The organism is Bifidobacterium choerinum (assembly GCF_002761235.1).
Lineage (GTDB): Bacteria > Actinomycetota > Actinomycetes > Actinomycetales > Bifidobacteriaceae > Bifidobacterium > Bifidobacterium choerinum.
The window spans coordinates 1,381,469-1,496,811 of the sequence record NZ_CP018044.1 but is presented as its reverse complement, the minus strand read 5'-3'; the positions used below and the strand labels follow the sequence as shown (position 1 = coordinate 1,496,811).

At 67.5% G+C, this 115,343-nt stretch carries 88 protein-coding genes, 1 tRNA gene, 2 pseudogenes and 1 riboswitch (2 of these 92 running past the window's edge); of the genes and pseudogenes, 35 read left to right on the top strand and 56 right to left on the bottom strand.

From position 1 onward, the window contains the following. Positions 1-467, top strand: a pseudogene (locus BcFMB_RS05975) (Mrp/NBP35 family ATP-binding protein) (its annotated part extends 559 nt beyond the left edge of the window); the annotation flags it as partial. Positions 468-661: 194 nt separating this feature from the next. Here the strand turns inward: BcFMB_RS05975 and ligA are convergent. After that, positions 662-3,259 (bottom strand): NAD-dependent DNA ligase LigA, encoded by a 2,598-nt coding sequence (gene ligA, locus BcFMB_RS05970; protein WP_099721280.1) that lies wholly within the window; start codon positions 3,257-3,259, stop codon positions 662-664. Between the two features lie 132 nt (positions 3,260-3,391). Further along, the gene (locus tag BcFMB_RS05965; RefSeq protein ID WP_157775141.1) at positions 3,392-6,865 is read right to left on the bottom strand and encodes a tetratricopeptide repeat protein; all 3,474 of its coding nucleotides are present in this window, start codon (positions 6,863-6,865) and stop codon (positions 3,392-3,394) included. A gap of 55 nt (positions 6,866-6,920) precedes the next feature. On the opposite strand from BcFMB_RS05965, the gene BcFMB_RS05960 reads away from it, so the two are divergent. Together BcFMB_RS05960 and BcFMB_RS05955 are read left to right on the top strand one after the other, a co-directional pair. Then, positions 6,921-9,068, top strand: coding sequence for a hypothetical protein (locus BcFMB_RS05960; protein WP_232513763.1), 2,148 nt, complete (start codon positions 6,921-6,923; stop codon positions 9,066-9,068). A gap of 156 nt (positions 9,069-9,224) precedes the next feature. Then, positions 9,225-10,031 carry an ATP-binding cassette domain-containing protein gene (locus BcFMB_RS05955; RefSeq protein WP_024540834.1) on the top strand — a complete coding sequence of 269 codons (807 nt, stop codon included), beginning with the start codon at positions 9,225-9,227 and terminating at the stop codon, positions 10,029-10,031. Here BcFMB_RS05955 and BcFMB_RS05950 read toward each other — a convergent pair. After that, entirely contained in the window at positions 10,010-11,476 is a 1,467-nt protein-coding gene (locus tag BcFMB_RS05950) for a pyridoxal phosphate-dependent aminotransferase (protein WP_024540833.1), read from the bottom strand. The two genes, BcFMB_RS05955 and BcFMB_RS05950, sit on opposite strands and share 22 nt — an antisense overlap. Before the next feature lie 528 nt (positions 11,477-12,004). Continuing rightward, positions 12,005-12,784 carry a polyphosphate--glucose phosphotransferase gene (gene ppgK / locus BcFMB_RS05940; RefSeq protein ID WP_099721277.1) on the bottom strand — a complete coding sequence of 260 codons (780 nt, stop codon included), beginning with the start codon at positions 12,782-12,784 and terminating at the stop codon, positions 12,005-12,007. A 333-nt stretch (positions 12,785-13,117) separates the two neighbouring features. Then, positions 13,118-13,263: riboswitch (FMN riboswitch) on the top strand. A 282-nt stretch (positions 13,264-13,545) separates the two neighbouring features. Here ppgK and BcFMB_RS05935 point away from each other — a divergent pair. The 4 genes from BcFMB_RS05935 (at position 13,546) to BcFMB_RS05920 (ending at position 18,732) form a co-directional block, all read left to right on the top strand. Further along, complete coding sequence (locus tag BcFMB_RS05935; RefSeq protein ID WP_232513913.1) at positions 13,546-14,124, top strand: ECF transporter S component; 579 nt, start codon at positions 13,546-13,548, stop codon at positions 14,122-14,124. Positions 14,125-14,150: 26 nt separating this feature from the next. Continuing rightward, the gene (locus BcFMB_RS05930; RefSeq protein WP_099721740.1) at positions 14,151-16,589 is read left to right on the top strand and encodes an energy-coupling factor transporter ATPase; all 2,439 of its coding nucleotides are present in this window, start codon (positions 14,151-14,153) and stop codon (positions 16,587-16,589) included. Between the two features lie 872 nt (positions 16,590-17,461). Further along, positions 17,462-18,292 (top strand): aldo/keto reductase, encoded by an 831-nt coding sequence (locus BcFMB_RS05925; RefSeq protein WP_232513762.1) that lies wholly within the window; start codon positions 17,462-17,464, stop codon positions 18,290-18,292. A 134-nt stretch (positions 18,293-18,426) separates the two neighbouring features. Further along, on the top strand, positions 18,427-18,732 hold the full coding sequence (locus tag BcFMB_RS05920) for a YhbY family RNA-binding protein (protein WP_024540828.1): 306 nt from the start codon (positions 18,427-18,429) through the stop codon (positions 18,730-18,732). A 196-nt stretch (positions 18,733-18,928) separates the two neighbouring features. Here the strand turns inward: BcFMB_RS05920 and tenA are convergent, their stop codons facing one another. Next, positions 18,929-19,678 carry a thiaminase II gene (gene tenA / locus BcFMB_RS05915; protein WP_099721275.1) on the bottom strand — a complete coding sequence of 250 codons (750 nt, stop codon included), beginning with the start codon at positions 19,676-19,678 and terminating at the stop codon, positions 18,929-18,931. A 202-nt stretch (positions 19,679-19,880) separates the two neighbouring features. Between tenA and BcFMB_RS05910 the strand changes: the two genes are divergently transcribed. After that, entirely contained in the window at positions 19,881-20,240 is a 360-nt protein-coding gene (locus tag BcFMB_RS05910; protein WP_024540826.1) for a YccF domain-containing protein, read from the top strand. Between the two features lie 191 nt (positions 20,241-20,431). Here BcFMB_RS05910 and BcFMB_RS05905 read toward each other — a convergent pair whose 3' ends face one another. The 4 genes from BcFMB_RS05905 to BcFMB_RS05890 all read right to left on the bottom strand — a co-directional run bounded on the left by BcFMB_RS05905 (position 20,432) and on the right by BcFMB_RS05890 (position 24,001). Beyond that, entirely contained in the window at positions 20,432-20,800 is a 369-nt protein-coding gene (locus tag BcFMB_RS05905) for a metallopeptidase family protein (RefSeq protein ID WP_099721274.1), read from the bottom strand. Further along, positions 20,787-21,587 carry a MazG nucleotide pyrophosphohydrolase domain-containing protein gene (locus BcFMB_RS05900; RefSeq protein ID WP_099721273.1) on the bottom strand — a complete coding sequence of 267 codons (801 nt, stop codon included), beginning with the start codon at positions 21,585-21,587 and terminating at the stop codon, positions 20,787-20,789. Before BcFMB_RS05900 ends, BcFMB_RS05905 begins: the two co-directional genes overlap by 14 nt. A 2-nt stretch (positions 21,588-21,589) precedes the next feature. Beyond that, entirely contained in the window at positions 21,590-22,312 is a 723-nt protein-coding gene (locus BcFMB_RS05895) for a GNAT family N-acetyltransferase (protein WP_051354865.1), read from the bottom strand. A 129-nt stretch (positions 22,313-22,441) separates the two neighbouring features. After that, complete coding sequence (locus BcFMB_RS05890; RefSeq protein WP_099721272.1) at positions 22,442-24,001, bottom strand: DUF6508 domain-containing protein; 1,560 nt, start codon at positions 23,999-24,001, stop codon at positions 22,442-22,444. A 285-nt stretch (positions 24,002-24,286) separates the two neighbouring features. Here BcFMB_RS05890 and BcFMB_RS05885 point away from each other — a divergent pair, with 285 nt between their 5' ends. Further along, positions 24,287-26,164 carry an AMP-dependent synthetase/ligase gene (locus BcFMB_RS05885; RefSeq protein WP_099721271.1) on the top strand — a complete coding sequence of 626 codons (1,878 nt, stop codon included), beginning with the start codon at positions 24,287-24,289 and terminating at the stop codon, positions 26,162-26,164. A gap of 156 nt (positions 26,165-26,320) precedes the next feature. Here BcFMB_RS05885 and BcFMB_RS05880 read toward each other — a convergent pair whose 3' ends face one another. Together BcFMB_RS05880 and BcFMB_RS05875 are read right to left on the bottom strand one after the other, a co-directional pair. Beyond that, complete coding sequence (locus BcFMB_RS05880) at positions 26,321-27,796, bottom strand: MFS transporter (RefSeq protein ID WP_099721739.1); 1,476 nt, start codon at positions 27,794-27,796, stop codon at positions 26,321-26,323. Between the two features lie 104 nt (positions 27,797-27,900). Then, positions 27,901-29,340, bottom strand: coding sequence for a replication-associated recombination protein A (locus BcFMB_RS05875; RefSeq protein WP_024540820.1), 1,440 nt, complete (start codon positions 29,338-29,340; stop codon positions 27,901-27,903). Between the two features lie 88 nt (positions 29,341-29,428). On the opposite strand from BcFMB_RS05875, the gene BcFMB_RS05870 reads away from it, so the two are divergent. Continuing rightward, positions 29,429-31,996 (top strand): DEAD/DEAH box helicase, encoded by a 2,568-nt coding sequence (locus BcFMB_RS05870; protein ID WP_099721270.1) that lies wholly within the window; start codon positions 29,429-29,431, stop codon positions 31,994-31,996. A 51-nt stretch (positions 31,997-32,047) separates the two neighbouring features. Here BcFMB_RS05870 and BcFMB_RS05865 read toward each other — a convergent pair whose 3' ends face one another. The 8 genes from BcFMB_RS05865 to hisS all read right to left on the bottom strand — a co-directional run bounded on the left by BcFMB_RS05865 (position 32,048) and on the right by hisS (position 41,260). After that, positions 32,048-33,028 (bottom strand): PPK2 family polyphosphate kinase, encoded by a 981-nt coding sequence (locus BcFMB_RS05865; RefSeq protein WP_024540818.1) that lies wholly within the window; start codon positions 33,026-33,028, stop codon positions 32,048-32,050. 174 nt (positions 33,029-33,202) lie between these two features. Further along, positions 33,203-34,318, bottom strand: coding sequence for an amino acid ABC transporter permease (locus tag BcFMB_RS05860; protein WP_024540817.1), 1,116 nt, complete (start codon positions 34,316-34,318; stop codon positions 33,203-33,205). Positions 34,319-34,321: 3 nt separating this feature from the next. Further along, on the bottom strand, positions 34,322-34,999 hold the full coding sequence (locus BcFMB_RS05855) for an amino acid ABC transporter permease (protein WP_024540816.1): 678 nt from the start codon (positions 34,997-34,999) through the stop codon (positions 34,322-34,324). Between the two features lies 1 nt (position 35,000). Further along, complete coding sequence (locus BcFMB_RS05850) at positions 35,001-35,849, bottom strand: glutamate ABC transporter substrate-binding protein (protein ID WP_024540815.1); 849 nt, start codon at positions 35,847-35,849, stop codon at positions 35,001-35,003. Between the two features lie 93 nt (positions 35,850-35,942). Further along, on the bottom strand, positions 35,943-36,722 hold the full coding sequence (locus BcFMB_RS05845; protein ID WP_024540814.1) for an amino acid ABC transporter ATP-binding protein: 780 nt from the start codon (positions 36,720-36,722) through the stop codon (positions 35,943-35,945). A gap of 229 nt (positions 36,723-36,951) precedes the next feature. Further along, positions 36,952-37,734, bottom strand: coding sequence for an alpha/beta hydrolase family protein (locus BcFMB_RS05840; RefSeq protein WP_024540813.1), 783 nt, complete (start codon positions 37,732-37,734; stop codon positions 36,952-36,954). A gap of 223 nt (positions 37,735-37,957) precedes the next feature. Beyond that, positions 37,958-39,754, bottom strand: a complete 1,797-nt coding sequence (gene aspS / locus BcFMB_RS05835) for an aspartate--tRNA ligase (protein WP_024540812.1) — start codon at positions 39,752-39,754, stop codon at positions 37,958-37,960. A gap of 114 nt (positions 39,755-39,868) precedes the next feature. Then, the gene (gene hisS / locus BcFMB_RS05830) at positions 39,869-41,260 is read right to left on the bottom strand and encodes a histidine--tRNA ligase (protein WP_024540811.1); all 1,392 of its coding nucleotides are present in this window, start codon (positions 41,258-41,260) and stop codon (positions 39,869-39,871) included. 118 nt (positions 41,261-41,378) lie between these two features. Here hisS and BcFMB_RS05825 point away from each other — a divergent pair, with 118 nt between their 5' ends. Then, positions 41,379-42,806 (top strand): DUF349 domain-containing protein, encoded by a 1,428-nt coding sequence (locus BcFMB_RS05825; protein WP_099721269.1) that lies wholly within the window; start codon positions 41,379-41,381, stop codon positions 42,804-42,806. A 413-nt stretch (positions 42,807-43,219) separates the two neighbouring features. Here BcFMB_RS05825 and BcFMB_RS05820 read toward each other — a convergent pair whose 3' ends face one another. Together BcFMB_RS05820 and BcFMB_RS05815 are read right to left on the bottom strand one after the other, a co-directional pair. Then, a complete protein-coding gene (locus BcFMB_RS05820; protein ID WP_099721268.1) occupies positions 43,220-43,819 on the bottom strand; it encodes a hypothetical protein in 600 nt (199 codons plus the stop codon). 263 nt (positions 43,820-44,082) lie between these two features. Continuing rightward, positions 44,083-46,632 carry an ATP-dependent Clp protease ATP-binding subunit gene (locus BcFMB_RS05815; RefSeq protein ID WP_024540808.1) on the bottom strand — a complete coding sequence of 850 codons (2,550 nt, stop codon included), beginning with the start codon at positions 46,630-46,632 and terminating at the stop codon, positions 44,083-44,085. Between the two features lie 177 nt (positions 46,633-46,809). Between BcFMB_RS05815 and BcFMB_RS05810 the strand changes: the two genes are divergently transcribed. Further along, entirely contained in the window at positions 46,810-47,787 is a 978-nt protein-coding gene (locus tag BcFMB_RS05810; protein ID WP_232513761.1) for a universal stress protein, read from the top strand. A gap of 100 nt (positions 47,788-47,887) precedes the next feature. Then, entirely contained in the window at positions 47,888-48,922 is a 1,035-nt protein-coding gene (locus BcFMB_RS05805; RefSeq protein WP_099721266.1) for a hypothetical protein, read from the top strand. Between the two features lie 867 nt (positions 48,923-49,789). On the opposite strand, the pseudogene BcFMB_RS10070 reads toward BcFMB_RS05805, so the two are convergent. From BcFMB_RS10070 to BcFMB_RS05780, 5 genes and pseudogenes are all read right to left on the bottom strand, one after another. After that, positions 49,790-50,800 (bottom strand): annotated as a pseudogene (locus tag BcFMB_RS10070) (DUF3027 domain-containing protein); the annotation flags it as partial. Between the two features lie 3 nt (positions 50,801-50,803). Beyond that, positions 50,804-51,193, bottom strand: coding sequence for a cold-shock protein (locus BcFMB_RS05795; protein ID WP_024540804.1), 390 nt, complete (start codon positions 51,191-51,193; stop codon positions 50,804-50,806). Between the two features lie 103 nt (positions 51,194-51,296). Continuing rightward, positions 51,297-53,102, bottom strand: a complete 1,806-nt coding sequence (locus BcFMB_RS05790) for a sensor histidine kinase (protein WP_099721264.1) — start codon at positions 53,100-53,102, stop codon at positions 51,297-51,299. A gap of 45 nt (positions 53,103-53,147) precedes the next feature. Beyond that, positions 53,148-53,885, bottom strand: coding sequence for a response regulator transcription factor (locus BcFMB_RS05785; protein WP_099721263.1), 738 nt, complete (start codon positions 53,883-53,885; stop codon positions 53,148-53,150). Between the two features lie 89 nt (positions 53,886-53,974). Continuing rightward, positions 53,975-54,835, bottom strand: a complete 861-nt coding sequence (locus BcFMB_RS05780) for a TPM domain-containing protein (RefSeq protein ID WP_157775138.1) — start codon at positions 54,833-54,835, stop codon at positions 53,975-53,977. Between the two features lie 172 nt (positions 54,836-55,007). Here BcFMB_RS05780 and BcFMB_RS05775 point away from each other — a divergent pair, with 172 nt between their 5' ends. Then, complete coding sequence (locus BcFMB_RS05775) at positions 55,008-55,301, top strand: WXG100 family type VII secretion target (RefSeq protein ID WP_024540800.1); 294 nt, start codon at positions 55,008-55,010, stop codon at positions 55,299-55,301. A 121-nt stretch (positions 55,302-55,422) separates the two neighbouring features. On the opposite strand, the gene groL is transcribed toward BcFMB_RS05775, so the two are convergent. The 3 genes from groL to BcFMB_RS05760 all read right to left on the bottom strand — a co-directional run bounded on the left by groL (position 55,423) and on the right by BcFMB_RS05760 (position 58,489). Continuing rightward, positions 55,423-57,036 (bottom strand): chaperonin GroEL, encoded by a 1,614-nt coding sequence (groL, locus tag BcFMB_RS05770; RefSeq protein ID WP_099721261.1) that lies wholly within the window; start codon positions 57,034-57,036, stop codon positions 55,423-55,425. Positions 57,037-57,337: 301 nt separating this feature from the next. Next, positions 57,338-57,547 (bottom strand): cold-shock protein, encoded by a 210-nt coding sequence (locus BcFMB_RS05765; RefSeq protein WP_024540798.1) that lies wholly within the window; start codon positions 57,545-57,547, stop codon positions 57,338-57,340. Positions 57,548-57,808: 261 nt separating this feature from the next. Then, positions 57,809-58,489 carry a LytR C-terminal domain-containing protein gene (locus BcFMB_RS05760; RefSeq protein WP_099721260.1) on the bottom strand — a complete coding sequence of 227 codons (681 nt, stop codon included), beginning with the start codon at positions 58,487-58,489 and terminating at the stop codon, positions 57,809-57,811. A 135-nt stretch (positions 58,490-58,624) separates the two neighbouring features. Between BcFMB_RS05760 and BcFMB_RS05755 the strand changes: the two genes are divergently transcribed. From BcFMB_RS05755 to BcFMB_RS05700, 12 genes are all read left to right on the top strand, one after another. Beyond that, complete coding sequence (locus BcFMB_RS05755) at positions 58,625-59,326, top strand: uracil-DNA glycosylase (protein ID WP_029675414.1); 702 nt, start codon at positions 58,625-58,627, stop codon at positions 59,324-59,326. A 103-nt stretch (positions 59,327-59,429) separates the two neighbouring features. Next, positions 59,430-60,488, top strand: a complete 1,059-nt coding sequence (locus tag BcFMB_RS05750) for an AAA family ATPase (RefSeq protein ID WP_024540796.1) — start codon at positions 59,430-59,432, stop codon at positions 60,486-60,488. Then, the gene (locus BcFMB_RS05745) at positions 60,485-61,462 is read left to right on the top strand and encodes a DUF58 domain-containing protein (protein WP_099721259.1); all 978 of its coding nucleotides are present in this window, start codon (positions 60,485-60,487) and stop codon (positions 61,460-61,462) included. Before BcFMB_RS05750 ends, BcFMB_RS05745 begins: the two co-directional genes overlap by 4 nt. Next, on the top strand, positions 61,459-61,992 hold the full coding sequence (locus BcFMB_RS05740) for a hypothetical protein (RefSeq protein ID WP_099721258.1): 534 nt from the start codon (positions 61,459-61,461) through the stop codon (positions 61,990-61,992). Before BcFMB_RS05745 ends, BcFMB_RS05740 begins: the two co-directional genes overlap by 4 nt. 2 nt (positions 61,993-61,994) lie before the next feature. Then, the gene (locus BcFMB_RS05735; protein ID WP_099721738.1) at positions 61,995-63,047 is read left to right on the top strand and encodes a vWA domain-containing protein; all 1,053 of its coding nucleotides are present in this window, start codon (positions 61,995-61,997) and stop codon (positions 63,045-63,047) included. Continuing rightward, positions 63,044-64,054 (top strand): vWA domain-containing protein, encoded by a 1,011-nt coding sequence (locus BcFMB_RS05730; protein WP_024540792.1) that lies wholly within the window; start codon positions 63,044-63,046, stop codon positions 64,052-64,054. Before BcFMB_RS05735 ends, BcFMB_RS05730 begins: the two co-directional genes overlap by 4 nt. Next, complete coding sequence (locus tag BcFMB_RS05725; protein ID WP_024540791.1) at positions 64,051-64,653, top strand: DUF6466 family protein; 603 nt, start codon at positions 64,051-64,053, stop codon at positions 64,651-64,653. The genes BcFMB_RS05730 and BcFMB_RS05725 overlap by 4 nt, the downstream gene beginning before the upstream one ends. A gap of 231 nt (positions 64,654-64,884) precedes the next feature. Then, positions 64,885-65,262 carry a hypothetical protein gene (locus tag BcFMB_RS05720; protein WP_152595921.1) on the top strand — a complete coding sequence of 126 codons (378 nt, stop codon included), beginning with the start codon at positions 64,885-64,887 and terminating at the stop codon, positions 65,260-65,262. Beyond that, the gene (locus BcFMB_RS05715) at positions 65,259-66,830 is read left to right on the top strand and encodes a PGAP1-like alpha/beta domain-containing protein (RefSeq protein WP_024540789.1); all 1,572 of its coding nucleotides are present in this window, start codon (positions 65,259-65,261) and stop codon (positions 66,828-66,830) included. Before BcFMB_RS05720 ends, BcFMB_RS05715 begins: the two co-directional genes overlap by 4 nt. Before the next feature lie 81 nt (positions 66,831-66,911). After that, positions 66,912-68,354, top strand: coding sequence for an adenylosuccinate lyase (purB, locus tag BcFMB_RS05710; protein WP_024540788.1), 1,443 nt, complete (start codon positions 66,912-66,914; stop codon positions 68,352-68,354). A gap of 279 nt (positions 68,355-68,633) precedes the next feature. Then, positions 68,634-71,105 (top strand): lysylphosphatidylglycerol synthase transmembrane domain-containing protein, encoded by a 2,472-nt coding sequence (locus BcFMB_RS05705; RefSeq protein ID WP_099721257.1) that lies wholly within the window; start codon positions 68,634-68,636, stop codon positions 71,103-71,105. Positions 71,106-71,266: 161 nt separating this feature from the next. Beyond that, on the top strand, positions 71,267-71,548 hold the full coding sequence (locus tag BcFMB_RS05700) for an HU family DNA-binding protein (RefSeq protein WP_022857750.1): 282 nt from the start codon (positions 71,267-71,269) through the stop codon (positions 71,546-71,548). Positions 71,549-71,639: 91 nt separating this feature from the next. Here the strand turns inward: BcFMB_RS05700 and BcFMB_RS05695 are convergent, their stop codons facing one another. The 6 genes from BcFMB_RS05695 to BcFMB_RS05670 all read right to left on the bottom strand — a co-directional run bounded on the left by BcFMB_RS05695 (position 71,640) and on the right by BcFMB_RS05670 (position 78,671). After that, the gene (locus BcFMB_RS05695; protein WP_099721737.1) at positions 71,640-73,130 is read right to left on the bottom strand and encodes a proteasome accessory factor PafA2 family protein; all 1,491 of its coding nucleotides are present in this window, start codon (positions 73,128-73,130) and stop codon (positions 71,640-71,642) included. Beyond that, complete coding sequence (locus BcFMB_RS05690) at positions 73,130-73,333, bottom strand: ubiquitin-like protein Pup (RefSeq protein WP_024540785.1); 204 nt, start codon at positions 73,331-73,333, stop codon at positions 73,130-73,132. Before BcFMB_RS05690 ends, BcFMB_RS05695 begins: the two co-directional genes overlap by 1 nt. A gap of 110 nt (positions 73,334-73,443) precedes the next feature. Then, positions 73,444-74,367, bottom strand: a complete 924-nt coding sequence (locus tag BcFMB_RS05685; RefSeq protein ID WP_418214991.1) for an inositol monophosphatase family protein — start codon at positions 74,365-74,367, stop codon at positions 73,444-73,446. Between the two features lie 185 nt (positions 74,368-74,552). Next, a complete protein-coding gene (dop, locus tag BcFMB_RS05680; protein ID WP_099721256.1) occupies positions 74,553-76,184 on the bottom strand; it encodes a depupylase/deamidase Dop in 1,632 nt (543 codons plus the stop codon). Beyond that, on the bottom strand, positions 76,181-77,821 hold the full coding sequence (arc, locus tag BcFMB_RS05675; protein ID WP_099721255.1) for a proteasome ATPase: 1,641 nt from the start codon (positions 77,819-77,821) through the stop codon (positions 76,181-76,183). The genes dop and arc overlap by 4 nt, the downstream gene beginning before the upstream one ends. A 226-nt stretch (positions 77,822-78,047) precedes the next feature. Then, the gene (locus BcFMB_RS05670) at positions 78,048-78,671 is read right to left on the bottom strand and encodes a DedA family protein (protein WP_081707945.1); all 624 of its coding nucleotides are present in this window, start codon (positions 78,669-78,671) and stop codon (positions 78,048-78,050) included. Positions 78,672-78,792: 121 nt separating this feature from the next. On the opposite strand from BcFMB_RS05670, the gene serB reads away from it, so the two are divergent. Further along, positions 78,793-79,506, top strand: a complete 714-nt coding sequence (gene serB, locus BcFMB_RS05665; protein ID WP_099721254.1) for a phosphoserine phosphatase SerB — start codon at positions 78,793-78,795, stop codon at positions 79,504-79,506. 152 nt (positions 79,507-79,658) lie between these two features. Here the strand turns inward: serB and fmt are convergent, their stop codons facing one another. The 5 genes from fmt to rpoZ form a co-directional block, all read right to left on the bottom strand. After that, on the bottom strand, positions 79,659-80,636 hold the full coding sequence (gene fmt / locus BcFMB_RS05660) for a methionyl-tRNA formyltransferase (RefSeq protein WP_099721736.1): 978 nt from the start codon (positions 80,634-80,636) through the stop codon (positions 79,659-79,661). A 147-nt stretch (positions 80,637-80,783) separates the two neighbouring features. Then, positions 80,784-82,997, bottom strand: coding sequence for a primosomal protein N' (locus BcFMB_RS05655; protein WP_099721253.1), 2,214 nt, complete (start codon positions 82,995-82,997; stop codon positions 80,784-80,786). 49 nt (positions 82,998-83,046) lie between these two features. Beyond that, positions 83,047-84,330 (bottom strand): class I SAM-dependent methyltransferase, encoded by a 1,284-nt coding sequence (locus tag BcFMB_RS05650; protein ID WP_099721252.1) that lies wholly within the window; start codon positions 84,328-84,330, stop codon positions 83,047-83,049. Between the two features lie 155 nt (positions 84,331-84,485). After that, entirely contained in the window at positions 84,486-85,715 is a 1,230-nt protein-coding gene (gene metK / locus BcFMB_RS05645) for a methionine adenosyltransferase (RefSeq protein ID WP_099721251.1), read from the bottom strand. A gap of 171 nt (positions 85,716-85,886) precedes the next feature. Further along, positions 85,887-86,171 carry a DNA-directed RNA polymerase subunit omega gene (gene rpoZ, locus BcFMB_RS05640; protein WP_024540775.1) on the bottom strand — a complete coding sequence of 95 codons (285 nt, stop codon included), beginning with the start codon at positions 86,169-86,171 and terminating at the stop codon, positions 85,887-85,889. Positions 86,172-86,376: 205 nt separating this feature from the next. On the opposite strand from rpoZ, the gene ilvD reads away from it, so the two are divergent. Continuing rightward, on the top strand, positions 86,377-88,236 hold the full coding sequence (gene ilvD, locus BcFMB_RS05635; RefSeq protein WP_099721250.1) for a dihydroxy-acid dehydratase: 1,860 nt from the start codon (positions 86,377-86,379) through the stop codon (positions 88,234-88,236). A gap of 151 nt (positions 88,237-88,387) precedes the next feature. Here the strand turns inward: ilvD and gmk are convergent, their stop codons facing one another. The 7 genes from gmk to BcFMB_RS09840 form a co-directional block, all read right to left on the bottom strand. Continuing rightward, entirely contained in the window at positions 88,388-88,996 is a 609-nt protein-coding gene (gene gmk / locus BcFMB_RS05630) for a guanylate kinase (RefSeq protein WP_029675408.1), read from the bottom strand. A 119-nt stretch (positions 88,997-89,115) separates the two neighbouring features. Further along, the gene (gene pyrF / locus BcFMB_RS05625; RefSeq protein WP_099721249.1) at positions 89,116-90,021 is read right to left on the bottom strand and encodes an orotidine-5'-phosphate decarboxylase; all 906 of its coding nucleotides are present in this window, start codon (positions 90,019-90,021) and stop codon (positions 89,116-89,118) included. A 32-nt stretch (positions 90,022-90,053) separates the two neighbouring features. After that, positions 90,054-93,446 carry a carbamoyl-phosphate synthase large subunit gene (gene carB, locus BcFMB_RS05620; RefSeq protein WP_099721248.1) on the bottom strand — a complete coding sequence of 1,131 codons (3,393 nt, stop codon included), beginning with the start codon at positions 93,444-93,446 and terminating at the stop codon, positions 90,054-90,056. Continuing rightward, on the bottom strand, positions 93,433-94,668 hold the full coding sequence (gene carA / locus BcFMB_RS05615) for a glutamine-hydrolyzing carbamoyl-phosphate synthase small subunit (RefSeq protein ID WP_024540770.1): 1,236 nt from the start codon (positions 94,666-94,668) through the stop codon (positions 93,433-93,435). Before carA ends, carB begins: the two co-directional genes overlap by 14 nt. A gap of 80 nt (positions 94,669-94,748) precedes the next feature. Beyond that, complete coding sequence (nusB, locus tag BcFMB_RS05610; RefSeq protein WP_024540769.1) at positions 94,749-95,186, bottom strand: transcription antitermination factor NusB; 438 nt, start codon at positions 95,184-95,186, stop codon at positions 94,749-94,751. Between the two features lie 30 nt (positions 95,187-95,216). Continuing rightward, positions 95,217-95,780 carry an elongation factor P gene (gene efp, locus BcFMB_RS05605; protein WP_024540768.1) on the bottom strand — a complete coding sequence of 188 codons (564 nt, stop codon included), beginning with the start codon at positions 95,778-95,780 and terminating at the stop codon, positions 95,217-95,219. A 244-nt stretch (positions 95,781-96,024) separates the two neighbouring features. Further along, on the bottom strand, positions 96,025-96,168 hold the full coding sequence (locus tag BcFMB_RS09840; RefSeq protein ID WP_232513758.1) for a hypothetical protein: 144 nt from the start codon (positions 96,166-96,168) through the stop codon (positions 96,025-96,027). 12 nt (positions 96,169-96,180) lie between these two features. Between BcFMB_RS09840 and BcFMB_RS05600 the strand changes: the two genes are divergently transcribed. Both BcFMB_RS05600 and BcFMB_RS05595 read left to right on the top strand, forming a co-directional pair. Then, positions 96,181-96,567, top strand: a complete 387-nt coding sequence (locus BcFMB_RS05600) for a hypothetical protein (protein ID WP_232513757.1) — start codon at positions 96,181-96,183, stop codon at positions 96,565-96,567. Positions 96,568-96,792: 225 nt separating this feature from the next. Continuing rightward, positions 96,793-97,482 carry a Pr6Pr family membrane protein gene (locus tag BcFMB_RS05595; protein WP_099721246.1) on the top strand — a complete coding sequence of 230 codons (690 nt, stop codon included), beginning with the start codon at positions 96,793-96,795 and terminating at the stop codon, positions 97,480-97,482. Between the two features lie 287 nt (positions 97,483-97,769). On the opposite strand, the gene tuf is transcribed toward BcFMB_RS05595, so the two are convergent. From tuf to BcFMB_RS05570, 5 genes are all read right to left on the bottom strand, one after another. Further along, positions 97,770-98,969 (bottom strand): elongation factor Tu, encoded by a 1,200-nt coding sequence (tuf, locus tag BcFMB_RS05590; RefSeq protein ID WP_024540765.1) that lies wholly within the window; start codon positions 98,967-98,969, stop codon positions 97,770-97,772. Positions 98,970-99,135: 166 nt separating this feature from the next. Next, complete coding sequence (gene fusA, locus BcFMB_RS05585) at positions 99,136-101,265, bottom strand: elongation factor G (protein ID WP_024540764.1); 2,130 nt, start codon at positions 101,263-101,265, stop codon at positions 99,136-99,138. Between the two features lie 33 nt (positions 101,266-101,298). Further along, a complete protein-coding gene (gene rpsG / locus BcFMB_RS05580; protein WP_003813834.1) occupies positions 101,299-101,769 on the bottom strand; it encodes a 30S ribosomal protein S7 in 471 nt (156 codons plus the stop codon). A gap of 5 nt (positions 101,770-101,774) precedes the next feature. Then, entirely contained in the window at positions 101,775-102,146 is a 372-nt protein-coding gene (gene rpsL / locus BcFMB_RS05575; RefSeq protein WP_006294990.1) for a 30S ribosomal protein S12, read from the bottom strand. A gap of 525 nt (positions 102,147-102,671) precedes the next feature. Further along, positions 102,672-102,747 (bottom strand) — tRNA-His (locus BcFMB_RS05570). A gap of 425 nt (positions 102,748-103,172) precedes the next feature. Between BcFMB_RS05570 and BcFMB_RS05565 the strand changes: the two genes are divergently transcribed. Together BcFMB_RS05565 and BcFMB_RS05560 are read left to right on the top strand one after the other, a co-directional pair. Further along, positions 103,173-104,090: a hypothetical protein gene (locus tag BcFMB_RS05565; RefSeq protein WP_157775135.1), complete on the top strand. Its 918-nt coding sequence runs from the start codon at positions 103,173-103,175 to the stop codon at positions 104,088-104,090. A gap of 48 nt (positions 104,091-104,138) precedes the next feature. After that, positions 104,139-105,164 (top strand): threonine aldolase family protein, encoded by a 1,026-nt coding sequence (locus BcFMB_RS05560; protein ID WP_099721244.1) that lies wholly within the window; start codon positions 104,139-104,141, stop codon positions 105,162-105,164. 97 nt (positions 105,165-105,261) lie between these two features. Here the strand turns inward: BcFMB_RS05560 and BcFMB_RS05555 are convergent, their stop codons facing one another. After that, complete coding sequence (locus tag BcFMB_RS05555; protein ID WP_099721243.1) at positions 105,262-106,485, bottom strand: glycosyltransferase; 1,224 nt, start codon at positions 106,483-106,485, stop codon at positions 105,262-105,264. A gap of 116 nt (positions 106,486-106,601) precedes the next feature. On the opposite strand from BcFMB_RS05555, the gene purT reads away from it, so the two are divergent. From purT to BcFMB_RS05540, 3 genes are all read left to right on the top strand, one after another. Next, positions 106,602-107,849 (top strand): formate-dependent phosphoribosylglycinamide formyltransferase, encoded by a 1,248-nt coding sequence (gene purT, locus BcFMB_RS05550; protein ID WP_099721735.1) that lies wholly within the window; start codon positions 106,602-106,604, stop codon positions 107,847-107,849. Between the two features lie 136 nt (positions 107,850-107,985). Further along, entirely contained in the window at positions 107,986-108,738 is a 753-nt protein-coding gene (gene purC / locus BcFMB_RS05545; RefSeq protein ID WP_099721242.1) for a phosphoribosylaminoimidazolesuccinocarboxamide synthase, read from the top strand. Positions 108,739-108,893: 155 nt separating this feature from the next. Further along, positions 108,894-112,625 (top strand): phosphoribosylformylglycinamidine synthase, encoded by a 3,732-nt coding sequence (locus tag BcFMB_RS05540; protein WP_099721241.1) that lies wholly within the window; start codon positions 108,894-108,896, stop codon positions 112,623-112,625. A gap of 667 nt (positions 112,626-113,292) precedes the next feature. Here the strand turns inward: BcFMB_RS05540 and BcFMB_RS05535 are convergent. The 3 genes in view from BcFMB_RS05535 to BcFMB_RS05525 are tightly spaced (at most 38 nt apart) and all read right to left on the bottom strand, a layout consistent with a single transcriptional unit that may run on beyond the window. Beyond that, entirely contained in the window at positions 113,293-113,811 is a 519-nt protein-coding gene (locus tag BcFMB_RS05535) for a hypothetical protein (protein WP_024540757.1), read from the bottom strand. 35 nt (positions 113,812-113,846) lie between these two features. Then, on the bottom strand, positions 113,847-115,049 hold the full coding sequence (locus BcFMB_RS05530; protein ID WP_099721240.1) for an SPFH domain-containing protein: 1,203 nt from the start codon (positions 115,047-115,049) through the stop codon (positions 113,847-113,849). 38 nt (positions 115,050-115,087) lie between these two features. Beyond that, positions 115,088-115,343, bottom strand: the end of a protein-coding gene (locus BcFMB_RS05525) for a hypothetical protein (RefSeq protein ID WP_024540755.1). 323 nt of this gene lie beyond the right edge of the window; the window shows 256 of its 579 coding nt (coding positions 324-579); the start codon falls outside the window, past its right edge; its stop codon occupies positions 115,088-115,090.

Genomic DNA, 115,343 nt, shown 5'->3' with positions numbered 1-115,343 from the left:
ACGTCCTCATCCTCGATCTGGCGCCCGGCACCGGCGACATGGCGATTTCCGTCGCGCAGGCGCTGCCGAACGCCGAACTCGTCGTCGTCACGACGCCGCAGCCCTCCGCCTCCGACATCGCCGTGCGTTCCGGGCTCGTCGCACTGCAGGTGCCGATGCATGTGCGCGGCGTCGTCGAGAACATGAGCTATTTCGAGCATGGCGGCGAACGCCTCGAGATCTTCGGCGCCGGCGGCGGCGCGCGCGTCAGCAAACAGCTGTCGCGCGCGCTCGGCCATGACGTGCCGCTGCTCTCGCAGCTGCCGCTCGATCCGCGCATCCGCGAGATCGGCGAGACCGAAGGACGGCCCGCCGTGCTCAACGAAGACGGCACGTTGCGCGACGACGACTTCGGCGACACCTTCGTCCGTCTTGCGCGCACGCTCATCGACGCCGACCCCGCGCCGGCATCCGACGATGCACGCTGACGCGGCCGTCGTCGGCGACACCGTCATCGACGACGGCCGGCGCCGCAGGTCGTCATCGGCATCGACCGCGCACGACCGACGAAATCACCACTGACGAAACATGGCCGACGAAGATGATGCCGTCGGCCATGCGCAGCCATGAGCGATGTGCGCGATGTGCGCGTCGGCGATACGCCGGCGGCGACATATCGCCGTCACGCCTCCGCGGACACGCTCCGCTCGCTCGCGTTCGCCTGACGGACGCCTTCGACGGTGCCGGTGGCGAGCAATTCGTCGAACTGCCGTTCGTCGATCATCGGGATGCCGAGCGCTTCGGCCTTGGCGGCCTTCGAGCCCGCGTTGGCGCCGACGACGACCCAATCCGTCTTCTTGCTGACCGACCCTGCGGCGCGGCCGCCGCGTTCCATGATCGCCTCCTTCGCCGAATCGCGCGAATAGGTCTCGAGCGATCCGGTCACGACGACCGTCTGTCCGGCGAGCGTCTGCGGCAGGTCGCTTTTATCCGCCTCCATGCCCACGCCGGCCTTCTTCCATGCGGCGAGCACCTTGCCGCGCCAGCTAGTCGGGTCCTTCGCCTGGGCGAACCAGTCGACGACCGATTCGGCGATCTCGGGTCCGATGCCGTCGATCTGCATGAGCTCGTCGACGTCCGCGTCCTCGATCGCGTCGAGCGTGCCGAAATGCTGCGCGATGAGACGCGCGGTGGGTGGCCCGAGGCGGCGGATCGACAATGCGACGAGCACACGGTCGAGGTCGGTGTGTCTGGCCTTGTCGACCTCGTCGAGCATCTTGCGCGTCGTCTCCGTCGGACACACGTAGATGCCGCGGCCGCTGCGCCCGTCGACGCCGACGACGACGCCGTCGGCCGGCACCGGCTTCGCGTCGCTCGCCTTCGTCGGCGTCGTCCAGAACGCCGGCACGCGGTGCCACAGCCCCGATCCGCCGATGCGCTTGCGCACCTTGCGGCGCTTGCCGTTCTCGACCTTCTCGCTGATCTCGATGATCGGCGCCTCGCGCCACACGTAGACGTCCTTGAGGCGCCGCGCGTCGAGGTCGAACACGTCCGCCTCGCTCGAAAGCACCGGCTGCTGCGCGTCGGGCAGCGCCAATCCTTCCAGGGCGATGTACGGCTCGGGCTCCTCGCCCGGCTTCACACGCACCTCGACGATGTTCGGCGCGTAGGCCTCGACCGAATCCGGGCGGTCGTCCTCCGGGTTCGTCAGCGCGATCGCGCTCTGCTCGCCGAGATGCTCGATGTCGAAGGCCTTGCGCGAAGCGAGGTTGATGATGCGTTCCGTCAGCTGCGCCGGGCACGATTCGGCGTTCGGGCAGCGCAGGTCCTTGTCGCCCTCCTTCATCGGGCGCAGCAGCGTGCCGCATGACGGGCAGTGCGTCGGCATGTGGAACTCGCGCAGCTTCCCCTCGCGTCCCTTGCGGCGCGCGAGGACGGGGCCGACGAGTTCGGGGATGACGTCGCCGGCCTTGCGCACGACGACGACGTCGCCTATCAGGATGCCCTTGCGCTTGACTTCGTAGCCGTTGTGCAGCGTCGTGCGCGAGACCGTCGATCCGGCCACGTAGACAGGCTTGAGGATCGCGACCGGCGTGACACGCCCGGTGCGTCCGACCTGCACGACGATGTCGAGCAGCTCAGTGTTCACCTCCTCGGGCGGGTACTTGTAGGCGATCGCCCAGCGCGGCGCGCGCGACGTAGCGCCGAGCCTGCGCTGCAGCGCGAGGTCGTCGACCTTGACGACGATGCCGTCGAGTGCGTGCTCGATGTCGTAGCGGTGCTCGCCGTAGTATTCGATCATAGCGATGATCTCGTCGAAGTTCGTCACCTCGCGCGTATGCGGCGACACCGGCACGCCCCACTTCGCATACAGCGCGTACGCCTCGGACTGGTCGTGCACCTCGTCGGCGACGTCGACGGGCTTGCCGGGACCCCAGACGAGTTCGCCGAGGCCATGCGCGTAGAAGCTCAGATGCCTGCTCGCCGTGATGCGCGGGTCCTTCTGGCGCAGCGAACCGGCCGCGGCGTTGCGTGGATTGGCGAACGGAGCCTTGCCCTCGTCCTCCTGATGTTCGTTGAGCGCATGGAAGTCGTCCCAGCGCATGAACACCTCGCCGCGGATCTCGACGAGTTCGGGGACGTCGCCTTCGGGGCCGCCGAGCGTGGCCGGGATCGTGGCGAAGGTGCGCACGTTCATCGTGATGTCCTCGCCGGTCACGCCGTCGCCGCGCGTGAGTCCCTGCGTGAGCACGCCGTCGCGGTAGATGAGGTTGAGCGCCAGGCCGTCGATCTTGATCTCGCAGGTCATCGGCAGCGGCTTGCCCTCGGGCCAGTCGAGCGCCGCGCGCACGCCGTCGTACCAGGCGCGCAGTTCCTCGTAGGAGAACACGTCGTCAAGGCTCATCATGCGCGACGGATGGCGCACCGAGGCGAACTCGTTCGAGAACGTGCCGCCGACGCGCCGCGTCGGCGACGACGGCGAGTCGAGCTGCGGGAACGCCGCCTCGAGCCGCTGCAGGCAACGCATGCGCGCGTCGTAGGCGGCGTCGGAGGAGACCGGCGCGTCGTCGACGTAGTAGGCCATCTGGTCGGTCTCCACCCACGCCGCGAGCCGCGACCACAGCCGCGCCGCCTGTTCGGCGGTCAGCGCGTCCACGTCGAGGTCGTCGAGGTCCATCGCGTCGTTGTCGTCGTACCGGAGCGCGTCGATCCACCGGTCGGATCCGATGACGTCCTTCCCGTCCTTCATGTCCGCATCGTCCCGAGCTGCCGTCTGCATGTCCCGCACCTTTCCGTCCTTGTTCTCCGGTCCGGCCGCGCGCCGTCCGCGTCGCCCGCGGCGACGTGCGGCCGGACCATCTCCAATATATCGGCCGTGCGACGCCGACCCGCCGCCGGCGGCGCGAAAACCTTACGCGTTGAGCGAGCGCAGGAACTGCAGCTGCACGGCGTCCGTGTCGTCGCCGACGAGGCGCATCGCGGCGACGGCGAGCGTGCGCGCCGGGACGAACATCGCGCGGTCGACGCACACGCGCGCCGCGTCGAGCACGATCGGCGCGACCTCGGTGCGCGGCCACACCGGCACGTCGTGCGCCTCGAGCGTGGCCGTCGCCTCCTGCAGCGTCATCGGCAGGCGGATGCACTGCGACAGCGCGCGCGCCCGCACCTCGTTCATCTCGGTCTCCCGCGTCGCCGTGTCGTCGCCGATCGCCCCGCTGAGCATGTATGCGGCGTAGGCGACGTCGAACTCGTCGTGCATCCACGCCGCCTGCGCGAGGCGGTAGTAGGCGTAGGCGGCGTCGGAGCGGTCGAGCGAGACGCGCAGCGCGTTCAGGCAGGCGGCCCTCGCCGAATCCCAGTCCTCGTTCTGCGCGAGCTGCACCGCGAGCTTGAGATGCGTGAGCGCGTAGGACGGCGCGTAGGAGACGAGCGCGTTGAGATGCCTGAGCGCCGCCTCGGGGCCCTCGATCTGGCCGAGCGCGTCGGCGAGTTCGAGATGCGCGTAGAACAACGTGTCCGGGATGAGCACGGTATGTTCGTCCGGCAGCGCGAACAGCCGGTTGTAGACGACGCGGTCGGCGTAGGAGTTGAAGTAGCGGGGCACGCCGTCGATATCGCGGTACATGTCGTCGAGGGCGGCGACGGCCTGTTCGACGCCGGCGAGCGCCTGCCTGGGCTGTCCGGAGAAGAAGAGGTCGCGAGCCTTGAGCCGCGCGTCGTCGAGGTCTCTGAGCAGCATCGACGTGAAGTCGGGTGTGTCGTCGCCGTCGATGAGCGCCGACGTGACGTCGGTCGCGTGCGTGAGCAGCTCGGGGTCGCCGATCCGTTCGATGACGTCCATCGCGCGCTGCGCCTTGAGCGCCGACGGCATCCGTGCGTCGGCGGCGAGCGTGTGGAAGCAGGCCAGCGCATTGCTGATGAGGTCGTCGCGCTGGATCGCCAGTCCGAAGGTGTCGTCGGCGCCGAGCACATGCGCAGCCCCCGCGTCGAGCCTGCGGTTGTGCTCCTCGGGCGCATCCTGCGCGCCCTGCGGCGAGAAGCGCGCGTCCGAGATCGAGAATCCCGGGTCCACCGGCCCCAGTCCGCCGTCATCGTCGAGTGCGAGCGCCGCGCCGAACATCCGGTACGTGCCGACCGGGTCGGCCAGGCCGTCTCGGGACAGACGCTCGAGGAACATCGCGCGCGTGAAGACGACCGTCGTCAGCGTGCGCATCGTCGGCCCCTGACGCAGCCGTTCGATCGCGTCGTCGCCGGAGGACGCCGAAGGCGCCTCGCCGTCGCCGGCTTCCATGGAACCATCGGCGCCGTCCGCGTTCTGCGCGGCGCCATTCTCCGCACCGTCATCACCGCCGACGCCGGCGTCGGCTGCCGCATCCGCTCCGCGCGTCGCGGCGAAGGGCGGCACGTCGCCGCCGTGGCCGTCGCCGTGGATGTCTTCGAGGGCGAAGGTGACCTCGTCGATGCCGCCGCCGCGCATCAGCGCGTCGAAGTCATCGTCGCCGCCGGAGGCGGGCTCCTCGCCGCGTCCGTCGCGCGGGGCGCCCATCGGAGGCATGTTCGGCGGCGTCATGATGCGCGTCGGATTGCCGTGCCGGTCGCCGTCCTTCGGGTCGGACTTGCCGCCGAGATGCTCGCGGCCGGCGTCGCCGAGATGTTCGAAGGCGTTGAGCGCGTCGCTGATCGTCGAGCGGATGACGTCGTCCTGTTCGGCGATCGCCTCCTCGAGGCCGAGCGAGTCGATGCGTATCGCCACTTCGTCGAGCCGCTCGTCGACGCCGAAGGCGAGCGCGGCGAGCATGATGCCGACGCGCAGGTTGTACCGCGCGCTCATCCGCGCGCGCCATGCGGCGTCGGTCTTCGTCCACTGTCCGCGGCCTGCGTCGTAGACGCCGCGCGGCATCAGCGCCAGACCGGCCGCCGTGAACTCCAGCGCGGCGCCGCCGTCGGGGTCGAGTCGGAAGTCGCAGTCGAAGCGGTACGGCAGCCGCATCGAACGGATGAGCCGTGCGAGCGTCTGGCGCACGACCCATGCGCTGCGCCGGCCGTCCCCGGCCGCGCCGTCGTCATGTGCGTCGTCGGCGTCGTCCGCCACGCCGCCGTGCAGGTCCTCGGCGAACAGCGGGGCGTCGTGTTCCGGCCGCGTATGCACCGGGTCGGGATACTGCATCGCGAGCGCCTGCGCCGTCAGTTCCGCCAACGCCGGGAAGCCGGCGACGACGCCGAAATCGGCGTCGTCCGGGTCGACGTCGCGCGACGCGTCGAAGGCGACAAGCGCCGGGTTCTCGAGGAACGTGCGGTCGGCGAGCGCGAGCTGCGCCGCGCTCGCCGCGTCCTCGGTCGGCCCGTCGCCGCGCGCCGCGTTCGCGTCGAGCCATGCGCGCAGCGCGGCCATGCGGTTGAGCGAGCCTTCGATCTTGAGCGACGTGAGCGCGGCGTCGAAGGGCATCAACGTGTCCCAGGTCAGGAAGTAGCAGCCCGAGTACGGCGAGCGCAGCGTGTGCATCGGTTCGGCGCCGTGGTCGGGAAGCAGTCCCGGCACGTCGTCGAGCGCGCCGGATTCGCGCATGAGCCGCATCGCGTACTCCTCGAGGCCCGACACATGCATGCCGAGCATCCTCGTCTCCTCCTCGTCGCGCACGCTCGTGCGGATCGCGCTCAGCGGCGCCTGCCGCGACAGGCGCCATGTCAGGTCGTCGGAGCCGAAGGGGATGAGTCGTCCGCGCAGTCGCGGCTGCAGGTAGGCGGCGAAGAAGGCGACGGTCACGGCGTCGCGGTAGCCGAGTCCGGTGCGCAGCGCGTCGGGCAGCGCCGCGCGCATCGAGCCGAGCGTGTAGCCGGAGCGCGTCTTCGTCCATCGTCCGACGACGACGTCGCCGCCGGCGTCGAATGCCGTGATTGTGCCGCGTCGGACGCCGTCACGGCGCCCGCGTGCGGCGTCGGCGTCGAACACGAGGCGCGGTTCGCGGCCCTGCAGGTCGGCGCGCGGCTCGCCGGTCGCGAATACGCGGCCGCGGTCGTCGGCGAGCGCGAGCTGCACGAAACGGTCGTGGCGGACGAACAGGCCGATCGCGAAGGTGCGTGTGCCGGGGATCTGCAGCCAGCCGGGCGTCGCGTCGTGGCGTTCCCCGGGGAATCCGTCGAACATATGGCGGCGTGCGAAGGCACCGACGCGGTAGGTCTGCGCGTCCGGCGCGACGTCGTCGCTCCAGCGGAACACGGCGCGCAGCGCGCGCAGCGCATGTTCGAGCGGCTGCGGCAGCGCGGCCACGGTCGTCTCGCCGCCGCGCCGCGACTGCGCCGCCATGCGCTCCGTCTGCTGCGCGTCCCCACGGCCCCGTCCTTCGAGCCGTCCCCGTCGTCCCTGTGCTCCGTGCCGTTGTCTCATACGACTAATGTACAACGTGCCCGCCGATACCCACGGTGCCGTTAGAATAATGGCTGTGATTTCCCGCTCTGCCCATCGGTCGCGTCCGATGCATGTCCTGCGCGCCGCGCTCGTCGCGATCGCGCTCATCCTCATCGTCGAATGCGTCGTGTGCAATCTCGCGCACTGGCGCTCGATCGGCGCGTCCACCGACTCCGCGTCGGCGGCCAACGCGTTGGGGCCCGGACTGTCGCGCACCGCGCAGGGGCTGCTCGAGGTGCGCGACCCCGCCGGCGCCTACGTCGAGGTCGAGGCGGACGGCAGCAGCGAGTACTGGCGCGCCGACGCGACGCCGCAGACGCATGTGCGGGCCCTGCGCGACGGCGCGCGCGGCGACGACGTCGTCTCCACCGTCCATCTGCGCGTCGCGACGCGCGACGGCGACAGCTGGGCGTTCCGCTCCCCCGCAGTCGTCGTCTCGCCGTCGACGCCGTCGGCGCTGCTGTTCCGCGCGCCGGCGCATGGCCTCGTACGTGTCTGGATCGAGGAGCCGCGCGGCACGCTCGTGCCGATCGAGAACCTCCGCGCGAACGTGCGCGTCCCCTTCGTCTTCGACTGGGCGCGCGTCGCGACGATGGCCGCGGCGGCCGCCTTCATCATCCTGCTGCTGCCGTCGACCGGCCTGTGGCATATCGCATTGGACGTCTCGAGCCGGCGCCAGCGTCTCGCGTTCGCGCTCGCCGCCGGCGCGCTCGGCGTCTACGTCGCCGTCCGCAGCGCGATGATCATCGGCTGGGCGCATCCGCTCGTCTTCCACAAGGACGGCGACTACACCTTCGACTTCGACCAGTACGGCCATCTCGCCGACGCGCTGCTGCACGGCGGCGTCGCGCTCGACCTTCCGGTCCCCGACGCGCTCGCCGCCGCCGCCGACCCCTACGATCCCTCCGCACGCGCGCGCATGCTCGCCGACGGCGCGACGCCGATCTACTGGGACTATGCGTTCCACGACGGCCACTGGTACTCGTATTTCGGCGTGCTGCCGGCTGTGGCATTGTTCCTGCCGTTCCGCGTCGTCACCTCGTGGTTCACGCCCGGAGGCCTGATGCTGCCGACGACCTGCGCGCAGCTGTGGCTGATGGCCGGCGTCAGCGTCGTCGCCTGCCTGCTCGTCATCCGCCTGATCGACCGCGTCGCGCCGCGCACGTCGCTCGCCGCCGCCATGCTGCTGTGCGTCGCGGCGATGCTCGGCGCGAACCTGCCGTACCTGTGGTTCCGTACGAACTTCTACTCGATCCCCTTCTCCTCTGGGCTGCTGCTCGCGATGCTCGGCCTGTGGCTGTGGCTCGGCGCCGTGCGCACGGCGGACGCGGACGGCAAGGATCACGATGGCGGCGAGCGCGCATTGCGGATCGTCTCGATGCCGCATGTCGCCTGGGGCGCGCTGTGCATTGCGGCGACGATCGGCTGCCGTCCGACCTTCACGTTCACGGCGCTGTTCGCGCTGCCATTGTTCCTGCCCGACCTGCTGCGCGCGGCGCGGGCGCATGACCGCGGGCGCATCGGACGCTTCGCGGCGGCGATGCTGCTGCCCGCGCTCGCCGCCGCCGTGCCGGTCCTCGTCTACAACCAGCTGCGCTTCGGCTCCCCCTTCGACTTCGGCAACGCCTACCAGCTGACCGTCACCGACATGACGCGCTTCCACACGCCGGCCGGGAACATGCCGCTGACCGTCCTCTACTATCTGTTCCTGCCGCCGCGTCTCACCGGTATGTTCCCGTTCCTCGCATTGTCGCCGACGCCTCTGCCGAGCTGGTCGTTCACCGAGCCGTGCGTCGGCGGACTGTTCACGATGATGCCGCTCGCGCTGTGCGCGTTCGCGCTGCCGTGGCCGGCCGTGCGCCGCCGCTGCGGCGTCTGGTGGCCGACGCTCGTCACGACGCTCACGCTCGCGGCCGCCCTCGTCGTCTTCGACGCCTTCGTCGGCGGCCTCGGATGGCGCTACATCGCCGATTTCGGATGGCTGTTCATGGTGGCCGCCGTGCCCGTCGCCGCGCTGATGATGCGTCGTTGGCCGTGGACGCGCGCGCTCGTCGCCGTCATCGTGGGCGCGGCGCTTGTGTTCGCCGTCGCCTCCTGCTTCGTCGTCGGCCGCGACGACATGCTCGTCGCCAACGATCCTGCGCTCTTCCACCGTGTGCGCTGCTGGTTCGCGTTGCCGTAGACACAAGGCCGCTGCAGGCTTCAGGACGCGGGCACTCCCGCACTTACCGACGGCATCCTGCACGCCGTCGTCATCATCGCCGATGTGGACTCCGCCGCCGACGCCCGTGGTCGGACGCGGCGGCGACGCATGAACGCGCATGGATACAATGGCCGTATGAGCGTTTTCGATTCGTTGTTCCCCTCACGCCGACGCCGACCGCCCGCGCAAACCGTCGACATTGAGCTGCACGGCGCCGGCTACGTCTACGCGGACGGCTCGGTCGGCTGCGAGCCCACCGACCTGCGCATCGCGCACGACGGCGGCAACGTGGCCGTCATCGGTCTCAACGGCGCCGGCAAGTCGACGCTCATCCGGATGGTCGGCGCGCAGGAGTCGCCGACGTCCGGCGCCGCCGACTACATCGTCGACGGCGAGCCGCGCGAGCTGTCGCGCCGCGCCGACCGCCCGGTCGTCGCCTCGGCGATCGGCTATGTCAGCCTCGACCATGTGCGCGCCCATTTCCAGCGCGCGAAGTCCGTCGAGGACGCGCTCGACGGTTATCTCGAACATCATCATGTGCCGCCGACCGAACGCGCCGCACGCATCGGCGACCTGCTCGCCGCCTTCGACCTGGGCGAGGTGCGCCATATGCGTCTCGACGCACTCGACGGCGAACGGCTGCATCTGCTCGCGATGGCCGTCGCCTGCTGCCATCTGCCGGCGATGCTTGTCGCCGACGAGCCGACGCGCGGCCTCGACGAGATCAGTTCGGCGCATGTCGCGCAACGGCTGTTCCGCTACGGCAGGCCGGTCGTGTTCACGACGCACGACGTCGAGCTCATCGCCGACGAACGCTACGAGATCCGGCGCGTGCTCGTCATGGACGAGGCGCACATCGTGTTCGACGGCGACCCGAGGCACGCGACCGACTTCTACACGCAGCTCATCCGCAGCAAGTATCAGGCGATGCCGAGCCGCTGACGCACCGCGTCGAGCACGGTCGCGACGTTGCGCGCGAACAGCTCCTCCTCGGGCAGCAGCGAGATCGCGAGATAGCCGTTCGACGTCATGTCGAAGAAATACCCCGGCTGCCCGCTCGTACGGGATGCGTCGATCATTGCCAGCACGAGGTCGTTCTCGTCGATGACCCCGGGGAAACGCAGCAGCACGTTCCAGCCGCCTTCGGCGCGCAATACGTCGACGACGCCGAGGTCGTCCCCGTCGAGCATCCGGTGCAGCGTCGCCAGATTCGCGCGGATGCGCGAGCCGACGGCGTCGAGCTGACGCGGCGCCTCATGCAGCATCGCCGGGATCTCGCGGGCGACGAACTCGCTCATCGGCAGGAAGTCGTCGGCGATGACGTCGAGCCGGCGGCACGCCTCGCGCACGTCGTCGTCCGGTCCGGACACGCGGATCCATCCGACCTTCGCGTGCGGCGCGGCCAGCGTCTTCGAGAAGCCGTCGAGCGCGAAGGTGAGCATGCGCGGCTCGCCGCTCAGCCTCCGGTTGCCGTCGAACGGCTCCAACGGGTAGTCGAAGAACACCTCGTCGGCGATGATTGCGATGCCGTAGCGGCGGCACAGCGCGACGAGCGCCTCGCGTTCCGCCGGCTTGATGTAGGAGCCGGTCGGATTGTTCGGGTTGATGACGATGACCGCGCGGATGCGCCGGTCGGCGTCCTCGGCGAGCATCCGTTCGATCTGCGGGACGTCGATGAACCACGAACCGTCGAAGCGCAGCTGGTAGAAGCGCGCCTCGACGCATTCGAGCCGTGCGATCGATTCGATGAGCGGATACCCGGGCTTCGGCGCGAGCACCGCGTCGCCGGCGTCGCACAGCAGCTTCATCAGCCACGAATACGCCTGCGACGTCGAACTGAGCAGATACACCTCATCGGCCCTCGCCTGCCCGTCCTTACGGGAAGCACCCCCTTCCTCCTGTTTACCGGTGGCACCATCGTTGCGGGCAGCACCATCGTTACGGGTGGCACCGTCGTTACAGGCAGCACCGTCGCCGTCGTCGTTATCGGCGGCATCGCCATCGTCAACGCCGTCACCGTTACCGGCGGCACTCACACGCACGGCGCTATCGGTAGCGACATCCGCGTATACGCTATCGGCAGCAGTCTCATCGTCGACGGCATCGTCGTTACCGGCGGCACTTTGAAGGATCGTTGCGCCCGTACCTTTATATATAAGGTCATCCGCATGCGTTTGCTTACGGGAGGCATGCGCGGCGGAATCATCGTCGGCATCCGGAACGTAGGGCTCGACGGTCGCGTTGATGTAGTCGGCGATCGCCTCGCGCGCATAACGCTGTCCGCGCGGTTCGGCGGCGTAGACCGTCGGCAGCGACGACGGAGCCAGACCATGCCTCGTCGGGTTCGAATCGTTGAGCGCGACCGGCCGTATCCCCTCCGCCTTCAATGCGGCCTCTGCCTTCGCGATTGGATTGGGTTCATCGATGTCTACTCTTCGGGAAAAACGCACATCCTCAATCTACGCGCACCCGCACATTTTCGCTCGGTGCTCGACGATCTTCCGCAGATGGCGGCCACCCGTAAGCAGCCGCCACCCATGGGAGTCGCCATCCGACGGGCGGACTTCGTCAAACCGATCCCCCATCGCAACAGTGACTGCCCGCAACGACTGCTGCCCGCAACGACTGCTGCCCATAATGACGGCTGCCCGTAATGACGGCTGCCCGTAATGACGACTGCCCGTAATGACGACTGCCCGTAATGACGACTGCCCGTAATGACGGCTGCCCGCAACGACTGCTGCCCGTAATGACGGCTGCCCGTAAGAATCGGCTGCCCGTAACGACGACCACCCGTAACGACGGGCGGCACGGTTCGCCGGGACGGCGCATGGCAAAGGGGGGCCGCCGGAGTGTTTCTCCGGCGGCCGCCCTCGGGATGCTGCGGCGTCATTCGACGCCTCACGCACCGAAAATCAGTCGGCGTTCCTCTGCATTTTCCTGCTCGCGTAGTACGCGGCGCCGATGATGCCCGCCTCGTTGTGCAGCTTTGCGGCGACGATCGGCGTCTTGATGTCGATGTACGGCAGGAACTTCTCCGAGACGCGGCTGACGCCGCCACCGACGACGAACAGCTGCGGACTGAAGTACAGCTCCATCAGACTGTAGTACTTCGTCAGGCGCTTCGCCCACTTCTTATAGCCCATATCGAGCTTCTCGCGCACCGACGACGCCGCGTACTTCTCGGCGTCGCCCTTGCCCTTCGGCAACTGGATGTGGCCGAGCTCAGTGTTCGGGATGAGCACGCCGTCATAGATGAGCGCGGTGCCGATACCGGTGCCGAGCGTCGTCGCGATGACGAGGCCCTCCTGTCCGGCGGCCGCACCGAAGCGCTGCTCGGCGACGCCGGCGGCGTCCGCGTCGTTGACGACGGTCACCGGACGGCCGCAGGCCTCCGAAAAGACCTCGGTGACGTCGACTCCGATCCAGGACTGGTCGAGGTTGGCCATGTAGTCGAGCTTCTGGCCGGGCTTGATCGGCGCCGGGAACGCGATGCCGACCGGAATGTCCTCGGGCACTGCGAAGTGCTCGAGCTGCTGACGGACGATGTCGCCGACCGCCTTCGGGGTCGAATGCTCCGGGGTGAGGATCTTCAGTCGCGGTTCCGCGAACTCGCCCTTCTCCAGATTGACCGGCGCAGCCTTGATGCCCGATCCTCCAATGTCCACGCCGAACGCCTGTGCCGTCTCAATCATCGTCAACCTTCCTTACCGTTTCCAGGGGTGTCACCCAGTGATTTCACCATCTCGGGCCCGTCGGCCGATGCGCCATGCATCCGCGAATGACTGCCCTACTATATGATATATTAGTTCAACCAGTAAACATTGGTGTTTCGCAAACTATCCACATTCTGAAACGATGTTTTTCTGATAACGATTGTCATGTTGCGTTTCCTCGCATCCACGCATCACGCAAGGGTTTCCCTGACCATCGTTTGCCCGACGAATATCCCTCCTCCACCCGTCTTCAGGCGCACTTCGCGCAATCGACGGCGTCTGTTTATCCCGGCCTGCGTATACAGATGGAACATGTAGTTTCAAGGAAGGTGCAATTCCTTACTGGCGGTAGCGCCGCGCATCCGATGCGCCTACGGCGAAGCCCGCAACCCGCGAAAGCGGTGGATTCGGTCGGATTCCGAAGCCAACGGTGACAGTCCGGATGGAAGAAACGGAGCTCTGCGATGAGCACGATCGATGATGCCCTCATGTCCGCATCCCAACAGCCGACCGACGACGAACGCCCGATCACCAACGGCGACGCCCGGTCCGTATCCCCCGCCGCTGCCGGCGGTACGGCAACACCCGCCGCCGACGACGCAGCCGCCGCCAACGCCGTCAACGACGCTACCGGTAGCGTCGCCAACGGCGGTCGTGCCACCGATAACGCCGCCGCTACCGATAACACGACCGCTACCGGCGGCGCCGCGAAGCCCGTCTCGACGTCCGCCGCGCGCACGTTGCGCGACCGGCGGCCCGACGACGCGCATTCGACGGGCGTCGGCGACGGCGGCCGCTGGTCCACGCGCCGCATCGCGATGTACGCGCTGTTCGTCGCGCTCGCGATGGCCGTCAGCTTCATCGAGTTCCCGCTCATGCCCGCGGCGCCGTGGCTCAAATACGATCCCTCGGGCGTCGTCTGCCTCGTCGCCGGCTTCGCCTTCGGCCCGTCGGCGGCCGCAATCGTCAGCGTCCTCGGCTTCCTCCCCCACCTCTTCACGAATCCGTGGGGCACGCTGATGGCGGTGCTCGTGGCGCTCGCGCTTTCGGTGCCGGCCGCCGTCATCTACCGTCGCCGCCGCACGCGCACGTCGGCGCTCGTCGGCATCATCGTCGGCGCACTGCTCGCGCTCGTGGTCGCGATCGGCGCGAACCTTGTCATCACGCCGATGTACGCGCACATGTCGATGGCCGACGTCGCGAAGCTCATCGTCCCGGTGCTGCTGCCGTTCAACCTCATCAAGTTCGTGCTCAACGGCGTCATCACGTTCCTGATCTACAAGCCGATCTCCACATTGCTCGAACGGGGTCGGCGGTGACGACCTCCCCCCGCACCGTCGTCGACATGCGCGGCGTGCGGCTCAGCTACGACGGCGGCGCGACCTGGACGCTCGACGGCGTCGACCTTCAGGTGCGCGAAGGCGAACGCGTCGCCCTTGTCGGCCCGAACGGCTCGGGCAAGTCGACGCTGTCGCTGCTCGCCGCGGGTCTCGCCGCCCCCGACTTCGGCACCGTCGAACTCGCCGGCGAACTCGTCTTCGACGGCGCCGGCGCGCACGCCGGCGCCTATCGTCGTGCGCGCCGCGACATCGGCATCGTCTTCCAGAATCCGGAGGACCAGATCGTCACGACCGTCGTCTGCGAGGACGTCGCCTTCGGCCCGGAGAACCTCGCGACGCCGCGCGGGCAGATCGGCGAACGTGTGCACGACGCGCTCGCGACGGTCGGCATGACGACGTTCGCGGAGGCGAACCCCGCCGATCTCTCGGGAGGACAGCAGCAGCGCGTTGCGATCGCCGGCATGCTCGCGATGCGTTCGCGGCTGCTCGTCCTTGATGAACCGACGGCGATGCTCGACCCCGAGGCGCGCGCCGATGTGCTCGCCGCGCTCGACGACATCCAGAAGCGCGGCACCGCGATCATCATCGTGACCCACGATGCCGCCGAACTCGCGCATGCGACGCACGTCCTGCGTCTGGAGCACGGCCGTCTGCTGCCGGCAGACGACGGATCCGATCCGCTACCGGACGCACCGTCGGCGACCGGCCACGCCCTTCCCGATCCCTTACCGGACGCACCGTCCGCACCCGCCGGCGACGTACCGCCCGTAACGTCGGCGCCGGCGATCGTCTTCGACCATGTGACCTTCCGCTACCCCGGAGCCACCACCGCCGTGCTCGACGACTTCTCGCTACGGGTGGCATCCGGATCCACACTCGCCGTCGTCGGCAGGAACGGTTCGGGGAAGACGACCTTCGCGAAGCTGCTGTGTGCGCTGCTGAAGCCCGACGCCGGCTCGATCCGCGTCGCCGACGTCGAACTCGTCCACGCGAGCCGGAGGGAACGCGCGGCATTGCGCCGCCGGCTCGGCTTCATCATGCAGCATCCCGAAAGGCAGCTGTTCGCGAAGACCGTCGCGCAGGACGTGGCGTACGGCCCGCAGAACCAGGGGCTTTCCGACGAGGACGTGCGCTTACGGGTGGACGAGGCGCTGCGGCTCGTCGGCGCCGCGCATCTGGCAGAACGCGACCCCTTCACGCTTTCGGGCGGCCAGCAGCGGCTCGTCGCCATCGCCGGCGTGCTTGCATGCCGCCCGAAGGTGCTCGTCATGGACGAGCCCACCGCATCGCTCGACGACGCCGCCTGCGCGCGCATCCGCGGCATCATCCGCGACCTGCACATGCGCGGCGTCACGATCGTCATGATCACGCACGACCTGACGATGGCGCACACGCTCGCCGACGCCGTCGTCGACTTCCCTCCATGCAACGCTTCGACGACGCAGATCGGCGACGCGCGCACCATTGCCGCTACCGGTAGCGGCAGCATGGACGATGCGCGCACCGCTACCGGTAACAACAATGCGCACGACGCACACGGCACATGCGACGCACATCCTGCCACCGGTAGCGACGGCGGCCCCGAAAGCGGCGACGGCGCCCTCGCCGGCGACGACCGCGACAGCGACCGCCCGTCGCAGCCGATGCCGCCCGAAGCGATCTCGATGAGCGACACCGGCTACTCTTGGATATCCTCCCTCGATCCGCGCGCGAAGATGCTCGGCATCCTCGCGCTCATGTTCACGGCCTTCGCGATGTCGACGTGGCCGCAGCTCGCCGTCGGCTTCGTCGCGACCGCCGCGATCACGTGCGCGAGCCGCGTCGGCGTACGCCGGCTGCTCTCGTCGGTGCGCGTCTTCCTGGCGCTGTTCGTCGTGACGGGTCTGCTCAACCTCGCCGTCGTCCGCGGCGGCACGCCGCTGCTGCACATCGGCGGCTGGGCGATCACGACGGGCGGCGTGCACGTCGCGCTCCTCTATATGCTGCGCTTCGCGTTCGTCATCATCCTCGGCGCGGTCGTGCTGCTGACGACCACGCCGACGGCGATGTCGAACGCCTTCGAACGGCTGCTGCATCCGCTGCGCCGATGGATCCATGTGCAGGAGATCTGCCTGGTACTGTCGCTCGCGCTGCGTTTCCTGCCGACGCTCGTCCAGGAGGCCGTCTCGATCCGCGACGCGCAGGCCGCGCGCGGCGGTTCGATCGACTCGGGCGGCCTAATCAGACGGGTGCGCGCGATGTGCGCAATTGTCACTCCGGTGTTCGCCGGCGCGATCCGGCATGCCGACAACCTCGCGCTCGCATTGGACGCCCGCTGCTATCAGGAGGGCATCCGGCGCACACAATGGCACCCGCTGGAGATGCGCGCGCGCGACTGGCTGTTCTGCGGCGGCGTCGCGATCGTCATCGCCCTGGTCATCCTGGGACATGTGTTCAATATGTGAACAAAACGCGTGAATCAGCTCACAGTATGGCATCATGTGATTCAGCGACAAGCGAACAAGTGCTGACACAATCTTCATCTGTTCGCGAACGAAGACGAATAACGTCAACGGAGCGGAGTCATCGTCCACGGTTCCCACAAGGAACAAGCCGTGAACGGATTCCCTTCACGAGTCGTATATGTGCGGCCATCCGACAACAGCGGATAGCCGCACATCTTTTTTGCACTGCCGCCCATAATCGTGCAACGCATCCTCCGCGCATACGCGAACCATGATTCGTCGGCGTTTGCGTCGACGAGCGACCGACGCAAACGACCTTCGGCGGATGGACGAACATCCGTCAGCGCCCCGCATCCGCCCATAGGCGATTCGTTCGCCCTTACGGGTAGCCGTCCATTCGCGGTTGACCTTATACACCGACGATCCCGGATCCCCAAGCGGACCGCAGCTCCTACGGGTAGTCAAGCGCCCGGCGACGATTGGATGCCGCCCGTAAGCAGCCGCGGCCCACGTCCACCGCCCGTAAGCGACCAATCGCGCTTACGGGCGGTGGCTACCCGTAAGCGGTCGGCTACCCGTAAGCGATCGCCGCCCGTAAGGGATCGCCGCCCGTAAGGGATCGCCGCCCGTAACGATACGTCCGCGTAATCGGTCGCCGCCCGTAAGTGAATCGGTCTGCGCGGCCCTGTCGCCGCGTCGCCGTTCCTCGCATCGCTGATTGCGATGCGTCCCGCGCACATGCCTTCTACGATGGGACGCACAGGAACAAGTCCCTCCGATCCGCCGGCGTCGTCCGGCGCGGCATGCACACGCATGGACGAATGCGCGGCCGGATCGGAGGGACGTCGCAGCGAACGAGGAATCGAGGAACCGTGAAACCCACGACACATGACGTCATACTCAACAACGACGTGCTCATCCCGCAGGTCGGCCTCGGCGTCTTCCGCACGCCCGACGGTCAGGCCACCGTCGACGCCGTCCACGCGGCGCTCGAATGCGGCTACCGCCATATCGACACGGCGAGCGTCTACGGCAACGAGAAGTCGGTCGGCGAGGCCGTAGCCACGAGCGGCGTGCCACGCGAGGACGTGTTCATCACGACGAAGCTGTGGAACGACGACATCCGCAAGCACCGCACGATGGACGCGTTCCAGGAGAGCCTTGAGCGTCTCGGCACCGACTACGTCGACCTCTACCTCATCCATTGGCCGGCCGAAGGCTGGCAGGACGCTTGGACCGCGATGCAGGAGATCTACCGCAGCGGCCGCGCACGGGCCATCGGCGTGAGCAACTTCGCGAAGAACCACCTCGACGAACTGCTGGCGCACACCGACATCAAGCCGGCGGTGAATCAGATCGAATCCTCCCCGACCTTCCCGAACCAAGACATGGTCGACTACTGCCGTGGACTCGGCATCGCCGTCGAGGCGTGGAGCCCGCTCGGCGGCACCGGCAGCGACCTGCTCAAGGACGAACGGCTCATCGAGATCGGCGAGAAGTACGGCAGGTCGTCGGCGCAGGTCGTCATCCGCTGGCATCTGCAGCGCGGACTCATCGTGCTGCCGAAGTCGGTGCGCAGCACGCGCATCCAGCAGAACATCAACGTCTTCGATTTCGAACTCGACGATGAGGACATGCACAGGATCGCGACGATGGACACCGGCGTGCGCAACGGCGCCGACCCGAACGATTTCGATTTCTGATGCGACATGCCGCATGCGTGTGCGCACACGCACGTCGTCTGCCACCAGGCGTCGATCGAACGCATCGGATATGATGGTGCGGTTACGCACTTGATGAAATCGATGAATCACGTCACAGAAGGAAGACGATATCCATGGCATTGACGAAGAAGCAGACGAAGCAGCTGCGCGCGATGGCGAACCAGCTCAAGCCGCTCGTGTACGTCGGCAAGAACGACCTGACCGATTCCGCGATCCGGCAGGCGGACGAGACAATCGAGAAGCGCGAGCTGATCAAGGGTCAGGTCCAGGACGGCTCCGGCATGGACGCGCGCGAGGCCGCCGAACGACTCGCCGACGCGCTCGGCGCCGACGTCGTGCAGGTCATCGGCAACCGCTTCGTCCTGTTCCGCGTCTCGAAGCGCGACGACGTGGAACACATCCGCCTCGTGCGCGAGTGACACGCGGACGGACGACACATACAGCAGACGATAAGGGGGGGGGTGGATCCGCCGATCATGGCGGATCCACCCCCCTTCGTCATACCGCCGCCAGGCCGCGCACGGCGATGCGCCTGATGGGCAGATGTCACCGGAAGGACCTGCTTGCTGGCGTCACACCCCTTTACGGGATGCACGTCCCGCGATCGGCACGCGGTCACTGCGCGTCGATCGCCTCCCACTGCGGCTTCCAGCTCATCTGTTCGTCGTACGCGCTCGCCCAGAACATGTATTCGTTCTCGACGCCGTGGATGAACAGTTCGATGAGCTGTTCGCGCTTACGCTCATCGGCGTCGGCGACGAGCCGTTCGATGTGTGCGAGCAGCCATGCCGACGACTGCCAGAACTCGTCGGTCTTGTAGGTGTCGATCCAGCTCTTGTACGGGTTGTCGCCGAGCGTGTCCGCGAACTCGGCCGCGAGACGCTGCCCGTAGTCGGCGTACACCCACGCGCACGGCAGCACGGCGACGAGCACGTCGAGCAGGTCGCCGCCATAGGCGACCGACAGCATATGCGTCGTGTACGCGCGCGCGAACGCCGACTGCTTCGCGCGCGCCATCTCCTCGGGCGTGATGCCGTACGACGCCAGATAATCGCCGTGCAGTGATTTCTCGACGTCGAAGATCGAGCGCTGCACGTCGACCATGAACTTCATGATCTCCGCGTCGTCGGTCTTCGTCAGCGCGAGCGCGTGCACCTTCGCGTAGTCGTTGAGGTAGAGCTCGTCCTGCTTGAGGTAGAACGCGAACTTGCGCGTCGGCAGCGTGCCGGCGCCGAGTTCGCGGATGAACGGCTGGCGGTACCCCTCCTCCCATACCAGGTTCGCCGCGTCGCGCATCCGCTGTGCGAACGGTGGCAGGTTCGTCAACGTGATGGCGGTTGCATTGCCGGATTCAGCTGTGGTCATATGTCGTCTCCCTACGATGGTGTCAACCAACAGGTTCAAAGGGTCGGACCGAGGTCCTCTCAACCCCGGGCGTGTTCGCCTCAGGGTGCCCCTGCGTGTGATGTGTTCGCGCACGACGCGCGCCCTCAGTATGACAGCATTCCGCGACGACCACCCGTAGGGACGACTACTGATAAGCGCGGGGCGCCCGTATACTGCTGGTATGAGATTGATCGGCAATATCCTTTGGCTCGTGCTCGGCGGTCTGGAGATCGCGATCGCGTGGCTCGTCGTCGGGCTGGTGCTGTGCATCACGATCGTCGGCATCCCGCTCGGCGTGCAGGCGTTCAAGATGGCGAAGCTGACGCTGACGCCGTTCGGCACGCATGTCGTCTACGGCGGCGGCGCCGGCTCGCTGCTGCTCAACATCATCTGGGTCGTGCTCGTCGGCCTGTGGATGGTGCTCGGCTACTGCGTCGCCGGCTTGCTCAACTGCATCACGATCATCGGCGTGCCCTTCGGCATCCAGAGCTTCAAGATGGCGAAGCTGGCCCTGTGGCCCTTCGGCTCGCAGATCGTCTGAGACCGCATGCATCCGTGCCGCGCGTCCCGCTACGCGGAACATCGGAAGGTGGGCGCATCCCGACGGTACGGGATGCGCCCACCTTCCGATGTTCCGACTTGATGTTTCGACTGTCGTCCGCCGACCACTGTCCACCATTCGCCGACTGACGACCGATTGCCGCCGAGCGACCGTCGTCCGCCGACCGACGATCAGTATCCGTGCGAATGCAGATACGCGTCGTCGAAGCCGAAGTAGTGCCCGATCTCGTGCAGCACCGTCTTCTGGATCTGCGTGATGAGCTCCTTGTGCGTGTGGCAGACGCGTTCGTGCGGGCCGCGGAAGATCGTGATGACGTCCGGCAGCTCGCCGGCGAAGCTGAATCCGCGTTTCGTGATCGGTGTGCCCTGATAGAGGCCGAGCAGTTCGCCATGTCCGACGTCGGCCGATTCGAGCTGTTCCTTCGTCGGCTCGTCGGCCGTCGTGATCGCGATGTTCTGCAGCGCGTCCTTGAACTTCTGCGGCAGTCCCGCGATCGCCTCGCGCACGGCGGCGTTGAAGTCCTTCCTACTGATCTCCATCGTCATCTCCTTCCGTTCCCCGATCCGCGCCGTCGTCCGCGGCGAGCGTCGCCTCGATGGCCGCGATCGCCGTCTCGACCTCGCGCAGCCGCACGCGCAGGTCGCATTCCACGTCGACGCCGTCGCGCCGCGCCTCGCGTACGATCCGCAGGATCCGGTCGGCGTAGTCGTCGTCGAGCGCGCTCGGCGCGTCGAAAGCGGCGTCAAGCTCGCCCGCATGCTCCGATTTGCCGATCCTCGAAACGACCTTCGCGGCGCGCGGCAGCGCGCCCTGCGCCTTCGAGATGCCGTCGAGCACCGACGCGCGGCGTTTCTCACGCTGTTTCATGCGCTCCCACAATGCGAGCGTCTCGTCGGCGTCGAGCGGCCGCGACGTCTCGTCGTCGGGCGCGAACACCTGCGGATGGCGGGTGATGAGCTTGTCGATGAGCCTGTCGCACACCTCGTCGAGGTCGAAGGGGTCGTCCGGGTCCTCGGAGCACACCTGCGCCTGGAACACCGACTGCAGCAGCACGTCGCCGAGCTCCTCGCGCATGTTGTCGCGGTCGTCGGTCTCGACGGCGTCGACGTACTCGTAGGTCTCCTCGAGCATCGGCTTGAGCAGCGACTCGTTCGTCTGCGCGCCGTCCCACGGGCAGCCGTCGGGGCCGTGCAGGATCCTCACGAGCGCGCGCACGCGACCGAAGGCGTCCGGCGCGTCGCGCACAGGGTCGAGCTTCGAGCAGCGTTCATAGCCTTCCGGCAGCCGGTAGCCGCCTGCGGCGTCCTGTTCATGCATATCCGCCATCGTCAGTCACGACCGAGCGGGTTGACGCCCTCGTTCGACGGCGACGTCTCGTTGTCGTAGACGAAGGCGTGCAGATGGTCGTCGATGTCGTCATGCTCGGCGTGGACTTCGGCGTCCCCCTTCGGCGTATGCGGCTCGTTGTCGAGCACGATCGACTCGGCGCGCCGTGTCAGCCCGGCCTTGTCGTAGAACGAGTAGTCGCACGCGCTGTCGGTGAACAGGAAGTAGCGTTCGACGTCCGCCTGGCGGAAGCGGTCGGTCATCCACTCGAACAGATGGGCGCCGATGCCCCGTCCGCGCATGTCCGGACGGACGAGCAGCAGCACGAGCTCGCCCTGATAGGCATGGCCGTCTTTCTTCGCCTCGGCGATCATCCGCAGGTTCGTGTCCTCGTAATGCTTCATGCGCAGCAGCGCCTTGCGGCCGCGCGACGACGTGAGCAGCGATGCGAGCAGCCGCATGTTGCGCACATGGTGGTCGTTGAGGCCGTTGCGCGTCTCATGCGAATCGATCCTGCCGAGCACGACGCCGACGACCTCGTCGCCGCTGACGGCCACCTGCGCGGCCGTCGCGCGGCCGAGGCAGTGCTCGAGGTCGATTTCGGCGAGCTTCATCTCCAGATCGTGGTCCATCGTCGGATCGGTGTGCCATGCGTCGCACAGCATCCGCGTGATCGCCGGGTAGTCCTCGCGGCGCAGCGTCCTATAGGTGATTGCTTCGTTCATACCTCACATGCTACGCGCCGGGCGCGCCGGCCACGCCGCAATTCACCTTCCGGCGTGGGCGCAGCCGGCGAAGCATGGCGTTTCCGCCGCGCCCGCACACGTGGGCGCCGCCGTCGCCGCAGCCGTCCGTCACACGAGCCGCCCGCATACGCCGTCGATGTCGCGCAGCCTTCTGAGCAGCCGTACGAGCACGCCGCTTTCGAGGCATTCGGCGAGATACCCCTCGTTGCGGCGCTCGCGGTAGACGATCATCGTGACGAGCGCGGCGATGAGCTCGGCGTCGAGCGTGTCGACGTTGAGGATCGGAATCGACACATCCTTGTCGAGCCCGTATCTGCGCAGGGTGCGCATGTAGTCGTGGTCGCCCTGGCTGATGACGATGTCGATGAAGCTCAGGACGACCTCGTTGTACACGCAATACCCCACGTTGTACACCGCGAGCGGCCCCTCGGTGAGGAACTCGACGCGGTAGAGCGGCGTCGACGGCGCCTCGAAGGGCTCGATGTACGAGGTGAGCCAGTCGTAGCGCGGCCCGTCGGCGTCGTCCTCGTGGATCACGTCGAGCACGTCCGCGTAGTGGTCGAACATCGCGCGGTCGATCTGCGCGGCGCCGCCCGTGCGCGTCATCGCGCCGTGCGTATGCTCCACCGGCGTCGGCAATGTGATGCGGAAACGGTAGCGGCGCGCGATTTCGAGCACCATCGCGACGATGTGCGCGCACACGTGACGCGACTGTGCGACGTCGCAGGTGCAGGCGACCTTCGCGACGACATTGTGGCGCGTGAGCAGGTCGACCTGCTCGTCGTGGCCGTCGTCGCGCACGACGGCGTGGCGGATGCCGAAGGACGTGTCGGTAAGCTCGACGACGGCGTCCTCGTCGAACAGCCGTGCGCCGCCCGCGAGCGCCTCCGGGCTCGACCATGACGCGAGCTCGCGCATGCCGATGCCGATGCCCGATTCGATCAGGCGCAGGCGCGCCTGATTGCCGATGCGCAGCGCGGCGCGGCGTTCGTCGGGGATCTCGAGTTCGCGTTCGGCGGCCATTTCGATCGTGTCGCTCGCGCCGTGGCGTCGCGGGTCGGCGTTGAGCCCGTTGATGCGCACGATGTCGGAGTTCTTGATCGCCATGCCGGGGATGCGGTGCCAGGCGCTGACGATCTGCGGCACCTTGGAGTCCTCGTACAGCACGATGAAGTTGCGGCCGATCGACGCGTACCACCATTCGTCGAGCGCGTTGTTGGCGACGTCCAGCATCGCGTCCTTGGCGACCTTCCAGCTGGGCATGTGCCGCTCGTCGGTGCGGAACAGTTCGGCGAGGTTGGTGCGGAAGGCCTGCGAGTACATGACGCCTCCGGTCACACCCGAGGACATCAGCGCGCGGAACGAGCGGTAGGTCATGGGCACGGACGTGATGTCGCACTGCTCGTAGACGGTGCCCGGCCCGTAGGTGATGAGCGGGTCGTCGCCGCGCAGCGAGCCGTCGAGCGTCGGGTATTCGCACAGCGTCATCGCGCCGCATTCGAGGCATTGCTCGAAGACGCGGCCGCCGGGCAATGTGACGCCGGTGTCGAATTCGCAGTCGTAGTTGTAATGGGCGAGCGACGAGGAGGGTATGAACCCGAACATCTGCGGACCTTGCGCGTCGAGTCCGTGCAGCGGGGCGCCGCATATGCACTGCCTCCTGACCAAGCCTACTTCCTTCATCCGGCCGGTGACCGTAGGGGCATTATCCCTTGCGGCCTGCCTTTCGAGGAAATGATTATCAGCCACCAGCGGAACAGGGCGCTCAATAGCCATCTTTCGTTATTCATGTGCATTTAGTATAGCAGTTTGTTCTCTCATAGCGAATCGTGCATGTCGGGATGCGACACGCGCGGGATGCGCTCCGGGACGCTCCGCGAACGCTTACGTAACCGTAGGGAATGGGCGGCTCAGGCCACGTTTTTGTATCGGCAATCGAGTAATCGTATACCTATGAGCGAAGACAACACGAAGCGCGTCGGGCGCACCGACGACGAAGTCAGCAACGCGACGACGATCGTCAAGGAATACACGACCCCGTTGCACAAGCCAATCGACCCGGACATCAACCTCTTCGACTTCCTCGCGCAGCGCGCGCAGCGCGACCCCGATGGTTCGATGGTCTGCTACAAGGACGCCGACGGCGCATGGCAGACGTTCTCGGCGACCGAGTTCCGGGACAAGGTCATCCAGATCGCGAAGGGCCTCATCGGATGGGGCGCGCGGCCGGGCGAATCGATCGCGATCATCGCGCACACCCGCTGGGAATGGGTCGCGCTCGATCTGGCGATCATGGCGATCGGCTGCGTGACGGTTCCCGTCTATGAGACGAACTCCCCGTCGCAGATCCGCACCGTCTTCAACGACTCGTCGGTCGTGCTCGCGTTCGCCGAGGACGACGGGCAGCGCGACAAGGTCGAGTCGATCAGCAACGACGTCGCGTCGCTGCGCGCGACCTACGTCATCGAATCCGACGCCGTCGACGCGATCATCGCGTTCGGCGCGCACGTCGGCGACGACGAGTTCGAGAAGCGCCGCAAGGCGGCGCACGGCGACACGCTCGCGACGATCATCTACACCTCCGGTTCGACCGGCACGCCGAAGGGCATCGAGATCAGCCACCGCAACATGGCCGCCGAATGCATGCACGCGCTGCAGTACATGCCGCGCGCGATCGACATCCCCGACCGCCGCCTGCTGCTGTTCCTGCCGATGTCGCACGTCTTCGCGCGCTTCATGACGATCGTTGCCTTCGCGGGCACGCTCACGCTGGGCCTGAGCAGCAACATGAAGACGATCATCAAGGACTTCGAGTCCTTCGGCCCGACGCTGCTGCTCGCGGTGCCGCGCGTGTTCGAGAAGGTGTACAACGCCGCGTCGCAGCGCGCCGGCACCGGCCTCGCCGGACGCATGTTCCTGCGCGGCGTCAAGGCGGCGCAGGACTGGTCGTCCTACGAACAGTCCGACAGGAAGATGCCGCTGTCGGTCAGGATGCGCCACGCGTTCTACAACCAGGTCGTCTACAAGAAGATCCGCACCGTCTTCGGCCCGAACGCCGACTTCGCGATCACCGGCGGCGCGCCGATGGATCCGGATCTCGCGCACTTCTACAATGGCATCGGCATGCCGCTGCTCGAGGGCTACGGCATGACCGAGACCTGCGGACCGGTGAGCGTGAGCCTGCCGGAGAACAACCACATCGGCACGATCGGACAGCCGCTGTGCGGGACGACAGTCGGCGTCGCCGAGGACGGCGAGCTGTGCTTCCGCGGCGCGAACGTGTGCATGGGCTACCACAACCAGCCGGAGGTCACCGCGCAGCAGATCACCGACGGATGGCTGCACACCGGCGACCTCGGCGACGTCGACGAGGACGGCTTCATCACGCTCACCGGCCGCAAGAAGGACCTCATCATCACGGCCGGCGGCAAGAACGTCTCCCCCGGCCAGCTGGAGACGACGGTCATGACGTCGCCGGTCGTCGCGCAGTGCCTCGTCATCGGCGACCGCAAACCGTTCATCGCCGCGCTCGTCACACTCGACCTCGACGACGCGAACGCATGGCTCACGTCGCAGGGCGCCGCGCCGGCCGCCACGCTCGAGGAGCTGTCGAAGAACCCGATCGTCTACGCCGAGGTCGAGCGCATCGTCAACAAGGCGAACGAGGGCGTCTCGCGCGCCGAGTCGATCCGCAAGTTCGAGATCCTGCCCGACGAGTTCACGCAGGACAACGGCATGATCACGGCGAGCCTCAAGACGCGCCGCAAGCAGATCATCGACCACTACCGCAAGCTCATCGACACGGTCATCTACGTGCCGCGCAAGAAGTAGCGGCACGTCGCGCCGGATACGGAAAAGGGGCGCGGTTCGCATTGAATGCGGACCGCGCCCCTTTTCCGTATCCGTTCGCATCCGCATGCACCCCCGAGCCCCGCGAAACGGCATGCGCCGTCCCGGTCGGCCGGACGGCGCATGCGAGGAGGGCGGTCAGCGGGCGGCGCGCCGCGAACGCAGACGGAAGGCGGCGAACAGCAGGCACCACGAGGTCGTGACGATGAGCAGCATGATCGCGAAGGTCCAGCTTCCTCCGACCGTGGTCGCATGCGCGAAGCGCGCCGCGCCCTGCGCGCCGGCGCCCGCCTGCGCGATCGCGAACACCGTCGAGAACAGCGTCGTGCCGGCGGCGCCGCCGAACTGCAGCGACGTGTTGAACACGGCGTTGCCGTCGGGCGAGAATTCGGGCGCGACGTCGCGCAGCGCCGAGGTCAGGATGTTCGAATAGCCGAGCGCGTAGCCGACGCCGAAGACGAAGTACAGCCCGGCGAGCAGCGCGGGCGTCATATGCATCGAGCACACGAGCATGAGCGCGAGCGCCACGATGCACGCCGCGAACGCGCACAGGATCGGGCGGGGTGCACCGTAGCGGTCGTAGAACATGCCGCCGACGGGCGCGAAGAACGCGCCGATGAGCGCACCCGGCAGCACGAGCAGGCCGGCGACGAGCGCCGTCGTGCCGAGTGCGAGCTGCGCGAGGTTCGTGATGACGTAGCCGAAGCCGATGCCGACCATCGGCATGAGCAGATAGGCGGCCAGATGGAACAGGACGACGCGGTCGCGCATCCATCCCAGACGGATCAGCGGCGAGTACGAACGCCGCGACGACCATACGAAGAACACGAGGGCCGCGACGCCGACGACGAACGCGACCGCCGCGACGACGGCCGTGGACATGGCCGGCGAGCCGGACACGGCGTCGCTGATGGCGACGCCGCCCTGGTTGATCGCGAGGATCAGCGAGGCCAGGCCGACGACGACGGCCAGGAACTGCAGCGGGTTGAGCCTCGCCTCCTCGAGCGGACGGCCCTGGCGGATGCAGACCAGCCCGGTCGGCAGCGAGACGAGCAGCACGACCGGAATGACGAAGACGAAGATGCTGCGCCACGGCAGCACGCTCGTCACGGCGCCGCCGACCGTGGGCCCGATTGCCGGCGCGACGGTGATGACGAGGGAGCCGACGCCCATGAGCCTGCCGACCTTCGAACGCGGCGACTGCTGCAGGATGATGTTCATCATCAGCGGCGTCGCGACGCCCGACCCGACGCCCTGGATGACGCGCGCCAGCAGGATGACGGCGAAGTTCGACGTGAAGACCATGATCGCCGAGCCGACGACGGCGAGCGCGACGGCGGCCACGAATGTCGATTTCATCGTGAAGCGGCGGTTGAGGTACGACGACAGCGGCATCGTGACGCCGACCGACAGCAGGTAGATCGTCGTGATCCACTGCACGGTCGCCATGTCGACGCCGAATTCCTCCATCAGCTGCGGGAACAGCACCGTCATGACCGTCTCGGTGAGGATGCCGATGAACGCGAGCGATCCGACCGCGACGATCGAGCCGATGAGCCGGCGCGGGATCCGTTCGTCCCCCGCTTTGGCCGCGCCTGCGGCGGTGCGCTCCATTCCATGTTCGCCGGCGGCGCCGGACCTGCTCTGCTTCACGCTCAAAACGGGCATGCTCCTTCCCATGCCGGCGCGCCGCAGCATGGGGCGGCCGGTATCACCTGTCAATGATCGGACGTGCCATCATGCGCCTGCGGCGCGTCCGGTGCAGGCGCCCGGTGCAGGATCGACCGGATGGCGTCGAGACGGGGCCCGAGCTCATGCTCGTAGCCCCTGTCATTGGGATGATAGTACTCGCGCCCCACCAGTTCGTCCGGCATGTACTGCTGCGCGGCGACGGCGCCCGGGGCGTCGTGCGCGTACTGGTAGCCGCGGTGGTTGCCCCAGCTCTCCATCAGCTTCGTCGGCGCGTTGCGCAGATGCAGCGGCACCTGCCCGATATGGCCGGCGTCGATGTCGGCGAGCGCGGCGTCGATCGCCAGATAGCTCGCGTTGGACTTCGGAGCCGTCGCCACGGCGAGCGCCGCCTCCGACAGGATGATCCGCGCCTCGGGCATGCCGATCATCGCCACCGCCTGCGCGGCGGCGACGGTGACCTGCAGGATCTGCGGCGCGGCCATGCCCACCTCCTCGGCGGCGGCGATCATGATGCGCCGGGCGATGAACCGCGGGTCCTCCCCCGCGCGGATCATCCTGGCCAGATAGTGCAATGTGGCGTCTGGATCCGATCCGCGCATCGATTTGATGAACGCGGAGACGACGTCGTAGTGGTCGTCGCCGTCCTTGTCGTAGCGCACGGTGGTGGCGTCCATGACCTGCGCGACGACCTGCGGCGTGATGACCGGCTTGGACAAGTTCGCGCTGCCGCCAGCGCCTTCGCCAGCGCCGTTGCCTTCGGCGCGCGGCGACTCGTCGAGCGCGCCGGCGGCGGCCTCGAGTATCGTCAGCGATTTCCTCGCGTCGCCGCCGGCCATGCGGATGATGTCGTCGAGCGCCGCCTTCTCGAGCACGACCTTGCCGTCGAGGCCTCGCGGGTCGTCGACGGCGCGCGTGACGACGCGCTTCAGCTCGTCGGGTTCGAGCGATTCGAGCTTGACGACGACCGACCGGCTCAGCAGCGGCTTGATCACCGAGAAGCTCGGGTTCTCGGTCGTGGCCGCGACGAACGTGACGTCGCGGTTCTCGACGCTCGGCAGCAGCGCGTCCTGCTGGGACTTGGAGAAGCGGTGCACCTCGTCGATGAACAGCACCGTCTCCCTGCCTTGAGCCACGAGCCGTTCGTGGGCACGCGCGAGCACGGCGCGCACGTCCTTGACGCCGGACGTGACGGCGGACAGCTCCTCGAAGACGCGTCCCGACTGCTGCGCGACGATGTACGCGAGCGTCGTCTTGCCCACGCCGGGCGGCCCGTACAGGATGATTGAGCTCGGCGCCGTCAGCGAACCGCGCGACTCGGGGTCGGCGAGCCTGCGCAGCGGCGAGCCCGGCGCGAGCGCGCGCCGCTGCCCGACGACGTCGTCGAGCGTCGTCGGGCGCATCCGCACGGCGAGCGGCCGCACGAGGTCATCATCGGCGTCAGTCGCCGAAAACAGGTCTTCCGTCATGGTCTCCAGTCTAACGCCCCTTCGTTCGAACATTTGTTCGACATGCCGTCCCGGCCGCCGCGCCGCGCCTCGCATTAGACTGGACGGTATGACGGACGCAACGAAATACGGTTCCCTCGGCGAGCTCGCGCCGAGCTGGGGCTCCCATATGGAGCCACTGAGCGACGACGAGATCTACGAGCGCTTCTTCACGTGGGTCAATGACATCAAAGGCATCGAGCCGTGGCCGCATCAGGAGGAGGCGGTCATGGACCTGCTCGCCGGCGACCATGTGATCCTCAACACGCCGACCGGCTCGGGAAAGTCGCTCGTGGCGCTCGGCATGCACTTCGCCGCGCTGTGCACCGGCCGGCGCTCCTACTACACGGCGCCGATCAAGGCGCTCGTCTCCGAGAAGTTCTTCGACCTCGTCGACGTGTTCGGCCGCGACAACGTCGGCATGATCACCGGCGACTCCCATATCAACGCCGAGGCGCCGATCATCTGCTGCACGGCGGAGATCCTCGCGAACCAGGCGCTGCGCGAGGGCGCGCACGCGGACATCGGCTGCGTCGCGATGGACGAGTTCCATTTCTACGGCGACCCCGAACGCGGCTGGGCGTGGCAGGTGCCGCTGCTCACATTGCCGCAGACGCAGTTCCTGCTGATGAGCGCCACGCTCGGCAACGTCGACGCGATCGCCGACAAGCTCGAGGCGATGACCGACGCCGACGTCGACATCATCGCGAATGCGCCGCGCCCGGTGCCGCTGTCCTACGAGTACACGCTCAACCCGCTCGAGAAGACCATCGAGCTGGCCATCGGGAAGAACGAGACGCCGATCTACGTCGTGCACTTCTCGCAGGACGCCGCCCTCGACACCGCGCAGTCGCTCGCGAGCGCCGGCGTCTCCAGCAAGGAGCAGCGCAAGGCGATCGCCGAGGCCATCGCCGGCACGAAGTTCACGACGGCCTTCGGCAAGATCCTCAAGCGTCTGCTGGGCAACGGCGTCGGCATCCACCACGCCGGCATGCTTCCGCGCTACCGCCGTCTCGTCGAACAGCTCGCGCAGAGGGGCCTGCTGCCGGTGATCTGCGGCACCGACACGCTCGGCGTCGGCATCAACGTGCCGATCCACTCCGTCGTGCTCACGCAGCTCACGAAGTTCGACGGCACGCATATGCGCCGGCTGCGCGCCCGCGAGTTCCATCAGATCGCCGGCCGTGCGGGCCGCAGCGGCTTCGACACTGAGGGGCTCGTCATCGCCGAGGCACCCGAATACGAGATCGAGAACGCGAAGGCCGTCGCGAAGGCCGGCGACGACCCGAAGAAGCTGCGCAAGATCAAGCGCAAGAAGGCGCCGGAGGGTTTCGTGACCTGGAACGAGCAGACCTTCGACAAGCTGATCGACGCCGCTCCGGAGACCCTCGTCCCCCAGATGAGGATCACGCATGCGATGGTGCTCAACGAGGTCGAGCAGGGCGGCGACGCGCGCCGGCGCATCGAGAGGCTCATCGACGACTCGCAGCAGACGCCCGAGCAGAAGGATCGGCTGCATACGCGCGCCGACGAGATCTTCACGACGCTGTTCGACACCGACGTCATCGAGACCGAGGACCGTCCCGACGGCGGCAAGGACTACTACCTGACGGTGGACGTGCCGCGCGACTTCGCGCTCGACCAGCCGCTGAGCCCATTCCTGCTCGCCGCGCTCGAGCTGCTCGACCCGGACAGCGAGACCTATGCGCTCGACGTGATCTCGATGGTCGAGGCGACGCTCGAGGACCCCAAGCAGGTGCTGCGCGCACAGGAGCGCCAGGCGCGCGACGCCGCGATGGCGGACATGAAGGCGGACGGCGTCGACTACGACGAGCGCATGGAACGCATCCAGGAGATCACCTATCCGAAGCCGCTCGCCGACCTGCTCGACGCCGCCTTCGCCAGATACCGCCGTGACGTGCCGTGGGCGAACGACTACTGGCTGAGCCCGAAGTCGGTCGTGCGCGACATGGTCGAGACGGCCTCCGATTTCACCGGCTACATCGCCCGGTACAACATCGCGCGCTCCGAAGGCACGCTGCTGCGCTACCTGTCCGACGCGTACCGCGTGCTCGCGCGCACGGTGCCGCCGGAGAAGCGCGACGAACGGCTCGACGACATCATCGCATGGCTGCGCGTCGTCGTCCGCTCGATCGATTCGAGCCTCGTGGACGAATGGGAGAACGCGGGCCGTCTCGACGCCGGCGACGCGGCGACACTCGCCGCACCGGCCACGGCGGACGCCGTCGTCGAGGACCGCAGAGGCCTGACCGTGCTCGTGCGCAACGCGCTGTTCCGCCGCGTCCAGCTCATCGACCTCGACGACCCGGAGGCGCTCGGCGCGCTCGACAAGGACTGGCATTACGGCGTGCACGAATGGGAGGACGTGCTCGACGCGTTCTACGACGAACACGAGTACGTCGGCACCGACATGAAGGCGCGCAGCGGCGAGTTCTTCATCATCGACGACCGCGACGAGAAACGCGACCACACATGGACGGTGCGGCAGATCCTCGACGACTCCGACGGCGACCACGACTGGGCGATCACCGGCGTCGTCGATCTGGACGCCACGCAGGAGCAGGGCGAGGTCGTCTTCCGCGACTACAGCGTCCGGAACGTGACCGAATCCGACTGAGCACACGCACGGTCGATGCGTCCGGTGCGCGGCGATCGCCGGCGCCCCCGGTCACGAGTCCGCGTTGAGCCTGCGGATGGCCGCGTCCCGGTCGACGTCGAGCGGCGGCCATGTCATGTTGAAGTTCTTCATCGTCGTGCGCAGCAATTCGGAGACGACGATGCGCGAATACCAGCGCTTGTCGGCGGGCACGAGATACCACGGCGCGTACGAGGTGCTCGTGCGTTCGAACACGTCCTGCCAGGCGATCATGTATTCGTCCCAGCGGTCGCGCGCGTCGAGGTCGCTCGGATCGAACTTCCAGTATTTGCGCGGGTCGTCGAGACGGTCGAGGAAGTGCTTGCGCTGCGCCTCCTTGCTGGAGACGAGGAAGATCTTGATGATCGCGCAGCCGCCGGCGACGAGGTCGCGTTCGAAGGCGTTGATCTCGTCGTAGCGTTCCTGCCACACCTCCTGCGGCACGGTCCCGTAGATGTGCGGCATGACGATGTCCTCGTACTGCGAACGGTCGAAGATCGAGATCCAGCCGTTCGCCGGCAGCTCCTTGCGGATGCGCCACAGATAGTCGTGGCGCCGCTCCTCCGGCGTGGGCGCGCCGAAGCCGTGGTAGTGGATGCCCATCGGGTCGACCTGGCTGAACACATGCCGGACGATGCCGCCCTTGCCGGAGGCGTCCATGCCCTGCAGCACGATGAGCAGCCGATGATGGTCGCCGCGTATGCCGTTGGCGTACATGAGCCGTTGGTAGCGCGCGATCTCGGTCGCGCTCAGCGCGATGAAGCGCTCGCCGTCGTCCTGGTCGCCGTCGAATCCGGGCGTCGAACCGGCGTCGATGCCGGTGAGCTCCGTGTTCGCCGAGAACCGAAGCCGCTGCGCCGGCGGCAGCGTCCACACCGAGCTGAGCATGTCGCTGGACTTGGCCGCGCGCGCGAGACGCTCGGTGATCGTGTCCGCGTCCTCGACGTCCTGGGCCTGTGAGGCGATCTGCTTCATCGTCTTCTTGATGTTCTTCGACTGCTTGTCTTTCGCCATACCCCCAAGTCTAATGCCTGCATCCTCCGCCCTCGCCTTCTCTTGCTCCTGCCGGCAGCACGACGACCACCCATAACGACGAAGGCGGCCACGGGGCGGATTCGGGGATCCGTCCCCGATCCGACCCGTGGCCGCCTAGCGGATGTGCACCGACCTTACGGGCGTGCGCCGCGCCTACGAGCGTCCGTCGTCCGATTTCGGCCGGCCGCCGCGACCCGGATGGGGGCGGTGGTGGTGCTGATGGCCTTCCTTGGAGACCTGGCTCTGCGGCTGCGTCTCGTCGTAGCCCTGCGTGTAGCGCGTGCGGCGCCAATTGTGGATCGACGCGTTCGTGCCGCGGTGATGCACATGGTAGAGGCGCTGCGAGCCACCCAGCGGACGTTCCTCACGCGCGACGGCGATCTGGTTGACGTTCGACGGGTCGAGGATCGCGATCGGCGCGACCGGCTCGGCCTCGGTGGGCGCCATCGTGCGCTGCTGCATGCGCACCGGCAGCCATTCGGCGAGCCTCGACAGCAGCCAGCACAGGATGAAGTAGATGACGCCGGCCACGACGAGCGTCTGCAGGATGTTGAAGTACATCGACCCCAGTCGGCGCGACTCCTGCAGCAGGTCGGTGTACATGATGATCGAGCCGAGCGCCGTGTCCTTGAGCACGACGACGAGCTGCGTGACCGCCGCCGGCATCATCGCGTAGATCGCCTGCGGCACCTCGACGCTCAGCAGCGACTGCGTGCGCGTCAGTCCGAGCGCGACGGCCGCCTCATGCTGCCCGTTGGGCAGGTTGCCGACGCCGGAGCGCACGAGCTCGGCGACGACCGAGCCGTTGTACAGCACGAGCGAGATGACGACCGACCAGTACGCGGGGCTCGGCATGTCCATGAACGCGAACCAACGCCAGAAGAAGATCATCATGATCAGCACCGGCACGGCGCGGCAGAACTCGATGACGACGCCGCACACGCCGCGCACGAGCGCGTTCGGGATGAGTCGTCCCACGCCGAACAGCAGGCCGAAGGCGACGGCGCCAATCACGGCGAGGAACGTCGCGCGCAGCGTCGCCCACAGGCCGGGAAGATAGAAGTCGGCCCATGCCTCGCCGTCGAGCGCCGGCTTCCACAGCTCCCAGCTGAGCTGGTTCTCGCCGTCCGGCGGATTGTGCAGCCGCAGGAGGATGAGGACGGCGATCGCGATGAACACGATCGCGGCGGCCCAGTTGATGATCCTGATCCTCTTCTGCATCCTCGGACCGGGCTGGTCGAACAGCAATGCGCTTTCATTTGCGGCCATGGCTCACCTCCGCACCGCGAGCTTGTTGGACAGGAACGTCGTCAGCAGACCGATCGGGATGATCAGGATGACGTAGCCGAACGCGAAGATCAGGAAGATCTGGATGATGACGTCCGGACGGAACTCGATCATCTCGCTCATCAGCGACGAGGTCTCGGTGGCGACCGAGGCCGCCGCAGCGACCGTCGAGTTCTTGAGCAGCGCGATGAGCGTGTTGCCGAGCGGCGCGACGGAGCCGCGCAACGCCTGCGGCATAATGATGAGCGTCGCCGACTGCATGAAGCTCAACCCCATCGCGCGCGCCGCCTCGGCCTGACCGAGCGGCACCGTGTTGATGCCGCTGCGCAGCGATTCGCAGACGAAGGCCGCCGTGTACAGCGACAGGCCGACGACGGCGAGCCAGAAGAAGTTCGTCTGGAAGTTGTCGGAGAAGCTCAGCTTGAGCTGCGCGAATGCGCCGAGCACCATGAAGACCATGATGATCGTCAGCGGCATGTTCTTGAAGAACTCGACGTAGCCGCCGGCGACGTGCCGCATCGACGAGACCGGCGAGATGCGCATGAGCACGAGGATGATGCCGAGGATCGCCGAGAACAGCGCCGACCAGAACGTCAGTTCGAGGTTGACGAGGAACGCGGCCGGCACGTTGTACTGCTGGAACAGCGAAATGAATCCTTCCATGTCACTCTCCCTCGTCCGGTTTCGGCGGGTTGTACTTCGGGTTCGGCCTGTAGCCGGTGCCTTCGGTCGCGTTCTCGATCGCGCGTTCCCATTCGCCGGTCTTCTCCATCTCCTCGATGGCGGCGTTGATCTTCGTCGCGAACTCCTTGGAGCCGGCGTCCTTCTTGATGCCGACGCCGTAGTACTCCTCGGTGAACGGCTTGCCGACGACCTTGAGCTTGCCGCGCGACGCCGACGCGAGGCCCGCGAGGATGATGTCGTCGGTCGTCACGGCGTCGACGATGCCGGAGAGCAGCGCCGTCGCGCATTCCGCATACCCCGGCTGCTCCATGAGCTGCACCTCCTTGGCGAACCGGTCCTTGACGACCTTCGCCGACGTCGAGCCGGTGACCGAGCACAGCCGCTTGCCGTTGAGGTCCTGCGGCCCCTTGATCGAGTCGTCGTTCGCGCGGACCATGAGGTCCTGTCCGGCCACGAAGTACGGGCCGGCGAAGTCGACGGCCTTCTTGCGTTCGTCGGTGATCGAATACGTCGCGAGGATCATGTCGACGTCGCCGTTCTGCAGCATCGCCTCGCGCTGCTTGCTCGGCGCCTCCTTGAACACGATCTGCGAATCCGTGTAGCCGAGCTGGTTCGCGATGTAGCGGGCCACGTCCACGTCGAATCCCTCATAGGTGCCCGACTTCTTGAATCCGAGGCCCGGCTGGTCGAATTTGATGCCGACCTTGATGACATCGCCGTCGTCCGAGCCGCCCGAGCCGCACGCCGCCACCCCCGCGGCGCACGCGAGCGCGCACAGCGCGGCGAGCCCCTTGCGCAGCCATCTGCGCATCGTTGTTCGTTGGGTCATTGTTCCTTCCTTGCTTGCTTGCGTTCCTTGTCCCGACCCCGTTCTTCCCTCCGAGGGCGGCCTGCGTCGCCGTCTCGCGGCGGCGGACGGCCATCAGTGGGTGAGGATCTTCGACAGGAAGTCCTTCGCGCGCTCGGTCTGCGGATGTTCGAAGAACTCGTCCGGCGTGCCGCGTTCGAGGATCTGCCCGTCGGCCATGAAGATGATGCGGTCGGCGGCCTTGCGCGCGAAGCCCATCTCATGGGTGACGCACAGCATCGTCATGCCTTCGTGGGCGAGTTCGACCATGACGTCGAGCACCTCGTTGACCATCTCCGGGTCGAGCGCCGACGTCGGCTCGTCGAACAGCATGACCTTCGGATGCATCGCGAGCGCGCGCGCGATCGCGACGCGCTGCTGCTGGCCGCCGGAGAGCTGCGACGGCATCTTGTTCGCCTGCGAAGCGACGCCGACGCGCGCAAGCAGGTCCATCGCCTCGCGTTCGGCCTGCGTCTTGTCCATGTGGCGGACCTTGATCGGCGCGAGCGTCACGTTGTCGAGGATCGTCTTGTTCGCGAAGAGATTGAAGGACTGGAAGACCATGCCGACCTCGGCGCGCAGCTGCGCGAGCGCGCGCCCCTCCTTCGGCAGCGGCTGCCCGTCGATGCGGATGACTCCCGAGTCGATCGTCTCGAGACGGTTGATCGTGCGGCACATCGTCGATTTTCCCGATCCGGAGGGTCCGACGATGACGAGCACCTCGCCCTTCTTGACTTTGAGGTTGATGTCGCGCAGCACGTGCAGATTGCCGAAGTGCTTCTCCACGTGCTCGAGCTCGACGAGGTAGCGGTCGTCGTCCTGCGCGCCCTGTTGTGTTGCTGTAGTTGCTGTCATAGGCGCACAGTGTAGGGTTCGTGTGTTTCGTATGGCAAGTGCGGCGGGATGAATTCGCCGATTCCGAATATTATCTGGTCAGATTATGGAAGGCTGTATCATTATCCGCTCTGCGCGGATGACCGCGCCGCCCGCGTTCGCCGTCCGCCGATCGCACGGCCCGCGCATGGGCGTCCGCACGGTCGATGCGCACGGGCGGCGCGCCGCTACGCCGCGCGCGTTCGTCGCTTCAGACGATGCGCTTGTGCGAGGCGAGGAACTGCACGGCCTCCGCGATGGCGGCGTCGCGGTCCTCGCCGGTGAAGGGATGCCCGAGATTCGTGTACAGGCTCACCGCGCAGTTGGGCATCGCCGCGCCGTACTGCCTGACCGCGCCGTCGCCGATGACGGCGTCGTCCTCGCCCTGGATGGCGAGCGCCGGCCCCTTGAACATCGCCGTCGTCTCGTAGATCGGCAGCGTCTGCGCAATGCGTACGTATTTGCCGGCGACGGTCCTGCCGTTCCTGAGCGTGATCTCGTCGGGGACGTGGTTCGCGTCGAAGGGCACGCCGAGCAACGTGCCGCGCAGCGCGTCGTCCTTGATCGTCGCGGCCGGCGCGAGCATGACGAGGTTGTTGACGACGTCGGAGTACATGCCGGCGGTCATGCCGGCGATGACGCCGCCCTGCGAGTGGCCCATCAGCGAGATCTCGGTCGGCTGGATCCTCGTGCGCACATAGTCGAGCACGGCGATCGCGTCCTCGATCTGGTTGAAGACGTCGGAGTCGGCGAAGTCGCCGTCGCTGCCGCCGCGCCCGTTGAAGTCGAAGCGCACGACGGTGAAGCCCTGGTCGACGAGGCCGTCGGCGATCTGCTGGTAGACGTCGCCCTCCTTCGCGCCCATGTCGCGCATGAAGCCGTGCATGAAGATGACGGCGGGCCCATGCTCCGAGTCCTGTGGCCGTTCCACGAGTCCGCGCAGCGTGAGCCCGTCGCGCCCGACTTCGATGTCCTCGCTTGTCCTGTCCGTCATCTGCTTACCTCCTGCCGCTTGGCGTTGCACTACCGGCCATCGTAGACGCCGGCGCCGCGGCGCGCCCGCCGTCATGCCGAGAGCCAATCCGGACCATGCACCGCCGATGAGGCCATCGCATTCCCGGACGGCGGCACGGCGGCAAAAGGGGAGGGACGGAACCGTACGGTTCCGTCCCTCCCCATGCATCGATCGGATCGATCAGCCGAGTCGATCGGCGGACTCAGTCGTCCTCCTCCGGGTCGTAGTCGACGCCGGTCTCGGCGCGCTGCTCGTCGCTGATCGGCGCGGGCGCGCCGGTGAGCGGGTCGCGGCCGCCGCCGGCCTTCGGGAAGGCGATGACGTCGCGGATCGAGTCGGCGCCGGCGAGCAGCGCGACGGTGCGGTCCCAGCCGAGCGCGATGCCCGCGTGCGGCGGCGCGCCGTACTTGAAGGCCTCGAGCAGGAAGCCGAACTTGTCGTTCGCTTCCTCCGGCGTGATACCGAGCACGTTGAGCACGCGGTCCTGGATGTCGTCGCGGTGGATACGCACCGAACCGCCGCCCATCTCGTTGCCGTTGCACACGATGTCATACGAGTCGCTCATCGCATGCTCCGGATCCTGGTCGAAGGTGTCGATCCAGTCCTTCGACGGCATCGTGAACGGATGGTGCATCGACGTCCACTTCGAATGGCCGACGGCCACGTCGTCGTCATCCGGATCGTCGGTGCGCTTGAACAGCGGGAAGTCGACGACCCACGTGAACGCGAACTCGTCGGGCTTGAGCAGGCCGGCGCGCTCGGCGAGCTCGACGCGCACGGCGCCGAGCAGCAGCTGCGAGGATTCGCGCGGACCCGCGGCGAAGAACACGGCGTCGCCGTCCTCGGCGCCGACGGCCTCCTTGAGTCCCGCGCGCTCCGCCTCGGAGAGGTTCTTCGCGACCGGTCCCTTGAGCTCGCCGTCCTCGGCGAAGACGACGTATGCGAGGCCCTTCGCGCCGCGCTGCTTCGCCCAGTCCTGCCATGCGTCGAACTGGCGGCGCGGCGTCGAGGCGCCGCCCTTGAAGAGCACGGCGCCCACATACGGGGCCTGGAACACGCGGAACGGCGTGTCCTTGAAGTAGTCGGTGAGCTCGACGAGCTCATTGCCGAATCGCAGGTCCGGCTTGTCCGAACCGTACTTGTCCATCGCGTCCTGCCAGGTGATGCGGTCGATCGGCAGCTTGATGTCGTAGCCGTCGGCCTTCCAGATCGCCGCGATGACCTGCTCGGCCATCGCCATGACGTCCTCCTGGTCGACGAAGGCCATCTCCATGTCGAGCTGCGTGAACTCGGGCTGGCGGTCGGCGCGGAAGTCCTCGTCGCGGTAGCAGCGCGCGAACTGGTAGTAGCGTTCGACGCCGGCGACCATGAGCAGCTGCTTGAGCAGCTGCGGCGACTGCGGCAGCGCGTACCACGAACCCGGCACGAGGCGCGCCGGCACGACGAAGTCGCGCGCGCCCTCAGGCGTCGATTTGATCATCGTCGGCGTCTCGACCTCGGTGAAGCCGAGTTTGTCGAGCTCGGTGCGCGCGGCGCGCATCATGTCCGAACGCAGCTTGATGTTGCGCTGCATCGCCGGACGGCGCAGGTCGAGGTAGCGGTACTTGAGGCGCACGTCCTCGCCCGGCAGCTTGTTCTCGGATTCGTTCTCGAGCGCCGTGGACACCTGGAACGGCAGCGCGTCCGACTTCGCGAGCACGTCGATCCTGTCGGCGACGACCTCGACCTTGCCGGTCGCCAGATGGTCGTTCTCGTTGCCCTCCGGGCGCAGGCGCACCGTGCCCTCGACCTCGATGACGTATTCGCTGCGCAGCGGGCGCGCCATCTCCTCGTCGTTGATGACGACCTGCACGAGTCCGCTGTTGTCACGAAGGTCGATGAAGGCGACGCCGCCGTGGTCGCGGCGACGGTCGACCCAACCGGCGAGCGTGACGCGTTCGCCGACGAGATCCTCGGTAACCTCGGTGGCGTGATGGGTGCGATAAGCCGTCTGGCTCATACTTCCTCTATTCTGTATTCTGTTCGTTTTTCGATTGTTGTGGTTCGTTCGTTACGGCGGCGCGCGCCGCCGAGATGCGTCCATGCGACGTCTCGGCGCGCCGACGCAGGCGGCTCAGGCGTTCGTCGTCACCGTTTGCCGGGCATACACAGTATCCGGCTCCCATGACCGCGCATCGGCGTCGTTCTGCTCGCCGCTGACGATGTTCTTCACCTGGTCGGGGCCGTCGTCGGCCGGGTCCTCGTTGGGGAACCACACGTACGGGATGCCGAGCTTGTCGGCATACTTGATCTGCTTGCCGAGCTTGGCCGCGGTCGGCGCGACATCCGCCGCGATGCCGCGCGCGCGCAGCCGGCGGGCGACCTCGTTCGAGTCGCCGCGGTTCTCCTCGTTCCACACGGCGACGAGGACGCACGCCGGCGAGATGCGCGACGCGGTCGCGCCGGCCGAATGCAGCATGTAGGAGACGAGCCTCGACAGGCCGATCGACAGGCCGACGCCCGGGTATTTGCGGCTGCCCTGCGTCGCGAGGTTGTCGTAGCGGCCTCCCGAGCAGATCGAGCCGAGCGAGTCGGCGCCGTCGAGGAAGGTCTCGTAGACGGAGCCGGTGTAGTAGTCGAGCCCGCGGGCGATCTTGAGGTCGGCGATGACCGAGCCGGGGCGGATGCGCGCGGCCTCGTCGACGATCATCGTCAGCGTGTCGAGGCCCTCCTTCGCCATCGCGTAGTCGTCGCCGTCCATGTCGATGTGGTGGATCTCGCACAGGCCGTTGAAACGGTCGATGAGCGCGCCGCCGTCGTCCGCCGTGATCTGCGCGAGCTCGAGGCACGCCTTCGCCTGCTCGGGCGTGGCGCCGCATGCGGACACGAGCAGCGAGGCGACCTCGTCGGCGCCGATCTTGTCGAGCTTGTCGATCTCGCGCAGCACGCCCTCGATGTCCGTCAGGCCCAGGCCCCGGTAGAAGCCTTCGGAGAGCTTGCGGCTGTTCGCGTGGACGGTGGCCTTCGGCAGGCCGAACTCGCGCAGCCGCTCAAGCGCGCCGACCATGACAAGCGGCAGCTCGACCTCGTAGTGCTCGGGCAGCGTGCCGTCGCCGACGACGTCGATGTCGGCCTGGACGAACTCGCGGAAACGGCCCTCCTGCGGGCGCTCGCCGCGCCACACCTTCTGGATCTGCCAACGCTTGAACGGGAACGGCAACTGTCCCGAATGCTCGACGACGTAGCGGCTCAGCGGCACCGTGAGGTCGAAATGCAGGCCGAGGCGCTGCTCGACCGGGGTGTCCGACTCATGGCCGACCTCCTGCAGACGCGACAGCAGGTAGATCTCCTTGCTCGTCTCGCCCTTCTTGAGCAGGCTCGAGCCCTGCTCGATCGCGCGGGTCTCGATGCCGATGAACCCGTTGAGCTCGAATACTTCACGGAGCGTGTCGATGACACGCTGCTCCACCACGCGTTCAGAGGGGAGCCACTCTGGGAAACCTGATATAGATGCACCTTTTGCCACGGTTCCACATCATAAGGGATGTCGCGGAAAATGTATCGATACCATTGCCTACACTAAGGGCGTAAGAGTGTGAATACGTTCCCATTCTTACGTGTCCACCAAGCCTAAGGAGCTGACCATGGCCGACAACAACGTCACCGAATCCCAGACCAACGACTCGACGCAGCAGACGGCTGCCCCCGAAGCGACGAAGAGCGCGAAGGCGGCGCCGACGCCGGCGGCCGTCAAGGCCCATGCTCCCTCGCCGGCGGCGTTCGCGAAGAGCGCGGCGCACGCGCCGGCGGCGAAGACCGGCGGCTTCGGCGAATCGGAGATCAAGGACGCGGAGCGCTTCGGCCGCGTCGACGACAACGGCACCGTCTACGTCAAGGACGGCGACGAGGAGCGTGAGGTCGGACAGTTCCCGGACGCCTCGAAGGAGGAGGCGCTCTCGCTGTACGCACGCCGCTACCTCGACCTCAAGGCGAAGCTCGACCTGTTCGCGCAGCGCCTCAAGTCGAACTCGATCAAGCCGCGCGAGATCGACGAGACGGTGAAGGCGCTCGGCGAGGAGCTCGCCAAGCCCGACGTCGTCGGCGACATCCCGGCGCTGCGCGGCCGCTTCGAGGAACTCAGGACGCAGGCGCAGGAGAAGAAGACGTCGATCGCCGCCGCGCGCAAGGAGGCGGTCGCGAAGGCCGTCGCCGAACGCACGAAGATCGTCGAGAAGGCGGAGGAGCTCGCCGCCAGCCTCGGCGACAACACGAACTGGCGTTCCACGGCGGACAAGTTCCGTTCGCTGTTCGACCAGTGGCAGCAGCATCAGCGCACGACGGTGCGCATCGACAAGGCCGACGCGGACGCGCTGTGGAAGCGCTTCTCGTCGGCGCGCACGACCTTCAACCAGTCGCGCCGCAAGTGGGCGCAGGCGCGTGACAACGAGCGCGCGGCAGCCCGCAAGGCCAAGGAGGCGATCATCGCCGAGGCGAACGAGATCAAGGACTCGACGGCCTGGGCGGAGACCTCGCGCCGCTTCAACGACCTGATGGCCCGCTGGAAGCAGGCGGGACGCGCCGGCCGCCAGGAGGACGACGCGCTGTGGGCGCAGTTCCGCGAGGCCGCGGACACGTTCTTCAACGCGCGTCAGGCCGACCGCGACCAGATGGACACCGCCGAGAAGGAGAACCTCGCGAAGAAGGAGGCGCTGCTCGTCAAGGCCGAGGCGCTCGTGCCGGTCAAGGACGAGGCCGAGGCGAAGAAGGCGCGCCAGCAGCTCGCCGAGATCCAGGAGGAATGGGACCAGATCGGTTACGTGCCGCGCGAGGACATGCACCGCATCGAATCCCGCCTCGACGACGTGGACAAGCAGATCAAGGCCGTCGAGGACGCCGCGTGGAAGCGCAGCGACCCGGAGGCCGACGCCCGCAAGTCCAGCTTCGAAGGCCAGCTCAAGGCGCAGCTCGACGAGCTCGACGCGCGCATCGCCAAGACGACCGACCCGAAGGCCAAGGCGAAGCTCGAGGCCGAGAAGGCCACGAAGGAGCAGTGGCTCAACGCGATCATGTGATCGTCCGCATCCGACGCGGAACGCAGAGGGGACGCACCCGAAGGTGCGTCCCCTTCCTTTTGCACTGTCTGCCACTGTCGCGCGGCCCGCTCCCCCACCGCTTACCGGCGGCATCGCCTTACGGGCGGCGTCATCTGATGTCTCGTCGGGTGCATACACCGAATGCATACGAAGAAAGAAGGTGCGGCGGTCAGCCGGATGGGATGCACGTCGCACCTTGAAGAACACTACGACCGATAAGGGAACGCAATCGCAATACATCGATCAATCGTTTACCGGCGCCGCCTGCAGGATGCGCCACCGGTAGGCGATGCCTCCTACAGGCAGTGCCGCCCATAGACGGTGATGCCGGTGGGAATCGCCACCCGTAGCAGTCCTAACGGTAGGAATCGCTGCCGGTAGCGTAAGAGGCGTCACTCGAAGAGGACCATGTTCGGGTCGTCGGTGGCGGTCCCGTACTTGGTGCCGTCGTAGACGAGGAAGGCGCCGGACTGCATGTCCTTGCCGTTCAGATGCTCGATGTTGGCCTCGGAGATCTCGTTGACGATGGCCGCGAGCGCCGGGCCCTCCTGAATGTACTGCGCGGCGTTGATCGAGGCCTCCTGCTCGTCGCGGGGCGCGGCGGCGAACATGTCGTCCGCGTAGGCGCCGAGCGCGGTGCGCAGCGGATCGTCGGCGTCCTTGAACTGCGCGGCGAGCCACGACCTCACCGTCTCATGGGTGATCGTCAGCAGCGGCGTGCGGAAGCTGTCCGTCTTCAGCGACGAACGCAATGCGTCGACGTCCTGCGCGGCCGTGTCCTCGTTGATGAACGACGTCTGTTCGCCGGCGCCGACATGTGCCGCGATCGTCTTCGCGGCCGCGTTGACGAAATCCGACGCGAGCGCGCCGACGCCTTCGGCGTCCGGGAAGTATCCGTCGAAGGCGTCATGCCGATAGGCGTCGTATGCGCGCGTCAGCGCCTCCGCATCGATGGTCCGCGCGTCGATTGTGCCAAGTTCCAAGATAGCCATGATCAGGTCCTTTCCCATGTTCGTATTCATCGACTTCCCGATGACCACTGATGATGGTGGGCGCGCCGCCCGTGATGTCCAGCGATTCTTCCCTTCGGGATAATCACCTTCCGTGCGCCGTCATTCCGGCATCGTTCTGCCGCATTTCCGGACGCGGCGTTTGCATATGGTGAAAGCGCGGCGGAAAAGAAAAAGGGCGTGCACCGCACGAAGCGGTGCACGCCCTTTGCAATGGTGGAGGATGCAATCGGTCAGCCGACGCCCTATTCGGCGCCGACGACCGGCTGCGGCTCCTCGACGACGACGTCCTTGCTCTCGTCGCCCTCGTCGGCCGCCGGCAGCTCGAAGGGTTCGCCCTTGAAGGTGAACTCGCCGAGGATGCCGTCGCCTTCGGCGTCGACAATCACGCGCTCGTTGTCGTTGAGCTCGCCCATCAGGATCTTCTCGGAGATCGTGTCCTCGATGTCGCGCTGGATGACGCGGCGCAGCGGGCGCGCGCCGAGCAGCGGGTCGAAGCCCTTCTGCGCGAGCAGGTCCTTCGCCTTGTCCGTCAGGTCGAGCTCCATGTGGCGCTCGAAGAGGCGGTCGTTGAGCTGCTCGACGTCCAGATCGACGATCTGGCGCACCTGCGGCTCGGTGAGCTGGCGGAAGACGATGATGTCGTCGAGGCGGTTGAGGAACTCGGGGCGGAACTGCTGCTTGAGCTCGTTCGAGACCTGGTCCTTCATCCGCTGGTAGCTCGACTCGGTGTTGTTGCCGGTGTTGAAGCCGGTGTTCGCCGCCTTCGCGATGTCGCGCGTGCCGAGGTTCGTCGTCAGGATGATGATTGTGTTCTTGAAATCGACCTTGCGTCCCTGGCCGTCGGTCAGATGGCCGTCGTCGAGCACCTGCAGCAGCGTGTTGAAGATGTCCGGATGCGCCTTCTCGATCTCGTCGAAGAGCACGACGGAGAACGGCTTGCGGCGCACCTTCTCGGTGAGCTCGCCGCCCTCCTCGTAGCCGACGTATCCCGGGGGCGCGCCGAAGAGGCGCGACGCCGCGTACTTCTCGGAGAACTCCGACATGTCGACGCGGATGAGCGCGTCCTCATCGTCGAACAGGAACTGCGCGAGCGTCTTCGCGAGCTCGGTCTTGCCGACGCCGGTCGGGCCGGCGAAGATGAACGAGCCTGCGGGTCGCTTCGGGTCCTTGAGTCCCACACGCGTGCGGCGGATCGAACGCGACAGTGCGGAGACCGCCTCGTCCTGGCCGATGATGCGCTTGTGGAGCTCCGATTCCATCGACATGAGCTTCTTCGATTCCGCCTGCGTGAGCTTGAACACCGGGATGCCGGTGCTCTGCGAGATGACCTCGGCGATGACGTCCTCGTCGACGACCATGCGGACGTCGGATTCGCCTTCGCGCCAGGCCTTCTCCTTCTCCTTGCGCTCGCTTTCCAGCTTCTCCTGGCTGTCGCGAAGCTCGGCGGCCTTCTCGAACTCCTGATCCTTGATCGCCTGGTCCTTGTCCTTGGCGATCTTCGCGATGCGGTTGTCGAGCTCCTTGAGCTCCGGCGGGGCCGTCAGGCGCTTGATGCGCAGGCGTGCGCCCGCCTCGTCGATCAGGTCGATCGCCTTGTCCGGCAGGTTGCGGTCCTGGATGTAGCGCGCGGAGAGCTCCGCGGCCGACTGCAGCGCGCCGTCGGTGATCGTCACGTGGTGATGGTTCTCATAGCGCGAGCGCAGGCCCTTGAGGATCTCGATCGTCTCGGCGATCGACGGCTCGGCGACCTGGATCGGCTGGAAGCGGCGTTCGAGCGCCGCGTCCTTCTCGATGTACTTGCGGTACTCGTCGGTCGTCGTCGCGCCGATCGTCTGCAGTTCGCCGCGCGCGAGCATCGGCTTGAGCATATCGGACGCGCCGAGCGCGCCGTCCGCGGAGCCCGCGCCGACGATCGTGTGGATCTCGTCGATGAACAGCACGATGTCGCCGCGCGTCTTGATCTCCTTGAGCACCTTCTTGAGGCGCTCCTCGAAGTCGCCGCGGTAGCGCGATCCTGCGACCATCGAACCGAGGTCGAGCGAATACACCTGCTTGTCCTTGAGCGTCTCGGGCACGTCGCCCGCGACGATCTTCTGCGCGAGTCCTTCGACGACGGCGGTCTTGCCGACGCCCGGCTCGCCGATGAGCACCGGGTTGTTCTTCGTGCGCCTCGAGAGCACGACCATGACGCGCTCGATCTCCTTGCTGCGTCCGATGACCGGGTCGAGCTTGCCTTCCTGCGCCTCGGCGGTGAGGTTGCGGCCGAACTGGTCGAGGATGACGGAGCCGCTCTGGCCGCGCTTGTCCTGCACGCCGCCGGCGTTCGCCATGTCGCCCTTGTCCTCGGAACCGTTCGAATTGCCACGGATCATGTCGATCGTCGTGGTGCGCAGTTCCCCAAGGTCCACGTCCATCTTGATGAGGACCTGGGTGCCCACGCCTTCACCCTCGCGGATGAGGCCGAGCAGGATGTGTTCGGTGCCGATGTAGCTGTGCCCCAGCTGCAGTGCCTCACGCAGCGAGAGCTCCAGCACCTGCTTGGCGTGCGGCGTGAAGGGGATGTGGCCGTTCGGCGCCGCATTGCCCTTGCCGATCATCTCCTCGACCTGCTTGCGCGTGTCCTCGAGCGTGACGCCCTTGGCCTCCAGGGCCTTCGCGGCGACGCCCTCTCCCTCACGAATCAGGCCGAGCAGCAGATGCTCGGTGCCGATATAGTTGTGCTGGAGGGCACGAGCCTCTTCCTGCGCGAGCACGATGACGCGCCGCGCACGGTCGGTGAACCGTTCGAACATGCTTGTCCTTCCATGACTTGGTAATTCCACCTCACTCTACAAATTTCTGGTGACGTTTATTTCCGCGACATCCGAGTTTCTCCGCGAGGCGACTACGTTATGCTTGAAGACGGTGAGCGAAGCCGCCTCCGCCGCCATATGGCGGCGGAGGCGGATCTACCAACGAAGGAGCAACGCATGAGCGCAACAATCGATTCTCTCAACCCCACCGGGGACATCGTCGTCGGCGTCGACGGCTCCCCCGAATCGTTCTCGGCGCTGCGCTGGGCGCTGCAGCAGGCGCAGCTGTCCGGACAGCGCGTCAACGCCGTGTACGGATGGTCGTATTCGTGGGACATGGGTCCCGAACCGGCGAACAAGGAGGAGGCGGACGCGCTGCGCAAGCGCATCGCCGACGAGCTGCACGTCTGGGTCGAGGCGGCGTCGAAGGACATGGACCTCGCCGACGAGCAGATCAAGCTGACGTCGTTCCGCGCGGCCGCGAGCACGGCGCTGCTCGAGATCGGCGCGAACGCGCAGCAGATCGTCATCGGCCGCCGTTCGATGAGCCGCGTCGCGCGCTGGCTGCTCGGCTCGCTCTCGTCGTCGCTCGCCGAGGAGGCGAGCGTGCCGGTCACGATCATCCGCAGCGCGCAGGACGAGGACATCGACGTGCAGGACCAGATCGCGAACGCGTTGTCGCCGAACGACCAGAACGTGCATTTCGTGACGCCGCACGTCGAGATCCCGCGCACGGCCCGCCCGATCGTCGTCGGCGTCGACAGTTCGGACACGTCGCGGCGCGCGCTCAGCTTCGCGGCCGGGCTCGCCAAGCTCAACGGCGCGCCGCTGCACGTCATGTTCTTCTGGAGGATCAAGGACCTGGGCACGGTGCCCGGATACGAGACGAGCGTCGCGCCGATGGACGTCGCCCAGAAGTACGCGATGCGCCGCCTCGAGGAGTTCATCGACGGCGCGAAGCTGCCGAAGTCACTCGACGTGACGCCGAACGCGTTCCACATCTCCCCCGGCAAGGGCCTCGTGAGCGCGTCGCGCTACGCGCGCCACGTCGTCGTCGGCTCGCGCGGCCTGAGCGGCCTCGACGCGCATTTCCTCGGCTCCGTCTCCAAGCAGGTGATCAATTCGGCCGAATGCAACGTCACCGTCGTACACTGAGCACACGCGACAGTATGGGTTCACCCTGAGCTCAGCGCCGCGCCGGCGCGGCGGCGGCGACGCATAGACTACATGGATTTGGAAGGCTGATGAGGACACGATGACGAACGACGACGCGCGGGACGACGAGACGAAGGACGACGAGGCGAGGGACGAAGCGTCGGACGACGACGCGACGTCAGCGCATGAGATCGAGGAGTCGATCTCGGCGGACGGCGCTGCGCAGGAGGCGTCGGACGACACGGCCGAGTTCAGCAGGCAGGCGCCGCCGTCCTTCGCGCCGCGCAGCGGCGACGAAGACGACGACGGCGAGGGCCACGAATCGGCGCTCGCGAAGCACGAGGACGACGACGACCATCCCGGCCATGAGGACCACGACGAGCTGCGCCGTTCGACGAAGCGGCGCCGTCGCCTGCCGTGGCTGACGGCCGTCATCGGCGTGCTCGTGCTGTGCGCGGCCTTCGGCTATCTGTACGCGAACGGCAACGTCAACGGCACGCCACGCGCGCAGGCGATGTCCGAATGCCAGACGCAGGCGGCGAGGGCCGGTGAGGCGAAGCGGCTCGCCGACATGGCGATCAGCTCGACGAAGACGTACATCGACGACCCAAAGGCGCAGATCGACGCCGACGACCTGCGCCGGCTCAACGTCCTGATGGACGACGCCGGCAAGGAGCCGGCGATCCCGGCGTGCACGATCACGACGCGCGACAACGACCTCAAGGCGCATGCGAAGACGTCGAAGGACCTGCACGACGTCTACATCACGATCGCGAAGGAGCTGCTCGCGATCACCGGCGGCACGATCGACGGGCTCGACGACGACTCCTCCCCCGACGCGACGACGACACCGGAACCGACGGCGACCGTCACCGAGGAGCCGTCGCCGACGATGAGCACGACGCCCGAACCATCGACGGGCACCGACGTCTCGCCGACGCCGGAACCGACGGCGACGTCCACGTCCTCGCCGAAGCCGAGCGAATCAGCGTCGCCGTCCTCGTCGCCGAGCGCGACGCCGACGCCGTCGGGCAGCGCTGCGCCGTCGTCCGACCCCTCCGGACAGCAGACGGCGCAGCCGGGCGCGCAGTCCGGCACGGCGCGGCATGACGCCGCGGCGTCGTCCGGCCGCTGACGGCGGAACGGATCCGCACACGACGCGGCAACGACACGCGGACGGCAGCGGGGGTGTGTGACGAACGAATCGTCACACACCCCCGCTCTGCGTTCATGGCCGCCGTCAGTGGTCATCTGTCGCGGCGCCGACCATGCGGAAGCCGCGCATCGGTCAGTCGTGCGCCTCCTGATACGGCTCGATGGTCTCCTCCTGCAGCGCATCGGATGAGACGTCGGCGGTCTCGACTTCGACCGGGGCGTGCTCGACCGTTTCTGTTTGCACAGCGCCTTCCGTCTGAGCGTCGTCTTCCGGCGCGGCGACGTCCGGCGTTTCGGCGACGTCCGGTTCGACGGTCGCCTCGACGTCCGTCGCATGCTCGTCGTCCGCCGCGTCCGCCGGCTGCTCGTCGTCCGCCGCGTCCGCCGGCTGCTCGGCATCCGACGACTCCGCCGACGTCCCGGCATCGGCCGCCTTCCGATCGGCTTCGTCGTGCGGCGACCCGGCGTCCGCGCCGGCCTTCGCGCTGAGCGCGTCGTCGAAGTCCTCGCCTTCGTTCTCGGCGTCGGTCGCCAGTTCGGCGACGACCTGCGTCCGTCCGATCGTGTCCGAGGCCGCGGAGTCGGCGAGCACCTGACGCTGCTCGCCGTCGACGATCGCGTCCGCCGCGTCGACGATCTGCTGCGCCGGCGCCTGCGCCGGCTTCCCGGCGTCTGTCTCGCCGGCGATCGCCTCGTCGGCGGCCTTGCGCTGCGCATCGGCGTCGGGCATCGGCACGTCGGCGTCCTGCGCGGCCCGACGCTCCTCATGCGGCACGTCGTCTCCGGCCGGCGCCTCTCCGTCATGGCGCTTGGCTTCGTGGTCGTGCTTCTTCGCGTCGACGACCGTCTCGATCAGCTCGACGTCGCCGCGCTCCTCGCGCGGGCTCTGCGCGACGATGTCGATGTGCACGTCGTCGTAGGCGGGCTTCGTCTGGATCCACAGACGGCTCAGCTCGGGCGGCTCGATCTGCGAATGCTCGCCGCAGCCGTGGTCGAGCGAGACGACGCGGCCGTCGTCGGGGCTCCACCGGTTCGCGCAGACGCCGAACATCTCGGACAGGTCGCCGCGCAGCGGGATGAAGAAGCCGCAGGTCGAGCAGACGTTGCCGTTCGCCGTCTTCGTCGACAGCGACTTCGGGCCGTGCGGGCCGTCGTACCAGCGCTGCGCCGTCTGCGCACGGCCGAACGGCGACATGACGGCGCGACGCGACAGGTCGAACTCCTCGATCGCGTCGTGCAGGTCCTGCTGCGTCGTCGACGATTCCCGATGCGCCTGCTGCGACTGCGCATCCGCCGCATCGGCGCCGGACTGCGCTTCGGGACGGTCCTCGACGGCCTCGGACACGGTCTCGACGCCTTCGATGACGGCCGCGGCATCGTCGAGCCGCGTTTCGGCTTCGGCCTGCGCCGTCCGCTGCGCCTGCCTCTCATGCTCCGCGTCCCGTTCGGAGTCCTCGTCGACGGCGCCATGCGTCTCCTCGACCTGCTCGATCGTCGTCTCGGTGACGCCGGGCTCGAGCCGCTCGTCGCCGGGCTCGGTGCCGATCGAATCGGTCACCGACAGGTCGGACGGTTCGAGGCGGTCCTTCCACGGCACCCATGGCGGCGGCAGCAGCGCCTTGTCGGTCGGGATCAATGACGCCTCGTCGACGGTCCAGCGGTCGGCGTCGACGTCGTGGAACAACGTGACCGACCACTGCCAGCCCTCGTAGCCGACCATCGTCGCCACGAAACGGAAATCGGTCACGCCGTCCGCGCTCGTCTCGCTCGTCACGAAGGCGCCGACGTGGTCGGCGTCCTCCGCCGTGTCGATCGCGACGGCGCGTGCGAGCGCCTCCGGGTCAAATTCTTCTGCCATCGTTCATTCCTGTACGTCGAAGTTGTCCGCGACGGCGCGCAGCAGCTGGGCGAGCTTGTGGCTGTCCGCCTGCGACGGGTAGCGGTGCCGGCGCAGCTGGTTGCCGGCGTTGTCGAGCAGCTTGATGAGGTCCTCGACGATCGCGGCCATGTCGTCCGGCTTCGGCCGCGTCGCCTTGACGAGTGACGGCGCCGTCTTGATCGGCGTCACGCTCATCGCGACCGGTCCGCGGTTGCCGTCGACGACCGAATACTCGACGCGGGCGCCCTTGCGCAGTTCGCTCACTCCCGCAGGCAGCGAGGTCTGCGGAAGGAACACGTCCGGACCCTCATCGCCGGCGATGAATCCAAATCCCTTCTTCGCATCGAACCAACGTACGCGTCCGCTAGGCATGTCCACCTCTCACTGTTCCCAGATTGTCCTGTTGCTGTTTGTCTTGTTGCTGTTGCCGTCTCGACGCGGGGAACCTGCCCCGCGTTCTTACCAAATCTTCATTCTACTGCACGGACTGCGCATCCGTCGAGCGCCTGCGCTTCGTCTCCTTGCGCGCCTCGCCGCGGCGCTTCGCGTCCTTGGGCTGCGCGGCGTCGGAGCGCCGTTCGTCCGACTCCGTCACGCCGCCCTGCGTGAGCGGCAGGATTAGCGTCAATGTCAGGCCGCCGCCGTCGCTTTCGCCGGCGCAGATGAAGCCGTGGTGCGCGTTGACGACCGACTGCGCGATCGCCATGCCGAGCCCGGTGCCGCCCTTGAGCCTGGCGCGGGAGGAATCGGCGGTGTAGAAGCGTTCGAAGATCTTCGAGCGCGCCTCGGCGGGCACGCCCGGGCCGTGGTCAGCGAAGCGTGCGACGGCGACCGTCATGCCACGGTCCGTCGTCGTATATTCGCCGGCCGCACGCAGCACATGCGCCATCGACTCGTCGTCGGGCGGCAGCTGCGCGAGCTCGTCGGCCTCCATCGCCAGGCCGAGGACGCCGAGCGAGAGCTCGACCGGCGAATCCTGCGGCGTGTAGCGGTGGATATTGCCGACGATGTTCGTGACGACCTGCTGCAGGCGCGCGCCGTCGGCGACGATCGTGACCTTCGGCAGCGCGCCCTCGGTCATCGTCAGCGTCGGATGCGCGGGGTCGGCCATGTCGAGCCCGACGACGCCGGTGCGGATCTGGCGTTCCGGGTCGAGCGCGTGCAGGTCGCTCGCCGAGTCGGCGAGGACGGCGCCGATGTCGACGCGCTGCGTGATCGAGATGCCGCGGCCCTCGTCGAGTCGGGCGAGCGAGAGCAGGTCCTCGACGAGCACGGTCATACGGGCGCTCGACGCCTCGATGTGGTCGATCGAATCGTCGGCGCGCGCGAGCGCGTCGGCGGCGTCGCCGCTGCCGCGCTGCATCTTGTACAGTTCGGCGTAGCCGTGGATCGCGGCGAGCGGCGTGCGCAGCTCGTGGCTCGCGTCGGAGACGAAGCGCTTCATCTTGTCGGTCGTCGCCTGCTGCTGGCGGAAGCTGCGTTCAATCTGCGCGAGCATGAGGTTGAGCGAGCGCGACAGCGAGCCGATCTCGGTGCCTTCGGGCGCCGACGGGATGCGCTGCGACAGGTCGCCGTTGGCGATCTTCGCGGCCGTCTTCTCGATGCGTTTGAGCGGTTCGAGCGTGCGCTGCACGAGCAGTGCGCTGACGACGCCGCCGAGCATGACGACGGCGATGCTCACCATGACGCAGAACTTCGTCAGGTTGTCGACCATGTCGATCTGGTTGCCGAGCGACAGGCCGATGTAGATGATGCCGCGGTCGTGCTGGTTGCCGTTCGCGTCCTCGCTGATCCAGCGCAGCGCGACGACGCGCCACGGGTATTCGGCCATCGTCATCGTCGAATGGTCGGGCGTGCGCGTCGCGTGCGACGTGTCGACGATCGCCGGCGTCGTGTACGGCTTCGCGAGCTCGTGGCCGGCGAGGTCGCCGTCCATCGGCAGCCGCGGCCGTGAGACGACGCCGTCCTTGTAGACCGGCTGCAGCAGCACCGTCGACGTCTGCGTGTTCGCGTCGTAGGCCTGCACGTAGTAGCTGATCATCAGGTTCGACGCGTTCGCCTTGTCGTTGAGCAGCACCGTGTTCTTGAAGACGAGCTCCGCCTGCTGCAGCAGCTGGCTATCGGTGCGCTGCATCATGTAGTTGTTGACGAGCTGCGTGATCGCCAGCGAGATGCAGACGGTGCCCACCGACAGCAGCACGATGATCGACGCGACGAGCTTCGCGCTCAGCGAGACGTGCGCGAGCGGCCCGTTCTCCCTGCGCGCCGCCGCGTTGCCCATTCTGCCCATCGTCTGTCTTTCCTCGCCGTCCTTCGTGTCCGGCGCTCAGCTGCGCGGGACCCTGATCATGTAGCCGATGCCGCGCTTCGTCTCGATGAGCGGCTGCACCTTGTGCTTCGTGCCGTCCTCGTCGGTCACCTCGAGGTCGTCGACCTTCTTGCGCAGATAGGAGATGTACGATTCGACGATCGCCGCGTCTCCGCCCCAGTCGTACTGCCAGACGTGGTCGAGGATCTGCGCCTTCGACAGCACGCGCCCCTCGTTGTCCATCAGGTAGCGCAGCAGCTTGTATTCGGTCGGGCTCAGGTCGATCTGCTGGCCGGCGCGCGTCACGTCGTGCGAGTCCTCGTTGATCTCGAGGTCGCCGACGCGGATGATCGGGTCGTCTTCGACGTGCTCGCGCGTGCGGCGCAGGATCGCGCGGATGCGCGCGACGACCTCCTCGAGGCTGAACGGCTTGGTCACGTAGTCGTCGCCGCCGACGGTCAGTCCCATGACCTTGTCCTGCGTGTCGTCGCGCGCGGTCAGGAAGAGGACCGGCGCGTCGATGCCCTCCTGGCGGATGCGGCGCGTGACGGTGAAGCCGTCGATGTCCGGCAGCATGACGTCGAGGATGATCAGGTCCGGCTTCGTGCGTTCGATGACCTCGATCGCCTCGGATCCGGAGGCCGCGGTCTCGACCTCGTAGCCGGCGAAGTGCAGCGAGGCGACGAGGAGTTCGCGGATGGACGGTTCGTCGTCGACGACGGCGATCTTTGCTTCAGTACCTTTGCTCGCGTTCATACCGTTCATCATGGACTCGCCGACTGAAGGTTTCCTGAATGTCCGCTGTGAATTCCGTTCCGCGCCGGCTTGCCCTTGCGGCATGGCGCTCAGCCCCTGTACTTCGCGTGCGGATTGGCGGCGCCGGCCGTCCCCGTCGCGGGCGTGCCGGCGGCGGTCGCGGTGTCTGCGGTGGCCTCGACAGGCGAGTCGTCCGCGTCGGCGTCGGCGTCGCCATCCGCATCGGCGTGCGGCGCATGCTCCCCGTCACGCACGTCCCCGGCGGCGTCGGCGTCGACCTCGCGGCGGCGGCGCACGACGATGACGACACCGACGACGACGGCCGCGAGCGCGACGACGCCGATGACGGCGACGACACCGACGATGACGGCCGAATGGGATGTCGCCGTGTCCTTCTCCTTGTCGATGACGTCCATCATGTCGATCGCCGAGCGCGCCCAGTCGGGGCTTTCGCCGGTCTTGACGTCGGTGAGCGGCGCCGAGGCGGCTTCGGAGAGCGCGTCGACGCTCTGCTGGCTGCTGAGCCATTCCTCGGAATCCGGCGAGACGACGACGGCGAGGTTGCCGTCGTTCGTCGCGACGGCGAGCAGCACGGTGTTCGGCGCCGGGCCGAGCGACTGGAGCGTCTGGCGCGCCCAGTCGTCCGGCGGGTCGGTCGAGTTGAACGAGTCGACGTAGATGAGGCGCACCTGCACGCCGGTCCGCTCGCGCGTGTGCGTGATCGCGTCGGAGACCTTCGCGATGTCGTTGCCGAGCAGGTTCTGCGGGTCGAGGATGTAGCCGCTGTTGGGGTCGACGGCCGCGTCGTCGTCCGTCGTCTGCGAAGTCGTCAGCGACGGCGTCGTCTCGTCGGCGATCGCGGCCGGCGCGAAGGCGGCCATGCCCGGAGCCATGGCGAGGACGAAGGCGAGCGCGAGCGCGGCGCAGCGGCGCGCGAGCCGCGTCGTCACGCCGTCGGAGGAATGTGGATGACCGCCCCGTCCGTACACAGGGGTCGTTGCGCCTTGGTTCTCGATTCGCGTTGTCATACATTCCACAGTACCGGTCGGCGGTCACATGCCCTCCGGCGTTCCGCTCCGGCGGGACGGCAGAACACAGGACAACGACGAAAGGAACGGGATCATGCCCCAGTATCAGGTGGATTCGGAACGCATCCAGGCGTCGAGCGCGGCGGTGTGCTCGTCGGTCGCGCAGATCAGGCAGGCGGTGGGCGGCATGTATGCGAACCTCAACGCGCTGCAGGACTGCTGGCACGGCGGCGCGGCGACGCAGTTCGCGTCGCTCGCCGCGCAGTGGCGCGCCGCCCAGCAGCAGATGGAGCGTTCTCTGGAGTCGATCCAGCAGGCGCTCACGCAGGCGTCGACGGTGTACGCCGACGCCGAGCATGTGGCGGCGCGGCTCTTCGCCGCCGGCTGACGCGCCGCCGCGACACGCGGATGACGGCGAGGGGCGACGAAAAAGGTCCCGGCTCCCCATCGGGAGCCGGGACCCATGCACGGTCAGGCGACCGTGCTCATCGCATGGTCGCGGGCGTCGATCAGTAGCCCATGTCCTGGCCAGCGCCGGCGGCCGGAGCCGGTTCCGGCTTGTTCGCGACGACCGCTTCGGTCGTCAGGAACAGACCGGCGATCGACGCGGCGTTCTGCAGCGCGGAACGGGTGACCTTGACCGGGTCGGTGACGCCGGCGGCCATCAGGTTCTCATAGGTGTCGGTCGCGGCGTTGAAGCCTTCGCCCTCGGGCAGCGACAGCACCTTGTCGAGCACGACGTCGCCGGAGAGGCCGGCGTTGTCGGCGATCTGCTTGAGCGGGGCCTCGATGCCGCTGAAGACGATCGCGGCGCCGGTGGCCTCGTCGCCCTCGAGCTTGACGTCCTTCTCGGCCTTCGCGGCTGCCTGCACGAGCGCGACGCCGCCGCCGGGCACCAGGCCCTCTTCGATGGCGGCCTTCGCGTTGCGCACGGCGTCCTCGATGCGGTGCTTGCGTTCCTTGGCCTCGACCTCGGTCGCGGCGCCCACCTTGATGACGGCGACGCCGCCGGCGAGCTTGGCGAGACGCTCCTGCAGCTTCTCGCGGTCGTAGTCGGAGTCGGTGTTCTCGATCTCGGCGCGGATCTGCGCGACGCGTGCTGCGACGTCCTCCTTCGAGCCGCCGCCGGAGACGATCGTCGTCTCGTCCTTGGAGACGATGACCTTCTTCGCGGTGCCGAAGACGGACAGGTCGATCGAGTCGAGCTTGAGGCCGATCTCCTCGGAGACGACCTGACCGCCGGTGAGGATGGCCATGTCCTGCAGCATCGCCTTGCGGCGGTCGCCGAAGCCCGGGGCCTTGACGGCGCAAGACTTGAAGGTGCCGCGGATGTTGTTGAGGATGAGCGTCGGCAGCGCCTCGCCGTCGACGTCCTCGGCCACGATCAGCAGCGGCTTGCCGGTCTTCATGACGAGCTCAGCGATGTGGACGACGTCCTGCTGCGACGAGACCTTGTTCGACGTGAGCAGGATGTACGGGTCGTCGAGGACCGCGGTCTGGTCGTCGGCGTTGGTGACGAAGTACGGGGAGATGTAGCCCTTGTCGAAGCGCATGCCCTCAGTGAACTCGAGGTCGAGGCCGAAGCGGTTGTTGTCCTCGACGGTCACGACACCGTCCTGGCCGACCTTGTCGAGTGCCTCGGCGATCTTCTCGCCGACCTCCGGATCGGCGGCCGAAATCGTCGCGGTGGCGGCGATCTGGTCCTTCGTCTCGACCGGCTTGGCCGACGCGACGAGCTCCTTGACGATGGCGTCCGAGGCCTTCTCGATGCCGCGGCGCAGCGCGATCGGGTTCGAGCCGGCTACGACGTTCTTGAGGCCCTCGTGCACGAGCGACTGGGCGAGCACGGTCGCGGTGGTGGTGCCGTCACCTGCGACGTCATCGGTCTTCTTCGCGACTTCCTTGACGAGCTCGGCGCCGATGCGCTCGAACGGATCCTCGAGGTCGATCTCCTTGGCGATGGAGACGCCGTCGTTGGTGATGGTCGGCGCACCGTAGGTCTTGTCGAGCACGACGTTGCGGCCCTTCGGGCCCAGCGTCACCTTGACGGTGTCGGCGAGCTTGTCGAGACCGGCCAGCATGCCCTGGCGCGCTTCCTCATCATATTCAATGATCTTTGCCATATGTTCCTCCGCTATGGGATAGATACGTCATTACGACATCACCCGGAACATCGGAGCGGCCGCCGACCGTCAGCTTCCGGCGATCACTCCCATCGCCCGAGTGCTACATCGCAGATTAGCACTCTCGATGCCCGAGTGCCAACACGACATGCTGCACATTGCGCTGTGGGCAAGATATGGGCCGGGCGGACATGCCGGCGCGGCGGGGACGGACGGACGGATACGACAAGGCCGGACGACGTTCCCGCGGGCGGTTTCGTGCGGGTCGTGGTCCGGCCTTGATGGGCCCCGCGGCGAGGCGCTAGCGACCGATCACCGATACCTTCGTCGCGCGGAGCCCCTTCGGCGTGTCCTCCAGTTCGAATTCGACGGCGTCGCCTTCGTGCAGCGTGCGGAAGCCCTCCGACTGGATCGCCGAATAGTGGACGAAGACGTCATCGCCTCCCTCCGCCGTCGTGATGAAACCATAACCCTTGCCAGCACTGAAGAACTTGACGGTTCCCTGTGTCATTTCCCTAATTCTTTCTTTAGCCAAACCATGAAATCGCGATCGGCATGACCCGTGACCTAAAACGTCCCCAATCAACGGGAATCAGACCGTAATCGCAACTACAGTGTAGCCACCCATATGGCCCGGGACGCACCCGGCGGCCCCATGCGTCCCGAATATGGACCGAACGGGGACGAGATCGCCGGCCGGCACGGCGACGAAAGAACGGGTCCGCACACCCGAAGGCGCACGGACCCGTCCGATGGGCCGCGAAGACGGCGCTCACTGCATGAGCACGACGACGACCGGCGCACCGATGCCGGGCGCCTGTTCGACGGTGGCGATGCCGAGCGTGTTGGCGACGGCCTGCGCCGTGGCCAGATCGGCGTCATTCTGGTACCACACGACGGTCTGCCCCGGCAGCGCCATGTCTCCCGGGTTCATCGGCGTGGCGTTCGTGTAACCGTTGGCGACGAGCTTCTGCGCCTCGGTGGACGCGTATCCCTCCTGCGCGGTGCCGTTGACGACGCTGATCGCCGCCGCCTTGTTGACCTGCTGCGACTCCTCGGGCGTCGGCACCTGCGACGACTCGCTCGGCGACGCCGACTCGGAGGGCGACGCCGACGCGTCCGACGAGGCCGATTCGTTCGGCGAGGCCGACGCGTCCGCACCCGCCGAGGCCGTGGATTCGTCCTCCCCCGCCGCCTTCGTCGTCTGCGCGACCTGCGCGCTCGAGCTCGCCGACGACGAGACGCGTCCGCGCAGCAGGTTCGCCGCCTCACCGGAGAAGATGCCCCAGAACAGCACGCCGGCGGCGACGGCGGCGATGATGACGACGACGAAGGGCGTGAGCCTGACGCCCCACGGGCGCGCGCCCCGGTGCACGCCGACCGGGCCCTGGGGCGGGTCGTCGTAGGCGTCCTTCGGGTAGGAGTCGTAACCTTCGCTGTCCTTGCGAGCCATAATGGTCCTTCCGTGTCTTACGAGCGTGTGCGCGACCGGCCAAGGCGCGCGCACGACGTTCCCGCAACTCACTATAACGAACGCACTGGGCACGCCGCAACGCCACCGGCACGCGCCGCGGGTACCCTTGAAGCCATGAGCAGACCATGCAAACCGCTGAACGAATCGATCGACCCGCAATGGGCGCTCGCCCTCGCCCCCGTCGAGGCTCAGATCCACCGGATGGGCGACTTCCTGCACGAGCAGGCCGCCGAAGGCAGGCAGATCCTGCCGGACGCGCACAACATCCTGCGCGCGTTCCGTGTGCCGCCGTTGCGCGACGTCAAGGTGCTCATCGTCGGGCAGGACCCGTATCCGACGCCGGGCTACCCGGTCGGCCTGAGCTTCTCGGTGGCGCCGGACGTGCGCCCGCTGCCCAAGAGCCTGATCAACATATATAAGGAACTGCAGGACGACCTGCATGTGCCGCCGCCGCGCAACGGCGACCTGAGCCCGTGGACGCGCCAGGGCGTCATGCTGCTCAACAGGAGCCTGACCGTCGAGGCGCACCGTCCGAACAGCCATCAGGACAAGGGCTGGAGGCCGGTCACCGACGCGGCCGTCAGGGCGCTCAACGACCGCGTCGACGACGACGGCAGGCCGCTGCCGCTCGTCGCGATCCTGTGGGGACGCAACGCGCAGACGCTCGCGCCGCTGCTGACGAACGCCTTCATCATCGCCTCGGCGCATCCGAGCCCGCTGTCCGCCTCGCGCGGCTTCTTCGGCTCGCACCCGTTCTCGCGCGCGAACGCCGCGCTCGAGGCGATGGGCGCCTCCCCGATCGACTGGACGCTCTAGCGCCCCCGCGCGGGCCGTCGGCACCGGCGCCGGCGGACCGCGCTCAAGCATGGCAAGTACAATGTGCTCTCGAACCTATCCGTACTACAGAAGAGTGCATGCCATGGCCTTGTTCCAACAGCAACCACAGACGCCGCCCGCCGCCCCGCCCGCGGCCCCCAACCATCCGGCGCTGTCCGCCCAGGACGCGGCGCGTGCGCAGCAGCTCGTCGCCCGCATCCGCAACCGTTTCTCGGGCACGCTCGTCGGACAGGACAACCTGCGCGAATCGCTGATCACGACGCTCGTCGCCGGCGGCCACATCCTCATCGAATCGGTGCCGGGCCTGGCGAAGACGACGGCCGCGCAGACGCTCGCTACCTCGGTCTCCGGCACCTTCAAGCGCGTCCAGTGCACGCCCGACCTGATGCCCTCCGACCTCGTGGGCACACAGGTCTTCGACTTCTCGACGCAGCGCTTCTCGACGCAGATCGGCCCGATCCACGCGAACTTCGTGCTCCTCGACGAAATCAACCGTTCGAACGCGAAGACGCAGTCGGCGATGCTCGAGGCGATGGCCGAGGGCGCCACGACGATCGGCGGCCAGCGCATCCCGCTGCCCAAGCCGTTCATGGTCATCGCCACGCAGAACCCGATCGAGGAGGAGGGCACCTTCAACCTGCCCGAGGCGCAGATGGACCGCTTCATGATGAAGGCCGTCATGACCTATCCGACGCCCGAGCAGGAGGTCGCGATGCTCGCGATGCTCACACGCCGCGGCTCCGACACTATCGACCCGACGGCCGTGACGCCGGACGTCGTCTCGATCCCCGACGTCGAGTTCCTGCGCTCCGCGGCCCGCCGCGTCCACGTCGCCGACCCGATCATGCGGTACGCCGTCGATATCGCCGACACGTCACGCGGCGGCGGCCCGAAGCCGGTCCAGGGGCTTGCGTCGCTCGTGCGCCTCGGCGCCTCGCCGCGCGCGTCGATCGCGCTCGTGCGCATCGGCCAGGCCTCGGCGTTGATGGCCGGCCGCGACTACGTGATCCCCGAGGACCTCAAGCGCTTCGCCCATGAGGTGCTGCGCCACCGCATCCTGCTGACCTTCGAGGCGCTCGCCGACGGCGTGACCGCCGACCAGGTCGTCGACCAGATCGTCCGGGCGGTCCCGGTTCCATGATCGACGCCCGCCGACACGAAGACCCGGTGCGCCGGCGCATCGAGGCGCTGGGCACGTCGATGTCGCTGCCGACCGTCGCGCGCGCGCTCGGCGTGCTCGAGGGCGAGCACCGTTCGCCGCGGCGCGGCGGCACCGACGACCTGCTCGACGTGCGCGCCTACGAGATCGGCGACGAGGCGCGCCAGATCGACTGGAAGATCAGCGCGCGCTCCGGCCGCACGATGGTCGTGCAGCGCGAGCGCCGTGCGAGCAGCCGCGTCCACCTGCTGATGGACGCCGGCCGCGAGATGACGGCCACCTGCCCGTCGGGCGAGCATGCGTACGCCGTCGCCGCGAACGCGCTGTGCATGTTCGCGGCGCTGACGCTGCGCCGCAGCGACGACGTCTCCCTCGTCCTGGGCGACGCGTCGCGCATCACGCGCGTGCCGTTCCACGGCGGCTTCGCGCAGTTCGAACGCACGATCGACGAGGCGTCCGAGCGCTCCTGGTCGCATCCGCGCAACCTCGGCGCGCTGCTCGACTACGCGGTCCGCCTGCGCGACCGCGACGCGCTCGTCGTATTGGCGACCGCAGACGGCGCCGTCGGCGACGGCGAGCTGCGCCGCATCCGCCGCATCGCCCAGACCCATCCCTTCGTCCTCATCGACGTCGCCACCGTCAACCCCTTCGCCGCCGAGCCGGTCGCCTCACGCCGCGGCTCGCGCGTCGTCGACGGCGTCAGCGGCCGGCGGGTCCCGGCGTTCCTGACGCGCCGCGCGCTCGCCGACGAGGTCGCCACGCACCGCGCGTACCGCGTCTCGGCACTGCGCCAGGAGCTTTCGCGCGCCGGCGCCCGGCTCATCCACGCCGATTCGAGCGAGGCGATGTTCCATGACTTCGTCCGGCTGATCTCACTGAGCTGTCTGGGCTCGCCCGGCGCGCGCTCGCATCTGCGCGCCGGAGCGACGGCGCCGCGCAAGGAGGTGTCCGTATGAGCCGCCCCGTCATCGCGATGCTGCTGCTCGCCGTCGAATCCGATGAACTGACGGCCGTTCCGGCACCGCGGCTCACGACGCCGCTGTGGATCTGCGCCGGCGTCGCGCTCGCCGTCGCGGCCGTCTGCGTCGCGCTCGCGTTCATGCCGAAGCGCACGCGGCGTGCGCGCCGGCCCTCCGGCGCGCACGCCGAAGGCTCCGACAGGCGCGCCTGGCTCGCGCGCATCGACGCCGTCGTGCACGACTACGACGCGCGGAGGATCACGGCCGACGAGGCCTACGCGCGGCTCGCCGCGATCGCTCGCGCCTTCGCATCGGCGAGGACGGGACGCCCGCTCGCCACGCGCACGCTGCGCGACCTCGAACGCGAGCCGCGCGGCGGCGACGCCGGCAACTGGGACGCGCTGCGCATGACGATCGCCGCGCTCTACCCGCCCGAATTCGCCGATGGCGGCCATCCGGACGCGCGCGAGGCGTCGGTCGCGACGGCCGCCGGCTGGGTGTCCGATCTTGTGGAAAGGTGGCGCTGACGATGCTGCACTGGCAATGGCCCTGGGCGATCCCGATCGCCTTCGCCGCGGCATGCGCGATCGGCGCGCTCGCCTTCTGGCTCAACGCGCGCGGCGGCGCCGACCCGGCGGACGCCGAGGCCTGGGACGTCGACGACGGTCTCGAGACCGAGCTGGGCGCGCGGCTGGCGCGCCAATGGCGCCGGCTCAACCGCGCGGCCGCGGCGCTCGTCGCGCTCGCGCTCGCGCTCGCCTGCGTGTTCGCGGCGCGCCCGGCCCAGGTGGACGCCTCCGACGAACGCAGCGCGACGCGCGACATCGTGCTGTGCCTCGACGTCTCCGGCTCGGCGCTGCCCTACGACCGTCAGGTGATCGACACCTACCGTTCGCTCGTCGGGCATTTCCGCGGCGAACGCATCGGCATGAGCATCTTCAATTCGACGTCGCGCACCGTGTTCCCGCTCACCGACGACTACGCGATGGTCAGCCGCCAGCTCGACGAGGCGAGCGCATTGCTCGCCGGCGTCGAATCGCAGGACGACATCGACGACATGACCGACCGGCAGTACCAGCAGGTCTCCGACTGGCTCGCCGGCACGCAGAACCGCAAGAACGCGACGAGCCTGATCGGCGACGGCCTCGTCAGCTGCGCGGCGATGCTGCCCGGCTTCTCCTACGGACGCTCGTCGTCGGACATGAGCCGCGACGCGTCGATCGTCCTGGCGACCGACAACGTCGTCTCCGGCACGCCCACCTACACGCTCGACGAGGCGCTCGCGATGACGTCGAAGGCGCACATCGCCGTCGACGGCCTGTTCTCCGGCCCCGAGCAGAGCGAGGGCGACGAGGCGACGCAGCAGATGCGCACGCTCATCGAGAGGCACGGCGGCGTCTTCCTGACGCGCGCTGACGGCGATTCGGTCGACGCGCTCGTGCGTTCGATCGACGCGCGGCGCACGAAGGACGTCGAGAACGCAGGCCGCGCCGCATGGACGGACGCGCCGGGCTGGTGGACGCTCGCGCTCGCCGTGCTCGTCGGCGCATGGCTGCTCGTGGCTTGGAGGTTGAGACGATGAACGGATTCACCTTCGCGCCGGCGCTCGGATGGGTCGTCGGCTCCCTGTTCGCGGCCGTGCTCGTCGCGCTCGCCGTCGGCGTCGTCGTGCTGCATGTGCGCCGCCGTGGCGACGAGACGCTCGGCATGTGCGTCAGGCGCGCCGCGATCTGCGTGCTGCTCGCCGTGATCGCATTGACGCCGAGCGTCGCGACGACGACGACGAGCCGCGCCGTGAACGCGACCGACGTTGTCATCGCCGCCGACGTCACCGGCTCGATGGGCGTGTCCGACGCGACCTACGGCGACCGGCGCGACGTCAGCCGCCTCGACGCGGCGAAGGCGGCGATCGACGACATCACGGCGACCTACGCGAACTCGAGCTTCGCGGCCGTCAGCTTCGGCTCGTCGGGCACGCTCGACGTGCCGCTGACGCCTGACGCGGCGGCGATCGACCATTGGGCGTCGTCGCTGCGCGTCGAGCCGACGGCCGCGTCGTCGGGATCGTCGGCGGACGCGGCGATCGACCAGCTGCTGCTGACGCTCAAATCGATCCGCGACGCGCATCCCGACGACCGCATCGTGCTGTATCTGATCACCGACGGCGAGCAGACGATCCCGACGTCGCGGCGCACGTTCTCGTCGCTGCGCCGCTATCTCGACGACGCCTGCGTCATCGGCGTCGGTACCGAGGCCGGCGGCAAGGTGCCGAAGCCGGCGGCCGACGGCGCGGACGGCGGATGGGTCGTCGACCCGTCGACAGGCCAGCCGGGCGTGTCGATCATGGACCGGCGCCAGATCGAGTCGATCGCCGACGAACTGAGCGGGTCGGCGCTGTTCACCGACTCCGGCGGCACCGTCGCCTCGTCGGCGATCGCGAAGGAGTCGCGCCGGTGGCGCGCGACGACGACGGACAAGGAACGCGTGCGCGTCACGCCGGTCGTCTGGCCGCTCGTGCTCGCGCTGCTCGCCGTCATGGCCTGGGAGGCCGGCGCATGGTTCGGCCAGTCGAGGAGGCTGCTGCAATGACCGACGCATCATCCAACGCATCATCCAACGCATCATCCAAACCGGAACGCCGCGCGCGCCGTCTGCCGCTCGCCGCGCGCATCGTACTGCTCGCCGTCGCCGTCGTGGCCGTGGCCGTGGCCGTCTGGTCGCTGTGGAACGTCCACGCCGCCGACGAGAACGCCGACGCCACGGCGACGCTGACGCGCACGATCGACGAGGCGTCGAAGCCCGACGCCGACCTCAGGCGACTGCTCACGCAGCAGCGGCAGACCGACGCGCGCTACGACGCGCTGATGGCGGCGAAGGCGACGCTGCTGCCGCAGCTCGCCACGTCCGTCGAGCGCAACGCCGAGGTCTCCAGGGCGCTGACCGGGCGGATCGAGGACCGCATCGCGCAGGAAGAGCAGGACCGCCAGAACCAGAACGCCGACGGCAAACGCACGCAGGACGCCGAACGCGGCGCCGACCCGGCGCTCGACGAACAGGAACGCCGCAAGCTCGAGGAGCTGCTCAGGAACAACGAGCCGACCGCAGGCGACGACGCCACGGCGACGCAGGACGGCAAGCGCACGCAGCAGGGAGGCACGGCCGGAAACCGCGACGCCAAACCCTGGTAGCGGCGCTCCCCCGCCGGCGCCGGGCGCCGGCGGGGTGCACATCATGCGCATCACGGGCCCGACCGTATCCACAATCGGTGGATGCGGCCGGGTCCTTCCACATCCGCTGTGGATAGAGAAGGCTGTTATCCACACGCCGTGTCGTCCACATTCCGGGGCCGAGCCACCCTTCCGGTCACAACGCCCGATCCGGCTGGACACGGCGGCCGTCCCGGACGTCCAATGGGACCCATGGATACGACACAGCACATCTTGCAGATGGCCGGCCCGTCCCACGGACGCCGGCCGATACGACCGCTGGGCGGCGCGCCGACGCTGATGCCGCCCGCCACGCCGCAGCCGCTGTTCCGGGACGCCGACGGCACGGCGATGCTCGAGGCCGCGATGGCCGACTGCCACCGGATCATGCAGCGGATGGCGCGCGAATGCGCGGCGACGCTCGACGAGGCCGCCGCCTCGCTCGGCGCCGCCGCGATCGACGGCTGGCACGGCACGGCCGCCGAACTCTACCGCGAGCGCATCCGTTCGGCCGGCGCGCAGGCGCGCATCGTGCGCGCGCAGGCCGATCTCGCGCCGGCGATGCTGCTGGCGACGGGAGGTGCGCGATGACCGGACGGGTGACATCCTCGGTATACGGCGGCTCCTACGGCGTCGCCGACGACGGCGCCTACCGCGCGGCCTGGGCGCGGCTCGAGGCGGCCCGGAGCACGCTCACGGCATGCGCCGACGCTTGGACGCGCACGGCCTTCGCGCTGTCGACGCGCCAGATGGACGTGCTCGCGCGGCTGCCCGCCGTCGAGGCCGCCGGCGGCGCGGCGGCAGCCTCGGCGGCGCTGACGCACCGCATCACGCGCGCCGTCGACGCCTGCAACGACATCGGCACGATGCTGCGCCGCATCGGCGACGAATGCGGCCGCCTCGCCGACCTCGTCGCACGCGCCCACGGCCTGTACAACGCGGCCGAGTCGGGCAGCCGCAGGCTGACGTCGAAGGCCGTGCAGCTGCTGACGACGCTCAACCCGGCGGCGATGGCGGCGCTCGCCGCCGGCGTCGGCCTGTACGGGGCGTCGGTCGGCCGCGCCGTCGACGGGTCCTGCGGCGCCGCCGACGGCTCCTCCGGCATCGCCCATGCCTCGCATGCCACGGCGTGGATGCAGGAGGGGCTGATGGCCGGCATCGGCGCGCACCTCTCCGGCATCGCCGCTCTCGGCGCACCGGGCGGACTGGCCGGTCCGGGAGGCCTGTCCGCGCTCGGCTCGCTCGGCGACGACGGACGGCACGTCGCCGCGGCGGCCGGCGGCATCGCCGCGGTGAGCGCGCCGGCCAACGACCGGCTGCAGGGCGACCGTCTCGTCGTCGCATGCGTCTCGCCGCTGCCCGACGCGCGCCCGGTGGGCTACGTCGACTCCACCGCCGCGGCGCTGCACGACCTGCGCCGGCTCGGCGCCGCGAACGGCGACGGCGCGCGCACCGGCCTGTCGTACGCGACGATCGCGATCTCGCGCTATGCGCGCGAGGACGGCACGAACGCGTGGCTCGTCACGATCCCGGGCACCGACGGGCAGCCGGATTCGCCCTTCGGGTGGGAGCAGAACGTCGAACTGATGGGCGACGACGCGGTGCGGCGCGCGCGTGCGGACAGCGCGCGCTTCGTCGCCGAGGCGATGCGGCTCGCCGGCGTCGGCGCCGACGACCCGGTCGCGCTCGTCGGGCACTCGCAGGGCGGCATCGTCGCGGCGACGCTCGCGAGCGACTACGTCGACGAGTTCCGCATCGAGCACATCGTGACCGCCGGCTCGCCGATCGCGAACCATCCGGTCGGCGACGACGTGTGGGTGACGAGCGTCGAGATGGAGGACGAGCTCGTCGCCGCGCTCGACGGGGCCGCGAGCCCGCAGTCCGACCGATGGCTGACGGTGCGCGGCGCGCTCGCCGCTGACGGCGACGACGGACGGCTGCTCGCCTCGAGTCCGGTCGACATCGGCGACGGGCCGCTGCCGCTGACGCACGACCTCGCGTTCCACGAGGCCGCGTACGCGAACGCCGCGCAACTCGGCTCGCCGGCGCTCGAGCGGCACGACATGCATCTGCGCGCGACGATCGGGGGCGGCTATCAGGGCACGACGTACTGGCAGGGCCGCATCGGCGACGACACGGACGACGGGCGGCACCGGTGACGGACGCACGGACGGCGCCGGCCGTCTCATGGATGGGACGGCGGTGCCCGCGCGTTCACGGCCCTGCGTAGAGTGAGGGGCATGAAGCTTACCGACATCACCCCCGCCATCGCGCTCACTCCGCTCGATGGCCGTTACCATGCCCAGACCGCCGAACTCGTCGAATACCTCAGCGAGCCGGCCCTCAACCGCGAGCGCATGCGCGTCGAGGTCGAATGGATGATCATGCTCGCCAACGGCTACGCCGGCAACGGATGGAAGCCGATCGTCCCCGGCGTCGAGCCGCTGACCGAACAGGAGCAGGCGTTCCTGCGCGCGATTCCGGAGGAGTTCGGCGCCGAAGGCATCAAACAGCATGCGGCGCACGAGGCCGTCACGCACCATGACGTCAAGGCCGTCGAATACTACATCGACGACCAGCTCGACAAGGCCGCCGACGTGCTCGGCCACCCGACGCAGCTGACCGGACTCAAGACGCTCGTGCATTTCGCCTGCACCTCCGAGGACATCAACAACCTGTCGACGGCCCGCTGCGTCAAGAACGCCGTCGAACGTGTCTGGCTGCCGGGCATCGACGCGATCGTCGACCTGCTCGCCGAGCAGGCGGAGCGCTTCAGGGACCTGCCGCTGCTGTCGCTGACTCACGGCCAGCCGGCGACGCCGACGACGCTCGGCAAGGAGCTCGCCGTCTACGTCTACCGCCTCAACCGCCAGGTCGGCCATGTGCGCGCGCAGCAGTACCTCGGCAAGATCAACGGCGCGACCGGCACCTTCGGCGCGCATCTGGCCGCCGTCCCGGACGCCGACTGGATCGACATCTCGCGCACCTTCGTCGAGGACCGCATGGGCCTGACGTGGAACCCGCTGACGACGCAGATCGAATCGCACGACTGGCAGGCGGAGCTCTACGGCACGATGAGCCATGCGAACCGCATCATGCACAACCTGTGCGTCGACGTGTGGATGTACATCTCGCGCGGCGTGTTCGCGCAGGTGCCGGTCAAGGGCGCGACCGGATCGTCGACGATGCCGCACAAGATCAACCCGATCCGCTTCGAGAACGCCGAGGCGAACTTCGAGATCTCGTGCTCGCTGCTCGATACGCTCGCCGCGACGCTCGTCGAATCCCGCTGGCAGCGCGACCTGACCGATTCGACGACGCAGCGCAACATCGGCTCGGCGATCGGCTATTCGGTGCTCGCACTGAACAACCTGCTCGGCGGACTCAAGTCGATCCATCCGAACGAGGCCGTCATCGCGCGCGAACTCGACGAGAACTGGGAGGTGCTCGGCGAGCCGATCCAGACGGCGATGCGCGCCTGCGAGCTCGCGGGACTGCCCGGCATGGAGAAGCCCTACGAGAAGGTCAAGGAGCTGATGCGCGGGCACGAGATCGGCCAGCGCGACGTCGAGGCCTTCATCGACTCGCTCGCCTTCGACGAGGCGACCGCCGCGCGCCTCAAGGCGCTGACGCCGGCGACCTACGTCGGCGACGCCGCGAAGCTCGTCGCCTACGACCGCTGACGCGCGCAACCTTCGACCGGCCGTCGTCCGTCCGCCGCGAGATCCCCCGCATGGATCCGCCGGCGTACGGGCGGCGGCCTTCGCATATCGTGGCCGGCGCCGGACATGTGTCCGTCCGAGCCGGCGCCGTGTCCATGCCGGTGTCCATGCCGGTGTCCGAGCCGGTGTCCGCCGCCGGCGTTTTGGCAGCCGCTCCCCTAGAATGGTAGCGTTCTAAGACGGCAGGACGCGGCGGGGACGACGCCCGCCGGCGCCGTCATCCATGGGAAAAGGACGCCGATGCAAGCATCTGAACAGGAAACGCCGACGACCCGGCCGCACGGCGGCGACGTGCCGGGAACCTCCGATGTCGTCATCGCGGACAACGAGCCGCAACGCGCGCACGTCTTCTCCGACCTGATCCATGCGGCCGCCGCGCTCATCGCCGGCGTGCTCGTCATCGTGTTCGCCGTCTATCTGCGCGGCATCACGGCCGGCGTCGAAAGCGACGCGCACACGGCCGCGCGCGCCCTCGAATGGCTGCTCGACGTGCCCGCATCGTTCCTGCAGCAGCTCATCGTCGTGTACGCCGTCGTCAGCGTGCTCATCCAGCTCGTCGTCAGCCGCGAATGGCTGCGCTCGGCGTGCTCGGTCGGCGCGCTGATGCTCGGCTTCGGCGCCGTCTGGGGCGTCTCCTACCTATTGTCCTCGCAGGGTTCGGCGATCCTCGTCAACTCGCTGCTGTCGACCGGCACGCACGCCGGCACGTCGCTGCTGCCCGACTTCTACGCGGCGATCGGCGCCTTCCTGACGGTGGCGGGGCCGCGACGCATGCATTCGACCGTCAAATGGGGCTGGAACGTGCTGTTCGTCGGCGCGCTGCTGCTCGTCATCAGCTCGTGGAACTCCGTCCCCGGCGTCATCGTCTCGATCCTCATCGGCCGCATCGTCGGCCTCGTCATCCGCTTCGCGATCGGCACGCCGAACTCGGGCGCCTGGGGCGTCCACGTCGTCACGGCGCTGCGGCAGATCGGCCTCGACCCGGTCGAGCTGCGGCTGCGCGACGCCGACGACGCCCATGACGGCATCCTGCACGCATCGCTCGAGGACGACCTCGTCGAGAACTCGCGCATCTACTCGTGCCGCACGAAGGACGGCGCACGCTACGTCGTCTCCGTCCTCGACAACCAGCTGCACGTGACCGGCTACCTCAACCAGCTGTGGCAGCTCATCCGCCTAAGCGGCGTCGCCGTGCGCCACGACCGTTCCGCCGTCAGCGCGACGCACCACCATTTCGCGATGCTGCTCGGACTGCGCAACCTCGGCCTCGCCTCGATGCGCCCCTACGGCGTCGTCGATTCGGGCGAATCGTCGATCCTCGTGCTCGACCGCGACTCGGCGCTGCGCCCCGCCGACCTCGCCCACCTCGACGACGACGCCGTCGCCGGATACATGACCTATCTGCGGCGCGCGCACCGGCGCGGCTACACGCACCGGCGCATCACGACCGACGTCCTCGCCCGCACCGGCCACGGCGCGCCGGTCATCGCCGGCTGGCAGAACGGCGACGACGCAAGCTCGCCGGCCAACGTCTCGCTCGACAAGGTGCAGCTGCTCGCGCTGTGCTCGGCGCTCGTCGGCATCGAACGCACATTGCGCGTCGCGCGACGCGTCTGGGGCGACGAGACGCTCGTCAACCTGATCCCCTTCGTGCAGAAGGCCGCCGTGCCCGCCTCGACGCGCACGCTCGAAGGCTGGAGCAAGACGCTGCTCGAGGACCTGCGCAAGGCCATGGGCGCGCTCGCGCCGGAGGAGGTCTCCGAATCACTCGAACAGGTGACGCTCTCGCGCTTCAGCGCGCGCTCGTTCTTCGCGCTCGCGCTGCTCGTCGTCGCCGTCGTCGTCATCATCACGCAGATGAACCCGAGCGAGATGATCAAGGCGGCGCGCGACGCGAACATCTGGATGGCGCTCGTCGTGCTGCTGTTCAGCTTCCTCGCCTGGGTCGGCTCGGCCGTCTCGCTGGGCGGCTTCATCGACCGCGACAAGCGCCGTCCGCTCGGCATCCTGTTCTCGCAGATGGCCGCCGGCTTCACCGCCGTCTCGATGCCCGCCGGCATCGGCCCGGCCTTCGTCAACCTGCAGTTCCTGCGCAAGAGCGGCTACCGCAACACCGTCGCCACGGCGATCATGAGCGCCGTCTGGGCCGTGCAGGCCGCCGTCACCGTGCTGCTGCTCATCGTCATCGGCATCTTCACCGGCCGCAACTCGCTGTCGAGCATGGTGCCGACGAACACGTTGATCATCGTCATCGCCGCCGTCGCGCTCATCGTCTCGGTCGCGATGGCGATCCCGCCGGTGCGCAAGAAGGTGACCGACAAATACCTGCCGCTCGTCAAGTCGTATGCGCGCAGCCTGCTCGAGACGCTGACGCAGCCGGCGAAGCTCGTCGTCAGCGCGTCCGGCGGCCTGCTGCTCAACATCGCCACCGGCTTCGGCTTCTGGGCGGCGCTCGAGGCCTTCGGCTACTCGACGAACCCCTTCGAGACGACCTTCATCTTCCTGCTGGCGAACACGCTCGGCTCGGCCGTGCCGACGCCGGGCGGCCTCGGCGCCGTCGAGGCCGCGCTGTCGGTCGCGTTCACGGCCGTCGGCGTGCCGTCGACGATCGCAATCTCGGCGACGCTCGTCTACCGCCTCGGCTTCTACTGGCTGCGCATCCCGGTCGGCGCGCTCGCGATGAAATGGCTCGACAGGCACAATCTGATCTGATTTCGCCCCCGAAGGCGGCCCGAAGGGCGCCGAACGCGAAAAAAGTTCCCAAAACCCTTACGAAACGCCGCTTTCACCATATTTATGCGCTAAGATTCATTACTGAACATGTGGTTGAGACGTGCAATGGGCTCAACCCCTGAACCAAGAAGGATGCTCACATGGCATACAACAAGTCTGATCTCGTCACCAAGATCGCTCAGAAGTCCCACCTGACCAAGGCTCAGGCTGAGGCCGCCGTCAACGCATTCCAGGATGTGTTCGTCGAGGCCATGAAGTCCGGCGAAGGCCTGAAGCTGACCGGTCTGTTCTCCGCCGAGCGCGTCAAGCGCGCCGCCCGCACCGGCCGCAACCCGCGCACCGGCGAGACCATCGAGATCCCGGCGACCTACGGCGTGCGCATCTCGGCCGGCTCCCTGCTGAAGAAGGCCGTCACCGAATGATCGGCTGACCATGCCGCATCGACCGATGAAGCCCCCGACCAACGTTGGTCGGGGGCTTCATCGTATTCGTCGCCCGGTCGCATCCGCGCGTTCATACGGCCATGTCGGCGCCGGTGCCGCACGCCCCGTCGATCAGGGCGAGCAGCCTCGCGTACCGCTCGTCGCCGACGGCGTCGAAGGGGTCGAGGATCATGACGTCGTCCTTCACCGGCGCCGTGAGCCGCAGCTGCGTCCAGTCGCAGGACCATGCCACCGGCGCCGCCTCGGCATGCGCGACGAAGGCGCCGCGCAATACGGCGCGCGTGCCGGCCGGCGGCGTCGTCACGGCCCGTTCGATCCGCGCGTCGTCGCACAGCGCGCGCATCATGCCATGCCTCGTGAGCGAGGCGAACAGCGCGCCGTTGGCGATGTCGTGGTAGTCGAGGTCGAGCTGTGCGAGGCGCATCGGGTCGACGGCGCCTCGCGCGGCGAGCCGGGCCGCGAAACGGCGCTTGCACGCCCAGTCGGCGCGGTCGGCGAGCCCTGCCCCCTCGTCGTCGTAGGCGAGCGTCTCGATGCCGCGCTCCCATTCGCCGAGCACGTCGTCGAGCGTCATGAGCGGGTCGCCGTCGAGGGACGCGGCGACCTCGTCGCGGCGCATGCGCACGAAGCGCAGCACCGCGCCGAGCACGCGCCGCTGCAGCGCGAGCGGGGTCGTCGTCGTGCCGTCGGCCAGGCGCAGCGCCGCGCGCGGACCGTCGGCGTCGACGGCGAGGTTCGCCTCGACCGGGTCGGCGAGCGCGATCGATTCGAGCCCGGTCTCCTCGCCGTGCCGCGCGCCCCATTCCATCAGGCACAGCACGAGATGCGTCGTCGCGAGCTTCATCGTCGTCGCCCACTGCGAACGGTTCGAGTCGCCGATGATGACGTGCAGGCGGCGGAAGGACTCAGGGTCGGCATGCGGTTCGTCGCGCGTGTTGATCATCGGCCGCGAGCGCGTCGTCGCCGACGAGACGGTCTCGTCGACGAAGGCCGCGCGCTGCGTGACGTGCCAGCGGACGCCGTCGAAGCGGCCTGCGCCGGTGAGGATCTGGCGGGTGATCAGGAACGGCAGCAGCTGCGTCTCGATCTGGCCGAGCGCGACGCCGCGGCGCACGAGGTAGTTCTCGTGGCAGCCGAAGGAGTGGCCGGCGCTGTCCGCGTTGTTCTTGAACAGATGGATCGTCGCGCCCTGCCCGAGCGTCGCGCGCAGGCGGCGCTGCGCGTCGAGCGCCAGATCGCGCATGATGTGTTCGCCGGCGGCGTCGGCGAGCGTCGCGTCGCCGGGCGTGCGCGCCTCGGCGGTTGCGTATTCGGGGTGCGCGCCGACGTCGAGGTAGAGCCGCGAGCCGTTGGTCAGGTAGGTGTTCGTCGCGCGCACGCGTTGCATGATCGGCTGGAACATCATCATCGCGACCTGTCCGGCGTCGCAGGGCCGCGACGCGCCGGTGACGCTCAGTCCGTATTCGGTCTCGATGCCGAAGATGCGCGCGAAGTCGTCGAGATGCGCCGACGGGCGCGCGCCGACGTGGCCGCGGTTGCCGCTGTCGTGCAGCTGCGGCATCACTGGCCGCCCTTCTGCACGAATCCGCTGACGTATTCCTCGGCGTTCGTCTCGAGCACCATGCCGATGTCGTCGAGGATCGCGTCGAGGTCGTCGATCGCGGCGTCGGCGGCCGTCCTATGTGTGGTCTGCGCGCCAATCGCGGCGTCGTCCTCGTGCTGCTCGTCGTGCGCCATCGACTGGCTGTGCTGTTCCTGTGGCATCGTCGTTCCTCCCTCGTCCGGGTTTTCGTGATCCGGTTGCCACACTACTGCATCGGCTGCATCGGCTGCATCGGCCGCTCCGATCGCATCGTCATCGGCGTCGAGGCCGTCTAGCGCGCCGGCTGCGACGAGTCTGCGGCCGCACCGCCGGGCGCGTCGCCGAATGTCCCGTCGGATTCGTCGCCGGTGTCCCAGGATTCGACGAGGTAGGGCTTGAGGTCGTCGAGGATGAGGCCGTTCGTGGCGACGAGGTTGTTCTCGCTGCGCCAGTGGATCAGGTCGCCGCGCCAGTTGCTCAGCTGGCCCTGCGCCTCCCACAGCACGACGGCGCCGGCGGAGAGCGCCGGCACGTCCCATTTGTGCAGATGCGGCTCGAAGTAGGCGTCGTAGGTGCCGTCGGCGACCTTGCACAGGTCGAGCGACGACGGCCCGATGCGCTTCATGTCGGCCGGGCGGCCGGCGATGTCGCCGACGACCTTGAGCGCGTGGCGCGCCTCGTCGGACTTGAACGACATGCCGAAGCCGATGACCGAGCCGTCGAGGCTCCTCGTCGTCGACGGCATGATCTTCTCGCGCTTCTCGCCGAGCGGCGTCGCGCGCATGCGGATCGCGCCGCTGCGGCGCGCGGCGATGTAGGTCAACTGCAGCGCCGGCGCGTGCACGACGCCGAGGATCGGCTGCGCGGAGCCGAACTCGTTGAACTCGAACAGCGAGACGGTGACCGACCATTCGGCCATGTTGCGCGTGTAGTTGATGACGCCGTCGATGCCGCCGATGCACCAGTAGCGGTCCCCCGCATGCCATTCGTCGCTGCGTTCGTCCCAGCGTCCGTTGAACGGGTCCACATAGGTGAGCCTGTTGTATATGAACTGGGTGAGGCGTCCGTCCAGTTCGAGTCCATGCGAATAGTCGCGCGCCGCCGTGCTCACCTCGGTCAGGCTGCGTGGCGTCACCTGGTTGCTGAGCGCATGCTCGCCGGCGTCCTGGGCGATGCGGGCGACCTGCATCGCCAGGTCGCGCAGTTCCATCGTCATCGTGCCCGTCCTCGTTTCTCGTCGTTTCCCGTCGGTCGCTTCCTCGCGGCGCCGTCGTGGTCTCGTGTCCGCGGCGCGCGGCGGGCGACTTGGTCCCGTCTGTCCCTTCGATGCACCGGCTCCGCGATACGGCCGAAGCGCGACGGCGCAACATCAGTACAACGTTTGCATAGGTGTCGATGCCATCATACCGCATTCCGGGCGTCGCCGTCTCGCGGCCGCGGCGCCGGCGTGGCACCGAGCGCGCGCACGGCGCCCCATGCGTCGTCGGCGCCGGCGAGCACCTCGGCGCAGGCCTCCTGCGTGAAGGCGTGCGGGTCGCTCATGTCGAGCGTCCACTGCCGCCCGTCGGCGTCGTCGCGTGTCGTGACGTGCGTCCACGATACGGCGCGCAGCTGCTCGGGCCAGCGGCGCACAAGCGTTCCGCGCAGCCACGCGCGCGTGTCCGCGGGCGGCGTGTCCACGGCCTGCGCGATCTCGTCGTCGCTCGCCGTGCGCTCGGTGCGGCCGCGCAGCCGCGCATAGATCGACTCGGATTCGTCGAGGCTCGCCCAGCGCAGATCGATCGCCTGCAGCCGCGGATCGGCCAACGCCCGTTCGAGCGGCTCGTCCGGGTGCAGCCGGCGGCGCATCCGTTCGACGAGCTGCCATTTGAGCAGCCATTCAAGACGCCCCGCCTCGGCCGTAGACTGCAAACGTTCGCCATCGTCGGCGTGGCGGATGGCGGCCACGTCGAGCAGCGCCTGCTTCCACATCGCCATGACCGACCTCGTCTCGCGGTCGGGCCACACCGGCTCGCCGCGCGTGTCGGTGCCGTGGACGGCGGCGGCCGTCTCGTAGACGAGCGCGTTGAGCATGACCTGGATCTGCCATGCCGTCATCGTGCCGCCGTGCGCCAGCGCGAGCGGCTCGGCGAGCGTCAGGTCGTGCGAGACGCGGTGCATCGCGTCGACCGGGTCGGCCAGCCGCAGCTGTTCGAGCCGCGAGGCGACGTCGATGCCGGCCTCGTCGGCGTGTTCAAGCGTCCACAGCAGCATGCTCGTCGTGCCGAGCTTGAGCACGCGCGGCACGTCCATGCGGTTCGCGTCGCCGACGATGACGTGCAGCCGGCGCATGTCCGCCGGCGCGTGCGCCTCGTCGCGCGTGTTGACGATCGGCCGGTCGAAGGTCGTCTGCAGCGCGACGTTCATATGGAAGTAGTCGGCGCGCTGGCTCAGCTGGTAGCCAGCCCGCTCGCCGCGCTCGCCCAGGCCGATCCTGCCCGAGCCGACGTACTGCTGGCGGGTGACGAAATGCGCCGTCATCATCGCGGCCGTCGCGTCGAAGGGCACGTCGCGGCGCATCAGGTAGTTCTCGTGCGAGCCCCAGCTCGCGCCCTTGCCGTCCACGTTGTTGCGGTAGAGCCGCAACGTGCCGTCGTCGAGCCCTTCGGCGTTCGCGTGCTCGGCGGCGCGGCGCATCAGCACGTCGCCGGCCGTGTCGTAGGCGACGGCCGTGAACGGGTCGCAGGTCTCCGGCGACGAGTATTCCGGATGTGCATGGTCCACGTAGAGCCGGCCGCCGTTGTCGGCGAGCACGTTCGTGATCTGCCGCTGCGGCTCGTCGGTGAGCATCTCCGGGCGTGCCGCGGCGCGTTCGAGCCGCCGGCCGCGCATGTCGTTGACCGGGTCCTCCTGCCGGTAGTCCCAGCGGATCCGGCGCGCGTCGCCGTCCGCTCCGGCGCCCAAGATGACGTCGAAGGACCACCGCACCGGATTGCCCCGATCCGCCATGACCGCGTACTCCGTCTCGGTGCCGACCACCCTCCTGACGCTCATGCCCCTGTCCTTTCCGGCCGGCGCGTGCGATACGCCGCGTCCGCCTCGTTGCCGTCGCCGTCGTCGATGCCGTCGGCGCGCCGCAGCTCGACGACGCGGCCGTCGCCGAGCGCGTTGACCTTCGCCCACTGCGCGGCGTCGACGTCGGCGAGCGTGTCCCGCACCGAACGGTATTCGTCGTCGACGGCCGCCGCGACCATCGCCGCGTCGAGCGCGACCGGTTCGCCGCCGCCGACGCTCGCCTTGACGGCGGCCGTCTTGGCGCGGTCGACGATGTTGCGCAGCATCGCGCCGGAGACGACGTCGGCGAGTGCGATCGCGCGGCTCGAGCCGTCGTCGAGGACGGCGCGGCCGAGCCTGCGCGCGCCGTCGCGCCGGTAGACGTCGTCGACGAGCATATGCGCGAGCGCGGCGGCGTCGACGCCGTCGGCGTATGGCAACCGCGGCGTCAGGTAGCGCGCCACGATCGCGAGCGCGGCGTCCCTGTCCGGACGGTCGACGCGGATCTTGACGTCGAGCCTGCCCGGACGCAGCACGGCCGGGTCGATCATGTCGACGCGGTTCGACGCGCCGATGACGATGACGTTGTCGAGCCGTTCGACGCCGTCGAGTTCGGCGAGGAACTGCGGCACGATCGTCGTCTCGACGTCCGACGAGACGCCCGAGCCGCGCGTGCGCAGCAGCGCGTCCATCTCGTCGATGAAGACGATGACGGTCTGCCCGGCGGCGGCGCGTTCGCGCGCGCGGTCGAACAGCAGGCGGATGAGCCGTTCCGACTCGCCGACGTATTTGTTGAGCAGCTCCGGCCCCTTGACGGCGAGGAAGACGCCGCGCGCGCCCTCGCCGGCGAGTTCGTGCGCGATCGCCTTCGCGATGAGCGTCTTGCCGTTGCCGGGCGGCCCGTACAGCAGCACGCCCTTCGGCGGCGTCAACCCGTAGGCCGCATACAGGCCGCGGTGTTCGAACGGCAGCTGCACGGCGTCGCGGATGCGCGCGATCTGGGCATCGAGTCCGCCGATGTCGCCGAAGGAGACGTCCGGCGTCTCCTCGAGCAGCAGCTGCGCCGTCTCCTCGCGCGGCACCGTCGCGACGGCGAAGTGGTTCGACGGGTCGACGACGACGCGGTCGGCGCAGGTCAGCCGCGCGTCGCGCAGGTCGCGGGCGCGGCGCACGAGACGGCGGTCGCCGGAGGCGTCGACGACGATGAGCCGGCCGTCGTCGAGCACGTCGTCGACGGCGCGCACGGCGCCGACGCCTTCGGCGGTCGCCGTCGCGACGACGACGAGGTTCTCGTCGAGCAACAATGTCATGCCCGCCTCGAGGCGCGCGGCGTCGACCTGCGCGGCCACCGGCACGACCATGCGGCGCGCGCCGTGCATCACCTCGACGCTCGCGTGGCGCACGCCGTGCCCGTCGATGCGGCTGTCGTGCAGCCGCAGCATCGTCGCGAAGCCCAGCGGCGGGCGCGTGAACTGCTCGAGCTGCGACTTCGCCTTGGCGAGTTCGTCGGTCGCGCGCCGCAGGGCGGCCGCGAGTGCATGGTTCTTCGCCTGTAACCGGTCGGCGTGCGCGGCGAGATCCGCATGGGTTTCGGGGGAATCGGCCGAAGGAGCGGCTGAGGCATCAAAGCCGGCCATGGCATCGCCGGCAACGTCTGGTTCGTGCATCTCCACCTCGTCATGCGCTTCGTCCGATCTGTGCCCGGCGGCGTCGCGCGGACGGCTCCGGCGAAAGCGCATGCATGGAAAACGGCCGGACGGCGTCCGCCGCCGCATCGGGCGTCGCCCGGAAGGCGACCCATACCCAGTGTAGCGGAAGCGCGCCGTCCGGCCCTGACTTCAACGCGTAGCGCGTACCGCCATGCTACCCGTCGATGCGCGAGGCGCGGCGCTCGCGTATCAGATTACGAATCCAGCGCACGGCGAAGAAGACGAGGACGGCGGCGAAGACGACGATGATGACGTCCTCGAACACGTTGAGCACGCCGAGGATCGAGCACCACCGGTCGCCGAGCATGTAGCCGGCGGTGACGAGCACGGTGTTCCACACGGCTGAGCCGATGAAGGTCCACAGCGAGAACTGGGCGAAGTTCATCCGGTTGAAGCCGGCCGGGATCGAGATCAGCGAGCGCACGACCGGGATGACGCGGCCGAGCAGCACCGACCAGGTGCCGTATTTCGTGAACCAGCGGTTCGCCTTGTCGACGTCGTCGCGGCTGACGCCGGGGATGCGGTCGGCGGCGCGGTGGATGCGGTGCAGCCCGAACCAGCGGGCGATGCCGTAGAGCGCCCATGCGCCGAGCAGCGAGCCCATCGTCGCCCACAGGATCGCGGCGACGAGCCCCATGCTGCCGCGCGCCGCCGTGAATCCGGCGAGCGGCAGGATGATCTCGCTAGGGATCGGCGGGAAGATCGATTCGAGCGCGATCGCGAGCGCGACGCCGACGCCGCCGACGGTCTCCATCAGCTGCACGAGCCACGAGGTCATCGAGCCGATGAGGCCGTCCGAGCTCGTCGCGCACTGCAGCTGCTCATCGACCGGGATCTGGGAGAGAATCATCGAAAAACGCATTGCGCCATTGTCCCAACGTTTTTCGACAATCGTCACTATGAGCCCAATACCTTTGCAAATCCTTGACGACACGCCCGCAGCCGACACGCCCGCGGACGGTCTGCCGACGCTGCGCCGCCCCGGCCTGCTCGTCATGGACGTCGACTCCACGCTGATCGACGAGGAGGTCATCGACAAGCTCGGCGAGGCCGCCGGCGTCGGCGAACGCATCAGCGCGGTGACGGCGCGCGCGATGAACGGCGAGCTCGACTTCGCGCAGGCGCTCGACGCGCGCGTCGCGTTGCTCGAGGGACTGCCGACGTCGATCTTCGACGACGTCTACCGCAGGCTGCATTTCACGAACGGCGCACTGCAGCTCATCGACGAGCTGCACCGGCACGGCTGGAAGGTCGGCGTCGTCTCCGGCGGCTTCCATGAAATCGTCGACCGGCTCGCCGAGGCGGCCGGACTCGACTACCGGATCGCGAACCGCCTCGAGGTGGACGACGCCTCGCACACGCTCACCGGACGCGTCGCCGGCCCGATCGTCACGAAGGACGTCAAACTGCGCGCGATGCGCCGGTGGGCGGCCGACAACGGCGTCGACGCCGCGCAGACGGTCGCCGTCGGCGACGGCGCGAACGACCTGCCGATGATCGACGCGGCCGGGCTCGGCATCGCGTTCTGCGCGAAACCAGCCGTGCGCGCCGCCGCGCCGCACACGATCGACGAGCGCGACCTGACGCGCGTCCTCGACTACCTGCGCCGCTGATCCGCCGGCGTCGCAGACGAATCAGTCAGCCGCGCGCGGCGTGCGGAGCACGGCATACGAAGCGGTCGGTCGCATCGATCACCGATGCGACCGACCGCTTCGTCGTTCGGGGCGTCGCCGACGCCCCATCACACGCCAATCGGAAACCGCGCTCAGTCGAGGAACGCGCCGGCGCCCAGATGCGCGCCGCGCGCCCATTCGGCCGCACCCATCTCCTTCTTGCCCTGCGCCTTGACGAGCTGCAGCTCGAGCGCCTCGGTGCTCGTGCCGACCCAGACATGATGCTTCGTGATGTGCAGCTCGCCGGGCTTGAGGCCTTCGGGGACCTCGACGCTTTCGCGCAGCTCGGCGCTCGCCGGCGACGCCTTCGTCACATGCAGCGTCGTCGGCGCGAGCGCGTCGCCCTGCACATGCAGGTCGCACCATGCGCCGGGCAGCGGCGTGCATGCGCGGATCTGGCGGTCGAGCGCGAAGACCGGCACGTCGAAGCGCATATGGGCGTCGTCGTGCGAGATCTTCGCGGCCACCTCGAAGGCGCCGGCCGGCTGCTCGACCGGCGTGATCTGGCCTTCGGCCATGCCTTCGAGCGAGGCGGCGAGCAGATGCGCGCCGTCCTCGGCGAGACGGTCGAGCAGTTCGCCGGCGTTCTCGTGCGCGCCGATCTCGACCGTCGACTGCGCGAGCACCGGGCCTTCGTCCATGCCCTTCGTGACACGGAACACCGATGCGCCGGTCACCGATTCGCCGGCCCAGATCGCGCGCTGCACCGGCGCGGCGCCACGCCACTGCGGCAGCAGTGAGAAGTGCAGGTTGTACCAGCCCATCGGCAGTGCCTCGAGCACCGGCTCCTTGAGGATCCTGCCGTAGGCGACGATCGCGGCGGCCTCGGCGCCGGTCGCCTTGAGCGCGGACAGGAAGGCCTCCTCGTTCGGGTCGCATTCCATGACCGGCAGCCCCAGTTCGAGCGCCGCCATCTTGACCGGGCTCGCCATGAGCCTGCGGCCGCGGCCGGTCGGGGCGTCGGGGCGCGTGAGCACGGCGACGACCTCGAAATGCTCGGTGTCCTTCGCCAGCGTCCTCAACGACGGCACCGCCACCTCCGGCGTGCCCGCAAACAGTACTCGCAGCATCCTCACGTCCTCCTTGTCCGTTCGTCCGTCCATCGACGGTCCATGACGTCGTCATCACGGCGTCCCGCCGCACGGCGGCCGGCGCCGACCGTCCCCATCGTAGTCGACACGGCCGGCAGTACCGGCCGTGTCGCCGTCAGCTGAGCGCTACAGCAGGTCCTTCGGGTCGACGCGGAAGCGCAGCTCGCCGAACTCGCGCGCAGCGACATGACGGGCGACGGCAGTGCGCAGCCGCGTCGCCAGTTCGGCGCGGCGCGCATGCGCGACGAGCACGACCGCCTTGACGCGGTCGCGCATCTGCTCGAGCTCACGCGAGTCGACGGTGCGTTCGGGCGGGATCGGCACCGGGCCGAGCACCGCCTGGAACTCGTCGTCGCACAATCGCAGCGTCGCCCAATCGCCGCCGGAGGCGACGCCGATGCGCCGCAGCGTCTCGGCTACGGCGTTGCGCTGCCCCCACACGCAGGCCGCGCTCACGGCCGGCGGCAGCCCGGCCTCGCGTCGCTGCGCGAGTTCGGCGGCGGCGAGGATACGCGGGTCCCACGTCATCAGCGACTGCGCGATCACCGGGTCGGTCTCGCCGATCAGCAGCCCCGCTCCCCCGTCGGCGCGCGGCGCGCACAGCGCCATCGCGCGCATCCAGTCGCGCAGCACGTCGATGTAGGCGTCGATGCTCTGCCGGTACAGGCTCGTCCATGCGTCGAGGATCGCGACGGCGCGGTAGGCGCCCGCGCGCACATGCGGCTCCGCGCCGGGCGTCGCGATGACGATCGCCGGCGCGTCGGCGACCTGTTCGACGACGCCCTGCGGCTGGTGCGGGCTCGACAGGACCATCGGCACGCCACGGAACAGCCCCTGCAGCTCCTGCGCGGTGCCGGCAGCGCCGACGCGCACGACGCGCATGCGCTCGCCGCCGCAGTGCGGGCAGTGCCAGTCGACGGCCGGCGCCCCGCACCAGCGGCAGCGCGGCGTGCCGGTCGGTCCGCCGCGTTCGAGCGGCCCGGTGCAGCGCAGGCAGCGCGCCTGACGCAGGCAGCGCGCGCACACCAACGATTCGCTGATGCCGTCGGAGGGGATCGAGAACAGGACCGGGCCGTGCTCGAGCGCGGCCGACAGCACGCGCACGGCGGTGTGCGGCACGCGCGCGCCGATGCTCGGATCGGCGAGACGTGCGAGTTCGTCGCGGTTGAGCCAGCGCACCGACGGCGCGGCGGCGCGCGCGACGTCGCGGAAGGGCACGATCGCGGCGCTCGGTCCGCTCACGGCGACCGGCATCGCCGTCGTGTCCTCGCATTCCCATTGGCTGAGCACGCTGCGCGCATAGGCCATCGCGACGAAGACGCCGTCGTGCAGCCGCGCGCGCAGCCGGCACACGCCGCGCGCGTTCGCGTACGGCATCAGCCCGTCGGCGTACTGGTAGGCGCCGTCGTCGAGCACGGCGAACAACGCGGGGCCCGTCACCGGCGCGTACATCGCCGCGCGCGTGCCGACGACGCAGCGCACACGCCCCGACGCGACGGCGAGGTAGGCGCGGTAGCGTTCGGCGGGGCCGAGCGAGCCGCTGAGCACGGCCACGTCGCCGCCCCAGGCTTCGCCGCCCGGACCTTCGCCGTCGGGCGCGAAGGCGGTCAGTCCCGCGCCCTCGAGTGCACGCATGACCTCCCACACCTCGCGCATCGACGGCATGACGAGCACCGCCGACCTGCCGTGCGCGAGCGCCGACGCCGCCATCCACGTGAGGTCGGCGCACGCCGAGCCGGCGACGGCGTCGACGACGAAGGACTGGAAGCGTTCGCCGGCGAGCGCGTCGGCGAGGACCTGCGCCCGCTCGTAGCGGCGCGCGAAGTCGGCGCCCATCGCCTGCGCGGCGGCCGCGCGCGCGCCGGCGTCGGCGCGCGTGTCCGGTCCGTCGGCGAGGTCCGCCATCTCCTTGTCGACGGCGGCGATGCGCTGCGGCAGCGCGACGCGCACGATGTTCGCGCAGGTGCCGCCGTAGGCGTCGGCGATCGCAGCGACGTCGCGGCGCATTTGGCCGCCCATGACAACGCCGCTGAGCACGCGTTCGATGTAGCGCAGCGCCGACGGGTCGGTGTCGCTGTGCTCGACGCGCTCCCAGATGATGCCGGAGACACGCTGGCCGCCGAAGCGTACGCGCACGAGGCAGCCGGGGCGCGCGGCCTCGGAGAGGCGTTCGTCGATCAGATAGTCGAAGCAGCGTCCCAGATGGGTGGCCTGGATGTCGAGGACGACGCGCGCGACCGGCAGCCGCACGGCCGGCGTGTGCGCGGCCCCGCCGCGGGGACGCCGGCGGCGCGGCTGCATGCCGTCGAAGGTGGGTTGCGTCGCGTCGCTCGTGCTCATGGCTCCCAGTGTAACGACCCCGCGGAGGCGGCCGCCGCCGGCGTTGCGCTCAGTGGCGCGGCCACCACGGGCGCAGCGGGTAGACGTCGGTGCCGTTGTCCTCCGGCTTGACGGCGAGGAACTGGTGGATCTGGATGTGGTTCATCTCGAAGTTGTACGCGCATCCGGCCATGTACAGGCCCCACAGGCGGGCCTTCGGCTCGCCGACGAGCCTGACGGCCTCGTCCCAGTGCGCGGCGAGGTTCTCGTTCCAGCGGTGCAGCGTCAGCGCGTAGTGCTGGCGCAGGTTCTCCTGGTTGACGACCTCGAAGCCGGTGTCCTGGATGACCATCTCGATCTCGGCCGGGCTCGACAGTTCGCCGTCGGGGAAGATGTAGCGGTCGATGAACTCGCCCGCCTTCTTGCCCTGATGCGAGTTGCAGCGCGTGATCTGGTGGTTGAGCAGCTTCGCGCCCGGCTTGAGCTTGTCGTAGATCTCCTTGAAGTACGACGGATAGTGCTTGTGGCCGACGTGCTCCATCATGCCGATCGAGCAGATCGCGTCGAAGTCGCCTTCGGGCACGTCGCGGTAGTCCATCAGCCGCACCTCGGCGAGGTCTTCGAGGCCCTCGTCGCGGATCCAGCGCTGCGCCCATTCGACCTGCTCCTCGGAGAGCGTGACGCCGAGCACCCTGATGCCGCGCCTGGCGGCCTCGATCTCCATCGAGCCCCAGCCGCAGCCGATGTCGAGCAGGCGTTCGCCGGGCCTGAGCGCAAGCTTGTCGAGGATGAGGTCGAGCTTGGCCTTCTGCGCGGCCTCGAGCGACGTGTCCGGGGAGTCGAAGACGGCGCAGGTGTAGGTCATCGACGGGCCGAGGAACAGCGCGTAGAAGTCGTTCGACTGGTCGTAGTGGTAGCTGACCGTCGCCGCGTCGCCGGCCTTCGAATGCGGCAGCAGCCCCTCGGTCAGGCGACGCAGCCTGCCTGGGCCTTCGATATCCGGCGCGGCGGGGCGGCGGATGCCGTGTGAGGCGACCGAGGCGAGCGCGCGCGCGAACTGCGCCGGGTTCGGCATGCGCAGATACGGCTTGACGGCCACGAGGTCACCGAAGAGCCGGTACGGGTTGCCGGGCACGAGCTGCGGTGAGTCGATGTCGCCCTGCAGGTAGGCGCGCGCCAGGCCGAGTTCGCCGGGCGCGTTGACCATATGGTAGACGGCGCGCGCGTTGTTCACGCTGATCGTGACCGGCGCGTCCGGGTCGCCGAAGCTCGATCCGTCGAAGGCGGTCACATGGATCGGGGCGTCCGGTTTGACGAAGAGCTCCACCATCTGCGCGACGGTCATCGATGCCATTGTTCGTTCCTCCTCTGTGCGTGTCCGGCCGCGTCCTGTCGCGGCGCCGGTTTTGGAAGGACAGTCTACCCATGCGGCGTCGCATGGCCGTTCAGCTGCCGGTAAAACCGGTTATGGCGGGACCCGGCGGCGTGCCGCCGGGTCCCGGTCGTGTCTCAGTCCTCGCGTTCGGCGGCGATCGCGTCCCTGAGCGCGTCGACGCGGTTCGTCGCCTCCCACGGGAAGTCGGCGTCCTCGCGTCCGAAGTGGCCGTAGGCGGCGGTCTTCGCGTAGATCGGGCGTAGCAGGTCGAGCTCGTCGACGATCGCGGCCGGACGCAGGTCGAAGACGCGGCGCACAGCGCGCTGGATCTGCTCGCGCGTCACGCCGTCGGCCTCGGTGCCGTAGGTCTCGACGTTGATGCTCACCGGGTCGGCGACGCCGATCGCGTACGCGACCTGCACCTCGACCTTGTGCGCAAGCCCCGCGGCCACGATGTTCTTCGCGACCCAGCGCGCCGCGTAGGCGGCCGAACGGTCGACCTTGCTCGGGTCCTTGCCGGAGAACGCGCCGCCGCCATGATGCGCGGCGCCGCCGTAGGTGTCGACGATGATCTTGCGGCCGGTGAGTCCCGCGTCGGCGGCCGGGCCGCCCATGATGAACGAGCCGGTCGGATTGACGAGCACGCGGTAGTCGTCGTGGCGCACGCGGTCGGCGAGGACCTCGTCGAGCACCGGTTTGATGACGTGCTCGTCGAGCTGCTCCCTGAGCCAGTCCTGACGCACCGACGGGTCGTGCTGCGTCGAGACAAGGACGGTGTCGAGGCGCACCGGCACGTCGTGCTCGTCGTATTCGATCGTCACCTGCGTCTTGCCGTCGGGGCGCAGGAACGGCACCTCGCCGGACTTGCGCACGTCGGTCAGGCGTTTGGCGAGGCGGTGCGCCAGATGGATCGGCAGCGGCATCAGCACGACGGTCTCGTCGCTCGCGTAGCCGAACATGACGCCCTGGTCGCCGGCGCCCTGCGCCTCGTAGCGCTCCTCGCGCGAGGCGGCGCTTTCGGCCTCGCGGCTCAGGCGCGAAACGCCCTGGTTGATCTCGGGGCTCTGTTCGGTGATCGAGACGAGGACGCCGCACGAGTCGGCGTCGAGGCCCACCTCGGAGCTCGTGTAGCCGATGTTTCGCACGACGGAGCGCACGATGTTCTGGATGTCGCTGTAGCCTTCGCTCGAGACCTCGCCGAAGACGAAGAACTGACCGGTCGTCGCCGACGTCTCGACGGCGACGTGCGAATGCGGGTCATGGCACAGCATGTCGTCGAGGATCGCGTCGGAGATCTGGTCGCAGATCTTGTCCGGATGCCCTTCGGTCACCGATTCCGCGGAAATCAACTTGAGTTCGGCCATAAAACTCCCCTGATGCTGGTGGTGTGCGATGCGGCGGGCGTATGGGTTGGAAACGTCCGCGACACATCATAGTCGCTCCGTCGCATATTAGAGGCCCCCGGTTCCCCACGCCATGCATTACGCGACGTGGGAAAACCGGAGGCCGTGCTCCGGAGGCGCAAGGGCCTGCGGTCAGTTGCCCTCGTTGAGGTCGTCCTCGCCGAGGGTCTCCTCGAGCAGTCCCTCGTTGATCTCGCGGAAGGCGATCGACAGCGGCTTCTCCTGGCTCTGGTACTCGACGAGCGGGCCGACGTTCTGCAGCAGTCCCTCGTTGAGCTGCGCGAAGTAGGAATTGATCTGACGGGCGCGCTTCGCGGCGAAGATCGCCAGCGCGTACTTGGAGTCGGCGTGCTCCATCAGGTCGTCGATCGGCGGATTCGCAAGTCCGGTTGGTGTAGGCTCGGTACCGAATGCCATAGTTGAGGTCTCCAAATCACTCGCACGATGCTTGTTCAGCTTGTTCAAAACAGTCATTCTATCTCAGGGCGCCGACCCGTTCAAGACCTCCCGCCGTCGGCGCCGCCGAGGGCGCCGCACGCATTTGTCAAGGTTCGGCGAAAATTTCCCACGATATGACCATTCGGCGGCATGCCGCGCCCGCGGTGCGGTTGAATGGCGTGTTATGGAAATGCGATCTGCGAAAATCATGAACGGAAGAATGTTCGCCGGCGCCCGTGCGCTCTACCGCGCCGCCGGTGTGGATGGCAAGGACTTCGGCAAGCCGATCGTCGCCATCGCAAACTCCTTCGACGAGTTCGTCCCCGGCCACGTCCACCTCAACAAGGTCGGCCGCCTCGTCTCCGAGGCCGTCAAGAAGGCCGGCGGCATCCCGCGCGAATTCAACACAATGGCCGTCGACGACGGCATCGCGATGGGCCACACCGGCATGCTCTACTCGCTGCCGAGCCGCGAGATCATCGCCGACACCGTCGAATACCAGGTCAACGCGCACTGCGCCGACGCGCTCATCTGCATCTCGAACTGCGACAAGATCACGCCGGGCATGCTGATGGCGGCGCTGCGTCTGAACATCCCGACCGTTTTCGTCTCCGGCGGCCCGATGGAGGCCGGCACGACGGTGCTGCCCGACGGCACCGTCAAGGAGAACACCGACCTCATCGACGTCATGTACGCGTCGGCCGACGACGACATGACCGACGAGGACCTGCTCGCCTACGAGCGCACCGTCTGCCCGACCTGCGGCTCGTGCGCCGGCATGTTCACGGCGAACTCGATGAACTGCCTGACCGAGGCGATCGGCCTGGCGCTGCCCGGCAACGGCACCGTCCTCGCCTCCCACGGCTACCGCAGGCAGCTCTTCGAGCGCGCCGCGCAGACCGTCGTCGACATCGCGAACCGCTACTACCACGAGGACGACGAGTCGGTGCTCCCCCGTTCGATCGCGACGAAGCACGCCTTCGAGAACGCGATGACGATGGACGTGGCGATGGGCGGCTCGACGAACACGGTGCTGCACATCCTCGCGATGGCACAGTCGGCGGACGTCGACTTCACGCTCAACGACATCGAGCGCATCTCGCACACCGTCCAGTGCATCTGCAAGGCCTCTCCCTCCGGCGAATGGGAGATCTCCGACGTGCACCGCGCCGGCGGCATCACCGGCATCCTCGGCGAGCTCGACCGCGCCGGCAAGCTGCACCGCGACGTGCATTCGATCGACTATCCGTCGCTCGAGGCGAAGCTCGACGACTGGGACATCATGCGCGAGACCTGCACCGACTACGCGAAGGACTTCTTCAGGGCCGCGCCGGGCCATATCGTCTCCCCCGAACCGTGGACGCACGAGACGAAGTTCGACTCGCTCGACACCGACCGCGTCAACGGCGCGATCCACGACGTCGAGCATCCGGCCGTCACCGAGGGCGGCCTCGCCGTGCTGCGCGGCAACCTCGCCCCCGACGGCTGCGTCGTCAAGACCGCCGGCGTGCCGAAGGAAATCTGGACCTTCCGCGGCCCGGCGCTCGTCGTCGAATCGCAGGAGCAGGCCGTCGAGGTCATCCTCAACGACACGCTCAAGCCCGGCCAGGCGCTCATCATCCGCTACGAGGGCCCCAAGGGCGGCCCCGGCATGCAGGAGATGCTCTACCCGACGTCCTTCGTCAAGGGCAAGGGCATCGGCAAGGAGGTCGCGCTGATCACCGACGGCCGCTATTCGGGCGGCTCGTCGGGCCTGTCGATCGGCCACGTCGCGCCGGAGGCCGCGAGCGGCGGCACGATCGCGCTCGTCGAGGACGGCGACATCATCTCGATCGACATCCCGAACCGCACGATCAACGTCGAGCTGTCCGACGAGGAGCTCGCCGAACGCCGCGCGAAGCTCGAGGCCGGCGACGGCTACGTCGCGCACCGCGACCGTCAGGTGAGCCAGGCGCTCAAGGCCTTCGCCGCCTTCGCCCGCTCCGCCGACAAGGGCGCGACGCGCGACCCGGAGCTCATCGACCGTCTCTCCGGCCTGGCCTGAGCGGCCGGCCGCCCGCGGCGGCGTACAAGGATGTGAAAGCCCCCACCGATGTTCCCTCGGTGGGGGCTTTCCTCTTGCCATGCCGATAGATATGCTGTATCCGCCGTACGGCGCGGAGGCGTTCCGTCTATTCGTCTATTCGACTATTCGACTATTCGGCGATGCCGTATTCGTCGGCGATGATCCTCCACAGTTCGTCGGCGGTCCGTTCGACCTCCTCGTTGACGATCGTCACGTCGAACTCGGATTCGGCCGCCAGCTCGACCTTCGCCGTCTCGAGACGCTTCGCCTGCTGTTCGGGCGTCTCGGTGCCGCGGCCGACGAGGCGGCGCTTGAGCTCCTCGAAGCTCGGCGGCGCGATGAACACGGTGACGATCTCGAGTCCGAGCTCCTTCGCGCGTTCCCTGACGCGGCGCGCGCCCTGCAGGTCGATCTCGAGCAGCGTCGGCGTGTTCGCGGCGAGATGCTCGCGCACCGGCGCCAGCGGCGTGCCGTAGTGCGCCATGCCGTGCACGACGGCCGTCTCGAGGAACTCGCCGGCGGCCTCCTTGGCGACGAATTCGTCGTCGTCCATGAACCAGTAGTCGACGCCGTCGCGTTCGCCGGGGCGCGGGTCGCGCGTCGTCGCCGACACCGACACCCACACCTCGGGATGCTTGGCGAGCATCGCCGCCTCGACGGTGCCCTTGCCGACCGCCGTCGGCCCGGTGAGCACGACGAGCCTGCCGCCCTTGCCGGCGTCGTCCGCCGTGTCGACGATGCCCTGTGCCTGCTGCTGCGAATGTTCCACGTTCCGTTTCCCGTCACGTTGATGCGGCGGCCAGGCCGCCGTGTTGGTTGATGATTGCCGGCCGACGACCGCCGTCCGGCGCCGCCTTTTCAGTCGAGCGCCTCCTCCATCAGTGCGAGCCGCACGTCGAGCGCGATGCTCTCGGTGGCCTGGATCAGCGACTGGATGTCCGGACCGTGCTCGGCGATCGCGCGCGAGACGGTGACGAGCACGTTGCCGCGCGTGCCGCGGAACACGGTCTTGAGGTCGCTCGCCTCGGCGCCCTGCCAGCCGTAGCCCGGCGAGAGGATCGGTCCGGTGAAGCTCGACGGCGCCACGCCGCTCTCCTGCAGCCACTGCCCGATCGTCGCGCCGATGATCAGGCCGACCGAGCCGAGGCCCGGTGTGTCCACATTGTATTTCTGCGCGGTGTTGGCGATGCCGTAGGCAACCGTCTTGCCTTTGTATTCGCCGGTCTGGCGGATCGCCGTCTGCAGGCTCGCGCCTTCCGGATTCGATGTGAGCGACGCGACGAACACGCCGCGCCCGTTGTTGAGCGCGTCCTCGATGACGCCGCTGAGCGAACGCGCGCCGTAGTACGGCAGCAGCGTGATCGCGTCGGCGAGCATCGGCGCGTTCGGCTTGAAGTAGGCGTCGGAGATCGCCGAGATCGTCGTCGACAGTCCGCCGTGCAGGCAGTCGACGATTGTGATGATGTCCATCTGCCGCGCGGCGAAGAGGACGCGCTCGAGCGCCGCGTACCCGCGTGAGCCGTAGCGCTCGAACATCGAGGTCTGGAATTTGACGGCGGCCGCGCGTCCGTTGGCCGCCTGCAGCATGCGCATCGCGTAGAGCTCGGCGCCCTGCGCGTCGATGTCATAGCCCCAGTCCGCAAGCAGCTGGCGATGCGGGTCGATGCCCACGCACAGTGGGCCGTACCGTTTCATCGAATTGCTCAGCCGCAGTCCGAAGTCGGACCGCAATGCAAGCTGCTCCTGCGTGCTGGGGTCGGTCATGATGCTGCTCCTCCCCTGATGAGGTTGGTCGGTTATCCGTTGTCCTGCGCACGGCGTTCGAGGGCGAACAGCTCACGGGCATGCTCCTGGATGCTCATGACCTGGTAGTCGTTCGCCTTGACCGCCTCTATCGCCAATAGTACCGCAGCGAATTCGGTCATCGTCGTAAACTGCGGCACATCGGCGGCGATCGCCGCGGCGCGGATCGAATACCCGTCCGAACGCGAACCACGCGAGTTCGGCGTGTTGAGGATGAGGTCGATCTTGCCTTCCTCGATCAGCTCGACGACGTTCTTGCCGATGCTGCCGGCCGCCTTGCGCACCTCGACCGGGGCGTCCGGGTCGGTGTCGACGCGCGCCGTGATCTTGTCGACGATCTTCGAATCGATGCCGTAGCGGCGCAGCACCGAGGCGGTGCCTTCGGTCGCGCAGATCGTGAAGCCGAGCTCGACGAGGCGCACGGCGAACAGCGGCAGCTGGCGCTTGTCGGTGTCGTTGACCGAGAGGAAGACGGTGCCGGAGGTCGGCAGGCCGCCCTCGTACGCCGAAAGCTGGCTCTTCGCGAAGGCGTGCGGGAAGTCGCGGTCGAAGCCCATGACCTCGCCGGTCGAACGCATCTCGGGTCCGAGCAGGATGTCGACGGTCTTGCCGACCGGCGTGCGGAAGCGCTTGAACGGCAGCACCGACTCCTTGACGGCCACCTGCTGTCCGATGCGCGCGTCGCCGCCGTCGCCGTGCGGCAGCAGCAGGCCGTTGTCGCGCTGCTGCTGGATCGTCTCGCCGACCATGATGCGCGCCGCGGCCTTCGCGAGCGCGACGCCGGTTGCCTTCGACGCGAAGGGCACGGTGCGCGACGCGCGCGGGTTCGCCTCGATGACGTAGAGCGTGTTCGCCATGAACGCGTACTGCACGTTGATCAGGCCCTGCACGCCGCAGCCCTTGGCGATCGCGAGCGTCGCCTCGCGCAGACGGCGGATCTGGTCGTCGCTCAGCGTGCTTGGCGGCAGCGTGCACGCCGCGTCGCCGGAGTGGACGCCAGCCTCCTCGATGTGTTCCATGATGCCGCCGATGTACAGCTCGTGGCCGTCGAACAATGCGTCGACGTCGATCTCGATCGCATCCTGCAGGAACTTGTCGATGAGCAGCGGCGAGGGCAGGCGTCCGGAGACGACCGTGTCGGCCTGCGCCTGGTCGAGCGCGCGGTTGACGTACTTCTCGAGCTGGGCGTCGTCGTAAACGATCTCCATGCCGCGTCCGCCGAGCACGTAGCTCGGGCGCACGAGCACCGGGTAGCCGATGTTGTGCGCGGCGTCGAGCGCCTCGCCGAGGCTGAGCGCGGTGCCGAAGCGCGGCGCGTTGAGCTTCTCGGCGCGCAGCACCTCACCGAAGAGCTCGCGGTTCTCGGCCAGATCGATCGATTCGGGGGTCGTGCCGAGGATCGGCACGCCGGCGGCCTTGAGCCGCGCGGCGAGCGACAGCGGCGTCTGGCCGCCGAGCTGCACGATAACGCCCTTGATCGGGCCCATCTTCTTCTCGGCTTCGTAGATCTCGAGGACGTCCTCGAAGGTCAGCGGCTCGAAATAGAGGCGGTCGGACATGTCGTAGTCGGTCGAGACGGTCTCCGGGTTGCAGTTGACCATGATCGTGTCATAGTCCTTGCCGAGCTCCTGCACCGCGTGCACGCAGGTGTAGTCGAACTCGATGCCCTGGCCGATGCGGTTGGGGCCGGATCCGAGGATGATGACGGCCTCGCGGTCGCGGCGGCGCAGCTCGGTCTCGTCGGCGTAGCACGAATAGTAGTACGGCGTGGCCGCGTCGAACTCGGCAGCGCAGGTGTCGACGGTCTTGTAGACCGGGTGCAGGCCGTAGTTCCAGCGCAGTTCGCGGATCGTGTTCTCGCCGGCGTCGCCCAGGCCGCGCAGATGCGCGATCTGCAGGTCGGACAGGCCCGCGAGCTTCGCCTTCTTGAGCAGGCGCGGCGACAGCGTCTCGGCGGCGCGCACCTGCATCGCCATGTCGTTGATGCGCGTGAACTGACGGATGAACCACGGGTCGATCTTCGTCGCCTCGAAGATCTGCTCCTCGGTGGCGCCGCCCCAGATCGCGCGCATCAGCTGCAGGTAGCGGTGCTCGGTCGGCGTGCGCATCGCCTCGAGCAGCTCGGCGACCCCGTCGGCGGACGGCTTGTCGCCGTCCCACGAGAAGGCCATGTCGCGCTTGTCGATCGAACGCATCGCCTTGCCGAGCGACTCCTCGAAGTTGCCGGCGAGCGCCATCGCCTCGCCGACCGACTTCATCGACGTCGTCAGCGTCGGGTCGGCGCCCGGGAACTTCTCGAACGCGAAGCGCGGCACCTTCGTGACGACGTAGTCGATCGTCGGTTCGAAGCTCGCCGGCGTCGACTTCGTGATGTCGTTCTGGATCTCGTCGAGCGTGTAGCCGAGCGCGAGCTTCGTCGCGATCTTCGCGATCGGGAAGCCGGTGGCCTTCGACGCGAGCGCCGACGAGCGCGAGACGCGCGGGTTCATCTCGATGACGATGATGCGGCCGGTCTTCGGGTGGATCGCGAACTGAATGTTGCAGCCGCCGGTGTCGACGCCGACGCCGCGGATGATCGCGATGCCGATGTCGCGCAGCTTCTGGTATTCGCGGTCGGTGAGCGTGAACACCGGGGCGACGGTGATCGAGTCGCCGGTGTGCACGCCGACCGGGTCGACGTTCTCGATCGGGCAGACGACCACGACGTTGTCGTTGCGGTCGCGCATCAGCTCGAGCTCGTATTCCTTCCAGCCCTCGATGCCCTCCTCGATGAGCACCTCGTCGGTCGGCGAATAATGGATGCCGGCACCGGCGATGCGGTGCAGCTCCTCGGTGTCGTGCGCGATGCCGGAGCCGAGGCCGCCCATCGTGAACGACGGGCGCACGACGAGCGGGAACCCGAAGCGTTCGGCGATCGCATCGACCTCCTCGAGCGTGTGCGCGATGTCGGAGCGCGCCGACTCGGCGCCGGCCTCCTCAACGACCTTCTTGAACGATTCGCGGTCCTCACCGCGGTCGATCGCCTCGAGCGAGGCGCCGATGAGCTCGACGTTGTACTTCTTGAGCACGCCGGCCTCGCCGAGCGCGACGGCCGCGTTGAGCGCGGTCTGTCCGCCGAGCGTCGGCAGCAGCGCGTCGGGGCGCTCCTTGGCGATGATGCGTTCGAGGATCGGCGTGGCGATCGGCTCGATGTAGGTGGCGTCGGCCATCTCCGGGTCGGTCATGATCGTGGCCGGGTTGGAGTTGACGAGGATGACGCGGATGCCCTCCTCGCGCAGGACGCGGCAGGCCTGGGTTCCCGAATAGTCGAACTCGGCGGCCTGACCGATGACGATCGGGCCGGAGCCGATGACCATTACCGACTTGATGTCGTTACGCTTGGGCATTCGTGGATTCCTCCTTGGCATTCTTGGCGTTGGCGTCGTTCATCATCGCGACGAAGCGGTCGAACAGATAGGCGGCGTCGTGCGGGCCGGCGGCGGCCTCCGGATGGTACTGGACGGAGAAGGCGGGGATGTCGACGCACTGCAGGCCTTCGACGACGTCGTCGTTGAGGTCGACGTGGCTGACGAAGACCTTGCCGTAACGGCCGCCGTCGTACGGCGCGTCGACCGTCTCGCCGATCGGGGCGTCGACGGCGAAGCCGTGGTTGTGCGCGGTCACCTCGACCTTGCCGGTCGTCAGGTCCTTGACCGGCTGGTTGACGCCGCGATGGCCGAACTTGAGCTTGTAGGTGCCGAAGCCGAGCGCGCGGCCGAGCAGCTGGTTGCCGAAGCAGATGCCGAAGAACGGGTAGCCGGCGTCAAGCACGCGGCGCAGCAGCGCGACCATGTCGTCGGCCTGCTCCGGGTCGCCCGGTCCGTTGGAGAAGAAGACGCCGTCGGGGTTGAGCTCCTCGATCTGCTCGAAGGTCGTCGTCGACGGCAGCACATGGACGCGGCAGCCGCGTTCGGCCATGCGGTGCGGCGTCATCGCCTTGATGCCCAGGTCGATCGCGGCGACGGTCGCGACGGGCTCGTGTCCCTCGAACTCGCCGGCCGGCTCGATGACGTAGGCCTTGTCGGTGCTCACCTCGTCGTACAGGCCCATGCCCTTCATCTGCGGCGTGGCGCGCACGTCGTCGAGCAGCGATTCGATCGTGCGCGGCTCGCCGTCGGCGCCGACGAGGACGTCGCCGGAGAAGATGCCGGCGCGCATGACGCCGGCATCGCGCAGATGGCGCACGAGCTTGCGGGTGTCGATGTGGCTGATGCCGACGATGCCGTCGGCGACGAGCGCGTCGTCGAGTGTGCCGTCGGCACGCCAGTTGCTCACCGTCGGGCTGGGGTCGCGCACGACGTAGCCGGCGACCCAGATGCGCGAGGACTCCGGGTCCTCGTCGTTGACGCCGGTGTCTCCGATGTGCGGGAACGTCTGCACGACGATCTGCCTGTCGTAGCTTGGATCGGTGAGCGTCTCCTGATAGCCGGTCATCGCGGTGGAGAAGACGATCTCCCCGCGCGTCTCTCCGCGCGCTCCGTAAGGTTCGCCCACATAGACCTGTCCGTCCTCGAGCACGAGGACGGCATCATCGGTGGTGAAAGCGGATGCCGAGTCGATCTGGTTCACCCAAACCCCCATTCATCAGTTGTTGTCGAAAGGATGGATAGCGGCCGGTTGAGACTCGCGACCCGGCCAAACGCGTGAGGCTATTCGGCCTGATCCGGTCGTGCGTCCTTGCCGTCGGGATGCTCGGCGGCGCTTATCGCGCTGAGCAAGCCGTGGATGAAGGACGGCGCGTCGTCGTCGCACAAGGTCTTGGCGAGGTTGATCGCTTCATCGATGGCCACTTTGTCGGGGACATCGTCGTTGTAGACGATCTCCCAAGTCGCAATACGAAGGATATTACGGTCGACGACGTGCATGCGGCGCACCTTCCAGCTGGTGGAATGGTCGTTGAGCATGCGGTCGATGTCGCGACGGTGGTCGGCGACGCCGCGCACGATTTCGACGGCGTAGTCGGGAAGCGGCGTCTGCGCACCGGGCTGTGCGATGCGCTCATCAAGAAGGGACAGGATGTCCTGTCCCTTCTCGTCCGCTTCATACAACGTGTTCAGAGCCCTCTTGCGAGCGGTGGAACGTGCCATGGAGCTGTGATCCTTACTGCTTGTCCCGGATCAGTTCTCGCGGCCCAGATAGGAGCCGTCCTCGGTGCTGACCTTGACCTTCTCGCCCTCGCCGATGAACAGCGGCACCTGGATCTCGGCGCCGGTCTCGACGGTCGCCGGCTTCGTGCCGGCGTTCGAGCGGTTGCCCTGCAGGCCCGGCTCGGTGTGGGTGACGGTCAGGACGACGGAGGCCGGCAGCTCGACGGACAGCGGCTGGCCGTCGTGGAAGGAGACGATGCAGTCGGTGCCCTCGAGCAGGTACTTCGCCTTGTCGCCGACGAGCGTCTTCGGGATCATGACCTGGTCGTAGGTGGTCATGTCCATGAAGACGAAGTTGTCGCCGTCGTCGTAGGAGTACTGCAGCGTGCGGTTGTCGACGGTCTCGAACTCCATCTTCATGCCCGCGTTGAAGGTCTTGTCGACGATCTTGCCCGACAGGACGTTCTTGATCGTCGTGCGCACGAAGGCGGGGCCCTTGCCCGGCTTGACGTGCTGGAACTTGATGACCTGCCACAGCTGGCCGTCAAGGTTGAGGATCGATCCGTTCTTGATGTCGTTGGTAGTCTGTGCCAAATTACTCACCTATTCATTCGACGTGTCATGCAGCTATACAAAGAGCCTTGCATATTATGCCAGCACCTCTATACAGTCCGCATATGCGGTCCGCGCAGCGGCGCGGGAGGGGCGCACGGCGGGAAACCGGCGGCGGCGCGCCGCGCGGACGCGGTTACGCCATCGACGACAACGCCCGCACGGCGCCGCCGCGGCGCGCTATACCTGTTAGCAGGACCTATGTCAAGGAGGCATCCAGATCGATTCACTCGTCAACGACGCGCTGCTCGACGGCCGTTCCGTCATCATCGTCGGCGCCGCGCCGCTCGCGGACAAGGTCACGACGTTCCAGTCCCTCGTCAACGCCGTCGCCGGCACGCGCAAGCTCGCCATCATCGACGAGAAGCACGTCCTGCCTACCGTGCCGCCGTCCGCCGACGTCATCGACGTCGACTTCAAGGGCGTCGACGCGATCCACCGCGAGATCCGCGAGCACGGCGACACGGCGGTCGCCGTGCCGAACATGCGCCGCGGCGACATCGTCCGTCTGCTGATGGACTTCGCCGGCCAGGAGGACGGCCAGGTCCTCCTCGTCAACGACGCGCGTTCGGACGCCGAGGACACGCTGCGCAACGACCTGCCGATGATCCTGCTCAAGTCGTCGCCGTCCGGCCACACCGAGTTCTCCGATGCGGCGATCAAGGCGATGAACCCGGTCGTCGTCTCGCTCGACGCCAACGGCAACGTCGAGTCGATCAAGGTCGTCGACCTGCACAAGGACGGCCTGCACACGGTCACATTCCGCTGATCCGCGCGTCCACGCGCCTCATGCGACGGCCATCCGCGCACCTTGCGAGGGGGGTGTGCGGGCGGCCGTTTTTTGTGGTTCCCCACAAATTCGCCGGCCGCGCTTGGCGCGAGTCGCACAACGCGGACGGATCGCGTCTGGCGTAGCGTGGAGCGGTCGCGCCGGCGCACGGGACTCCCGCGCGCCGGCGCCGCCCATCCCCGTACCGTCATCCCAGGAGCATCCATGATCCGCAGCAGAACCGCGCAGCTCATCTTCCAGACCTTCTACGTCGCGCTCGGCGCCGTCGGCGTCCTCGGCAGCATCGGCCTGTACGACGCCGAGTTCGACGCCGACTTCTTCGTCTACTTCACGAACCTGTCGAACTACCTGTGCATCACCGTCGTGCTGTGTGAGCTCGTCCGGACGGCGCGCCGCCGCGACGACGGCCCGGTCGACTTCGCGCCGCAGCTCAAGTTCGTCAGCGTCATCGCGATCCTGCTCACGTTCTTCGTCTTCAACCTGCTGCTCGCCGGTCAGCCCGACCGTGACCCCGCGCAGAACTTCCAGGTGACGAGCCTGCTCTTCCACGTCGCGCTGCCGCTGATGTTCACCTTCGACTGGCTGCTGTGCTACGAACACCGCCGTGTGCGCTGGACCTGGCCCTTCGCCGCGACGATCTTCCCGCTGTGCTACGTCGGCTTCGTCTACATCCGCGCATGGCTGTGCCATTTCGACCCCGACACGCCGCTGCTCTACCCCTATTTCTTCCTCGACGCCGCGCAGCTCGGCGTCGGCGGCGTCCTGCGCTGGATCGGCGTCCTGCTTATCGCGTTCATCGCCTTCGGCTATCTGATGGTCGGTCTCGACCGTGTGCTGCCGGCCGACGACCGCGCCGGCGCGCCGGCGCGCGAAGTCGCGACCGAACTCGACTAGCCGCCGATTCCCATCCCTCTCCGCAGCCGCCCCTACGGGCGGCTGTTTTTATGCCTTACGACCGCCGACCCGACAGCAGTCCATGATTGACCTCAACCACCGACTGCAGACAATGGCCGCTAATAGCGGCGTGTGATCGACCTCAAATCAACCTCCACCCGAATCCTCACATCGGGCGTTGCGGGACGTAGAAACAACGTAATAACAAGGAAAGCCCCACCTGAATGAATCAGGTGGGGCTTTCCGATCAGTCGCGTACTACCGCGTCAGATCAACGCTGAATCGAATCAGCCGAGGATCTTGGTGACACGGCCCGAGCCGACGGTGTGGCCGCCTTCGCGCACTGCGAAGGTGAGGCCCTCTTCCATAGCGATCGGCTGGATGAGCTCGACCGTGAAGGTCGCGTGATCGCCAGGCTGAACCATCTCGACGCCTTCCGGCAGCGTGATGACGCCGGTGACGTCCGTCGTGCGGAAGTAGAACTGCGGACGGTAGTTCGAGAAGAACGGCGAGTGACGGCCGCCCTCATCCTTGGTGAGGACGTAGACTTCGCCTTCGAACTTGGTGTGCGGGGTGACCGAACCCGGAGCGGCCACGACCTGGCCACGCTCGACGTCGGTACGGTTGATGCCGCGCAGCAGCAGACCGGTGTTGTCGCCAGCCTCGCACTCGTCCATCTGCTTGTGGAAGGTCTCGATGGAGGTGACGGTGGTGGTCTGGGTCGGGCGGATGCCGACGATCTCGACGTTGGTGTTGATCGGCAGGCGGCCACGCTCGACACGGCCGGTGACGACGGTACCACGACCGGAGATCGTGAAGACGTCCTCGATCGGCATCAGGAACGGCTTGTCGAGGTCATGGACCGGGGTCGGGATGTAGTCGTCGACGTCATCCATGAGTTCCTTGATCGTCGCAACCCACTTCTCGTGATCCGGAGCGTCGTCATGCAGCGCGCCGTAAGCGGAGGTGTGGACGACCGGGCAGTCACGGTCGAAGCCGTTCTCGTCGAGGAGGTCACGGACCTCTTCCTCGACGAGCTCGATGAGCTCCTCATCGTCGACCATATCGCACTTGTTCAGCGCGACGAGGATCTTCGGAACGCCGACCTGACGGGCGAGCAGAACGTGCTCGCGGGTCTGGGCCATCGGGCCGTCGGTGGCGGCCACAACGAGGATTGCGCCATCCATCTGGGCGGCGCCGGTGATCATGTTCTTGACGAAGTCGGCGTGGCCCGGGCAGTCGACGTGAGCGTAGTGACGCTTCGCGGTCTGGTACTCGATGTGGGCGATGTTGATGGTGATACCACGCTGCTGCTCTTCCGGAGCGGCGTCGATCTGGTTGAAGTCGTACTCCGGGTTCAGATCCGGATACTCATCGTGCAGGACCTTGGAGATCGCTGCGGTCAGGGTCGTCTTGCCGTGATCGACGTGGCCGATCGTACCAATGTTAACGTGCGGCTTAGTACGCTCGTACTTTTCCTTTGCCATGTGTTTGTCCTCCTGGACGTTCTCGTAGTAAGCCTTGATCGCTCAAGGCACTTGCTACAGTTTACTGGGTTTCTGGGTTTTCGCCACTTGTAGAGCCCGAACCCAGTCAGCGCTACAGAATATTAGCGCTGACTGGGGACAGGTTCAAGCCAAATGGCAGCGCGTGTCACTCACCGCGCTGGGCCTTGATGATCTCGTCCGCGACGGCCTTCGGGACCTCCGCATAGGAGTCCATCTGCATCGTGAACATCGCGCGGCCCTGGGTCTTGGAACGCAGGTCGCCGATGTAGCCGAACATCTCGGACAGCGGCACCTTCGCGTCGATGACCTTGACGCCGGTGGCGTCGTTCATCGACTGGATGGCGCCACGGCGGGAGTTAAGGTCGCCCATGACGTCGCCCATGTACTCCTCCGGAGTACGGACCTCGACGGCCATGATCGGCTCGAGGATGACCGGCTTGGCCTTCGGGGCGGCTTCCTTGAAGCACATCGAACCTGCGATCTTGAACGCCATTTCCGAGGAATCGACGTCGTGAACCTGGCCATCGACGATCGTCGCCTTGACGCCGACGACCGGGAAGCCGGCGAGGATGCCGGACTCCATGGCCTCCTGCACGCCCGCATCGATCGAAGGAATGAATTCCTTCGTGATGTGGCCGCCGGTGACCTCGTTGACGAACTCGTAGACCTCGCCGTTCTCGGTATCGAGCGGCTCGAAGTTCATCAGGACCTTCGCGAACTGGCCGGAACCACCCGTCTGCTTCTTGTGCGTGTACTCCTGGCCCATGACGGCCTTGCGGATCGTCTCACGGTAGGCGACCTGCGGCTTGCCGACGTTGCACTCGACCTTGAACTCGCGGCGCATACGGTCGACGATGATGTCGAGCTGGAGCTCGCCCATGCCGGAGATGAGGGTCTGGCCGGACTCTTCGTCGGTCTTGACCTGGAAGGTCGGATCCTCGTCGGAGAGCTTCGCGAGGGCGAGGCTCATCTTCTCCTGGTCGGCCTTCGTCTTCGGCTCGACGGCCACCTCGATGACCGGGTCCGGGAAAGTCATCGACTCGAGCGAGATCGGGTGCTTCTCATCGCACAGCGTGTCGCCGGTCGTGACGTTCTTCAGACCGACGAAGGTGTAGATGTTGCCCGCCTCGGCCGCGTCGACCGGGTTCTCCTTGTCGGCGTGCATCTGGAAGATCTTGCCGACGCGTTCCTTCTTGCCCTTCGTCGAATCGAGCACGTTGTCGCCCGGCTTGACGGAGCCGGAGTAGACGCGCACGAAGACGAGCTTGCCGTAGAACGGGTGCGTCGAGATCTTGAAGACGAGCGCCGAGAACGGGTCGTCGAGCGTCGGCTTGCGGTCGATCTCGATGGACTCGTCGGACGGGTCGAAGCCGACGATGGATGGAACGTCCTCCGGGCTCGGCAGGTAGTCGACGACGGCGTCCAGCATCGGCTGCACGCCCTTGTCCTTGAACGCGGAGCCGCACAGGACCGGGTAGGCCTGACGCGAAATCGTCAGCGTGCGGATGCCCTTGCGGATCTCGTCCTCGCTCAGCTCACCGGTCTCGAGGTACTTCTCGATGAGGTCCTCGTCGGACTCCGCGACCTGGTCGAGGAGCTCGGCGCGGTACTGCTCGGCGCGTTCCTTGAGATCGTCCGGGATGTCCACGGTGTCGTAGTGAGCACCCATGTCGTCCTTGACGTCGTTCCAGACGTAGGCCTTCATGCGGATCAGGTCGACGACGCCGACGAAGTCGTTCTCAGCGCCGATCGGCAGCTGGACGACGAGCGGCGTCGCGCCGAGCTTCTCCTTGATGGTGTCCACCGAGTAGTAGAAGTCGGCACCGAGCTTGTCCATCTTGTTGATGAAGCAGATGCGCGGAACGCCGTACTTGTCGGCCTGACGCCACACGGTTTCGGACTGCGGCTCGACGCCCTCCTTGCCATCGAAGACGGCGACGGCGCCATCGAGGACGCGCAGCGAACGCTCCACCTCGGCGGTGAAGTCGACGTGGCCCGGCGTATCGATGATGTTGATCTGGAACTTATCGCCCGTGTCATGGGTCTGGCGGTTCCAGAAGCACGTCGTCGCGGCGGACTGGATGGTGATGCCGCGCTCCTGCTCCTGGGCCATGAAGTCCATCGTCGAAGCGCCGTCGTGGGTTTCGCCGATCTTGTAGTTCTTACCGGTGTAGTACAGAATACGCTCGGTAGTGGTGGTCTTACCGGCATCGATATGCGCCATGATGCCGATGTTACGAACCTGGTTGAGGTTGGTAAGCACGTCCAGTGCCATGAATGTTCCTTAACTCTTCGTTTCTGTGACTAATTACCAGCGGTAATGAGCGAAGGCCTTGTTGGCTTCCGCCATCTTGTGCGTGTCCTCGCGGCGCTTCACGGAGGCGCCGAGGCCGTTGGATGCGTCGAGGATCTCGTTGGCGAGGCGCTCAGCCATCGTCTTCTCGCGACGGGCGCGGGAGAAGTCGGTCAGCCAGCGCAGCGACAGCGTGTTCGCGCGGGCCGGCTTGACCTCGACCGGGACCTGGTAGGTCGCACCGCCGACACGGCGGGAGCGGACCTCGAGGGACGGGCGGATGTTGTCCAGCGCGCGCTTAAGCACCGCGACCGGCTCCTGGTCGGTCTTCTCCTTGACCATGTCGAGCGCGGAGTAGACGATGTCCTCGGCGATCGACTTCTTGCCGTCAAGCAGAATCTTGTTGATGAGCTGCGCCACGACGGTCGAGCCGTAGATCGGGTCCGGCAGCAGCTGGTGTTTCTTGGCGGGTCCTTTACGTGACATATCTCTTACTTCGCCTTCTTTGCTCCGTACAGGGAACGGCCCTGCTTACGATCCTTGACACCCTGGGTATCGAGCGCACCGCGCACGATGTGGTAGCGCACACCCGGCAGATCCTTGACACGGCCGCCGCGCACGAGCACGATCGAGTGCTCCTGCAGGTTGTGGCCCTCGCCCGGAATGTAGGCGGTGACTTCGACGCCCGAGCTCAGGCGCACACGAGCGACCTTACGCAGAGCCGAGTTCGGCTTTTTCGGCGTCGTCGTGTACACACGGGTGCACACGCCGCGGCGCAGCGGGCTTCCCTTGAGCGCCAAGGTCTTGGACTTCTTCGGCTTTGCCTTACGTCCCTTACGGACAAGCTGTTCAATAGTAGGCAACTTGAATTCTCCGATTCAGTGGTTTCTGTTCTTCCTAGTGAAGCCGACTGATCGCAGCCTCACTTTCCCCCGATTCACTGAATGAAGAAAAGACAGCCACTGTTCACCGGCCCGATGACCCTTCGTTCTCTCACTGGTCGCATTACTGCGCGTGGTACAAACGAACTCGGGGATATCCCAGCACATGCTCCTGTTACATAAGGTGCGTGGCTGGCACACACAATCGATGAATATAGCACGGATCCCGGATAAGAATCAATTGTGAAGACACCCTCGGTGTGTCTTCACAATCGCCCCCCGCCGTGTCCCTCTGTGTCCCGCTCCATCGGCACCGCCGACGAACCGGGACGCGAACCGCCCCCTTCGCGGGACGAACCGTCGACCGGCCCGACGAACCTGGACGCACACCATCCCTTTTGCGTCCCGTTCCATCGACTGATTCGATGGAACGGGACACCATTGGAGCCGTTTGCCGTGGTCGCGCCGAGAGAAACAAAAAGACCCTCCGCGAGGGAGGGTCGTCAGTGGGGTGGCTAACGCGGCTCGAACGCGCGACCTTCTGAACCACAATCAGATGCTCTACCAACTGAGCTATAGCCACCATCGCAACGGCTCCGTAGAACCGGGCAACAGATGAACACTATACACCATCTGCTTCCGGCACGCCCACACGGCGTGTCGCGGCCGTGTCCGGGCCTGTCGCGCGCCAATCGGGAGTAGACTGGAAGCATAATTCAACAGAGTTGCAGACACAGGGTTACAGACAAAGCGCAATGTGGCGCTGAACTCCTTTCCGGCTTGATGGTTTCCTGATGCGAACGCGATCGCGGATGATGGAGATGATGGACAAGAGGATAAGAGAAACAGGCGAGGCGGCCCCCAAAGGTATCTAGATGCTTCGGGGGCCGCCCCTTTTTTTGCCGCCCGCCGCTTCCTCCATCGTCGACTTCCCCATCGTCGTCGGCTTCCCCGTCGCGTCCGCTTCCGTCGTCCGCTTTCCCATCTCCCATCGTCTACGCTGGAACCATGATGACGCTTCCCCTTTCCGCGGACATGGCGATGACCACCGCCATGACGACGGCCGCGACGCCCACACCCGCGACCGCCGCCTCCGATTTCGTCGCGCGCCGCCAGTTCGCCCCATGCTACATCTGGCTCGACATCATGTTCCTCGTGCTGTACGCCGCGCTGCTGCTGTGGCGCCGCCGGCGCATGACGGTGCTCGTCGGCCTCGTCGCCGGGCTGCTGTACTTCGCCGTCGACTTCGGCATCTTCCATCTGGCCCTGCACACGCGCTCGATCTCGCCGAACGCATCGTTGTTCTGGGTGCTGGCGTGGATGTCGATGAGCTACGGCTTCACGAACTTCAGCTGGATCTGGCTGTATCTGCGCCGTGACGACCGGCTCGTCGAATGGTCGACGCTGATCTTCGGCTGGTGGTTCTGCGCGCCGCTCATCACGCAGACGATCACGTCCCGCTTCCTGCCTGCCCAGGCCGCCGACCCGATCGTCATCCAGCGCACGACCGGCGCCTACCACGGCTGGATGGCGCTCATCCTGTTCGCCGGCTATGCGGCCCTCGTCGTCTACAATCTGGGCTTCGCCGCGCGCCCGGCGCTGCGCGTCGACATCCGCTGGCTGCTCGTATGCGGCATCGGCATCCAGTTCGCGTGGGAGCTCGCGCTGCTGCTCGGCGGCATCCGCAGCGCCGGTCTGAGCGCCGCGCAGTCGCTCAGGCCGCTCGTCATCGATTCGCTGCTGGAGACGAACCTCGGCATGCCGTACGTCTATCTGATCTTCCTCGCCGTCTCGGCACGCTGGCACGAGGACCTGGGCGCCCGCACGCCCGCGCTCTCGCTCGCGCAGTCGCTCGAGGCGTCCAACATGTCCCGCCGCCCGTTCACCGTCGCCGCAATCCGCGGCGGCCGGAGGCCGACCGACTAGACTGTCCTACAGCACGAACCACACCCATCCAGACCCAAGGAGCCCATCATGCTGTCCTTCCAGAACGACTATTCCTCGACGGCCGCGCCGCAGATCCTCGCGCGCATGCAGCAGATCCAGCAGGAGCAGCAGCCCGGCTACGGCGTCGACGACTACTGCAAGGCCGCGGCGGACAAGATCGTCAAACTGTGCGACGACCCCGAAGCACATGTGTGGTTCCTTGTCGGCGGCACGCAGACGAACCAGACGGTGATCGCGTCGATCACGCCGCAGTACGCCGGCGTCGTGTGCGCCGACAGCGGCCACATCAACACGCATGAGGCCGGCGCGATCGAGGCGACCGGCCACAAGGTGCTCGCACTGCCGAACGAGGACGGCAAGATCTCCGCCGCACAGCTCGACGACTACTGCGAGCGCTTCTACGCCGATGCGAACCACGAGCATATGGTCTTCCCCGGCGCCGTCTACATCTCGCAGCCGACCGAATACGGCACCGTCTACACGCTCGAGGAGCTCGAGGCGCTCTCCCAGGTCGCGCACGACCGCAGGCTGCCGCTGTTCATCGACGGCGCGCGCCTCGGCTATGCACTGACGAGTGACGGCAACGACGCGAACCTCGACGACATCGCGCGCGTCGCCGACGTGTTCACGATCGGCGGCACGAAGGTCGGCGCGATGTTCGGTGAGGCCGTCGTGTTCACGCGCGGCAACACGCCGACGAACTTCACGACGCTCGTCAAGCAGCATGGCGCGCTGCTCGCGAAAGGCTGGCTGCTGGGCCTGCAGTTCGACACGCTGTTCACCGACGACCTGTACTTCAAGCTGTCCGAACACGCGAACAAGGAGGCCGACAAGATCCGCCGGGCGCTGACGGACAAGGGCTACGACGTGGACTTCGTCTCGCAGACGAACCAGATCTTCATCACCGTCACCGACAAGAAGGCCGCCGAGCTGGCCAAGCATGTGACGCTCGGCTTCATGGAGGCCGTCGACGCCGACCATGTCATGCTGCGCATCTGCACGAGCTGGGCGACGACCGACGAGCAGACGGCTGAACTGATCTCCTATCTGTGAGTTTTCCCCCGATACATGCTGCGGCCGCCGGCGTCCCATGACGCCGGCGGCCGCAGCATGTATGCGCCGTGTTCGCGCGACGCGAGTCCCGCCGCCGTCAGCGGCCGTCGGTGTCGCCGGCGGCGCGCCTGCCGGCGCGATGCGCGGCGATGACCTCGCGCTCCATCCGCACGAAGCATTTCACCGACTGTTCGACCGAATACGTCTCCTTCGTGTGTTCGGCGTAGGTCTGGCCCCATTCGTTGAGTTCGCGCGGATGGTCGATCCACCAGTCGATGCGGTCGGCGAGCTGTTCTGGATGCCCGACCGGGTACGACGATTCCGGCGTGAGTGAGAACTGTCCGGCCGCGCTCAGCGGCGAGTCGGCGATGACCGGCACGAGGCCGCACGCCATGCCTTCGATGACGCTCACCGATTCGAGGTCGGCGATCGACGGATGGCACAGCAGGTCGCATGAGCGCAGTAGGTCGGGCATGTCGACGTTGCGGTGGAAGCCGATCGTCGCCGGACGGCTGAGCAGCTTGCGCGCCTTGCGCATGACGCGCCGCCTGATCGGCCCGGTGCCGGCGATCGTCAGATGGATGTCGTCGGCGTGCGCGCTCATCGCGATCGCCTCGATGAGCTCCACATGGTTCTTCTCGTTGGCGAGCCTGCCGGAGGCGACGATGCGGAACGGCACGCCGGCCGGTTCGGCGCCCGGCCGCTGACGCTTCGCCGTGAACCTGGGCTGGTAGCCGTTCGAGATGACGTAGATCGGCTCGCCGTAGTGGTGCTCCTTGAGCAGATGCGCGCCGAGCCTCGTCGGCACGTGGATCGCGTCGACGTTGCGGTACAGCCAGTGGTGGAACAGCCAGTACAGGAACGCGTTCATGCCGGGGATGTAGCGCAGCGGACCGGCCGAATACATGACGTTCTCCGGCTGCACGTGGAAGCCGGCGGTCACCGGCAGCCCGTGCGCGCGCGCGTTCGCGAGCGCGTGCCTGCCGAATTTGAACGGCTCGTAGATGTGCACGACGTCGACGCCTTCGAAGGCGCGGTCGAACAGCGTGCGACTCGGCTGCGCGAACTGCATCTGCTGCTTCGCCGATATCCAGCTGACGAGCGGTATATGGTTCTCGCGCGCCGGGTATTCGGGAGCGCCGATGCCGACGAGCCGTACCTCGTGTCCCTGTCTTTGCAGTTCGGCCGCCCACTGGGTCGCCGAATTGGACGTGCCGTTGCCGCCGTTGCCGGACGTGTCGACGACGAGCGCGACCTTGAGCGGCCGGTCGTCGTCCTGCCGGTCGTCGCTGGAGGATGCCGTGTTCTGTTGTGCGCACATAGTCGTCCAGTCTAGCGGCCACGCCGCCGAACCGGCGGTTCGCGTCCCGCGGGCGTCCATGACGGCGCGTGGAACGCCGCCGGCGGCCGTGCACTACCGGTGGCACAATGGGTGCCATGACGAAAATCGATTGTGCACTCGGCACCCCCAACGGCAAACATCCCACCCGCGCGCTCCTGCTCGGCTCCGGCGAGCTCGGCAAGGAGGTCGCGATCTCGCTGACGCGTCTCGGCGTGCGCGTCATCGCGGCCGATTCGTATGCGGACGCGCCGGCGCAGCAGGTCGCGCACGAGGCGCGCGTCGTCGACATGGCGAACGCCGACGCGCTGCGCGCGCTCATCGACGACGTGCGCCCGAACATCATCATCCCCGAGGTCGAGGCGATCGCGACGTCGGTGCTCGAGACGGCCGAGCACGACGGCGTGCGCGTCGTGCCGAGTGCGAGGATCGCGGCGACGTGCATGGACCGCGAGGCGCTGCGCACGCTCGCGTCCGACGAACTCGGCCTGCCGACGACGCCGTTCCGCTTCGCCGGCTCGCTCGACGAACTCAAGGCGGCGGCCGACGCGATCGGCTTCCCCTGCGTCGTCAAGCCGATCATGAGCTCCTCCGGCCACGGACAGTCGGTCGTGCATGCCGCGGACGGCGTCGACGACGCGTGGACGGCGGCGCAGCAGGGCCGCCGCGCGCACGGCGAGGGCGACGTCTCGCGCGTCATCGTCGAACGTCTCGTCGACCTCGACTACGAGCTGACGATGCTCACCGTCAGCTCGGTCGCCGGCGTCGTCGTGTGCGAGCCGATCGGCCAGCGTCAGCAGGACGGCGACTACCGCGACTCGTGGCAGCCGGCGCAGGTGCCGGCGGACGTGCTCGACGAGGCGCGCCGCATCGCGCACGCCGTCGTCGAGGGACTCGTCGCGCGCGCCGGCACCGACACGGCGTGGGGCGTCTTCGGCGTCGAGCTGTTCGTGCTCAGGGACGGCACCGTCCTGTTCAACGAGGTCTCGCCGCGTCCGCACGACACTGGCATGGTCACGATGATCAGCCAGCGGCTGAGCGAGTTCGACCTGCATGCGCGCGCGATGCTCGGTGTGCCGGTCAAGGACGGCCACGTCGCGCTCGACATCCCGAAGTACACGGTGGCGGCGAGCCACGCGATCGTCGTCGAGGGACACGGCGAAGCCGAGTTCCACGACCTCGACGAGGCGCTCGCGCAGCCGGGCGTCGACGTGCGCGTGTTCGCCAAGCCGAAGGTCGACGGCCACCGTCGCATGGGCGTCGCGCTCGCGCTCGGACAGGACGTCGAGGAGGCGCGCGTGCGCGCCGTCGAGACAGCCCAGGCGCTGCAGGTCAGCATCGTCTGAGCATGCGAAGGCCCGGGCGCCCCTTCCCGCGTTTGAAACGTGAGCCGGGACGCGCCCATGTTGCCGCCGCTTGCTACGCTGATGGCGTCAGTTCAGCGTTCCATTTCCCTTAATCCACGGAAGGCAGAAGCAGAAAATGCAGAAGATGGACAAGCTCTACGAGGGCAAGGCCAAGAAACTGTACGCAACCGACGATCCGGACGTCCTCTGGGTCGAATACATGAACCAGGCGACCGCCGGCAACGGCGCGAAGAAAGCCCAGATCGAAGGCAAGGGCAGCCTCAACAACCGCATCACCTCGGTCCTCTTCGACCTGCTCAAGGCGCGCGGCGTGGACTCCCATTTCATCAGGCGCATCTCGGACACCGAGCAGCTCGTGCGCGCGATGGACATGTACCCGCTCGAGATCATCATGCGCAACACGGCGGCCGGATCCTTCGCGAAGCGCTACGGCGTCGAGGAGGGCACGAAGCTCACCCGTCCGATCCTCGAATTCTGCTACAAGTCCGACGAGCTCGGCGACCCGTTCATCAACGACGACGGCATCGTCGCGCTCGGTCTGGCCTCCGACGAGGAGCTCGCCGAGATCTCGAAGCAGGCGCGCGCCGTCAACGACGCGCTGCTCGACATCTTCTCGAAGATCGACGTGCAGCTCGTCGACTTCAAGATCGAAGAGGGCAAGACCTCCGACGGCACGATCCTACTCGCCGACGAGATCACGCCGGACACCTGCCGCCTATGGGACCTCAGGGACGGCTCCGGCCAGATCGAGCATCTCGACAAGGACCTGTTCCGCCGTGACCTGGGAAACATCATCCCCGCCTACGAGGAGATCTACGACCGTCTGACGGCGCTTGCCGAACAGGAAGGCATCGAGCGCGCCGAATGACGCGGACGGCCCGCATCCGGCGCATACCGGATGCGGGCCGTTTTTGCCGTGAGCGCCGCATGGGGCCGCCCTCCGCCACCCATGCCCCTGTTTTTCTCCCATTCCTACCCCATATCCACCTGCAACCATCAGAGTCAAGAGAGCAAGGAAGAACCGTGGTTTTCCGCGTATATGTTGAAAAGAAGCCGGGCTTTGACGTCGAGGCCCAGCAGCTCACCCAGGAGCTCAGGACGATCCTGGGCATCAAGCCGCTCGAGCAGATCCGCCTGATCAACCGCTACGACGTCGAGGGCATCGGCGAGGAGCTGTTCGAGCAGGTCGTGCCGACCGTCTTCAGCGAGCCGCAGTCCGATGACGTGTCCTCCGACCTTCCCGACTTCGGCGGCGACGCCGTCTTCGCCGTCGAGTTCCTGCCGGGCCAGTTCGACCAGCGCGCCGATTCGGCGAGCGAATGCATCCAGCTCATCAGCCAGGGCGAGCGCCCGACCGTGCGCTCGGCCACGCTCTACGCGCTCAAGGGCGACCTGAGCACGCCGGACATCGACGCGATCAAGAAGTACGTCATCAACCCGGTCGAGGCGCGCGAGGCGAGCCTCGCGACGCGCGACACATTGGCGACACAGATCCCGACGCCCGGCAGGGTCGAGGTCATCGACGGCTTCCGCGACATGGACGACGAGCAGCTCGAACGCTTCATCGACGACCGCGGGCTCGCGATGGACGTCGCCGACCTGCAGTTCTGCCGCGACTACTTCGTCAACGAGGACCGCGACCCGACGATCACCGAGATCAAGGTCATCGACACGTACTGGTCCGACCATTGCCGCCACACGACCTTCGGCACGCAGCTCGACAACGTGACGATCGACGACGCAACCGTCCAGGCCGCCTTCGAACGCTACCTGAAGATGCGCGAGGAGCTCGGCCGCGACGACCGCCCGGTGACGCTGATGGATATGGGCACGCTCGGCGCGAAATGGCTCAAGGCGAACGGCATCCTGACGAACCTCGACGAATCCGAGGAGATCAACGCCTGCACCGTCAAGGTGAAGGTGGACGTCAACGGTGAGGACGAGGACTGGCTGTTCCTGTTCAAGAACGAGACGCACAACCATCCGACCGAGATCGAGCCCTTCGGCGGCGCGGCGACCTGCATCGGCGGCTGCATCCGCGACCCGCTGTCGGGACGTTCCTATGTCTACCAGGCGATGCGCGTGACCGGCGCGGCCGATCCGCGCACGCCGATCGACCAGACGCTCGAAGGCAAACTGCCGCAGCGCAAGATCGTCACGACGGCCGCGCACGGCTACTCCTCCTACGGCAACCAGATCGGGCTCGCAACCGGACAGGTCAACGAGATCTACCATCCGGGCTACGTCGCCAAGCGCATGGAGGTCGGCGCCGTCGTCGCGGCGACGCCCGCCGACCATGTGCGCCGCGAGACGCCGGCGCCGGGCGACCGCATCATCCTGCTCGGCGGCCGCACCGGACGTGACGGCATCGGCGGCGCGACCGGCGCCTCGAAGGCGCACAACGTCGAATCGCTCGAGCTCGACGGCGCCGAGGTGCAGAAGGGCAACGCGCCGGTCGAACGCAAGCTGCAGCGCCTGTTCCGCCGCGGCGACGCGTGCCGTCTGATCAAGCGCTGCAACGACTTCGGCGCCGGCGGCGTCTCCGTCGCGGTCGGCGAGATCGCCGACGGCCTCGACGTCGACCTCAACCAGGTGCCGAAGAAGTACGAGGGCCTCGACGGCACCGAGCTCGCGATCTCCGAATCGCAGGAGCGCATGGCCGTCGACGTGGCCGCCGAGGACGTCGACGAGTTCCTCAAGTACGCCGCCGAGGAGAACCTCGAGGCGTCGGTCATCGCGACCGTCACCGAGGAGCCGCGCATGGTCATGCGCTGGAACGGCGACGCGATCGTCGACCTGTCGCGCGAGTTCCTCGCGTCGAACGGCGCCGACAAGCATCAGGACGCGCATGTGACCGCTCAGGGCACCTACGTCACGCCGTTCAACGAAGGCACGCTCGCCGAACGCATGGACGCGATGCTCTCCGACATCAACGTCGCCTCGAACAAGGGCCTGTCCGAGCGCTTCGACTCGACGATCGGCGCCGGCACCGTGCTGATGCCGTTCGGCGGCCGCACGCAGCTGACCGCGCCGATGGCGATGGTCGCGAAGCTGCCGGTCTTCGGCGAGACGACGACCGCGTCGGCGATGGCGTGGGGCTTCAACCCGTACATCATGGAGCGGAACCAGTTCACCGGCGCCTACCTGTCCGTCGTCGAATCGCTCGCCAAGCTCGTGGCCGCCGGCTTCGAGCACGAGAAGGCGTATCTGAGCTTCCAGGAGTACTTTGAGAAGCTGCGCGACGAGCCGGAACGCTGGGGCAAGCCGCTCGCGGCCGTGCTCGGCGCGCTGATGGCGCAGGTCGACCTCGGCGTCGGCGCGATCGGCGGCAAGGATTCGATGTCCGGATCCTTCGAGGACCTCGACGTGCCGCCGACGCTGATCTCCTTCGCCGTCGCCGTCGGCAACATGAACCGCGCGACGAGCCCGGAGTTCAAGCAGGGCGGCCATCGCGTCGTGCGCATCGCGCCGCGCTACCTCGCCGACGGCATCACGCCGGACAAGGACGCGCTGCTCGAGGCCTTCCACGTCGTCGAGGAGCTCGTCGACTTCCATGACGCGCTCGCCGTGTCCACGCCGGGTTACGGCGGTACCGCCGAATCGCTGTTCCGCATGATGCTCGGCAACCAGATCGGCGTCAAGCTCGACGACGCGATCGCCGTCGACGACCTCTTCGCGCCGGCGTACGGTTCGTTCATCGTCGAACTGGCGGACGACGCGAAGCTGCCGGCGACGTCGAACCTCGTCGAAATCGGCCAGATCGGCGAGACCACCGACGACTACGTCTTCCATGCGGCCAGCGAGGACCTGCCGATGGCGCAGCTGCAGGAGACGTGGGAACGCGGCCTCGAATCGGTGTTCCCGTACCGCACGCCGGCCGGCGCCGAACTCGAGCAGGTCGAGACGGTGTCCTTCGAGACTGACCGCCGCGTGCAGTATGCGGGGCCGAAGATCGCCAAGCCTCGCGTCGTCATCCCGGTGTTCCCGGGCAACAACTGCGAGTACGACACGGCGGCGGCGTTCGAACGTGCCGGCGCCGAGGTGACTACGCTCATCGTCAACAACCTCACGCCGCAGGCGGTCGCCGAATCCGCGCAGGCGCTCGTCGACGAAATCGGCCGCAGCCAGATCGTCATGATTCCCGGCGGCTTCTCAGGCGGCGACGAGCCGGACGGCTCGGCGAAGTTCATCACGGCCTTCTTCCGTGCGCCGGCCGTCACCGAGGCGGTGCGCGACCTGCTCAAGAACCGCGACGGCCTGATGCTCGGCATCTGCAACGGCTTCCAGGCGCTCATCAAGCTCGGTCTTGTGCCCTTCGGCGACATCGTGCCGATGACCGCCGAATGCCCGACGCTCACGTTCAACGAGATCGGCCGTCATCAGAGCCGCCTCGTGCGCACGCGCGTCGCATCGAACCTCTCGCCGTGGCTCGCGAAGACCGAGGTCAGCGACGTGCACACCGTCGCGATCTCGCACGGCGAGGGCCGTTTCGTCGCCTCGGACGACATGCTCGCGCAGCTGGCCACGAACGGCCAGATCGCCACGCAGTACGTGGACGAGGACGGCGTGCCGAGCATGGACCTGTCGGTCAACCCGAACGGCTCGATGCTCGCCGTCGAGGGCATCACGAGTCCCGATGGCCGCGTCTTCGGCAAGATGGGCCATTCGGAGCGCTCCGGCAACGGCCTGTACCTCAACGTGCCGGGCAACACCTACCAGCCGATCTTCGAAGCCGGCGTCGAGTACTTCGGCTGAGCGATTGGCGGGCGCTTGGCTGAGCGCATGAATCGGCCCCGCGGAATCCGTTCCGCGGGGCCGATTCGTATATCCTGTATCCCCTATCCTGTATCCCCTATCCCGCATCCCCCTGCATATATAAGGAGCGGAGCTCCTACCCACATCCGGTCCGCAATCCCTGTCCGATGCACCGCTGTTTCCCTCTCTGAGGTGGTGCAGGAAAAGTGGCGGCATGACGCATCGATGCCGCCGAATTCACGGTCAAGCACTACCCCGCCCCGCCTCGGCGCCGCGACTGAGCATCCTCTCCGCGGTCCCGAGGCCCCATCTGCGAAGGACCTGCCGTTGCGGTGCCGGACACTGTCCTCTCCGCGCTCTCAAAGCCCTATCCGACAATATGTCGGATGCGGCAAGACCCATCCGACGTCCTCTCCGTCCCTCCCGAGGCCCTATCTGCGATTTTGGGGTGGGCGCTCTCGGAGACACCGCCTCCAACAACCTCCAAAGCTACCATATGCGAACAAAGGCGCTAAGAACAGCACATTTAACCGCCCGGTCTCCGGAACACCCCACCCCAAAATCGCAGATAGGCCACAACAACCCTCCACCGTCTTCACAGCAAAAAACAAGGCCGCACACCCAACCGGATGCGCGGCCTTGCATTCTCAATCTGCCGTATGTCGGATTACTTGGCCTGACGCTTGGCGGCGATCAGCCAGATCGCGCCGACGACGGCGACGATCGCGGCGACGAAGAACAGGTAGTAGCCGAAGCCCCAGCCGTAGTTGTCCGAAGAGATGACGCCGCGGTCACTGAAGTCCCAGTTCAGCACGAGGAACAGAATGAAGCCGATGATGCTGAACACCAGCGCCGGAATGCCCTTCGCGATGCATGCGAAGATCAGTGCGACAAGCGCCGCGACGGCGATGGCGATGACCATCACCATGATAATCGTCGCGACTTCCGAGCCTCCGGCGACGTCGTTCTTGAGCTTGTTGTAAAGCGTCACGAACTTGAACAATGACGGGTCGGCCAGTTCGCCGGCGCGCACGCCGTCGATCGTCTCATCGGCGAATTGGCGGTACGGCGAATCCTGCGGCGCTGAGGCGTACGGCAGGAAGATGCATAGCAGCATGAGCGCGTTGCCCGCGATCGCAATGATCTTCGGAATCGTCAGATTCCTGGTGGCTCCCTGATCGGACATGGTGTCCCCTTTCCTTTTCCTTATAACGGGGCGTATCACAGCCCCAAAATCTGCCTCTTCTTGAGGTTGAACTCTTCCTGCGTGAGGATGCCGGCGTCCAACAACTCCTTGAGACTCTTCAACGCATCCATCTGCTCCGACAACGACATCGCCGGCTGCCCGGACGACGCCTGCGAAGCCTCAGGCTGCGACGCCGGCGCAGCACCAGCCACAGCCGCCTGCTGCGCCACCTGCTGGCCCGGCATCGCCCCGGTCATCGGATTGACGCCCTGCGCGAAGCCCACACCGAGCATCATGCCGCCCATATCACCGAACCCGCTCTCCTGCACACCCTGTGCGATCTTCTGCTGCGCCGCGATGTTCGACGCCTGCTGCGAAACGTTCTCATACGCCGCAACATTCATACGATTCGCCGAATACTGCTTGACCAGCTCACGCGACTCCGGCGTGAACTCGATGCTCTCGATACCAATACCCGCCAGATGAATACCGAACCGCGACTCCCACGTACCCGCGTTGCCTTCGTCCGCCGCGATCGCCTGCGCGATGGCATTCGCCTGACTCGGCAGCTCGGAGATGCGGTATTCGTTCGACAGCGAGTTGAGCGCGACCGAGAACGACTGCATGAACTCGCTGAGCAGCTGCGACTTCATCTTCGGATCGTCGAAGCTGATGTAGTCGACGTTCGGCGGCACGAACTGCCGGATGAACGCGGTCGGATTCGTGATGCGCAGCGACATCATGCCGCGGGCGCGGATGTCCAGATCGGTGTCGTAGAACCTGTCGTGGTACATCAGCGGCGCCGGCGTGCCGAATTTGAGGCTGCGGATCTCACGCAGGTTGACGAAGGCGACGCGCTTGTTCGCCACCGGTTCGCCGCCGTACTTGAAGCGTTCGCCGATCTGCCCGAAGATCGACTTGCCGATGCCGTCGCCGGCGAACACGCTGTCGGTGCCGCCGGTGCGGTATTCGTAGCCGCCCGATTCGGTGATGATGTTCTCGATGCCCGACTGGTCGAAGATGAAGGCGGCCGTGTTCTCCGGCACGTAGATGCGCGATCCGTTGGAGATCACCGCATCCGAGTGCCGCGTGTTCGAGCCGCGGCCGCGATTCGTCTCCTGGTAGATGCCCGGCATCAGCGCCGCATGCTCGTCGAAGCGGTCCACGGTGATGATGTCGAGCCACTGATCGGCGAAGGTGCCGCCCAGTGCGCCGGTGAATGCCCTGATTAACGCCATAGCTGCCTACTTTCTGACTTGCTGGATCCCGTGGATGGTTAGAGCTGTTCGTTTCTGCCGCAATACTCGCAGTGGACCGACGTGCCTTCGGCACCATGCAGGGCGGCGCCGCAACCGAAGCAGGTCTTCGATACCGTCTTCGCGCTCTTCGGCTTCGTCAGGCCGCTCATGTTGAACGCCTCCGCCATTTCCTTGGTTGCTCCGGTCAGTGCGCTGGCGATGCCGCTGATGAAGGTCTTCGGCGCGCCGACGATGTCCTCGTCGCTGCCGGTGATCTCCTTGTTGATGCCGTTC

Excerpts from the sequence above, each read along its gene's own strand:
- BcFMB_RS05840 (WP_024540813.1), bottom strand. The coding sequence starts at position 37,734 with ATGACGGACAGGACAAGCGAGGACATCGAAGTCGGGCGCGACGGGCTC.
- BcFMB_RS05760 (WP_099721260.1), bottom strand. The coding sequence starts at position 58,489 with ATGGCTCGCAAGGACAGCGAAGGTTACGACTCCTACCCGAAGGACGCC.
- BcFMB_RS05920 (WP_024540828.1), top strand. The coding sequence starts at position 18,427 with ATGGCATTGACGAAGAAGCAGACGAAGCAGCTGCGCGCGATGGCGAAC.
- BcFMB_RS05655 (WP_099721253.1), bottom strand. The coding sequence starts at position 82,997 with ATGAGCACGAGCGACGCGACGCAACCCACCTTCGACGGCATGCAGCCG.
- BcFMB_RS05565 (WP_157775135.1), top strand. The coding sequence starts at position 103,173 with ATGATGACGCTTCCCCTTTCCGCGGACATGGCGATGACCACCGCCATG.
- BcFMB_RS05755 (WP_029675414.1), top strand. The coding sequence starts at position 58,625 with ATGAGCAGACCATGCAAACCGCTGAACGAATCGATCGACCCGCAATGG.
- BcFMB_RS05750 (WP_024540796.1), top strand. The coding sequence starts at position 59,430 with ATGGCCTTGTTCCAACAGCAACCACAGACGCCGCCCGCCGCCCCGCCC.
- BcFMB_RS05805 (WP_099721266.1), top strand. The coding sequence starts at position 47,888 with ATGACGAACGACGACGCGCGGGACGACGAGACGAAGGACGACGAGGCG.
- fmt (WP_099721736.1), bottom strand. The coding sequence starts at position 80,636 with ATGCTGCGAGTACTGTTTGCGGGCACGCCGGAGGTGGCGGTGCCGTCG.
- fusA (WP_024540764.1), bottom strand. The coding sequence starts at position 101,265 with ATGGCACTGGACGTGCTTACCAACCTCAACCAGGTTCGTAACATCGGC.
- aspS (WP_024540812.1), bottom strand. The coding sequence starts at position 39,754 with ATGAGCCAGACGGCTTATCGCACCCATCACGCCACCGAGGTTACCGAG.
- arc (WP_099721255.1), bottom strand. The coding sequence starts at position 77,821 with ATGGCCGGCTTTGATGCCTCAGCCGCTCCTTCGGCCGATTCCCCCGAA.
- nusB (WP_024540769.1), bottom strand. The coding sequence starts at position 95,186 with ATGGCACGTTCCACCGCTCGCAAGAGGGCTCTGAACACGTTGTATGAA.
- BcFMB_RS05815 (WP_024540808.1), bottom strand. The coding sequence starts at position 46,632 with ATGTTCGAACGGTTCACCGACCGTGCGCGGCGCGTCATCGTGCTCGCG.
- BcFMB_RS05785 (WP_099721263.1), bottom strand. The coding sequence starts at position 53,885 with ATGAACGCGAGCAAAGGTACTGAAGCAAAGATCGCCGTCGTCGACGAC.
- BcFMB_RS05910 (WP_024540826.1), top strand. The coding sequence starts at position 19,881 with ATGAGATTGATCGGCAATATCCTTTGGCTCGTGCTCGGCGGTCTGGAG.
- ilvD (WP_099721250.1), top strand. The coding sequence starts at position 86,377 with ATGGAAATGCGATCTGCGAAAATCATGAACGGAAGAATGTTCGCCGGC.
- groL (WP_099721261.1), bottom strand. The coding sequence starts at position 57,036 with ATGGCAAAGATCATTGAATATGATGAGGAAGCGCGCCAGGGCATGCTG.
- serB (WP_099721254.1), top strand. The coding sequence starts at position 78,793 with ATGAGCCCAATACCTTTGCAAATCCTTGACGACACGCCCGCAGCCGAC.
- BcFMB_RS05690 (WP_024540785.1), bottom strand. The coding sequence starts at position 73,333 with ATGCCACAGGAACAGCACAGCCAGTCGATGGCGCACGACGAGCAGCAC.
- BcFMB_RS05885 (WP_099721271.1), top strand. The coding sequence starts at position 24,287 with ATGAGCGAAGACAACACGAAGCGCGTCGGGCGCACCGACGACGAAGTC.
- rpoZ (WP_024540775.1), bottom strand. The coding sequence starts at position 86,171 with ATGGCATTCGGTACCGAGCCTACACCAACCGGACTTGCGAATCCGCCG.
- carB (WP_099721248.1), bottom strand. The coding sequence starts at position 93,446 with ATGCCCAAGCGTAACGACATCAAGTCGGTAATGGTCATCGGCTCCGGC.
- BcFMB_RS05765 (WP_024540798.1), bottom strand. The coding sequence starts at position 57,547 with ATGACACAGGGAACCGTCAAGTTCTTCAGTGCTGGCAAGGGTTATGGT.
- BcFMB_RS05720 (WP_152595921.1), top strand. The coding sequence starts at position 64,885 with ATGGATACGACACAGCACATCTTGCAGATGGCCGGCCCGTCCCACGGA.
- ppgK (WP_099721277.1), bottom strand. The coding sequence starts at position 12,784 with ATGATTGAGACGGCACAGGCGTTCGGCGTGGACATTGGAGGATCGGGC.
- BcFMB_RS05715 (WP_024540789.1), top strand. The coding sequence starts at position 65,259 with ATGACCGGACGGGTGACATCCTCGGTATACGGCGGCTCCTACGGCGTC.
- BcFMB_RS05955 (WP_024540834.1), top strand. The coding sequence starts at position 9,225 with ATGAGCGTTTTCGATTCGTTGTTCCCCTCACGCCGACGCCGACCGCCC.
- BcFMB_RS05650 (WP_099721252.1), bottom strand. The coding sequence starts at position 84,330 with ATGGCATCGATGACCGTCGCGCAGATGGTGGAGCTCTTCGTCAAACCG.
- BcFMB_RS05930 (WP_099721740.1), top strand. The coding sequence starts at position 14,151 with ATGCGCGGCGTGCGGCTCAGCTACGACGGCGGCGCGACCTGGACGCTC.
- rpsG (WP_003813834.1), bottom strand. The coding sequence starts at position 101,769 with ATGTCACGTAAAGGACCCGCCAAGAAACACCAGCTGCTGCCGGACCCG.
- BcFMB_RS05820 (WP_099721268.1), bottom strand. The coding sequence starts at position 43,819 with ATGGCTATCTTGGAACTTGGCACAATCGACGCGCGGACCATCGATGCG.
- BcFMB_RS05685 (WP_418214991.1), bottom strand. The coding sequence starts at position 74,367 with ATGACGATGGAACTGCGCGACCTGGCGATGCAGGTCGCCCGCATCGCC.
- BcFMB_RS05725 (WP_024540791.1), top strand. The coding sequence starts at position 64,051 with ATGACCGACGCATCATCCAACGCATCATCCAACGCATCATCCAAACCG.
- BcFMB_RS05965 (WP_157775141.1), bottom strand. The coding sequence starts at position 6,865 with ATGAGACAACGGCACGGAGCACAGGGACGACGGGGACGGCTCGAAGGA.
- BcFMB_RS05865 (WP_024540818.1), bottom strand. The coding sequence starts at position 33,028 with ATGGCGAAAGACAAGCAGTCGAAGAACATCAAGAAGACGATGAAGCAG.
- BcFMB_RS05905 (WP_099721274.1), bottom strand. The coding sequence starts at position 20,800 with ATGGAGATCAGTAGGAAGGACTTCAACGCCGCCGTGCGCGAGGCGATC.
- BcFMB_RS05740 (WP_099721258.1), top strand. The coding sequence starts at position 61,459 with ATGAGCCGCCCCGTCATCGCGATGCTGCTGCTCGCCGTCGAATCCGAT.
- pyrF (WP_099721249.1), bottom strand. The coding sequence starts at position 90,021 with ATGACCGACCCCAGCACGCAGGAGCAGCTTGCATTGCGGTCCGACTTC.
- BcFMB_RS05825 (WP_099721269.1), top strand. The coding sequence starts at position 41,379 with ATGGCCGACAACAACGTCACCGAATCCCAGACCAACGACTCGACGCAG.
- BcFMB_RS05870 (WP_099721270.1), top strand. The coding sequence starts at position 29,429 with ATGACGGACGCAACGAAATACGGTTCCCTCGGCGAGCTCGCGCCGAGC.
- BcFMB_RS05860 (WP_024540817.1), bottom strand. The coding sequence starts at position 34,318 with ATGGCCGCAAATGAAAGCGCATTGCTGTTCGACCAGCCCGGTCCGAGG.
- BcFMB_RS05795 (WP_024540804.1), bottom strand. The coding sequence starts at position 51,193 with ATGCCTAGCGGACGCGTACGTTGGTTCGATGCGAAGAAGGGATTTGGA.
- dop (WP_099721256.1), bottom strand. The coding sequence starts at position 76,184 with ATGAGCGTCAGGAGGGTGGTCGGCACCGAGACGGAGTACGCGGTCATG.
- BcFMB_RS05535 (WP_024540757.1), bottom strand. The coding sequence starts at position 113,811 with ATGTCCGATCAGGGAGCCACCAGGAATCTGACGATTCCGAAGATCATT.
- purB (WP_024540788.1), top strand. The coding sequence starts at position 66,912 with ATGAAGCTTACCGACATCACCCCCGCCATCGCGCTCACTCCGCTCGAT.
- BcFMB_RS05700 (WP_022857750.1), top strand. The coding sequence starts at position 71,267 with ATGGCATACAACAAGTCTGATCTCGTCACCAAGATCGCTCAGAAGTCC.
- BcFMB_RS05895 (WP_051354865.1), bottom strand. The coding sequence starts at position 22,312 with ATGAACGAAGCAATCACCTATAGGACGCTGCGCCGCGAGGACTACCCG.
- BcFMB_RS05900 (WP_099721273.1), bottom strand. The coding sequence starts at position 21,587 with ATGGCGGATATGCATGAACAGGACGCCGCAGGCGGCTACCGGCTGCCG.
- BcFMB_RS05560 (WP_099721244.1), top strand. The coding sequence starts at position 104,139 with ATGCTGTCCTTCCAGAACGACTATTCCTCGACGGCCGCGCCGCAGATC.
- tuf (WP_024540765.1), bottom strand. The coding sequence starts at position 98,969 with ATGGCAAAGGAAAAGTACGAGCGTACTAAGCCGCACGTTAACATTGGT.
- BcFMB_RS05735 (WP_099721738.1), top strand. The coding sequence starts at position 61,995 with ATGCTGCACTGGCAATGGCCCTGGGCGATCCCGATCGCCTTCGCCGCG.
- BcFMB_RS05595 (WP_099721246.1), top strand. The coding sequence starts at position 96,793 with ATGATCCGCAGCAGAACCGCGCAGCTCATCTTCCAGACCTTCTACGTC.
- BcFMB_RS05790 (WP_099721264.1), bottom strand. The coding sequence starts at position 53,102 with ATGGGCAACGCGGCGGCGCGCAGGGAGAACGGGCCGCTCGCGCACGTC.
- BcFMB_RS05775 (WP_024540800.1), top strand. The coding sequence starts at position 55,008 with ATGCCCCAGTATCAGGTGGATTCGGAACGCATCCAGGCGTCGAGCGCG.
- purT (WP_099721735.1), top strand. The coding sequence starts at position 106,602 with ATGACGAAAATCGATTGTGCACTCGGCACCCCCAACGGCAAACATCCC.
- BcFMB_RS05810 (WP_232513761.1), top strand. The coding sequence starts at position 46,810 with ATGAGCGCAACAATCGATTCTCTCAACCCCACCGGGGACATCGTCGTC.
- BcFMB_RS05695 (WP_099721737.1), bottom strand. The coding sequence starts at position 73,130 with ATGCCGCAGCTGCACGACAGCGGCAACCGCGGCCACGTCGGCGCGCGC.
- BcFMB_RS05880 (WP_099721739.1), bottom strand. The coding sequence starts at position 27,796 with ATGGAGCGCACCGCCGCAGGCGCGGCCAAAGCGGGGGACGAACGGATC.
- BcFMB_RS05855 (WP_024540816.1), bottom strand. The coding sequence starts at position 34,999 with ATGGAAGGATTCATTTCGCTGTTCCAGCAGTACAACGTGCCGGCCGCG.
- BcFMB_RS05705 (WP_099721257.1), top strand. The coding sequence starts at position 68,634 with ATGCAAGCATCTGAACAGGAAACGCCGACGACCCGGCCGCACGGCGGC.
- metK (WP_099721251.1), bottom strand. The coding sequence starts at position 85,715 with ATGGCCGAACTCAAGTTGATTTCCGCGGAATCGGTGACCGAAGGGCAT.
- BcFMB_RS05670 (WP_081707945.1), bottom strand. The coding sequence starts at position 78,671 with ATGACCTCGTGGCTCGTGCAGCTGATGGAGACCGTCGGCGGCGTCGGC.
- ligA (WP_099721280.1), bottom strand. The coding sequence starts at position 3,259 with ATGCAGACGGCAGCTCGGGACGATGCGGACATGAAGGACGGGAAGGAC.
- BcFMB_RS05730 (WP_024540792.1), top strand. The coding sequence starts at position 63,044 with ATGAACGGATTCACCTTCGCGCCGGCGCTCGGATGGGTCGTCGGCTCC.
- purC (WP_099721242.1), top strand. The coding sequence starts at position 107,986 with ATGCAGAAGATGGACAAGCTCTACGAGGGCAAGGCCAAGAAACTGTAC.
- BcFMB_RS05530 (WP_099721240.1), bottom strand. The coding sequence starts at position 115,049 with ATGGCGTTAATCAGGGCATTCACCGGCGCACTGGGCGGCACCTTCGCC.
- BcFMB_RS05875 (WP_024540820.1), bottom strand. The coding sequence starts at position 29,340 with ATGACGGAAGACCTGTTTTCGGCGACTGACGCCGATGATGACCTCGTG.
- BcFMB_RS05555 (WP_099721243.1), bottom strand. The coding sequence starts at position 106,485 with ATGTGCGCACAACAGAACACGGCATCCTCCAGCGACGACCGGCAGGAC.
- BcFMB_RS05850 (WP_024540815.1), bottom strand. The coding sequence starts at position 35,849 with ATGACCCAACGAACAACGATGCGCAGATGGCTGCGCAAGGGGCTCGCC.
- BcFMB_RS05745 (WP_099721259.1), top strand. The coding sequence starts at position 60,485 with ATGATCGACGCCCGCCGACACGAAGACCCGGTGCGCCGGCGCATCGAG.
- tenA (WP_099721275.1), bottom strand. The coding sequence starts at position 19,678 with ATGACCACAGCTGAATCCGGCAATGCAACCGCCATCACGTTGACGAAC.
- BcFMB_RS05845 (WP_024540814.1), bottom strand. The coding sequence starts at position 36,722 with ATGACAGCAACTACAGCAACACAACAGGGCGCGCAGGACGACGACCGC.